This window comes from Streptomyces sp. NPDC046915, from assembly GCF_040644935.1.
GTDB lineage: Bacteria > Actinomycetota > Actinomycetes > Streptomycetales > Streptomycetaceae > Streptomyces.
Genome location: NZ_JBEYXB010000020.1, coordinates 57246 through 142788 on the forward strand (window position 1 = coordinate 57246; position 85543 = coordinate 142788).

Here is an 85543-nt window from a genome sequence, read left to right on the forward strand (position 1 = left end):
CTCAGGTCAGCTCAGAAAGCTAACACCGCTCTATATGACAAAGGAGGTTCGATCCGCTCTTTTACGGACGTGACAATCAGCACGCCGTCCCAAGGGAACCGACGGTTTGCGAGGGTGGAGGGTTGCTCCAGCGGGGTAAAGTGATATCACTTAGATAGAACTAAGCTAGGCGCCGAAGGCCGGCACCTACTGGAACGGGGGCCCACCCATGTCCACGCACGACGCGTCCGTCACGGCCGACGTACCCGAGATGCCCGCCCCGCGCGTACGGGAGTTCCCGGCGCACAGCATCGGCGGCGGCCTGGCCCTGCTGCTCGGCCTGCTCGGACTGCTGCTCGGCGCCGGGATGATCGCCACCGCCACGGCCGTCACGGCGAGCGGCGGCAAGGCCGCGCTGATCGTCGGCGGCATCCTGGTCGGCATCGCCGCGTTCCTCGCGATGTGCGGGCTGAACACGGTGGCGCCGGGCGAGGCGCGGGTGGTCCAGCTCTTCGGGCGGTACCGGGGGACGATCCGCGAGGACGGGCTGCGCTGGGTGAACCCGTTCACCTCGCGCACGAAGATATCGACGCGGGTCCGCAACCACGAGACCGCCGTACTGAAGGTCAACGACGCCTACGGCAACCCGATCGAGCTGGCCGCGGTCGTGGTCTGGAAGGTCCAGGACACCGCCCAGGCGACCTTCGAGGTGGACGACTACACGGAGTTCGTCGCCACGCAGACCGAGACGGCCGTACGGCACATCGCCATCGAGTACCCCTACGACGCCCACGAGGAGGACGGCCTCTCGCTGCGCGGCAACGCCGAGGAGATCACCGAGAAGCTCGCGGTGGAGCTGCACGCGCGCGTGGAGGCGGCCGGAGTACGGATCATCGAGTCGCGGTTCACGCATCTCGCGTACGCTCCCGAGATCGCCTCGGCGATGCTCCAGCGGCAGCAGGCCGGCGCGGTGGTCGCCGCGCGGCGGCAGATCGTGGACGGGGCGGTCGGCATGGTCGAGGCGGCGCTCGCCCGGATCGCGGACCGGGACATCGTGGAGCTGGACGAGGAGCGCAAGGCGGCGATGGTCTCCAACCTCATGGTCGTACTGTGCGGTGACCGCGCGCCGCAGCCCGTACTGAACACAGGGACCCTTTACCAGTGACAGATCCCTCCGGGGGTTCGGCCCCCCAGCGTCGGCCGCAGCAGCGCAAGCAGGTGCTGCTGCGGCTGGACCCGTCGGTGTACGACGCGCTGGCCCGCTGGGCCGGGGACGAACTGCGATCGGCCAACGCCCAGATCGAATTCCTCCTCCGCAAGGCCCTGGCCGAGGCAGGCCGCCTACCGAAGGAAACCGGCCCCCTCCCCCGCCGGGGACGACCACCGGGCGGCCCTGCCGCATAGCCCTGCGGCCGGCCCCGCCGGTGCGGCGCCTGCCCGGCGGACCGAGTCGAGCTGCGACCGGCGAGCGGCGAGCGGCGGCTGCCCGGCGGTCGGGCGTGCAGGAGAGCTGTCCTCCGGGGACCCGTCGGCGCACGAGGCGCGGCCCGGTGGCCGGGGTCGGCGGGCGGGGTCGAACGGGCGTGTAGCAGAACCGTGACAATCGGGTCCCACCTGCATGGGCGTACCCGGTGCCACGGGCTACACACTCCGCGTATACATACGGCGTATACACCATGTGTAGTGTGCTGGACATGTCCATCGGTCATACCCTTCTGGGGCTCCTGGAGTCCGGCCCGCGACACGGCTACGACCTGAAGCGGGCCTTCGACGAGAAGTTCGGTCACGACCGGCCGCTGCACTACGGCCAGGTCTACTCGACGATGTCCCGGCTGCTGAAGAACGGTCTCGTCGAGGTCGACGGGATCGAGGCGGGCGGCGGTCCCGAGCGCAAGCGGTACGCGATCACCGACGCCGGCGTCACCGACGTGGCGCGGTGGCTGGCGACGCCGGAGAAGCCGGAGCCGTACCTCCAGTCGACCCTGTACACCAAGGTCGTCCTCGCGCTGCTGACCCACCGGAACGCGGCCGACATCCTCGACACCCAGCGCGCAGAGCACCTGCGCAGCATGCGGATCCTGACCGACCGCAAGCGCAAGGGCGATCTGGCGGACCAACTGATCTGCGACCACGCCCTGTTCCATCTCGAGGCCGACCTGCGCTGGCTGGAACTGACCGCCGCGCGTCTCGACAAGCTCCGTGAGGCGATTACCCGATGACTCCTCCCCCCGGCTCCCTGCTCGCCGCAGCGGACCTGCGCAAGGCCTACGGCCCCACCCTCGCGCTCGACGGCGCCGAGTTCTCCATCCACCCCGGCGAGGTCGTCGCCATCATGGGCCCCTCCGGGTCCGGCAAGTCCACGCTGCTGCACTGCCTCGCCGGCATCGTGCCGCCCGACTCGGGCTCGATCACCTATGACGGGCGGGAACTCGCCACGATGAGCGACGCCCAGCGCAGTGCGCTCAGGCGCAGCGAGTTCGGGTTCGTGTTCCAGTTCGGCCAGCTGGTGCCCGAGCTGACCTGCGTGGAGAACGTGGCGCTGCCGCTGCGGCTGAACGGCACGCCCCGCAAGCAGGCCGAGCGGACCGCGCTCGGCTGGATGGAACGCCTGGAGGTCGACGACCTCAAGGGCAAGCGGCCCGGCGAGGTCTCCGGCGGCCAGGGGCAGCGCGTCGCCGTGGCGCGGGCGCTCGTCACCAGCCCCCGGGTGCTGTTCGCCGACGAGCCGACCGGCGCGCTCGACTCGCTCAACGGCGAGCGTGTGATGGAGCTGCTGACGGAAGCGGCCCGGTCGACCAACGCGGCCGTCGTGCTCGTCACGCACGAGGCCCGGGTGGCCGCCTACTCCGACCGCGAGATCGTCGTACGGGACGGCAAGTCCCGTGACATGGAGCGGGCCGTATGAGCGTGCGTCAGTGGTCCAGGGATCTGGCCATGGGGGTCCGGTTCGCCGTCGCCGGCGGACGCGAGGGCTGGGTACGGATGCTGCTGACCGGCGTCGGCGTCGGGCTCGGCGTGGCACTGCTGCTGCTGACGACGGCGGTGCCGAACGCGCTGAAGGTGCGGCACGAGCGCGAGGAGGCGCGGCTGGACTACACGTACAGCTCGAAGACGCTCTCCAAGGCGGACGACACCCTCGTCATCGCCGACATCGACTCCACGTTCCGCGGCAGCGAACTCCGCGGGCGCCTGGTGGAGCCCGAGGGACCGCACGCCCCGCTGCCGCCGGGCGTGGAGCGGTACCCGGCGACCGGCGAGATGGTGGTCTCCCCGGCACTGAAGTCGCTGCTCGCCTCCGACAGCGGGAAGCTGCTGCGGCAGCGGCTGCCGTACCGGATCGCCGGGACCATCGGGGAGACCGGGCTGGTCGGCTCGCAGGAACTCACCTACTACGCAGGCGTCAAGGGCCTCGCGGCGGAGATCAATCACTCCCAGGTCGACCGCATCGACCACTACGGCGACCCGAACCCGACGCCGGACGAGACGGACCCGGTGCTGGTCCTGCTCACCCTCGTGGTCTTCATCGTGCTGCTGACGCCGGTCGCCGTGTTCATCGCCGCGGCCGTACGGTTCGGCGGCGAGCGGCGCGACCGCAGGCTGGCGGCGCTGCGGCTGGTCGGCTCCGACAGCCGGATGACCCGCCGGATCGCGGCGGGCGAGGCCCTCGCGGGCTCGCTGCTCGGCCTGGTCCTCGGCACGGTCTTCTTCCTGATCGGCCGTGACGCGGCGGGCTCCGTCGAGCTCATGGACATCAGCGTCTTCCCCAGCTACCTCAACCCCTCCCCCCTGCTCGCCGTGCTGGTCGCGGTCGCGGTACCGGCGGCGGCCGTGGCGGTCACGCTGTTCGCGATGCGCGGGGTGGTCATCGAGCCGCTGGGCGTGATCCGTACCGCGCGGCCCGCGCGCCGGCGCCTGTGGTGGCGGCTGCTGCTGCCGCTGGCCGGGCTCGGGATGCTCTACCCGATGATCGGGAAGGGCCGGACGCACGGGGACTTCAACCAGTACCTGGTCGCCGGCGGTGTCCTCCTGCTGCTGATCGGTGTCACCGCGCTGCTGCCGTGGGTCGTGGAGACGGTCGTCGCCCGGCTCGGCTCCGGTGGTGTCGCCTGGCAACTCGCCGTACGGCGGCTTCAGTTGAGCAGTGGCACGGCCGCGCGCCTGGTCAACGGCATCGCGGTCGCGGTGGCCGGGGCGATCGCCCTCCAGATGCTGTTCTCCGGGGTGGACAACGCCTACACCAAGCAGTCGAAGAACGACGTGTCGCGGGCGCAGATGGAGGTGTCCGTGCCGAGCGGGGTGCGACTGACCGCGGCGGGCGAGAAGTTCGCGGGCACCAAGGGCGTACTCAAGGCCACCGCCCTGGCCTCCGGCGAACTCTCGACCACGCGCAAGGACCCGGAGACCTCCAGCCAGCTCACCGTCGGCGACTGCGCCGCCCTGCGCGAGGTGGCCACGCTGCCCTCCTGCCGGGACGGTGACACCTTCGTCGTCCGGGGAGGCGAGGGCGACAGCGACACGCCGAAGTTCGCGCATCCCGGCCGGACGCTGTACCTCGACCCGACCTACTCCGACGACCGGGGCGCCGAGGCCGCCTGGACCGTGCCCCGAAACATCAAGCAGGCCCAGTCCGTCAAGGACCCGACGAACGTGCGGCGCGGTGGCTTCCTGATGACTACCGGCGCCGTGCCCGCACGGGCGGCGGCCACGCTGTACGCGCGCGTCTACCTGTCGCTGGACGAGTCCGTGCCCGACGTGAAGGAGTACGCGCGCAACACGGCGGCCGAGATCTCGCCGACGGCGGACGCCATGGAGTGGTCGGCCAACGAGCAGACGAAGCAGTTCACCTCCATCCGCACCGGACTGCTCGTCGGCGCCGCCTGCGTGCTGGCGCTGATCGGCGCGAGCCTGCTGGTGTCGCAGCTGGAGCAGTTGCGCGAGCGCAGGAAGCTGCTCTCCGCCCTGGTCGCCTTCGGCACCCGGCGCCGCACCCTGAGCCTGTCCGTGCTCTGGCAGACGGCCGTCCCGATCGCCCTGGGCCTACTCCTCGCCTCCACGGTGGGCCTGACCCTGGGCGCGGTACTGCTCCGTATGACGGCCACACCGGTGCGCGTCGACTGGGCGAGCGTCCTGTCGATGACCGGCGTGGGCGCGGCGGTGGTCCTCACGGTGACCCTGCTCAGCCTGCCGCCCCTGCTGCGGCTGATGCGCCCGGAGGGGCTGCGGACGGAGTGACGTACGCCGTGGGGTGCTGAGGGGGTCGCGGTACTAGCCGTCCCCGCCCAGCACCCGGACGGGCAGCGGCCGCATTGCCTCGCGCAGTGCGGCCGCGAGCTCTTGGTACTCCGCGCCGCGGGCCGCGCCGGCGCGCATGGCGAGGGCGATACGGCGGCTCGGGGCGGGTTCGGCGAAGTAGCCGGTGAGGAGCTGGTTGCTGCGGGTCGTCTCGACCTTGAGGGCGGTGCGCGGAAGCAGGGTGCAGCCGAGTCCGCCGGCGACCAGCTGGACCAGGGTGGACAGGCCCGCCGCCGTGGTGGTGACCGGGGCGTCCTCCCGCCCGGCCTCCCGGCAGATGTCGAGCGCCTGGTCGCGCAGGCAGTGCCCCTCGTCCAGGAGCAGCAGGTTGAGCTCCCTCAGGGACTCGCGCGGGATGCCCTCGCGGCCGCCGAGCCAGTGCTCGAGCGGGGTGACGAGCACGAAGTCCTCGTCGAAGAGGGGGAGTTCCACGACCCCGGGCACGCCGAGGGGGACGGCGAGCAGCAGCAGGTCGAGACGCCCGCTGGTCAGCCCCTCGATGAGGTTGGCGGTCTGTTCCTCGTGCACCTGGAGGTCGAGGTGCGGGTAGCGGTCGTGGACCAGGTCGATGACGGTGGGCAGCAGGTAGGGCGCGACGGTGGGGATGACTCCCAGCCGCAGCACCCCCGTGAACGGCGCCCGGACCGCCTCGGCCTCCTCCAGCAGCGCCCCGACCTCGTCCAGCACCGCCTTCGCCCGTACGGCCAGCCGCTCACCGGCGGGCGAGAGCAGCACCTTGCGGGTCGTACGCTCGAGGAGCGTGACCCCGAGGGTCTCCTCCAGGGAGGACACCGCCCCGGACAGCGCGGGCTGGCTCATGCCGATGGCGGCCGCCGCGTCCCGGAAGTGCAGGTGCTCCGCGACGGCCGCGAACGCACGCAGCTGCGACAGGCTGGGCTGGCGCCGTTTGCCGCTACTCATACTCACTGATAGCCACCTCCGATCAACCAGACCGAGTGTAGCTATTTCCCGGATCAATGCACTCTGTGCCAACATCGAGAGCGTCCAACCCATGGGAAACACCGCAATACGGGTGTTTCTTCGCTGCAAGGAGAGCGTGTGCTCACTGTCGGTGACAAGTTCCCCGAGTTCGAACTGACCGCCTGCGTCTCGCTGGAGAAGGGCGCGGAGTTCGACACGATCAACCACAAGACCTACGAGGGCAAGTGGAAGATCATCTTTGCGTGGCCCAAGGACTTCACCTTCGTGTGCCCGACCGAGATCGCCGCCTTCGGCAAGCTGAACGACGAGTTCGCCGACCGTGACGCCCAGGTCCTCGGCTTCTCCGGCGACTCCGAGTTCGTCCACCACGCCTGGCGCAAGGACCACGACGACCTGCGCGACCTGCCGTTCCCGATGCTGGCCGACTCCAAGCACGAGCTGATGCGGGACCTCGGCATCGAGGGCGAGGACGGCTTCGCCAAGCGCGCCGTCTTCATCGTCGACCAGAACAACGAGATCCAGTTCTCCATGGTCACGGCGGGCTCGGTCGGCCGTAACCCCAAGGAGGTCCTGCGGGTGCTGGACGCGCTCCAGACGGACGAGCTCTGCCCGTGCAACTGGAGCAAGGGCGACGAGACGCTCGACCCGGTCAAGCTGCTGGCCGGGGAGTGACCTGACATGTCGCTCGACTCCCTCAAGTCCCGGATACCGGACTACGCCAAGGACCTGAAGCTCAACCTGGGCTCGGTCATCGGCAACTCCGAGCTGCCGGCGCAGCAGCTGTGGGGCACGGTGCTGGCGACGGCGATCGCCTCCCGCTCCCCGATCGTGCTGCGCGAGCTGGAGCCCGAGGCGAAGGCGAACCTGACGCCGGAGGCGTACACGGCGGCCAAGTCCGCCGCGGCGATCATGGCGATGAACAACGTCTTCTACCGCACGCGTCACCTGCTGTCGGACCACGAGTACGGCACCCTGCGGGCGGGGCTGCGGATGAACGTCATCGGCAACCCCGGTGTCGACAAGGTCGACTTCGAGCTGTGGTCCTTCGCGGTCTCCGCGATCAACGGCTGCGGCATGTGCCTGGACTCGCACGAGCAGGTGCTCCGCAAGGCGGGCATCGACCGTGAGGTCGTCCAGGAGGCCTTCAAGATCGCCTCTGTGGTCCAGGCGGTCGGCGTCACCCTCGACGCGGAGGCGCTGCTCGCCGAGTAAGCCGGCCTCAACCGGGCCCCGCTCACCTTTGGTGGGCGGGGCCCTCGGCGTTTCCCTGACCGCCCTGGGGGCTGCCGCCCCCAGACCCCCGCTTCGGCCTGAACGGCCTCGTCCTCAAACGCCGGACGGGCTGAGTAATGCCGGCCGACGCCCGAAGTCGGGGAACCCCGGCGCTAGGAAGCCGACGGCTCGGAAACCGGCTCCGTCGGCTGGGCTACGGCCTGGGCCGCGGCCAGGCGGCGGGTCTGTTCCTGGGAGTAGGCGCGCAGGTAGCCGACCACCGTGTTGGTGACCGCCACCAGTGGTACGGCGACGACCGCACCGCCGATTCCGGCGATCATGCCTCCGGCGGTGACGGAGAGGACCACCGCCAGCGGATGGACCCGTACCGCACGGCCCAGGATGAACGGCTGGAGGATGTGTCCCTCGATCTGCTGGACCGCCAGCACCACCGCGAGCGTCATCACCGCGGTGAACACGCCGTGGGTGACCAGCGCGACCACGACCGCCAGCGCGCCGGAGGCCACCGCTCCGACCAGCGGGATGAAGGCGAAGAGGAAGATGAAGACGGCGAGCGGCACGGCCATCGGGACGTTGAGGAAGTAGATGCCGAGGCCGATGAAGATCGCGTCGATCAGGGCGACTATCACCGTGCCGCGGACGTACGCGGTGAGCGTGCGCCAGGCACGGGGCCCCGCCCCGGCCACCCCGGGCCGCGCCGCGGCCGGCACCAGCTTCAGGGTCCACTCCCAGATGCGCAGGCCGTCGTAGAGCAGGAAGAGGGTGCAGAAGATGGTCAGCAGGATGCCCGTGAGGGCCTCCACGACCACCGTCACGCCCTCCAGGCCCGCCGACGTTATCTGGTCGGTGTTCGCCCCGATCGCCTCCCGCAGGTTCTTGGCGATCTGGTTGATCTGCTTGTCGGTGACGTGGAAGGGACTGTTCAGCAGCCACTTGCGCAGCTCGTCGATGCCGTCCTGGATCTGGTCGGAGAGGTTGTCGATGTTCTCCATCACCTGCCAGGTGACGAACCATCCGATGAGCCCCATGATGACGAAGCCGAGGATCGCGGTGAGCGCGGTGGCCGGGCCCCGCGGCAGCCCCCAGCGCCGCAGCCGCGCCACGGTGGGCTGGAGCAGCGCGGTGATGAGCAGCGCGGTGGAGAAGGCGAGCACCACCAGCTGTACGGCGCTGATGACCCGCATGAGCACCCAGACCGTGCCCGCGAGGATCAGCAGCCGCCAGCCGGCCTCGGCCGCGACCCGTACGCCCCAGGGCACCGCCTGCGCGGGGTCGGGGCGGACCGGGGCGACGACCGGCGCCCGGTCGTCGACGGGCGGCGGTTCGGCCTCGGGCGCCGGCGCCTCGGAGCCGGTCTGCTCCTTCTCCACCTCGGCCCTGCGCTCGTCCAACCGCTCGCCCATTTCGGTCAGTCCGGTTCCGAGCCGACCGAGCCACCCTGGCACTCGTGACATGATCCGTCCTCTTCCCCCGTGTCCCCGGATGCTCCCCACCACTCCCCCCGGAGTCGTCGCGTCCGACCGTACAGGGCAACAGCCCCTCACCCTAGGACGGGGAGGGGCTGCGCAAGGTTGAGAGCGGTGCCGGGGGCACCGTGTCCGGTGTGGGCCGGATCAGTAGTTGCCGTTGGCCTGCCAGTACGACCAGGCGTCACAGGGACTGCCGTAGCGCTCGTTCATGTACTGAAGGCCCCACTTGATCTGGGTGGCCGGGTTGGTCTGCCAGTCGGCACCGACTGAAGACATCTTCGAGCCGGGCAGGGCCTGAACCAGACCGTAGGCGCCGGAAGAAGGGTTGACCGCCTTGTAGTTCCAGGTGGACTCGTGGTCCACGATGTTGCTGAAGCACTGGAACTGCCCGGCTCCCACGATCTGACGCGCCATCGCCTGGACCTGCGCGACGGTGTAGGAGCTCTGCACGGGGAAGCTGCTGCTGCTGGAGGAGGAGGACTCGGTGCGGACGGCGTCGCGGCTGGCCGCTTCCTTCGCCTTGGCACGGTCCTTGGCGTCCTGGACGGCCTTCTCCGCGGCTGCCTTCTTCTGGATCGCCGTGTGGGCGGCGGCCTTGCGGGCCGCTTCCTCGGCGTCCTTCTTGGCGCTTGTGTCCGCGGCGATGGCCTGTGTGTCGGCCTGCTGCGTCAGGGACGCGGTCTGCACCTGTGCCTGCTGACCCGCGGGTATGTCCGCGAGGAGCGTGGTGTCGGCAGCCGTCGGCTCGGCGTCGTTGTTCTGCGCGACGCTGCCCGAGGCAACTCCGACGACGCTTCCGACGGCGGTGACCGCGGTGGCCGAGGCCACTGCGAATCCCCGGACCGAAATCCGGCTCACACGGTTTCCTTCCAGCATCGCCCGCTTCGGTGACCCTGGCGGACGCAATCGTGCCCCTGAACGCTGGCCTCCCTACTGCGGGGTCACGGGAGGCACGGGCCCGGTGGGCGACTCCCGGAGGAGAGCCGTGTGGTGCTCGGGCGGCATACGACCTTCGGTATGGAGTTGAAGGTGGTGCTCAAGTGGTGCCGTACCGCTGGGGGTACAGATGCGTCGTATGCGGGGCCTGACAGGAGTGAGACTCTGCCGTAACCGGACGGTGGGTGGCAATTCTGAGTTGCGTGTGAAAGCTCACATCCGGTTTGGCCCTGGGGATTTCAAGAAACGCCCACACACGAAGGCGCCGCCCGGCTAGGCTCTGGACCTTTGCCGGGCGGCGCCAACTGGCTGCCGAATCGACCCGATTGGGCATTCGGGTCAGATGTGGCCGTCCTCCAGCATTTCGGTCACAAGTGCGGCGATCTGGGACCTCTCGGACCGCGTCAGCGTGACATGCGCGAAGAGCGGATGCCCCTTCAGTTTCTCCACCACGGCGACCACGCCGTCGTAGCGACCGACTCGCAAGTTGTCCCTTTGCGCCACGTCATGGGTCAGAACGACCCGCGAATTGGCGCCGATCCGGGACAGAACGGTCAGCAGAACATTCCGTTCGAGCGACTGCGCCTCGTCGACGATCACGAACGCGTCGTGGAGTGAACGGCCACGGATGTGGGTGAGCGGCAGGACCTCCAGCATCCCGCGCGCGGTGACCTCCTCTATGACCTCGCGACTGGTGACCGCGGAGAGCGTGTCGAAGACCGCCTGGGCCCAGGGGCTCATCTTCTCCGCCTCGGAACCCGGCAGATAGCCGAGCTCCTGCCCGCCGACCGCGTACAGCGGGCGGAAGACCATCACCTTCTGGTGCTGGCGGCGCTCCAGGACCGCCTCCAGGCCCGCGCACAGCGCCAGCGCCGACTTGCCCGTGCCGGCCCGGCCGCCCATCGAGACGATCCCGACGTCCGGGTCGAGGAGCAGGTCGAGCGCGATCCGCTGCTCGGCGCTGCGGCCCTTGATGCCGAACGCCTCCCGGTCGCCGCGCACCACCTGGACGTTGCCCTCGGCGGTGACCCGGCCGAGCGCCTTGCCGCGCTCCGACTGGATCGTCAGGCCGGTGTGCACCGGGAGCTCGGAGGCCTCCGGCACATACACATGGCCTTCCTCGAAGAGGATGTCCACCTGCTCGGCGGACAGCGTCAGTTCGGACATCCCGGTCCAGCCGGAGGAGTCCGTGATGGCGAGTTCGGCGCGGTACTCCTCCGCCAGGAGTCCCACGGACGACGCCTTGATCCTCAGGGGCAGGTCCTTCGACACGACGGTGACGTCGTACCCCTCGGCCTGAAGGTTGCGGGCGACCGCGAGGATGCGGGAGTCGTTGTCCCCCATGCGGTAGCCGGTGGGCAACACGCTGGGGTCCGAGTGGTTGAGCTCGACACGGACCGTTCCGCCGAGTTCCCCGATCGGGATGGGGGCATCGAGGCGACCATGCTTCACCCGGTAGTCGTCGAGCAGGCGCAGGGCCTGCCGGGCGAAGTAGCCGAGTTCGGGATGGTGCCGCTTGGCCTCCAGCTCCGTCACCACGACGATGGGAAGCACTACCTCGTGCTCCTCGAAGCGGGTCAGGGCGTTCGGGTCGGCCAGCAGGACGCTGGTGTCGAGAACATAGGTGCGCCGGTCTGGCTTGTGGCGCTTTGTGCTGGTCACCACGGAAGGACGTACCCCCTCGGATGAGGTCGGGGAGCGACGAGAAGGAGACTGGGCCGGGTGGGCGGGAACCAGTCGGGCCGGTGGTCGGCCCCGCGCACGGCGGGCCGAGAACCGGCCCTCCGCGGCTGCTTCCGTGCAGAGAACGCACGGTCGGGCTGGTGCAAAGGGCCTCCCGGGCGGACGGCCCCGTGCCGTCCGCTGAGATGCGACGCCCGTGGTTCGGGTGTCGACCTGCTTGGCTTATGCCCTCGAACAAGCGGCGCCATGCAAATGCATGAGACGGCGCGCCGATGAACTCCTTGTTACACCCGCCTGAAATGGGGTATACGCGGCCCTTTCCCCCAGGGGTACGTCCTGGGAGCGGGTACCCGCTGCTCAGCCGCCGTAACGCCGGTGACGTGCGGCGTAGTCGCGCAGGGCGCGCAGGAAGTCGACCTTGCGGAAGGCCGGCCAGAAGACCTCACAGAAGTAGTACTCCGAGTGAGCCGTCTGCCACAGCATGAATCCGGACAGCCGCTGCTCGCCGCTGGTGCGGATCACCAGGTCGGGGTCGGGCTGGTCGCGGGTGTAGAGGTGACGGCCGATCATGTCGACGTCGACGGACTCGGTGAGGTCCTCCAGGGAGACCCCCTTGTCCTGGGCCTCGTGGAGCATCGAGCGGACCGCGTCGGCGATCTCCTGGCGGCCGCCGTAGCCGATGGCGACGTTGACGAGTATCCCGTCGACGTGCGCGGTCGCCTCCTCGGCCTCCTTCAGCGCCGTCTGCATCTGGGAGGGCAGGATGTCGGGCGTGCCGACGTGGTGCACCCGCCAGCGGCCGTCGGCGGCCAGCGTGCGCACGACGTCCTCGATGATGCCGAGGAGCGGGACGAGCTCCTCCTTGGGCCGGTCCAGGTTGTCCGTGGACAGCAGCCACAACGTGACGCCCTCGACGTCCGTCTCGGTGCACCAGCCGAGGAACTCCTCGATCTTCTCGGCACCGGCCCGGTGTCCGTGGACGGTGCTGGAGCCGGCGGCCTTCGCCCACCGACGGTTGCCGTCCATGATGACGCCGATGTGCTTGGGCACCTGAGCGTGGTCCAGGTGGCCTTCCACCCGGCGTGCGTACAGCCTGACCAGCAGGCCGCGCAGCCTGTCGCGCAGGTTCACGTGATTGTCAGCCCCTCCGGTATGGCGGTCCCCGCGGGCGAAGCCTACCCCTGCGGGGCTTTGGCGGGGGAATTCCGGGGCCTGAGGCGGTCGGTTGGGCGCGGCCCCGACGGGCTCGCGACCCCAGAAAAAAACGGGCCGGTCCGTGGGGGGGAGACGGACCGGCCCGAGGGGGGGTTTCCACCATAACCCTTCGTAAGGGCGAATGCGTGCATCAACGCCGGACAACTACTCTCCGGAGTCGTCCGGCGACGCGGTGGTGAGCCCGGAATGCTTCATTCAAGGGGTTCGCATGGCCGAAACACAGCGGATTCCCAGGCAAACAGGCCGTATCTGGAGAGATCAAGAGGATCTGCGCCCCCTCGGGCGCCACCCGGCCGGCCGAGTCCCGCGTCCCTCCGACGGGCGACCCGGTCGCGAACGGCCGCTTGACGCGCACCCCGACCGGCACCGACCGGATTCCGGCACCGCGCAGCCCCCTCCACTGCGCGGCACCACCCACGCAGCTTTGCTTGCGCGAATTACCTTGGTCTGAACTTACGTGAGCCGCGACGCGCAGACGAGTCGTCAGGGACAACGATGCGGAAACTCCGGGGATATGAACGACGAACACCACAGCGATCCACCCCCTTACGCACGAATAGCCTGATTTGCTACTCCGTCGGCTTCCGGGCGTCGAAGAGATGCCGGGTGCTGTGCGCGACGAACGGGCCCTCGGCCTCGATCCGCTCGTGCAGGGCGCGCAGCCGGGGCTCGTAGGCCGTCACGGTGAAACCGGGCACCATCCAGATCACCTTGCGCAGGAAGTGGACGACGGCGGCGATGTCGTGGAACTCCATCCGCAGCCGCTCGGCCCGCAGCTCGACGACCTCCAGCCCCGCCGCCTCGGCCTCGGCCCGCTCCCGTTCGGGATGCCGGTCGCTGCGCGACTCGTCCGGCTGGGGCCCGAGGAAGTGCTCCACGAGTTCGAAGACACTGTTCGGCCCGACGTGCTGGGCGAAGTAGGCCCCGCCCGGCCGCAGCACGCGGGCGATCTCCCGCCACTGCGGGCGCACCGGGTGCCGGCTGAGGACCAGATCGAAGGCCTCGTCGGCGAAGGGCAGCGGCGCGTCCTCCGGCGCGGCGACCACCACGACGCCCCGCGGCCGCAGCAGGGCGGTCGCCTTGGCGGCGTTCGGCGGCCAGCCCTCGGTGGCGGCGAGCAGCACCGGCCGGGCGGGAGCCGCCGTACCGAGGGCGAAGCCGAACACTTCCCCGCCCCCGGTCTGGACGTCGAGCGCGGCCGTGGCCCCGGCCAGCCGGTGGCCCGCCGAGCGGGCGTACCCCCACGAGGGCCGCGCCTCGGTGGCCCGCCCCTCGAACCAGGAGAAGTCCCACCCCTCGGTGGGCACGGCGGCACCCTCGGCGACCAGGTCCTCGAACGTACGGTTCTCTGCCATGCGGTGATCGTCGCAGCCGGGTGTCAGGGGACGCCGCCGATTTCCCGGGCGTCAGGGCCCGGCCGCCGATGCCTCAGCCTCAGCCTCTGCCTCCGCCTCAATACGGCTGCCTACGGCACGAGGGGCCGTACCTCCTCGGCCACGAAGCGCACGAACCCCTCCGGGTCGGGCTCGTCGCCCGTCGGCTGGAGGACCACCGTGTCGGCTCCGGCGTCGACGATCCTCCGCACGGCCTCGGCGACGACCCGCGCGTCCCCGGCGACACCGAGGTCCGGGACGTCGGCGACCCCCTCGGCGGCCAGCTCGGCGCCCAGTCGCGCGGCGGCATCGGCTCCCGTGGCGGCGAGCAGGTAGACGACGACCTTGTGGGGCTCGTCCCGCCCGGCCGCCTTCCGCCCCTCGTCGATGAGTTGCCGCGCCGCGCGCACACCGTCCGGTGCCGTGCTCGCGGTGAGCAACGTCCCGTCCGCCGCCTCGCCGGCCAGCCGCAGCGTACGCGGCCCGGTGGCACCGGCGAGCACCTCGACCGGCCCCTCGGGCGGCCAGTCGAGAGCGACGTCGTCCAGTTTCACGTACCGCCCTTCGGTGGTGAGCCGCTCCCCGCGCAACAGGGCCCGCAGCGCCAGCAGATGCTCCCGCAGCAGCGTCACCGGCGACTCGGCCCGCGCCCCCACCTGCCCCATCCACTCCTGCACCCCGTGCCCGACGACGACCGTCGCGCGTCCCGGGAACATCCGGTGCAGCCCGGCCGTCTCCATCGCCGTGACGGCGACGTTCCGCAGCGGCACGGGCAGCAGTCCCACCCCGATCCGCACCCGCTCGGTCCAGGCGAGCGCGGCGGCGGCCGTGGAGATCCCGCCCTCCCGGAAGCAGTCCTCCCACAACCAGAGTTCCTCGAGTCCTGTGCTGTCCGCGAGCCGGGCCACGGCCCGCAGGCGTTCCGGGGGCAGTTGGGGACGGAATACGACACCGAGTGCAGTCATGCCACCTTCGTATCCCCCGAGGACGTGGCTCACAACTGGTTTCCGGGTACGGTCGCTTCCATGGGGCGGTGGCGGGACGGACGGGGCAGGCTCACGGTCCTGGGTGACGACGGATCGGACGTGGCCGACGTCGGCATCCCCCTGGAGATCGCGGCCTCCTACCGCGCCCGTACGAAGGGCCTGCTGGGGCGGGACTCCCTGGACGGGGCCATGCTGTTGTCGCCCGCCAGCGGTGTGCACACCTTCCGCATGCGGATGCCCATCGACGTCGCCTACCTCGACCGCCGACTCCACGTCATCGCCGTACGCACCATGCGCCCCGGCCGCCTGGGCCTGCCCCGGCTCCGCGCCCGGCACGTGCTGGAGGCGGAGGCGGGGGCGATGGAGGGGTGGGGGGTCCGGGCGGGGGTGCGTGTCGTGGTCGAACCCGTCGGCTCTACGAGCGCGGGAAGGTGACCTCGACCCGGCGGTTCTTCCTGCGGCCCTCCTCCGTCGAGTTGTCCGCGATCGGGTACTGCTCGCCGTAGCCCCGTACCTCGAAGGTGATGTTCGAGTCGTTCAGGTCCTGGTCCAGGACCGCCTGTACGGCGTTGGCCCGCTGCCGGGACAGGACGTCGCCGTGGGCCGACGAGCCCAGGTTGTCCGTGAAGCCGAAGACCCTGACCTGCGTCGCGTTCTGTTTCTTGATCTCGTCCGCGATCGCGTCGATACGGGCCTTCGACTCGCCGCTCAGCTTGGCGCTGTCCTTGCTGAACAGCACCTCTGCCTGTAGGGCGAACTTCACGTCCGCGTTGGTGTCCTCGCGGCGTTCGTCCCCGCTCTGGTCCTCGACGACCGACTTGATGTCCAGCACCTTGGGATCGGCGAGGGTGGCCCCCTCGGGGAGCTTGAGATCCGGGTCGGTGGGGTCGATCTTCACGGGGGCGGAGGCGGAGGGCTCGGTGCCCGGGGGGACGCTGGGGGTGTCGTCGGCGTGGGCCGTTGTGGGGGCGAGCAGGAGGAAGGCGGCCGTGGTTACGGCGAGGGGGAGGTGGCGGGTTCGGGTCACGGGGGCCTCACCCGGAGATCTGGATGGTGGCGGTGGGGAAGCCCGGCAGTTGGAAGCCGACCGCCGTGATACTCGCCGGCGGGGACGGGAACTGCATGAACACCGGGAGCGACGCACCCGCCTTCAGGTTAGGCATTCCCGTGGTGGTGAGCGGTCGACCGTCCGTGTCACGCAGGACGTAATAGCGCTTCTTGCCCTTGGAGTCCACCAACGTCGCGCCGCCGAGAGAGCTGCCGTTTTTGATGATCTCGGTCTCATTGCCACTGAGGTTGGAGGGGATCACGGCTGTGCTGCCGCTGTCGTTCTTCATGGTGCCGTTGACCGTGACGAACCCGCCGGAGTCCCGGGTGGCGGACGTGATTTGAAGAAGCAGACCGCTCGGCCCTTTCAACTCGGCCAATGGCTCGTCCGACTGTCCCTCCTGTGGACTCGGCCCGGACCCCCCGCTCTTGGAGGCAGATGCCGATGTCTCCGGCTTCTTGTCGTCGCCCCCACCGCCGCCGCATCCGGCCGCCGCGAGGGTGAGACCAATCGTCATCGTCAGCGCGACCAACCCCCTGCGGGCCTTCGGAGTGAACCGAATGATCATCGCTCTGCTTCCTTCTTCACTCGTCGTTCGCTTGTGAGTCGGCCAGGTGGACGTCGAAGAGGTCCTGAGGCTTCGGGAGGCCGGTGGGGTCGTCGGGGTCCACGTCCCAGGCCTTGTTGTCCTTGCATTTGAGCTGGGGCGGCGTGTCGTCCCCGGTCTCCCCACCGGTCGGCGGCCAGCACAGCGGCTCGATCACCGCCGTGGCGGTCGCGGTCGAGTGCATGTTCTCGGTGCCGGGGACGACGGAGTTCCCGACGGGTTTGGAGGTCTTGAGGCTCACCGTGAAGCTCAGCAGCCCATCAAGCTCGCAGTCGTTCACAGTAGCGTCGTTGTGATCAGCGAGTTGGTAGGCCCGCCAGCACGAGTCGTCGACATCCACATTGCCGTCGAAGATCTCCTGCCACTTGGTCGGGTCGCGCACCACCAGCTTCCACTTGTCCGCAAGCTGGTCGCGCCGGTTCTGTGCAGCCGCGAGAGCAGCCGCGTCCGCGGCCGTCTCGGCGCCGTTCCGATTCGCCGCGGCCTGGCCGACCGCGAGGTAGGCGAACGCAAGAAAGAGCAGACCCGCCACCACCGTGATGTAGATGGGGAAGGCCTGCCCTGCGTCGTCGAATGTGCGGGTAGGCGTCAGCCGGTGACTTCGGCGATCTTCGCCTTGATGGCGTCGAGAATCGTCTGGCCGATGTCCGTGCCCGTGATCGCCAGCACGATCGCCACCACAACCGCGATGATCCCCAGATACTCGACCGCCGTCTGCCCCCTGTCGCCCGCCCTGCGCCGCATCGCCACGGCCGCCTTCAGCATCAGGTCGCTCATGGTGTTCCCCTCCGGGTTCGCTACCGACCCGGGCACCGTACGGCCGAACATCCCTCTCGCCACAGGGCCCCAGGGCCCAATCCCGGGGCATCTCAGGCCACCCCCAGCCATTTGGCGGCCGCCTGGGAGCGGCTGGTGCTGTGGAGTTTGGCGAAGATGCGGTTGATGTGGTTCTTGACCGTCTTCTCGCTGATGAAGCAGGTGGCGGCGATCTGCTGGTTGTTCATGCCGGTTGCGATGAGGTCCATGATCTCCGCCTCCCTCGTACTCAGCCGGAACCGCGACCTAGTTGACTGTCCCACATATGATTGCACTTGCGAAAGGTATTGTGGGCCAATTTGGCTTGGGATAGCGGGGAGTTTCACGGCAGCGTGTGCAGTTGCGTGGGTTCGCGGCAATCGCGTCGCGGTCAGCGCCCCCGTCGCCGTCGGCGTGAAGTGCTCCCCGCCCGTCCTGATGTCCCGTACCGCCGTGACCAGTTGCTCCACGGTGAACTCACCGTGGACCAGATAGCCGCTCGCCCCGAGTCGTACCGCTTCCCGGATCGTCTCCGACTCCTGGCTGTACGTGAGCATGATGACCGGGGCCAGCGGCACCAGGTGGGGAAGGGCCGCCAGGCCGTCCAGCTCGGGCATGCGGACGTCGAGGAGGACGACGTCGGGGCGGTGCCGGCGGGCCGCGTCGCAGGCCTCGCGACCGTTGGCGGCTTCGGCGACCACCGTGGTGTCCTCGCGGCCGGAGAGGAGGGCGGTCAGGCCCGCCCGGACCACCGGATTGTCGTCGGCCACCACGATGCGGAGCGGTGGGGTCGGGCTCGGGCTCGGGTTCGGGTTCGGAATCGGCGGCATCGGTGCCTCCTCTCATACAGGTGGTACGGGGGTCAGGGCCGCCAGCGGGAGTTCCACGCGGACCTCCGTGCCCTGGGAGTGGTCGCCCCGGCCGATGTGGAAGCCGGCGCCCACCGACTCGGCCCGTTCGGCCATGCCGATCACGCCGAAGTGGCCCGTGCGGCGGAGGTGGTCGAGGGTGGTGCCGGGTGGCAGGCCGCGGCCGTCGTCGTAGACGGTCAGGCGGAGGAGGTCACCGTCGACCGCCATGGTGACCTCCACATGGGTGGGAGAGCCGTGGCGGTGGGCGTTCTCCATCGCCTCCGAGGCGATCGTGAGAAGCTGGCGGGCCACCGCCGGGGGGATCGGCGGGAGTTCGTGGCCGGTGGGGGTGCGGTAGGTCGTCGGGATGTCCGTGCGGGATGCGAAGTCACGGGTCCGGGCCGCGAGTTCCGTCAGTACGTCCATGCCGTGGGCGGGGTCGCCCTCGCGGCGGAGGTCGGTGAGGAGTTCCCTGGCCTCGGACGCCGCCCTGCGGGCCGAGCGGGCCACCAGTTCCGCCTGTTCGCGGAGGACGGCGGGGTCGGCGGGGTCCCTGCGGTCCGCGGACGCCGAGGCCGCCAGGCCGTCCGCCGCCAGGGCCACGCCGTAGAGGGTCTTGGTCACCGAGTCGTGCATCTCGCGGGCCAGGCGCGCGCGTTCGGCGTTCACCGCCTCCGTCACCGCCAGGCGGGCCTGGATCGTCGTCAGGGCCTGGGTGGCCGTGCCGAAGCGGAGCATCAGGTTGCGCAGGGTCGAGCCCACGGCGCCCGTGATGACGCAGAGGCCGGGAAGGAGCAACGACTCGGCCAGGGCCGCATGGTGGCCGGCCTTCAGGGTGGCGTGGACCAGGAGCAGGATCAGGGACTGGAGAGAGGCGAAGCAGGCCGCTCCCCGCCAGCTGTAGACCAGGCCGGCGAGAAGGGGGGTGCAGACGCTGACGTACGCGAGTGTGGTGTCCGGGCCGGCCGAGATCAGGAGGAGGGAGCCGAGGAGGGTGTCCGCCGCGAGGAGGCTGGGGTGGCGCAGGAGGAGGGGGCCGAAGCGTTCCCAGTCCCTGAACAGGACGTACGACGCCATGAAGGTGACGACCACCGCCGCCCCCACCAGGCGGACGCCGATGCCGGGGGCGGCGTTGATCAGGGCCGCGGGGGCGGCCAGGGCGATCATGGCCAGGCGGAAGCCGAACACCTGGCGGCACATGGCTTGCAAGGCACGCAGCTGGAGCTTTTCAGGGGCGGGTGGCTCCGGTGGGTGTTCGTCGCCGTCGGCGACTCGCCACCGTCGGACCGGTCCCACTCGCCACCTCGTCGTCGCCATCGCCATCACCCCACCCCCCTCTACTTCCCGGTGATCGAGCCGAAGTCCACGCCGGAGCCGAGGATCAGGCCGGAGGCGAGGAGGAGCATGGTGGCCGGGACCATGAAGGTGGTGATCATCAGGGTGGCCCGGGGTACCGCGCGGGCGGCCTTGCGGCGGGCGTTCTGGGCGTCCGTGCGGCGCATGTCCTTGGCGAGGGAGACCAGGGTGTCGACGATGGGCGCGCCCAGTTCCTCGCCCTGCTGAAGTGCCGTCACGAACATGGCGACCTGCTCGGAGTCGTTGCGGCGGCGGAGTTCCGCGAAGGCCTCACGGCGGCTCATGCCGAGGTCCATCTGGCGCAGGGTGATGCGCAGTTCGTCCGCCCAGGGGCCCTCGTACCGGGAGGCCACGCGGTCCAGTGCCTGGCGGAAGCCGAGGCCCGCGCTGACGACGACCGCGAGCACGTCCAGGAAGTCGGGCAGGGTCCGCTCGATGACGTCCTTGCGGATGCGGATCGCCGACCAGATGCCGACCTCCGTCCAGAACGCGCCGAAGGCCAGCAGGAGCAGGGCGACGAACCACTGACCGCGGAGGAGGAAGACCAGGAAGCCCACGCCGCCGAGTGCGCCGTACACCGCGCGCCGGGCCGCGTAGCGGTCGATGGTGAGGCCGCCGGGGTTGCCCGCGAGGTCGATCTTGCGGCGGTATCTGGCGACCTGCTTGGGGCCCATGAGGCGCAGTACCGCGGGCGCGTAGCGCATGCCCATGCGGTCGATGAGGGAGTTGGCGGCGCCGGTGCGGGTCGCGCCCACCTCCAGGGCCAGCGCCAGGTCGCCGGGCAGTTTGGCGTCCGCGCGGTACATGCGGATGCCGATGAAGGCGCCCAGGACGGCGAGGCCCATGACGAGTGCGAGGAGGAGGCCCATGTCGACGGTCACCTCCTCAGACGTCGATTCGGCTCATGCGGCGGATCAGCACGAAGCCGATCGCGTAGAGCCCGAAGGCGATGAGCACGCAGGCCTGGCCGACCGGTGAGCCGGTCATGCGGTCCAGGGCGCCGTCCTTGACGCCGTTCATCAGGAACAGGGCGCCGATGCCGAGGACGGGGACGGCGTACGAGGTCATGGTCACCTGGGAGAGCTGGGTCCGGATCTCGCGGCGGGTCTCCTTGCGTTCCTCGAGGGTCTCGGTGAGGTTGCGCAGGGCGCTGACCACCTGTCCGCCCGCCCTGTTGGACAGGACCAGGGTGGTGACCAGGACGACCAGTTCGCGGGAGGGGAGGCGGTCGGCGAGTTCGCCGAGGGCGTCGTCCATGGAGTGGCCGATCGCCAGCTGGTCGGCGACCTTGGCGAGTTCCTCGCCCGCCGGGGCCTCCAGTTCCTCCGCGGCCATGCCTATGGCGGTGCGCAGGGCGAGGCCGGCCTGGGTGGCGTTGGCCAGGATGCGGGCGAGTTCGGGGAGTTGGTTGATGAAGCGCTCGATGCGTTTCTGGCGCTGCCAGTTGAGGAACTGCCACGCCGCCCAGACGCCCAGCAGTCCGGCGAGCGGGCCGAAGAAGGGGGCCAGGGTCGCCTGGCCGATCAGCCAGAGCGCGGCCACCGTGGCGAGCATGTAGGCGAAGAACTCGCCCGGGGTGACGTCCAGGCCGGTCGCCGCCAGGCGCAGTTCCAGTTTCCGGCCCGGCGCGGTGCCGCGCAGCCGCCGGTCCAGGTTGCGGAAGCGGCGCCGGCGGCCGGTGACCGAGACCTGGCCGGTGTACGTCAGCCGGTCCACCAGCTCCGCCCGCTGGGCCCGGCCGGCCGCGTAGGCGTGCAGGCCCAGCACGGCCAGGACGCAGGTCAGCAGAGTGACGCCGGTGGTGAGGCTGACGAGGGTGTGCAGATCCATGGGGTGGCCTACCTGGCTTCTCGGGTGGTGAGCTGGTCCAGCGTGTGGGCGACGCCGAAGGCCTGGGGTATCGGCTGGCTCGCCATGTAGAGGCGGTCGGCGGTGCGGCGCGGCAGCGGGAAGTACTGGAATTCGCCGTACACCCGGCCGTCGTGGGTCATGGGCCGGGCGTCGAAGCGGGCGACGGTGGCCAGCCGGTAGGGCTCGCCGCCGTGGCTGTCCAGCAGGGCGATCTCGGTGATGCGGCGGGCCCCGTCGGCGAAGCGGGTGAGCTGGACGATGACGTCGACGGCGCTGTTGATCTGGTCGTGCAGCGCCACGAAGGGGACCTCGACGTCGGACATGGAGGCGAGGGTCTGGAGGCGGGTGAGGGCGTCCTCGGCGCTGTTGGCGTGCACGGTGGCGAGGGAGCCGTCGTGGCCGGTCGACATGGCCTGGAGCATGTCGAGGGACTCGCCGCCGCGGACCTCACCGACCACGATCCGGTCGGGGCGCATGCGCAGCGAGTTGCGGACCAGGTCGCGGATGGTGACCTGGCCCTTGCCCTCGACGTTCGGCGGACGGGACTCCAGGCGGACCACGTGCGACTGCTGGAGCTGGAGTTCGGCCGAGTCCTCGATGGTGATGATGCGTTCGTGCGCCGGGATGAGGCCGGAGAGCGCGTTGAGCAGGGTGGTCTTCCCCGTGCCGGTGGCGCCGGAGACGATGATGTTGAACTTCGACTGCACCAGGCCCGCCAGCAGGAACACCATGTGCTCGTCCAGCGAGCCCAGGCCGATCAGCTCCTGGAGGGTGAAGGAGCGCGGGAAGCGCCGGATGGTGAGGGTGGGGCCGGTCAGCGAGAGCGGCGGGATGATGACGTTCACGCGCTCGCCGGAGGGGAGGCGGGCGTCGACCATCGGGTTCGACTCGTCGACCCTTCGGTTGACCGTGGAGACGATCCGCTCGATGGTCTGCATCAGCTGGTCCTGGGAGACGAAGCGGATCGGCAGCTGCTCGACCCGGCCGCCGCGTTCCACGAAGATCGCGTCCGGGCCGTTCACCATGATCTCGGTGATCGACGCGTCCTCCAGCAGCGGCTCCAGGATGCCGAGGCCGAGCGCCTCGTCGACCACCCGGCGGATCAGCTGGGAGCGCTCCACCGTCGACAGGACCGGGCCCTCGCGGCTGATGATGTGCCCGAGCACCCGCTCCAGCCGCGCCCGGCGTTCGGCGGCGGCCAGCGAGCTCATCTCCGCGAGGTCGATCTCCTCCAGGAGCTTGGCCCGGTAGGAGGCGACCAGATGGCCGTCCTCACCCCGGCTGCCCTGCTCCTCGGGGGTGTTGATGCGTGCGCGGAGACTCATGGGTGGGGGGGCTCCTCGGTCAGTGGTCGAGCGGCATGGTGGCGGTCTTGTGGGCGTCGTCGAAGTCCCAGCCGGGGACGATGGAGGGGATGTGGACGGTGGCGGTCACGGTGACCTCCTTGTCGCCGTACGACGGCGAGCAGGAGGTGCCGCCCGCGAGCCAGCTGCTGACGGCCTGCGCGCAGGCCTCCGGCGCGCTCTCCCGCAGCGATGCCGCCCGCGCTCCCGCCCTGGCCGCCGTGCCCGCCTGCTGGGCGGTGTAGGCGATCACCCCGATCTGGATGCCGGCCATGGCGACGAGGATGAGGATCGGGATGAACCCGAGGTATTCGATGGCGACCTGGCCCCGGTCGCGGCGCCGTCGTTCGCGGTCGTACGGCATCTCAGTGCTTCGCCTCCTCCACCGCGCCCGCGTGCCCGTGCACCGTCAGGGGGAAGTCGACGGAGCCCGGGAAGAGGACGGGCACCTTGAGGGAGACGTCGGCCTGGACATAGCCGCCGCCGGTCGTGCAACTCACCTCGGCACCCCCCTTCCACGCCGCCGACAGGTCCTCCAGACCCGCCTGCTGGCACGCGCCCTGCCGCTCCCCCGGCGTCGCCGCCGTCCCCGCCCGCACTCCTTCGTCCGCAGCATTCCCAGCGAGCGTGTACGCGTACCCCGTGAGCACGCACTGCCACATCAGCACCAGCGTCAGCACGATCAACGGGGTCATGCCGAGGAACTCGATGCTGACCTGGCCCCGGTCGCCCGCCCCGCGTCTCACCCGCCCGCCTCCTTCCGGCGCCGGAAGCCCCCGGACCCCCTCTCGCCCCGTGCCCGGCCGCGTCGGCCTCCTTCGGCCGCCTTGACCAGGCCGAGCTCCCCCGCGAGGGCCCACAGGGCCTGCTTCACGGTGCTCCGGCTGTCGAGTTCGTGGATCCGCCCGGCGTCCACGGCGGCCTGGAGTTCCTTGAAGTTGGCGGGTACGGCCGTGCGGGCCAGCGCGGTGCCGGTGATGCGCTGGATGAGGGGCGGCTGGATCTCCGTACCGCGGGTGTGGCGGTTGACGACGACCGTGGTCTCCTCGGCCTTGCGGATCTGGAGCCGGTCCCACATCCGCACCGTGCGCTTGGCGGCGCGGACGGCGACCACGTCCGGGGTGGTGACCAGCAGGGCCGTGTCGGCCATCTCCACGGCGGCCGCGCCGGCGCCGCCGAGCTGGGCGCCGCAGTCGACGACGACGACCTCGTAGCGGGAGCGCAGGGCGCTGACGATCTGGCGGGCGGCGCGGTCGGTGACCTCCTCGCCGCGTTCGCCCTCGCCGGGGGCGAGCAGCAGGGCGAGGCCGGTGTCGTGGCGGAAGACGGCGTCGGCGAGGACGCGTGGGGAGATGTCGGCGATGGTCGCCAGGTCGACGACCGAGCGGCGGAACTGGATGTCCAGGTAGGAGGCGATGTCGCCGGTCTGGAGGTCCATGTCGACGAGTGCCGTGCTCCTGCCCGACGCCTGGGCGGCGAGGGCGATCTGGATGGCCGTCAGGGTGGCCCCCGTGCCCCCCTTGGCGCCGCTGACGGTGACGACGGTGCCGCCGACTCCGCTGAACACGTCGGAGCCGTGGCCGAGGTGGCGTCGTACGCCGACGGACCACTGGGCGACGGCCTGGACCCGCATCGCCAGTTCCTCGTAGCCGAGGGGGAGGGTGACCAGGCCGCGGGCGCCGGAGTCCATGGCGGCGGCGAACAGGGCGGGGCCGGCGTCGGAGGTGACGAGGATGACGCCGACGGCGGGGAAGCGCAGGGCGACTTCGCGGATCAGCTCCAGGGCCGGGACCGGGCCGATGCGTTCGTGGACGACGACGACCTCGGGCAGCTCGTCCACGGACTCGGCGGCGAGCCGGGCCAGGGTGTCGACGAGCTGGGTGGAGTCGACCACCGGCGGCACCGGTTCGGCGTCCGGGAGCTGGCTGAGCAGGGTGGTGAGGGACCGGACCGCGTCCGCGTCACCGACCGCGGGGAGAATCCTGGTGGGCATGCGGGGCGCCTCTCACTTGTCCGTCGCGAGTTCGTAGGTGCGGTCCTTGTCGGGGACGGTGGTCTCGCTGCCGGGGGCCACCAGGGCGAGCCGGACCCGCTGGGCGAACGACTCGGCGTAGGTGATGCGCTGGGCGTCGATGGTGGACAGCGCGAAGGTGATCGGGACGGCGTCGGTGGGCTGCTGGTTCTTGTTGTCGGGCTCCAGGGAGGTGAGCTTGCCGACGTCGAGGACCCGGGCGTTGGTCACGATGATCTTCGACTGGTCGGGGTCGCCCTGTTTCTTGCCCTCGAAGGTGGCGTAGACGTTGACCCGGGAGCCGGGGGTGATCTTGCCGGCGACTCCGGTGGCCGCGTCGATCATGATGGCGACCTCCTGCTGGCCCGCCTGGAGCGCGGGCTGGTCGACGATCATGTCGGTCTGGAGCAGGGAGCCCTCGCGCAGGGTGGTGACGGCGATCTTGCCCTGGATGTCGCGGAGGCTGGTGACCGCGTTGGAGGACAGCCACCGCTCGGGCATCTTGATCTTCTCGAACTGCCCGGCGTTCAAGGCCGTGTAGGGGGCCACCTCGGACCGTATCCGGTACGCGGTGACCTCGGGGCCGACCTTGGACTTCACGTCGTCGATGACGGAGAGCACGCCGGCGAAGGCGCCGAGAGCGCACAGGACCGACAGGATCAGGAGTATCACGCCGCGGCGCTGACGGGAGTTCATGAACCGTGCAACCTCATTGGGGGAATCGGTCGAGCGGGGGCGGGACGAGCGGAGAGCGGTGTGCCGTGGTGCGCCGTCAGGCGGGCGTTCGCTGTTCCAGTGCGCGTGGGGCGGGTGGCTCGTAGACGGGCGGGGTGGCGGAGCAGAAGACGCAGCGGTCGCCGATGACGTCGATGCCGCACCAGTGGCAGGTGCCGCGCCGGACCGAGGTGACCAGCTGGTAGAGCACCGACAGGTCGGCGAGATGGCTGCAGAACTCGACCACCTTCCCGGTTCCCCACCAGGCCGGGGACTCGGCGGGCAGCGCGGTCTCGCGCAGGCCGTGCACATCCCAGGACTTGGCCAGGGTTCCCCCGACCCACTCGGACTGCAACTGCCCCTTGGCGACCAGCATCCAGGTGCTGAACTCCGGGCCGGTCAGGGTCGCGTCGGGCCCGACCCGCACCAGCTGCGGCTCGGGGTGGGCGACCACGGCGAACTGGCTGCCGGGCACCCAGGACTTCGCGTGTGCCTTCAGGCCGACCGGTACGCGGTCCAGCTTGGTGACCGAGCCGAGGACCGCGCCGGTGTGGATGTAGTGGATGAGCAGCCGGCCGGCGGAGGCGAGCACGCCCGGACTGAGGTCGCAGGAGGCGAGCTGCCGCAACTGGCGTGCGAGGACGGCGACCCCGAGGGGCGGCAGCTCGGGGCGGAAGAGGGCGATGCGGTCGCTCTCCATGAGGGAGCGGAGGGTGTGCAGTCGCCGGGTCACCCCTTCGGGGACGGCCTGCGAGGACACGACGATGACGTGCCCGTGCTGGTCGACGAGCGCCTGGAGTTCGGCCAGGGCGTCCTCGAGCGGGCGTTGGTCGAGGTCCCGCAGCACGACCGCGGGCACGGTCCGCTCGTCCTGCGGCGGCAGCGCCATGTCGGCGCTGGTCACGGCAATGGCAGTTGGCACGCGCAGCTCCCCGCTCTTCACCGCTCTTCACACCCGTCGGCCCGGTCGGCTGTTACTCCCCTACGCCGGGACGACTTCATTGCGTGACTACGTGAGCACTGTAACCACGGCTCTGTGACCGGAGAACAGCGTTTGGGCAGCTGAACCGGAACTGCCTTCGCGCAACTGTGGTCATAACGGGGCAGGTTGAACATCCGGCCGGCACTTGCCCGGCACTCGAAATTGGTCTGTACCTATTGACAGCCGTATTGGTCTGGACCAACTTGGAACGCATGCCTCCCCACACAGGACACAGCAGACGGGTGCGCTGGGCCGCCTCCGGCGCCCTCGCCCTCGCCCTCCCCCTGGCGGGCCTCACCGCCACCCCCGCGTCCGCGGCGGACGTGAACAACGTCAAGAACGCCGGTTTCGAGTCCGGCCTGACCAACTGGACCTGTTCCGCGAGCAGCGGTACGACGGTCGGCTCCCCGGTGCACGGCGGCTCGGCCGCGCTCAAGGCGACGCCGGCCGGGCAGGACAACGCCCAGTGCACCCAGACGGTGGCGGTGAAGCCGAACTCCACGTACACCCTGAGCGGGTGGGTGCAGGGCGGCTACGCCTACCTGGGCGTGACGGGCACGGGCACCACGGACGTCTCCGACTGGACCCCTGACTCCACGTCCTGGAAGCAGCTGTCGACGACGTTCACGACGGGCGCGTCGACGACCTCGGTCACGGTGTACACGCACGGCTGGTACGGCCAGGCCCCGTACTACGCCGACGACATCTCGGTGTACGGCCCGGACGGCGGCGGGGGCGGCGACCCGGCGCCGACGGTCCCGGCCGCGCCCGGCGGTCTGAGCGTGTCGGGTACGACGTCCTCGTCGGTGTCCCTGTCGTGGTCGGCGGTGTCGAACGCCACCGGCTACAACGTCTACCGCAACGGTACGAAGGTGGCGTCGGCCTCGGGCGCCTCGGCGACGGTAACCGGCCTGGCGGCCTCCACCTCGTACTCCTTCCAGGTCACGGCGACCAACTCGGCGGGCGAGTCGGCGAAGTCGGCGGCGGTGACGGCCACGACGGCGGCCACCGGCGGCGGGGGCGGCGGGGGTTCGCTGCCGAAGCACGCCGTGACGGGCTACTGGCAGAACTTCAACAACGGGGCCACGGTGCAGAAGCTCGCCGACGTCCCGTCCGCGTACGACATCATCGCGGTGGCCTTCGCCGACGCCACGTCGACCCCGGGCGCCGTGACCTTCAACCTCGACTCCTCCGGACTGGGCGGCTACACCGTCGACCAGTTCAAGGCCGACATCAAGGCCAAGCAGGCGGCCGGGAAGAAGGTCATCGTCTCCGTCGGCGGCCAGAACGGCACGGTGTCCGTGAGCGACTCGGCATCGGCGGCGAACTTCGCCAACTCGGTGTACTCGCTGATGCAGACGTACGGCTTCGACGGCGTCGACATCGACCTGGAGAACGGCGTCAACGCCACGTACATGAGCCAGGCGCTGCGTGCCCTGTCGGGGAAGGCGGGCTCGTCCCTCGTCATCACGATGGCACCGCAGACGATCGACATGCAGTCGACCTCGAACGCCTACTTCCAGACGGCCCTGAACGTGAAGGACATCCTCACGGTCGTCAACATGCAGTACTACAACAGCGGTTCCATGCTGGGCTGCGACGGCAAGGTGTACTCCCAGGGCTCGGTGGACTTCCTGACGGCCCTGGCCTGCATCCAGCTGGAGGGCGGGCTGTCGCCCTCCCAGGTCGGGCTCGGCCTGCCGGCCTCGACCCGCGCGGCCGGCAGCGGGTACGTCTCGCCCACGGTGGTGGACAACGCCCTCGACTGCCTGGCCAAGGGCACCGGCTGCGGCTCCTTCAAGCCCTCCAGGACCTACCCCGGCTTGCGGGGCGCGATGACCTGGTCCACCAACTGGGACGCGACGTCGGGGAACGCGTGGTCGAGTGTGGTGGGGGCGCATGTGCACGGGCTGCCGTAGCGGGCGGTGAGCCGACCACACCGTGAGGTGGGGGCGGGGCCGGTGTGCCCCCGCCCCCTTTTGCGCACTCTTGACCCTACTATTGACCCGATCATGTCAAAGCGACACCATGAGCGCCGACCTCCGCTCCACCCCACATCCGGCGACCCCGGAACCCTGGAGACCAAGGAGAGCTCATGCGACTTCGCACACGCGGTTCGAGCCTGCGGACCGGCAGACGTACCGCAGCGCTCGGCGCCCTGCTCGCCCTCGCCCTCGCGGCGCCCGTGACGGCGACGGCCACACATGCCACGGCGAGCAGCGCACGCAAGCCGGTGCCGTCGGCGGACGACATCCGGCAGTACGAGATCCACCAGAGCACCACGCCCGTGACCCGTACCGCGATCCAGCGGAGCGGCGTGACCGTGGACGAGGCCGACGAGGAGACGGTGGTCGTCTCCGGACGGGCCGACCAGATCAAGCGGTTACGGCAACTGGGCTATGACGTCAGCCCGTTGGGCGCCGCCCCGGACCGCTCGGACGGCGGCAGTGGACTGCGGCTCTACGACTTCCCCTCGGCCGACTCGAAGTACCACAACTACGCCGAGATGAACACGGAGATCGACCAGCGGCTGGCCGCCTACCCGAGCATCATGAGCAAGCGGGTGATCGGCAAGTCGTACCAGGGCCGGGACATCGTCGCCATCAAGGTGAGCGACAACGTGGGCACGGACGAGGACGAACCCGAGGTGCTCCTGACCTTCCACCAGCACGCCCGCGAGCACCTCACGGTGGAGATGGCGCTGTATCTGCTGCGTGAGCTGGGCGCCGGGTACGGAAGCGACTCCCGCACCACCAACCTCGTCAACAGCCGGGAGATCTGGATCGTGCCGGATCTCAACCCGGACGGCGGCGAGTACGACATCGCCACCGGGTCGTACCGGTCCTGGCGGAAGAACCGGCAGCCCAACTCCGGGTCCTCGTACGTCGGGACCGACCTCAACCGGAACTGGAACTACAAGTGGGGCTGCTGCGGCGGCTCCTCGGGGTCGACCTCGTCCGAGACCTACCGGGGCGCCGCCGCCGAGTCGGCGCCCGAGGTGAAGGTGGTCGCCGACTTCGTGCGCAGCCGGGTCGTCGGCGGGAAGCAGCAGATCAAGGCCGGCATCGACTTCCACACGTACAGCGAGCTGGTGCTGTGGCCGTTCGGGTACACGTACTCCGACACGGCGACCGGGATGACGGCGGACGACGCCGCCGCCTTCAAGGCCGTCGGCCAGAAGATGGCCGCGAGCAACGGCTACACGCCGGAGCAGTCCAGCGACCTCTACATCACGGACGGGTCGATCGACGACTACCTCTGGGGCACCCAGAAGATCTTCGACTACACCTTCGAGATGTATCCGACGTCCAGTTCCGGTGGAGGGTTCTACCCGCCCGACGAGGTGATCGAGCGGGAGACCTCACGCAACAAGGACGCGGTGTTCCAGCTGTTGGAGAACGCGGACTGCATGTACCGGTCCATCGGGAAGGAAGCCCAGTACTGCGGCTAGGGCCTGCCTTCCCGGCGGCTACTCCTCGAAGTAGGCGTCCAGCACGGCGTCCATCTGCTCGTCCCACTCCTTGAAGCGGCTCCTGGCCGGCGCCTCGATCTCGATCGGGTACCAGCGGCGGTCAGGAGTGTGCACCGTGACGGTGTACCGCTTGCCGAAGCGGGGGGACTCCGTCTCGACCGCGCCGATCTCGTCCCAGCGGAACTCGCAGGACTCCTCGTCGAGGCTGAGGCGGACGCCCTTCTGGTCGGCCACGACCTTGGCGCGGCGGTCGGAGGCCTCGAAGACGGGGCCGTCGGAGGCCTCTTCGGCTTCCTCTTCCGCTTCCGCTCTCTCTGCCTCCTCCCCGTCCTCGGCCTGCGCGGGAGGGGACGTCTCGTCGACCGAGGTCTCCGTGACCGCCTCCCCCTCCTCGGACTTGGCGTCCTCGGGCCTGGCGTCCTCGGGCTCCTCCGCCGCGGGCGAGGTGAGCCCGGGGATGAAGGCCGGGTCGAATCCGGCGCCCTCCAGGGGCTGGCTGCTCGAACCTATGCGCTGCTCCACGGCGGCAGTATGGACGACATACCTGTGCCGGAACCAGCCAGCCCGTCAATTGCCCACGCCCCGGCTACACGAACACGCTCAACACCCCCGCCACCACGAACCCCGCCACCGACAGCACGGACTCCAGCACCGTCCACGTCTTCAGCGTGTCCCGCTCGCTGATGCCGAAGTACTTGGCGACCATCCAGAAGCCGCCGTCGTTGACGTGGGAGGCGAAGATGGAGCCGGCCGAGATGGCCATGATGACGAGGGCCACGAAGGCCTGGGAGTGGTCGCCTTCGGCGAGCAGGGGCGCCACGATGCCCGCTGTCGTCACGATCGCGACCGTCGCCGAGCCCTGGGCGACCCGCAGGACGAGGGAGATCAGGTAGGCGAGGACGAGCACGGGCAGGCCGACGTCGTGGAAGGTGTCCGACAGGGCCTGGGCGACGCCGCTGGCCTTGAGGACCGCGCCGAAGACACCGCCCGCGCCGACCACCAGCAGGATGTTGCCGACCGGCTTCAGCGAGGCGGTCGACACCGTCTCCAGGGACTTGCGGGACCAGCCGCGCCGGATGCCGAGCAGGTAGTAGGCGAGCAGCAGGGCGATGGTGAGGGCGACGAAGGGGTGGCCGAAGAACTCGATGACCGAGCGGCCGGTGGAGGGGTCGAGGGCGACGGAGGAGAAGGTGGCGGCGAGGATCAGGATCAGCGGGGTGCCGATGATGCCGAGGACGGTGGCCAGGGGTACGGGCTGCTCCCGCGGTTCGACGCCGTCGCGCTGCTGCTCCTGGGCCACCGCGCGCTTGGCCTCGTCGGCGGCCTCGACCATGTCCTGCGGTACGGCGACGAAGATGCGCCTGCCGATCCACGCGGAGAACGCCCAGGCGGCGAGCACGGCGGGAATGCCGCAGACGACGCCCATGAGGATGATCCAGCCGAGCTGGACGTGCAGCAGACCGGCGGCGGCGACCGGGCCGGGGTGCGGCGGCAGGAAGGCGTGGGTCATCGACAGGCCGGCGAGCAGGGGAAGGCAGTACAGCAGGATGGACTTGCCGGAGCGCTTGGCGGCGGCGTAGACGATCGGCGCGAGGACGAAGATGCCGACGTCGAAGAAGACCGGGATGCCGAAGATCAGGCCCGTGAGGCCCATCGCGAGGGGGGCTCGTCGCTCGCCGAACAGGTTCAGCAGCCGCGACGCCAGCACCTCCGCACCGCCGCTGACTTCGAGGATCGCGCCGAGCATCGTGCCGAGGCCGATGATGATCGCGACATGGCCGAGGATGCCGCCCATGCCGGACTCGATGGTGGAGACGGCGTCCGAGCGCTGCACGGTGCCGAAGAGTTCGGTGACGGACAGGCCGGCCAGCAGGCCGACGGCTATGGAGACGGCGAGCAGGGCGACGAACGGCTGGAGTCTCGCCTTGATGATCAGGAAGAGCAGCAGGGCTATGCCGAGGGCGGCGACGAGCAGCAATCCCGTGGTGCCGTCGATGAGGAGGAGCAGGCCTCCGGTGTGGGGTGGGGCGGCGGGGGCGGGGGCGGTCGCGGCGAGCGGTAGGGACATGGGGGTCCTTTGTTTAAGTTCATGGAGCTTTCGGGCAGGGGGGATCGCGGCACGGCACCCCGGGGGTGTGGGGCGCCGTGCCGTGACGGCTTACGAGGTGGGGGGTGAGGGCGCGTCAGCCGAGTACGGCGAGCGCGTCGATCTCGATGAGGAGCCCGGCGGGGAGTCCGACGTACACCGTGGTGCGCGCGGCGGGCGGCTGGGTGAGGCCCTGCTCCTCGAAGTAGGTGTTGTAGATCGCGTTCATCTCGGCGAAGTGGGCGGTGTCCGTCAGATAGACGCGGATCATCATCGCGTCGTCCCAGCCGGCGCCGCCCTCCTCCAGGATGGCCTTGACGTTGGCGAGGGTCTGGAGGGTCTGCTCGCGCAGGGTGGGGCCGGCGGGCGTCGGCGGCTTGCCCTCCTCGGCCGGGAGGAAGCCGACCTGGCCGGCGACCTGGAGGATGTTGCCCTTCCTGACGCCGTGGGAGAACTTCGCGGGCGGGGTGGTGTGGGTCCTGGGGGTGAGCGCGGTCTTCTCGGTCATGTGGCTTCCTTGATCGGGGTCCTGCCGGAGTACTCGCCGCTGATGGCGTCCGCCGTACGGCGCACCAGCGGAAGCAGCGTGAGGAGTTCGTCGGCGGTGACGACGACGTTGGGCGCGGAGACCGACATGGCGGCGACCACCCGGCCGTCGGCGCCCCGGATCGGTGCGGCGACGCAGTTGATGGACTCCTCGTGGCCGCCGAGGTCGGTGGCCCAGCCCTGTTCGCGGACCTTCTCCAACTCCCGTAGGAAAGCGGGGGCGTTGGGGGTGGAACGGGCCGTGTAGAGGGGGTAGTCGAGCTTGTCGGCGAGGGCGCGGCGCTCGGGTCCGGGGAGGTCGGCGAGGAGCAGTTTGGCGACGGCCGCGACGGTGATGGCCACGGGCTTGCCGATCCGCGAGTACATGCGCACGGGGTAGCGGCTCTCCACCTTGTCGATGTAGAGGACCTCGCCCTCCTCGTACACGGCGAGGTGGACGGTGTGCCCGCAGCTCTCGTTCAGCCGGACCAGGTGGGGGTGGGCGATCTCGCGGATGTCGAGGTTCTCCATCGCCTCCTGGGCGAGGGCGAAGAGGCGGGCGCCGAGGCGGTAGCGCTGGTCGGACTGGCGGTAGACGAGGCCGTGCTCGTGGAGGGTGCGCAGGAGGCGCAGGGCCGTGGATTTGTGCACGCCCAGGCGGTCGGCCACCTGGCCGAGGTCAGCGGGGCCCTCGGCGAGCAGCGGCAGGATGCTCAGCGCTCGGTCGACGGTCTGGCTCATGGTGTGCGTACCTCCTCGTCGGCCCAGTGGGCGGCGTGTGTCCAGCCGGGGCCGAGTCGAAGTGTCCCCCACGCCTGTTCGTCGAGGGCGGCCAGCCGGTCGGCGTGGTCGCGGGAGGGAGGGGTGGCGAGGTCGCCGGGGACGGTGAGGGCGGCGGCGGCCATGAGGTGGCCGTGCCGGAGCCGGTCGCGGACGGGGAGTCCGCGCAGGGTGGCGGAGAGGAAGCCGGCGGCGAAGGCGTCCCCGGCGCCGGTGGTCGCCACCACGTCGACGGTGAGGGCCGGGACGAAGGCGGCACCGTCCGCGTGCAGGGCCGTCGCCCCGTGCGCGCCCTGCTTCACCACCAGGACCGCCGGTTCCGGGAGCGCGGCCCGGATGGCGGCCGGGCCGCCCTCGATGCCCCACGCCTCCTCCGCCTCGTCCTGCCCGACGAAGACGAGGTCCGCGGCCCGGGCCAGTTCCAGCAGCACCCGGGGTCCGTCCGCGCCGCCCCACAGTCCGGGCCGGTGGTTGACGTCGAAGGAGATCAGCGGGCGGCCGGGGCGGGGGGCGGTCAGCTCGCGCGTCAGCGCCAGGCAGTCCGGGGAGAGCGCCGCGGTGATTCCGGAGAGGTGCAGTACGCGCCCGGCGCGCACCTCCGTCAGGTCCACCGTGTCGGCCGACATCGCGGAGGCCGCCGACCCCGACCGGTAGTACGCCACCTCGTGGGCGTCGGTGCCCCGGTCCCCGGCGGTGCGGAAGTAGACGCCGGTCGGCCTGGCGGGGTCGCGGCGGACGGCGGTGACGTCGACGCCGTGTCCCCCGATCGTCTCGAGGAGGTGGTCGCCGAATCCGTCGGCGCCGACCCGGCTGACCCACCGCACGGAGTGGCCGGCGGAGGCCAGCACGCAGGCCACGTTGGACTCGGCGCCGCCGATCGCGCGGTCGAAGGACGGTACGTCCGCGAGGCGTCCGGGCCGGGTGGGCAGGAAGGTGACCATGGACTCGCCGAGCGCGACGACGTCCACGACGCCGGGGGCCTTGCGGGGTCCGGTGATGGTCACGATCGTCGTAGCTCCTCGGTCCGGGCGGGGTCGGCGGACGCCGTTGACCCCGGGTGGCCGAGATGTTAGACAGCGGTAAGCGACATACGCAACGAGCGTTGCAGATATTGCAACGCCCGACTTCAGGAGGCCTTATGAGCACCGAAGCGCTCGCCCGACTGGCCGGGGAACGCGTCGACCACCGCTTCAAGGGCCTTCCCCCGGACGCCGACGGCCTCACCGTCGGCGAACTCGCCGCCCAGCGCCGCAACCTCTTCACCGACGGTTTCGCGACCCCGGTCCTCGCCCTGTCCGCGGAGCGCCTGGAGCACAATCTGAAGCTCATGGAGACGTACGTGGCCCGCCACGGCCTCGCGTTCGCACCGCACGGCAAGACGTCCATGGCACCCCAGCTGTTCCAGCGGCAGATCGAGCACGGGGCATGGGGCATCACGCTCGCGATGCCCCACCAGGTGCGGGTGGCACGGGCGTTCGGGGTCCAGAGGGTGTTCCTCGCCAACGAGCTGGTCGACCCGGCGGCCCTGCGCTGGGTCTTGGCCGAGCTGGTCGCCGACCCCTCCTTCCGGTTCGTCTGCTACGTCGACTCGGTCCGCGGGGTGGAGCTGATGGACGCGGCGCTGAAGGGGGCCGCCCGCCCGGTGGACGTGGTGGTCGAGCTGGCCGCCGGGGAGGGCGCCCGGACCGGGGTGCGTACGGAGGCGGAGTGCGCGGCGGTCGCGGACGCGGTGGCGTCCGTGCCGACCCTGCGGCTGGTCGGGGTGGCCGGTTACGAGGGCGAGGTGCCTCAGGCCGATCCGAAGCGGGTGGACGCCTGGCTGCGGCGGCTGGTCGCGCTGGCCGTCGACTTCGACAAGGCGGGGCGGTTCGCGGCGGCCGGCCTCGACGAGATCGTGGTGAGCGCGGGCGGCAGCGCCTGGTTCGACGCGGTGGCCGACGTCTTCGCCGGCATCCCGGAACTCTCCCTGCCCGTCCTGAAGCTGCTGCGCTCCGGCGCGTACGTCTCGCACGACGACGGCCACTACCGGAAGCTCACGCCCTTCAACCGGGTGCCGGAGGAGGGCGCCCTGGAGCCGGCGTTCCGGTTGTGGGCGCAGGTGGTGTCCCGCCCCTCCGCCGAGCAGGCCTTCGTGAACGCGGGCAAGCGGGACGCGGCCCACGACCTCGACCTGCCCTTCGCCCAGGTGGTCCGCCGGGACGGTGTCGAACGGCCCGCCACGGGCATCTCCGTCACCGCCCTGTCCGACCAGCACGCCTGGCTCGGCACCACCGCCGAGGCGGACCTGGAGGTCGGCGACTGGCTGGGCATGGGGCTGTCCCACCCGTGCACGTCCTTCGACAAGTGGCCGCTGATCCCTCTGGCCCAGGCGGACGGCACGGTCGTCGACTACATCCGCACGTTCTTCTAGAGCTTTCAAGGGAGGCCGGACGTGGAAGACCTCGTCATCCGGGACGCCGACGTCGTGGACGGCAGCGGTGAGCCGTCGTACCGCGCGGACGTGGTGATCGACGACGGCAGGATCACCGCCATCGTCAAGGAGGCCGCGGCGGCGGGCTGCCAGCGCCCGCGCGCGATGCGGGAGCTGGACGCGGAGGGCCTGGTCCTCTCCCCCGGCTTCATCGACATGCACGCGCACAGCGACCTGGCCCTGCTGCGCGACCCCGACCACAGCGCGAAGGCCGCGCAGGGCGTGACGCTGGAGGTGATCGGCCAGGACGGGCTGTCGTACGCGCCGGTCGACGACCGTACGCTCGACGGGGTGCGCCGGGCGATCACCGGCTGGAACGGGTCCGGCGACGACATCGACTTCGACTGGCGGTCCGTGGGCGAGTACCTGGACCGGCTGGACCGGGGCATCGCCGTGAACGCGGCCTACCTGATCCCGCAGGGCACGGTCCGCGCGCTCGTCGTCGGCTGGGAGGACCGCCCGGCGACACCTCGAGAGCTGGTCCGGATGCGGGAGTTGGTCGCGGAGGGGATGGAGCAGGGCGCGGTCGGCATGTCGTCCGGGCTCACCTACACGCCCGGCATGTACGCCGACGACGCCGAACTCACCGAGCTGTGCCGGGTGGTGGGGTCGTACGGCGGCTACTACTGCCCGCACCACCGCTCGTACGGGGCGGGTGCGCTGGAGGCGTACGCGGAGATGGTGGAGCTGAGCCGGAAGGCGGGCTGCCCGCTCCATCTGGCCCACGCCACCATGAACTTCGGCGTGAACAAGGGCCGCGCGGCCGACCTGCTTACCCTCCTGGACGACGCGCTGGCCGCCGGGGCCGACATCAGCCTCGACACCTACCCCTACACGCCCGGCTGCACGACCCTCGCCGCGCTGCTGCCGAGCTGGGCGAGCGCGGGCGGCCCTCAGAGCGTCCTCGCGCGGCTCGCGGACGAGACGACGGCCGAGCGGATCCGGCACGACCTGGAGGTCACCGGCTCGGACGGCTGCCACGGCGTGCCCGTCGAGTGGGACACGATCGAGATCTCCGGCGTGGCGGACCCCGCCCTCGCCGGCCACGTGGGCCGTACGGTCCTGGAGTCGGCCCGGCAGCGCGGCGAGGCCCCCTGGACCACCGCCCGGCGGCTGCTGGTCGAGGACCGGCTGGGCTCGACGATCCTCCAGCACGTCGGCCACGAGGAGAACGTGCGGGCGATCATGCGGCACCGCACGCACACCGGCGGCTCGGACGGCATCCTCCAGGGCGCCAAGCCGCATCCGCGGGCGTACGGCACCTTCCCGCACTACCTCGGCCGCTATGTGCGGGAGTTGGGCGTGCTGTCGCTGGAGGAGTGCGTCCGGCACCTCACCGCGCGGCCCGCGGCCCGGCTGCGCCTGCCGGACCGGGGGCTCGTCCGTGAGGGGCACCGCGCCGACCTGGTCCTGTTCGACCCGGTGACGGTCGCGGCGGGGTCCACCTTCGAGCAGCCGCGCGCGCTGCCCGTCGGCATCCCGTACGTCCTGGTCGACGGCCGGTTCGTGATCGAGGACGGCCGCCGGACGGAGGTGCTGGCGGGACGGGCGGTCCGCCGGACTCCCCGGTGACCGCCCGCCCGTCATGCCCCGGTCACGGCTTGGGCAGGGTGCAGCCGCTGAGGGTGAGGTCGAGCTTGTTGCCGGTGGTGAAGCAGGCCGGGATGTTGTAGGTCTCCTCGGCGTAGTTGATGCCCTCGCGGACGGTCACGTTGCCGTTCGCGTCCACCTCGCACGGGTTGTTCTCGGTGCAGCGCTCGCCGTCCTCGTTGCCGGTGTTGTTGACGGCGACGACCTTGCCGGTGGAGTTGTCGATGACCGGCGAGCCCGAGGTGCCGCCGATGGTCTGGCAGGCGGAGGTGTAGCGGAGCGAGTCCTTCCAGGTCCAGTCGCCCTCCTTGAGGCGGTAGACGAACCCGTCGATGTTGCAGGCGTAGGTCCGCTTCCAGTAGCCGGAGACGACCGTGATGGCGCTGCCGGCGACCGGGTGGGTGTCCTGGAGGGTCAGCGCGCTGATCCCGTACGAGCTCTTGATCTGCGCGTATGTGGTGGTCAGCTGGTAGAGCGTGACGTCGGTGTCGGTCATCGTCGAGTACACGACCTTGCTCGCGCGCAGCGTGCCGACCCGGGTGGCCGAGGAGTTGAGCAGGCCGAAGGTGCGGCTGGAGGACTGGCCGACGATGACCTGGCCGGGCTCCGGGAAGCCGGTCTCCAGGCAGTGGCCGTTGGTCATGACCAGCGCCGGGTCGCTGTCCGCGGAGTTGGGGAGGCGGATGACCGAGCCGGAGCAGTTGCTGAGCGACACGGTGCCGGCGAAGTTGACGGCCTTGACCGAGGGCGCCGCGGCCTTGGTCACGGGGGCGGCGGCCTTCGCGGCGGCGCTCTCGGTGGTGGCCGTGGCGGCGGCCGCCGGTGCCATGCCCGCCCCGGTGATCACCAGGGTAGCGAGCGCGGCAAGGAGAGGCTTGTTCATGTGGGGGTCCCCTCTTCAGACGTGAGCGACCGGAGATCTTCCGGCCGCCGCCCGTCTTGTCATGTGCATTCTGATGTGAAGAGGGGGTGACGGCAATAAGCCGCATGCAATGCGCCGCTCGTCGCGCGAGGATCAACTCGCCACGAAACAGCCCTACTTGGGACCCTTGGTGTTCCCCCGGCCATGCCCCCTGGAGTTGCCCGGGCCGGACGTGACCGTCGTCGCGGAGGCGGTCGGTGCCGCGGGGGCCGAGGCGGTCGGCGTGCCCCGGGAAGGGGCGGTGGAGGTGGCGGGGCTCGCGGACCGTGCCGCGTCGTCCGGGCCGCCGCCGGCGGACGCCGTGCCTCCCGCTCCGACGGCGGCCGAGGCGCCGGTCCCCGGCGTGCCCGCCGTCGCGGCACCGGAGGAGTCCGACGGGGACGCCGACCGCGCGGGTGCCGTGTCGCCCTTCCCCGCCGTCGACGCCGTACGCCCCTGTGGCGCGTCCGACGACCCCGAGAGCGAGACCCCCACGATCACGGCCGCGAGCGACGCGACGCCCACCGCTCCGGCGGCGACGGCCGCACGGCGCCCGTTCCGGCCACCCGCCCGCCTCCGGGAGCTCCGCCCGGCGGCGTGGCGGTGTACGGCCCTGCCGCCGTCGGCCGGCCCCTCACCGGCGACCACCGGGAGCTCGCGCGTCTCGTCGTAGGCGCTGTTCTCCCAGCCGTGGGCGGCGGCCGGGTCGGTGTACTCGTCGTAGGCCGGAGCCGCCGGGGCCGACGGGTGGTACACGTTCGGCGGCGGCGCGGGCTCTCTGTCCGGTTGCGGCTGGGCGGGACTCGACATGGCCCGCGATTCTAGGTACGGGTGGGGCTCCTGGGACAGCTACCGGCGATAACAGACCAAACCGACCCGTCTCACGTGTCGGAAAACACGGCCCATGGTGCGTTACCGGGCCGTAAGCTCCCTCACATGCAGGTGATCCAGTCGACGAAGCTCGCCAACGTCTGTTACGAGATCCGGGGCCCGGTGCTCGAGGAGGCGATGCGGCTGGAGGCCGCGGGGCACCGCATCCTGAAGCTGAACACCGGCAACCCCGCCGCGTTCGGCTTCGAGTGCCCGCCCGAGATCCTCGAGGACGTCCTCCGCAACGTCTCCACGGCCCACGGCTACGGCGACGCCAAGGGCCTGCTGGCCGCCCGCCGCGCCGTCGTCATGCACAACCAGACCATCGGCATCGAGACGGACGTCGAGCACGTCTTCATCGGCAACGGCGTCTCCGAGCTGATCGTGATGGCGATGCAGGGCCTGCTGGACGACGGCGACGAGGTCCTCGTACCGGCGCCGGACTACCCCCTGTGGACCGCGGCGGTCTCCCTCTCCGGCGGCACGGCGGTCCACTACCGCTGCGACGAGCAGTCCGACTGGATGCCCGACCTCGCCGACGTGGAACGCAAGGTCACCGACCGCACCAAGGCGATCGTCATCATCAACCCGAACAACCCGACGGGCGCGGTGTACGACGAGACGGTGCTGCGCGGGCTGACCGACATCGCCCGCCGCCACAATCTGCTGGTCTGCTCGGACGAGATCTACGACAAGATCCTCTACGAGGGCGCGACGCACACGCCGACCGCGGCCGTCGCCCCGGACCTGATGACCCTCACCTTCAACGGCATGTCGAAGGCCTACCGGGTGGCCGGTTACCGGGTGGGCTGGATGTCGATCTCCGGCCCGCGCGCGCACGCCGACTCCTACATCGAGGGCCTGACCATCCTGGCCAACATGCGCCTGTGCGCGAACATGCCGGGCCAGCACGGGGTGGTGGCCGCGCTCAGCGGGCGGCAGTCGATCAAGGACCTGGTGCTGCCGGGCGGGCGGCTGAAGGAGCAGGTGGACGTCGCCTACGACCTGCTCACCCAGATCCCGGGCGTGACGTGCGTACGGCCGAAGGGGGCGCTGTATCTGTTCCCGCGCCTGGATCCGCAGGTCTTCAAGATCAAGGACGACCGGCGGATGGTCCTGGACCTGCTCCGCCAGGAGAAGATCATGGTGGTCCAGGGCACCGGCTTCAACTGGCCCGAACCGGACCATTTCCGGGTGGTGACCCTGCCGTCGGTGGGCGATCTGCGGGACGCGGTGACCCGGATCGGCACCTTCCTCGACGGCTACAGCCAACTTTAGACGAAATCTAAGCTAGGATGGCTTCCTGTCAGAGCACAGGAGGCCATCTCCCATGTACGAGCCGATCCGCACCGGACCCTCCCGCAGGTCCGCCCACCCCACGATGGCCGGCACCACCTCGAACTTCCCCCACCGGTCGCGCGAGGAGGAGCTGGACATCCAGCTCGCCGGCCACCTCGCGGCGCTCCTCGCCGTCACGGACGAGCTGCGCGCACTGGCTCCCTCGGCCGACCTGGACACGGCGGCCGAACGGCTCGCCGCGCAGGTCTCGCGCCTGCGGGGCGGCCGCGCTCCGCTCCGCGCGTCCACGACCGCGGCCACCGACCCGTCGACGCTCCACCAGCGGGCCCATGCCCTCGCGGGCCGCGCCCTGGTCGTCGCGGCCTCCCGCGCCGACACGGCGGCGGCGATCCTCGCGGCCGAGCGGATGGACGCCCACGCGGCGGCCCAGGAACCGATCAGCGCCGCCCACTGACCCCCCGGGGTCCCCTCGACGGCCCCGGTCCGCGTGCACCCGCAGCGACGCGCGGACCGGGCGCCACAGCACCGCGTTGGCCTTGGCCGGGTCTCTGGTCGGGCGGCGTGTCCATGCGCAAGTGGATTTGCCGTCCGGCGATCTCACACCGAAGGGCCGGACCCGCGACGGCCCTGTCGCGAATCCGGCCCCCAGTGTCACGTCAGCCCAGGCGGGACACCAGGGCGTGGTACTGGTCCCACAGTTCCTTCGGGGTGTGGTCGCCGAAGGTGTTGAGGTGCTCGGGGACCAGGCCCGCCTCCTCGCGCCAGACCTCCTTGTCGACCGTGAGCAGGAAGTCGAGGTCGGAGTCGGCGAGGTCGAGGCCGGCCGTGTCGAGGGCCTCGCGGGTCGGCAGCACGCCGATCGGGGTCTCGACGCCCTCCGCCTTGCCGTCCAGGCGCTCCACGATCCACTTCAGGACGCGGCTGTTCTCACCGAAGCCGGGCCAGACGAACTTGCCCTCGTCGTTCTTGCGGAACCAGTTGACGTAGTAGATCTTCGGCAGCTTGGACTGGTCCTTGTCCTTGGCCACGTCGACCCAGTGGGCCATGTAGTCGCCCATGTTGTAGCCGCAGAAGGGCAGCATCGCGAACGGGTCGCGGCGCAGTTCGCCCACCTTGCCCTCGGCCGCGGCGGTCTTCTCGGAGGCCACGTTGGCGCCGAGGAAGACGCCGTGGTTCCAGTCGAAGGACTCCGTCACCAGCGGCACCGCCGACGCCCGGCGGCCGCCGAACAGGATCGCCGAGATCGGCACGCCCTTGGGGTTCTCCCACTCCGGCGCGATGATCGGGCACTGCGAGGCCGGGACGGTGAAGCGGGCGTTGGGGTGGGCGGCCGGGGTCTCGGACGCCGGGGTCCAGTCGTTGCCCTTCCAGTCCGTCAGGTGGGCGGGCCGCTCCTCGGTCATGCCCTCCCACCAGATGTCGTCGTCGTCGGTGAGGGCGACGTTGGTGAAGACCGCGTTGCCCCACAGGGTCTTCATCGCGTTGGCGTTGGTGTGCTCACCGGTGCCGGGCGCGACGCCGAAGAAACCGGCCTCGGGGTTGATCGCGTAGAGCCGGCCGTCCTCGCCGAACCGCATCCAGGCGATGTCGTCGCCGATCGTCTCCACCGTCCAGCCGGAGATCGTCGGCTCCAGCATGGCGAGGTTGGTCTTGCCGCAGGCGGAGGGGAAGGCCGCGGCGACGTACTTCGACTCGCCCTGCGGCGGGGTGAGCTTCAGGATCAGCATGTGCTCGGCCAGCCAGCCCTCGTCGCGCGCCATGACGGAGGCGATGCGCAGGGCGTAGCACTTCTTGCCGAGCAGGGCGTTGCCGCCGTAGCCGGAGCCGTAGGACCAGATCTCGCGGCTCTCGGGGAAGTGCGAGATGTACTTGGTCGAGTTGCAGGGCCAGGGCACGTCCTCCTGGCCGGGCTCCAGCGGGGCACCGAGGGTGTGCACGGCCTTGACGAAGAAGCCGTCGTCGCCGAGCTCGTCCAGGACCTGCTGTCCCATGCGCGTCATCGTGCGCATCGACACGGCGACGTACGCCGAGTCCGTGATCTCCACGCCGAGCGCGGACAGCGGCGAGCCGAGCGGGCCCATGCAGAACGGCACGACGTACATCGTGCGGCCCCGCATCGAGCCGCGGAACAGCCCCTTCTCGCCCTGGAAGATGTCCCGCATCTCCGCGGGCGCCTTCCAGTGGTTGGTCGGACCCGCGTCCTCCTCCTTCTCGGAGCAGATGAAGGTCCGGTCCTCGACCCGGGCGACATCGGTCGGGTCCGAGGCGGCGTAGTAGGAGTGGGGGCGCTTGACCGGGTCGAGTTTCTTGAAGGTCCCCTTGGTGACGAGCTCCCCGCACAGTCGCTCGTACTCGGCCTCGGATCCGTCACACCAGACCACGTTGTCCGGCTGCGTCAGTTCGGCGATCTCGTTCACCCACGAGATCAGTTCCTGGTGGTTGGTGGGGATGACGGGGGGAGCCGCGATGTCGCGCGCCACGATTGCTCCTAAATGAGGGATTTTTTTTCTTTCTGGCCCCGTGGGGGCTGCGGCCCGGACGCTTCGTAGCCGCTCATCCGGTGCCGACCGCACTCATTTGATCATCCGATGCTACTGCGCATCTGTCCAGAGCGCCTCACAAGTGAGCGACGTGAGGAACGCCACGGTTAACCGCACCCTCCCGGGATAACTCCGGGCTTCTTTGCGTGCACGTTGGGTTCGCCTGAGAGACTTTTTGCGCCGCGGTTCCAGGCCGTCCGTGAGAGGATGGACACTCTCCGGCGGTCATCGACCGGGATTCGTCCGTAACTTACGGTTCCGTAGGTACGATGCGGGTCATGACTGCGTCCGTCCCCGACGCGCCCTCGGACACGCCGCCTGACGGCCGCGGTCCCGTCGCGCTCTCTCTGCCGCACCCGGTCAAGCCCAAGCTTCGTGGCTGGCTGCATCTGGGCATGTTTCCGGCCGTGCTCATCGCGGGCCTGGTGCTCACCGCCCTCGCCGACTCCACCCGCGGCCGGATCGCCTGCGGGATCTACGTTCTGACCGCCTGCCTGCTGTTCGGCGTCAGCGCGCTGTACCACCGGGGCAACTGGAGCCCGCGCATGGACGGCATTCTGCGCAGACTCGACCACGCCAACATCTTCCTGATCATCGCGGGCACCTACACCCCGCTGACCATGCTGCTCCTGCCGGGCGGCAAGGGGCAGTGGCTGCTCTGGAGCGTCTGGGCGGCCGCCGCCGCGGGCATCGTCTTCCGCGTCTTCTGGGTCGGCGCCCCGCGCTGGCTCTACACCCCCTGCTACATCGCGATGGGCTGGGCGGCCGTCTTCTTCCTGCCCGACTTCCTGCGCACCGGGGGCATCGCCGTCCTGGTCCTGGTGATCGTCGGCGGCCTGCTCTACAGCGCGGGCGGCGTGATCTACGGGATCAAGCGGCCCAACCCGTCACCGCGCTGGTTCGGCTTCCACGAGGTGTTCCACTCCCTCACCCTCGCCGCCTTCGTCGTCCACTACGTGGGCATCTCCTTGGTGGCGTACAAGCACCGCTGAAGCCCCCTTCCGCACAGTGGCCACGGCTCACGAGAGCCGTGGCCATTTTTCATGCCCTGACACTCACTAGATATTGACGGCTACCATGATTTGAGAGCTACTCTCATTTCATGGCTACTGTCACGAACTCCGAAGAGACGCGGCGCGACCCCCGCCGCTGGTGGGCCCTCGGGGCCCTGGTCGCGAGCATGCTGGTGCTCGGCTTCGACATGACGATCCTCAACGTGGCGCTGCCGAGCATGGCGGCGCAGCTCGGTGCCGGCACCGGCGAACAGCAGTGGATGGCGGACGCGTACGTCATCGTCTTCGCGGCGCTGATGCTCCCCGCCGGACTGCTCGGCGACCGCTTCGGACGCCGCCGGATGCTGATCGCCGGCCTCGGCGTCTTCCTGGCGGGCTCGCTGGTCGGCTCGCTGGCCGGGGACGTGAACTGGGTGATCGCCGCCCGCGCGTTCATGGGCGTCGGCGGCGCCCTGATCACCCCGCTCGCGCTGTCCATCCTGCCCTCGCTGTTCGGGTCGGACGAGCGCACCAAGGCCGTCGGCATCATCTCCGCCGCCTCCGCGCTCGGCATGCCGCTCGGCCCGATCATCGGCGGCTGGCTGCTGAACCACTTCTGGTGGGGCTCGGTGTTCCTGATCAACGTGCCCATGGTCGGCATCGGCGTCGCGGCCTGCGTCTTCCTGCTCCCCGAGACCCGCGACCCGGCCTCCCCCGAGGTCGACGTGCTCTCCACCGCGCTCACCGTGGCGGGCCTCGGCGCCCTCATCTACGCGATCATCGAGGCGCCCGACCGCGGTTGGGGCGACCCGCTGGTGGCCGGGATGTTCGCCGCCGCCGCCGTGCTCCTCACCGCACTGGTGCTGCGCGAGCGCCGGATGACCCGGCCCATGCTCGACATGACGCTGCTCGGCCAGCGCGGCTTCCTGCTCAACACCCTCGCCGCGACCCTGGTGATGTTCGTCCTGTCCGGCCTGATGTTCGTCCTGCCGCCGTACCTCCAGGCCGTCCTCGGGCACGACGCCTTCGGCACCGGCCTGAGGCTGCTGCCGATGATGGGCGGGCTGATGGTCGCCGCGAAGGGCGCGCAGCCGGTCGTCGCCCGGTTCGGGGCGCGGGCCGTGGTCAGCGCGGGCCTGGTGGTGCTCGCCTTCGCCGCACTGCTCGGCAGCCGTACGAGTGTGGACTCCGGCTACGGGTTCACCGCGCTGTGGCTGTCGATCGCCGGGCTGGGCTTCGGTTTCTCGGTGGTGCCCGCGATGGACGGGGCGCTGGCGGCCCTGCCCGCCGACCGGGCCGGCAGCGGCTCGGGGCTGCTGATGACGCTGCGCCAGGTGGGCGGCGCGATCGGGATCGCCCTGCTGGGCAGCCTGCTGGCGAGCGCCTTCCGCGACCGGCTGGACGTCACCGGGCTGCCCGGCGAGGCCGCGCACACCGCCGGGGAGTCGGTGGTCGCCGCGCACATCGTCGCCGAGAAGGCGGGTTCGGCCCACCTGGCCGCCTCCGCGAACGGCGCCTACGTACACGGCATGGGCCTGGTCCTGCTGGTCTGCGGCATCGCCGCCCTGCTCACCGCACTGCTCGCCGCGGCGTTCCTGCCCACCGCCCCGGCCACGGACGCCAAGCGCCCCGCCCCGGCCACGGACGGCCAGGTTCCCGCCCAGGCCCCGGGCGTGGTCGCCTCCGAGCTGGATGCCTGACAATGACCACCATGACGGCACGCACCTCCTCCCCGGCCGACCGCCCGCAGCTGAGCCTGCGGGAGCGGAAGAAGATCAAGACCCGTGAGGCGATCCGCACGGCGACGTACGCCCTGGTCGAGGAGCAGGGCTACGACGCCACCACGATCGAGCAGATCGCCGACCGGGCCGAGGTCTCGCCGTCGACCGTCTTCCGGTACTTCCCGACCAAGGAGGACATCGTCCTCACGGACGAGTACGACCCGGTCCTCCTCCAGGAACTGCGCGCCCGGCCCGCGGACGAACCGTGGGCCGAATCCCTGCGGCACGTGATGCGCAAGGCCGTCGCCGCCGGGATGCAGGACGACCCCGAGGTGGCCCGGCTGCGGGCCCGCCTCGGGGCCGAGGTGCCGGCGGTCCGCTCCCGGATGCTGGAGAGCATGTCGGCCACCGGCCGGCTGCTCCGTGAGGCGATAGCGGACCGCACCGGCCTGGCACCCGACTCCCTGGAGGTCCGGGTCCAGGCGATGTCCCTCGTCGGAGGGCTGATGGAGGTCTCGATGTACTGGGCGGAGAACGGCTACCAGGGAGACCTCAGCGAGCTCATGGACCGCGCCCTGGACGTCATGGAACACGGCCTGCCCACCGAAAACCGCTGAGGCCCGGCCCCCTCCCCGTGCGATCCTGACCAGGTGAACGGTCCCGAGATCCACGTCGAAGTCGCCCCCGAGCTGCGGCTGTTCGTGCCGCACGCCCGGCGCCTGGGCGCCACCTTGCTCCCCACCGACGGCGTCTCGACCCTCGGCCACGTCGTCGAGTCCCTCGGCGTCCCGCTGACCGAGGTCGGCGCACTGGTCGTGGACGGCCGCGAGGTGCCCACCTCGCACGTCCCGGCGGCCGGCGAGCGGGTGGACGTACGCGCGGTCGAGCGCCCCCAGCAGGTGCCCGGCGCTCCCCTGCGTTTCCTCCTCGACGTCCATCTCGGCACCCTGGCCCGCCGGCTGCGCCTGCTCGGCGTGGACACGGCGTACGAGTCGACGGACATCGGCGACCCGGCACTGGCCGCCCGCTCGGCGGCCGAGCGACGCGTCATGCTCAGCCGCGACCGGGGCCTGCTGCGCCGCCGCGAACTGTGGGCGGGCGCCTACGTCTACAGCACCCGCCCCGACGACCAGCTCCGCGACGTCCTCGACCGCTTCCACCCCGACCTGCGCCCCTGGACCCGCTGCACCGCGTGCAACGGCGTGCTGCGGGACGCCACGAAGGAGCAGGTCGCCGACCAGCTCAAGCACGGCACCCAGCGCTCGTACGACGTCTTCGCCCAGTGCGCGCAATGCGGTCGCGCCTACTGGAAGGGCGCGCACCACGACCAGCTGGAGGCCATCGTGGAGCGCGCCCTCGCCGAGTTCACGGACCGGGGCTAGCCGGCGTCAACGCCTCTTCAGGTCCCCCTTTCCGCAGGCCAGTCCGTCCCGGTCCGGGTCGAGGCCCAGGGGGTCGTCCGCGCCGTTGGTCCTCAGGCGGCCGTAGTGGTTCCGCGCGAGCCAGGCGCAGCGGGCCGCCGTCGTCTTCTTCACCCCGGGCGGGAAGACGGTCGGCACGCACACGTTGACCGAGCCGTAGTGCCGGTCGCAGCCGGAGAGGGTGGGGCTGACCTGCTGCGCGGCGCGCTTCCTGCCGGGCCCGGAGACCTTGCCCCGGGGGGAGTCGGCGAAGGCGTGGACGTGCGGGGAGGCGTCGGAGGCGCTGAGCGCGGCCGGACCCTGGAGGTGCACCCACTTCGCCACCGAGGGCACGCCGTTCGCGTCGACCGCGAAGAGCATGTACCAGCCGGGCGGGGCCAGGTTCGGGTTGCTCGTCACGTTCAGGTCGACGTTGTCGCCGTCCACGGACAGGGGCAGGTCGACGAAGCGCTGGTTGGGGTCGGAGGAGTGGGTGACCGCGGCGGGGCGGATCAGTTCCGCCTTGGCGATCGGGCGGTCGACGGTGATCCGCTGGGTGTCGCCGTACTTCCACTCGGTGTTGATCAGCGAGGTGATCGTCGGGCGGGTCCCCTTGTAGAGGTAGGGCGGGGTGTAGATCGACACGTTGTGGTTCCAGGTGCCGTTGCCCGGGTTGTCGCCCGTCGACATCACCCGGCCGTCGGGCAGCAGGAACGAGGACGAGTGGTAGCCGCGGGCCTGCGGATCGGCGGCCACCGGGTCGAAGGCGGAGGTCGCCGGGTCGTAGATCGACGACTCGTACACCGGGTTGGCCCGGTTGTGCAGCGCGCCGCCCGTCTCCAGCACCTTGCCGTCGGGCAGCAGCACGGCGGAGACGTACATCTTGCCCTGGTTCCCGGTCTCCGGCTGTGGTCCGTTGCCGAGGTCGACCGTGCCCTGCGGCAGCGGCGGCCCGGCGGCGTACGACGGGTCGGCCTGCTTGAGGTCGATGATGTCGGTCAGGCGGTTGGCGTCCGGGTTGGAGTCGATGTTGCCGCCGCCGATGGTGAGGACCTTCTGGTCCTGCGCCGGGGGCAGCAGCACGCTCGCCGACTGGTCGCGCTCGTCCTTGTTCCGCAGGCCCGGGATCTGCGTGATCGTGTTGGCGCCGTAGTCGTAGATCGCCGAGCCGGTGCCCGGGATGTTGTTGCCGAAGACGTGGCTGCCCGAGTAGAAGAGGCGGCCGTCCTGCATCAGGATCATCGAGGGGTACAGACCCCAGTACGACCAGGTCTGGTTGACCTGCCAGAGCGCCAGCCACTTCTGCTGGGCGTCCGACCAGTACTCGGCGGTCACCGAGCCGGTCGAGTCCTCGCGCAGCCCGCCGAAGGAGATCACGTCTCCGTTGCCGAGCTCGGTCGCCGACGGGTACCAGTGGCCGTCGTTGAGGTCGTTGGTCCTGCTGTAGGTCTCGGTCCTCGGGTCGAAGATGTACGAGTCCTTGAAGCCCTCGTAGCCGTGCCCGCCCGCGACCGGGTACGCCTTGTTGCCGCTCATGACGAGCACGCGCCCGTCCTGGAGCTGGACGTGTCCGGCGCAGAACATGTCCTTCGGCGTCGGGACCACCTTGTAGGTGCCGTTCGCCGGGTCGTACACGGCGCTGGTGAACGTGCCCGCGTCGAACTGCTCCTCGCTGTTGCCGGAGCCCGCGATGAGCAGCACCTTGCCGTTGTCGAGGACGACGGAGTGCATGGAGCGGACCGGGTTCTGCGTGGGCAGCACCGACCAACTGCCGTTCGCGCACTGGTCGGTGGTGCCGGTGCACCGGGCGGGCGGGACGGTGTCCGGGACCTGCTCCATCGAGTAGTCGTCGGTGGTCGCCGACCCGGTGCCGTACACCGAGACGCCCCAGGTGATCCGGTCGGTGCCGGCCGGGACCTCGGGAGTGCGGACCGTGGCCTCGGTCCAGGCGGAGGCCATGTCCAGGGTCTTGAGGTCGGTCCAGTACTGCCAGCCGGCGGTCGCGTCGTGCCGGAACAGCGTGACGGAGGTGTCCGGGGTCGTCGACCTGTACCAGAGCGACAGGTCGTACTGCCTGCCCGCGCTCACCACCGGCGCGCACTCCGTCGACTCGGTGATCAGGGCCTTGCGGTCGCCGTCGACGCGGCGGGTGAGCGTGACCTTCATGGCCTTGCCGCCCAAGTGGGCGTCGGTCGTGGTGTCGAAGGTGAAGTCGTTGTCGCCCCAGCCCGACTTCTCCCAGCAGTACGGCATGCCGTCCGTGCCGGCGGTCTCGAAGCCGGGGTTCTTGATGAGGTTGGCGGCCTCGGCGGACTGGGGTGAGGTGAGGAGGAGACCGGCGGTCAGGGCGCCCACCCCGACCAGTGCGGTCCTTCTTCGGCGCATGTTCACACGGCTCCCTTAGGCGGCGGTACGGCTTTCACGGCGGCGGCGCGGGAGATAGACCAGCGCCTCCGTCCCCACGAAGCGCAGGACGAACGTCGTCACCAGCGCGAGTGCGGTGGCGGGCAGCGCGCCCATCCCGAACCGGTCGACGAACAGCGCGATCAGCGGGATGCGCAGCACCAGGTCGGCGTTGGCGAGCAGCGCGAACCGGCCGGCGCGGTCCCACCAGCGCCGGTGCCCGCGCCGGTCGCGGAACAGCAGCTGCTCGATGAGCAGGAAGTTCCAGGCGACGCCGAGCTGGTTGGCGAGGATCTCGGCGGGGACGTAGTGCGTTCCGAGCACGGTCAGCGCCCACAGCCCGACGAGGTTGGGGACGAAGCCGGTGGCGCCGATCAGGCCGAAGCCGACCATGCGGGCGACCGGCGAGGCGGTGCGCAGGCCGGCCAGGTGGCGCAGGAAGCGCATGCCTTCCCGCGCGGACGACTTGGACTCGCCGGCGAACCGGTCCTGGAAGACGAACGGCACCTCGGTGACCCGGCGCGGGCGGCTGCGCACGGCCAGCTCGAGCAGGATCTTGTAGCCGAGCGGTCTGAGCACGTCGGCGGTGACCGTGCCGCGCCGGATGGCGAAGAAGCCGCTCATCGGGTCGCTGATGCCGTGCAGCCTGCGGGGGAAGAGGGATTTCGTCAGCCAGGTCGCTCCGCGGGAGACGGCCACCCGGTAGCCGCCCGCGAGTCCGGCGCGGCTGCCGCCCTTGATGTACCGGGAGGCGACGACGAGCCCGGCGTTCGCCCGTTCGCCGGTGGCGACCAGTTCGGGGACGAGGGAGGGCGGGTGCTGGCAGTCGCCGTCCATGACGACGATCCACTCGGAGGAGGCCGCCCTGAGCCCCTCGACGACCGCCCCGCCGAGCCCGCCCACCGGTTCCTCGCGGTGCAGCACGGTCACCGGGAACGGGCAGTCCTGCGCGGCCTGCCGGATGACGTCCGGGGTGTCGTCGGTGGAGTCGTCCACGAAGACCACCTCGCAGGGCAGCCGGGACGGCACCGACTCGGTGATCTGCTGGAGGAGCCGGCGGATGTTGGCCGACTCGTTGAAGGTCGGTACGACGATGGTGACGGCCCCCGGCTCGGCCACTTCCGCCGCCCGTACCGCCGGGTCGCCCAGCTCGCCGGGGACGGTGTACTCGTGGCCGCTCATCGGGCGCCTCCCGTGTGGGCGGTCTGGATCCGCCGGATCTCGATGCGGTCCGGGCCGGTGCCGAAGGTGGCGACCGGGGTGGAGTGCTGGATGGCCGCCCGTACGTCGGGCAGGTCGCGGGCGTCGCGCCGGACCGTGGGCGAGGCGACCACGTAGTCGAGGTCCCGCCAGCCGTGCGGCATGGTCCTGGTGACGGCCGGGTCGAGGTCGGCCTTGTAGAACCAGATCGCCCCGAGCCCGGGCCGGTACCCGGCGTGCACCAGGTCCAGCCAGAGCGCGTCGTCGACCAGGACCCGGGTGTCCTCCGGGTCCCCGACCTTGCTGCCGAGCCACTTCGAGGCCTGCCGGTAGGGGGCGTTGGCGTCGGCGGTGACGGCGGTGCGGTCGCCGTCGTACCAGTGCGGTACGACGTAGGCGCTGGCGGCGAGGGCGAGGACCGCGGCGAGCGCGTACCGGCCCCCGGTGACGTACGGCTTCTCGCTCTCCGCCCGCCACCTGCGCAGCACGGCGTGGGCGACGGACGCGGCGCCCCCGGCGAGCACGAGGGCGAGGAAGGGCAGGGCGCCGATGACGTACATGGCGGGCAGGTAGCCGTTCGGCCGCATGGCCACGGCGGCCAGGATCGCCACGGTCAGGGCCGGTCCGGCCAGGGCGCGGGCGGTGACCGACCAGCGCCAGGTGGCCAGCAGGAGCAGGGCGCCGGCGAGACCGCCGAGGGGCAGGACGCGGTCGTAGTACAGCCAGGAGTGCAGCACCCCGAACGAGCCGGAGGACCGGTCCAGGATGAAGCCCGAACCCGGCCTGGACATCTGGTACTTGACCCCGTCCCAGAGCGACACGTGCCCGCTCCCCGGGAACAACTCGCCCTTGAGCAGGGCGAAGAGGGGGTAGGAGAAGCCGATCAGGGCGCAGGCGGTGACGGCGCCGGTGAGGGCGAACTTGCGGGTGTCGCGGTGGCTGTGCCGCCACATCGTGACGAACAGGGCGGGCAGGACGACGAGCATCGTCTCCTTGGTGAGCACGCCCGCCGCCGCCGCGAGTCCCGCGCCGAAGTGGTGCCAGAGGTGGCGGCTGGGCGAGGCGGCGAGGCAGAACGCCAGCAGCAGCCACATCACCGCGATGTTGTCGAGGAAGATCTCACGCTGGAGGACGACCGACAGCGGGGACAGCCCGAAGAGCGCCATGCCGAGTCCGGCGGCCCAGCGGGGCAGCGACAGCCGCCGCCCGAGGACGTAGACCAGGACCGCGCTCACCGCGCTGATCAGCAGCATCGCGACGCGCATGGTGCCGACGGTCATCGAGCCGGGGCTGAGCGCGGACGGGATCCAGGTGAGCAGGGCTATCTGGATCCAGCCCAGCGGCGGGTGGTCGTACCAGTAGGTGTAGTGGGCCAGGCCCCTGCCCTGCTGGACGGCCCAGGCCTGGGCGAGGTAGGTGCCCTCGTCGTCGCTGAGGGTCGGGTAGTCGGCGATGTTCCAGCCCTGGACGACGAGGATCGCGGTGAGCAGGGCACCGCACAGGAGCAGGTCGGGGCGGGAGGAGCGGAGTCGGAGCGGCGGGCGCGTTCGACCGGTCGAACGTGCTTCAGGCGCAGGTCGGCGTTGCGCGGGGACCTGAGGAACGGTCACCGCGGGAAGGGTCGAGGTCACGCAGGAACGTCCTCTCGGATCGTCTCGGCCGCGGTGAGGTGCGCGCCGACATGAGTGGTCAGCTCCCAGTCGTTGCGGCCGCGTTGCTCGCGCCAGACGGCGCGGATCGCGGCCCCGGCGAGGAGGACCTGGTAGAAGGGGCCGCCCACGATGAGCTTCACGTAGTGGACGAAGCGGACGCGCAGGCCGTACTGGATGCCGAAGTCGTGCAGCCCGACCACCTCGAAGACGAAGGTGACGGCGGCGGTGACCAGCGGCAGGAAGGTGAGGAAGGCGATCCCGACGGGCACGTCGAGGAGAAGCGCGACGGCGGCGTTGAGCGGGATGACCACGCCGGAGAAGGCTTGCAGGAACGGTGTCATCAGCGTGTACCGGGCGAGCAACCGCTGGCCGAGGCCCGGCAGTTGCTTCCAGTCCCGCTTCCGGTACACCTGGAGGAAGCCCTGGTTCCAACGGGTGCGCTGCTTCAGCAGCGACATCAGGCTGCCGGGCGTCTCCTCACGGGTGACCATGTCGGAGTCGTAGGCGACGACGACCTTCTTGCCGACGCTGGACAGACGCACGCCCAGGTCGCAGTCCTCGGCGAGGCAGTTGGGGTCCCAGCCGTCCGCTTCCCTGAGGACGCCGGTCCGCACGAAGACGGTGTTGCCGCCGAGCGGGATGAACCCCTTCTGCGCGTGCAGGTGCAGCCGGGAGCGGAACCAGAAGAAGTACTCCAGGCAGTTGCGCAGGCTGTACCAGCTGGAGTGGAAGTTGATGAGCTGGACGCCGCCCTGGACGACGTCGGCACCCGTGGTGCGGAACGCGTGGTCGACGTGGGCGAGCAGCTCGGGATGTACCTGGTCCTCGGCGTCGAAGACCCCGACGACCTCGCCGCGGCAGTGAGGCAGCGCCGTGTTCATGGCCTTCGGCTTGTTCTTCTTCTCGTGGGTGTCGACGACGACCCGGACGCGCGGGTCCCGCTCGGCGGCCTTGTGGGCCACCTCCGTGGTCTCCGGGTCGTCGTGGCCGACGATCACGATGATCTCGAAGTCGGTGTGCGTGGACTCCAGCAGCCGCTGGATGGTGTGGTCCAGCACGGCCTGTTCGTGCCGGGCCGGCAACAGCAGTGAGAACGACACGTGTTCGTCGCCGTCCGGTCTGCTGAAACGGGTGGAGGCGAGCACTTCGGGCGTGCGCCACGCGTGCATCTGCCACCACAAGGTGAAGGCCGCCATCCAGAACAGGGCCAGTGAGACGGCGGCGATGAAGACAGACGTCAGCAAAAAAGATCCCCCCAGATCCCCAAGTCCCCCGTTGCGACGGTCAGTTACAGCCGCCGCGTCGCTGTGGAGAGCCTAGGGGGGAAATGTGAAGTGAGGACACTGTTCCGATAAATAGCATGTTTCGGAACGGTGGTACGGGAAGCGGTATCTATCCGAACACCTGCCCAATTCCGACAAGATGTACGACTTTTTAACCGCGCGTTTCAGCCGTTCAGGGCGGCGCGCAGTCGCTCCGGGTCGGTCGTCGGTGCGTCACATGTGAAGTTACGGCAGACGTACCCCGCCGGTTCGCCGTCCACGAGGGGGCGGTCGGCGAGGAGCGGGAACTCGTCCCCCTCCGGAGTGCCGACGGCGACGACCACCCCCGGGGCGGTGCCCAGAAGCGCCGTACGGTGCAAGGTCCTCGTGGCCGGGTCGTCGAGGGAGGGCCCGACGACGGCGACCTCGCGAGGCCCGTCGAGCAGGGCCTCCGCGGCGGCCAGACCCCACCCGATGAACCGCGGGACACGCGGGCCGAGCGCCTTCACGACACCCAACGCCTTCTCGGCGGCGGCCCGATGGGCTTCGGAACCCGTGTGGGCGGCATAGCCCAGCAGGGCGCCCGCGGCGGCCGTCCAGCCGGAGGGGGCGGCGTTGTCGGTGGGGTCCTGCGGCCGGCGGATCAGCCGCTCGGCGTCGGCCGCCGTGTCGTAGAGCGCACCGCTCTCCGGGTCGGTGAAGCGGGTGAGCACATGGCCGAGGAGCAGTCCGGCGAATTCCAGCCACACCCCCTCGCCGGTCACGGACGCCAGCGCCAGGAACCCTTCGGCGACGTCGGCGTAGTCCTCCAGCACACCGGCGTTGGCGCCGGCCCGGCCGTCACGGCTGGTGCGGGTCAGGCGGCCGTGCTCGTCCAGGTGCAGCCGTACGAGGAGATCGGCGGCGCCGACCGCGGCCTCGACCAGGTCGGGGCGGTCGAAGTAGGCGCCGGTCTCGGCGAGGGCGGCGACGGCGAGGCCGTTCCAGGCGGCGACCACCTTGTCGTCGCGGCCGGGGGCTGGGCGCTCACCGCGCACCCGCAGCAGGCGCTCGCGGACGGCCGCGATCCTGTCGGCGTCGAACACGCCGTCCTGTTGCGGGAGTTGCAGGACCGACTGCCCGTGCTCGAAGGTGCCCTCCTCGGTCACGCCGAAGTACCGGGCGGCGAGTTCGGCGTCTTCCGGGCCGAGCGCGTCCGCCAGCTGCCGCGGCGTCCACACGTAGTACGCGCCCTCGACGTGCCGGCCCGTCCCGTCGTCGCTGTCGGCATCCAGCGCGGAGGCGAACCCGCCCTCGGCCGTGCGCAGTTCTCCGACCATGAAGTCGGCGGTCTCCAGGGCGACCCGGCGGGCGATTTCCGAGCCGGTGGCCCGCCACAGGTGGGCGTACACCCGGCAGAGCAGGGCGTTGTCGTACAGCATCTTCTCGAAGTGCGGCACGATCCAGTCACGGTCGACGGAGTAGCGCGCGAAGCCGCCGCCGAGCTGGTCGTAGATCCCGCCGCGCGCCATGCGCTCGCAGGTGTCCCGCGCCATCTGGAGCGCGCCCTCGGCGCCGGTGCGGGCGTGGTGGCGCAGCAGGAACTCCAGGACCATCGACGGCGGGAACTTGGGCGCACCGCCGAAGCCGCCGCGCTGCGGGTCGTACTCGCGGGTGAGACCGAGAAGGCCCTGAGCGAGCTCCTCCTCACCGGGGACCTGCGCGGTCCGGTAGCCGATCTCCCGCTGCGAGAGGTCCCGCACGATCTTCCCGGCGACCTCGGTCACCTCGTCGTTGCGCTCGCTCCAGGCGTGCCGGACACCTTCCAGCACCTGCCGGAAGGAGGGCATGCCGTGCCGGGGGTCGGGCGGGAAGTAGGTGCCGAAGTAGAAGGGCTCGGCGTCCGGGGTGAGAAAGACCGTCATGGGCCAGCCGCCCTGCCCGGTGGCCGCCTGGACGGCCTCCATGTAGACGGCGTCGACGTCGGGCCGCTCCTCGCGGTCGACCTTGATGGTGACGAAGTGCTCGTTGAGGTAGTCGGCGGTGGCCTGGTCCTCGAAGCTTTCCGTTGCCATGACATGGCACCAGTGGCAGCTGCTGTACCCGACGCTGAGCAGCACGGGTCTGTTGGTCTCGCGGGCCGCTTCGAAGGCCTCGGCCGACCAGGGCCACCAGTCGACGGGGTTGTCGGCGTGCTGGAGCAGGTACGGGGACGTCTCATGGGCCAGTCGGTTCACCGTTCCACTCTCCCACGGCGTCCGGGGCGGCGTAGAAGCGCAGGTTCACCCGGCGCGCCCCCTCCGGGGCGTCCTGGTCGGAGTGGCCGTAGCGGTCGAGGAGTTCCTGGTAGTCGCGGACGAAGGCGAGCAGGTCCTCCTTGGTCATCCAGGTGCCGGTGCGCTGCACCTGGGCCCAGCCCTGCGGCCCCCGGTACTCCTCGTGGGCGCGGCGGAAGAGACGGGTGTCGATCTCGATCTTGAGCAGAGCGAGGTGTTCGGCGGCCGCGTACTCCTCCGGGGACATCGTGGCCGGGTCGGGCGTGGTGTGGCTGAAGGGCAGGGCCCGCCACCAGCGTTCGCGGCCGCCGGACTTCTCCGGGATCTCCTCGATGAGCCGCTGCTCGGCGAGTTTGCGCAGGTGGTAGCTGGTGGTGCCGGAGCTCTCGCCGAGTTCGCGGGCGAGCACGGTGGAGTTCGCCTCGCCGTGCCGGCCGAGGTAGTCGAGGATCCGGCGGCGCAGGGGGTTGCCGAGGGACTTGTACAGAGCGGTGCGCTCGAGGCTGGTCATCTCGGTCATGCCGTCACGGTATCCCCATCCCTGAGACACCCCTGATTTCCGCAGAACTTTCTTTGCAGAATTTTCTCTGCGATCTAGTGTGGGGGCATGCGAACGAAACGGATCCTGATCCTGCTCGGCGCGGTCGCGGCCCTGCTGGTGCCGTGGATGGTGGTGCTCGGCCTGACCCTCCCGGCGAGCACGGAGGTCCGGCACTGGTCCCTCGCCTGGATCGGCCTCGACGTCTTCATGGCCACCGGATGCGCCGCCACGGCCTTCCTCGGCCTGCGCGGCGACCACCGCGCCCGCCTCACCGCCTCCGCGACGGCCGCCGTCGCGGTCCTCGACGCCTGGTTCGACATAACCACGGCGCCCTCGGGCGCCGCCCTGTTCCAGGCCGCCGCCTGCGCGGTGGCGGAGGCCGCGCTCGCCATCGCCTGCGTGCTTCTGGCACTCCGTGATCGTCGGCCCTCTCGCGCTCCGGCCTCCCCCGAAGGACACTCATAGGCAAAGGAGTTGCCGCCGGAGGGGGACGGGACATGCGGGACGGCCATCGGGCGGAGGCCGAGCGGCTGGTGGTGCGGGCCGTGGAGGAGGAGGTGCGGCGCTCGGGCGGACGGGTCGACGGGCAGGTGCTGCTGTCGCGGGCGCGCGGCGCACTGGACTCGATCTCCGGCACGGCCGCCGAGGAGTACGAGGCGTACACGCGCGCCCTCGACGAGGGGGAGGCGGGACGGCTCACCTTCGCCCAGCGGTACGCGCGCGAGGGCGCCGGTACTCCCCTGCTGGTGGCGGGAGTCGCGGCGGTCGCGGCCACCGTGGCCGACCTGTCGCTCGGCACCGGCGCGGGAACCGCGTTCGGCGCGGGTGTCGCCGTCGGGGTCGTGGGCGCGGCGGCCACCGTCGTGAAGGTCGCCGGCTCCCATCTGCCCGCGGCCCACCACCGGGCCGGCGAGGCAGGCCAGCCGGGCGGCCCGGAACAGCTTCGTCTGCAATGGCTGACCGCGCTGGAGGTTCGGGGCATCCGTCCGTTCCTCGACCAGCAGCGGGTGCTCAGCGCCTCCACGGGCCCGAAGAAGAACGGGCCCCAGCTGCGCGGCTCGGACAAGAGCGCGGCGGCCCGCAGGCGCACGGTGCTCGAGCAGTCCTTCGCGCAACTACCGGACCCCGAGGGCCCGTTCGCGGGGCGACGGAAGGAGATGGCGCGGATCAGGCAGTGGGTGCAGTCGGCGCGGGCGACGACCGAGACCCGGCCGACGGTGGTCGTCCTGTACGGGGCGCCCGGCTCGGGCCGGACGACCCTCGCGGTCCGTGCCACGCACGACCTGAAGGACCACTTCCGCGGCGCGGTCGTCGTCGATCTGCGCGGCGACAGCCAGGAGCCGCCGCTGTCCACCCGGGACGCGCTGCTGCACCTGCTCAACCGGCTCGGCGCGCCCCGCGAACAGCTGCTGTTCCGCGAGCGGTCCTCCCCCGACCAGCAGGTCAAGCGGCTGAGCGAGCTCTACCACCAGCATCTGACGGGCCTGCCGGTGACGATCGTGCTGGACGACGCCTCGAACGCCGAGCAGGTCCGCGCCCTCGTTCCCGACCGCTCCGACAGCCTGGTGGTGGTCACCGCGCGCAAGCCTCTCGACCTGCCGCCGGACCTGCTGGCCTGGGTGCACCAGCTCCCGGTCGAACCCCTGGAGGCGGCGGGCGCGGAGGAGCTGCTGGAGGCGGCCGCGCAGGACGCCGCGGGGCCCTACGACGCCCAGTCCAGCGACCGGATCCTGGAGCTGTGCGGCGGTCTGCCGCTGGCGCTGCGCGTCGCGGGTTCCTGTCTGGGCCCGCGGTCGGCCCCCGCTCTGGCCACGGACCTGGCGGCATACGGCCCGGTCGAGCCGGTGGAGCGCGTGCTGTGGCTGCGCTACACCGACCAGCCGGAGCCGGCCCGGCGGCTGCTGAGACGGCTGGCGCTGGCCGGCCGCGCCTCCCTGGGCGCCGCCGCGGCGGCCGCACTGCTCGCCACCGACGAGGCCGAGGCCACCCGTCACCTCGTCGCCCTCGCCCGAGCGGGTCTGATCGACCACGTCCGCGGCAACCGCTACCGGCTGCACGACCTGGTGCGCGCCTTCGCCCACGCCCGGCTGCTGGACGAGGAGGAACCGGCCGAGCGGACGGCCGCGCAGGAACGCCTGATCGTGAACTACGCGGAACTCGCCGACTCCGTGCTCCGACTGGTCGACGGCAACATGTCGACCCGCTCGGACCGCTTCGGCCCGCACGGCTTCACCTCCCTCGACGAGGCGCTGCGCTGGCTGGACGACGAGTCGAGCTTCATCACCGCGGCGCTGCGCCATGCGGAGGGCGTGAACCAGTCGGCGGTGCTGAACCTGCTCGGCGCCCTGTGCGACTACTGCCTGCTGCGCGGCGACCTCTACCGCCTCGGCGAGATCAGCGAGCTCGCGCAGGCCGTGGACCAGGGTCTGCTGGTCCGCTCCGTGCAGTGGCGCACCGGTATCGCGGCACGTCAGCTCGGCGAGCTGGACAAGGCGCGCACCACCCTGACGTCCGTGGTCGACCTCTATCTGGAGGCCCATCACGACGCGGGCGCCGCCCGTGCCCTGTGCTCGCTCGGCATCACCCTGCACCATCAGGGCAACCTCACGGAGGCCGCGGCCAAGCTTCAGGAGGCCCTGGACCTCCAGGCGGCGCCCGAGCTGGCCACGGACCGGGCCTGGACGATGCACGCGCTGGCCGCCGTGCAGCGCGACCGCGCCCGCCTGCCGGAAGCCCTGGACCTGCTGACGCGTTCCCTGGTCCTGCACCGCGAGGGCGGTTCGGTGCACGGCGAGGCCTGGGCCCACTTCCAGCTGGGCCAGCTGGCCCTGCGCATGGGCGACGTGCCACGGGCGGAGACGGAGCTGGGGTCCGCCCTCGACCGCTACGGCCGCACCCGCGACGCGCGCGGCGAGGCCTGGGCCCTCACCCAGCTGGCCCGGGCCCGACTGGTCGACGGCGACGCGTCCCCGGCGGTGGAGGGCCTGCGTCAGGCCGCCGCCCGGCACCGGGAGAACGAGGACGTGCGCGGCGAGGCCTGGACGGGTTTCTACCTGGGCCTGGCGCTGGAGGAGACCGGCGATCTGGACCAGGCGGTCCGTGAGCTGGAGCGGTCCCGCACGATGTTCTCGCGGATGCGGGACGTCTACGGCCTGGCCTGCGCCCGTCACCACTCGGCCCGCGTCACCCGCGACCAGCGGGCCGCCCAGACCGGCTCGCTGCGCAACTCCGGCTTCGCCCGTCAGCTCCTGGTCGACGCCCGCGCCGACTTCCAGCGCATCGGCGTCGGCCACGGCGAGGCCTGGACCTGCCTGGAACTGGCGGTCGTCGACGCGGGCAACGCCCGCACCCAGCAGGCCCTCAGCCTGTGCGACGAGGCTCTCGCCCTGTTCACCGGGTACGGCGACCGCAGGGGCGAGGACTGGGCCCGCTTCCTGCGCTGCACCCTGCTGCCGTACGCGGCCCCCGGTGGGGTGGAGGTCGGCACGGCGGTGGCCCAGGAGGAACTGACCCAGCTCGCCCGGACCGGCCATCCGGTCCGGGACGAGAAGCTGGCCGAATACGTCGGTGCGTACCAGCTGCTCCTGGAACGGGGCGTCAGCCTGGAAGCGGGCTGGCAGGCATGGCGGCTGGGGATGGTGCCGGACCGGCATGCCCGGGAGGTGATGGGCGTCCCGGTGCCGGCCGGGCAGTGATCCCGCTCAGCCCCGCTGGGACTCGGCGTCGGCGGGGGCGGCTCCGGACTCCCCCTTCTTGTCCGGGGCCTCCTTGAAGTCGACCTTCTGCATGTGCTTGTTCATGGACTTCATCAGGGCCCAGACGGCCACGGCCATCACCGCGAAAACGATGAAGCCGAGGACGCCGGGGGTGACCTTGTTCTCGTCGACCTCCTTGGCGAGGGGGACGAGGTGCGTCAGTGCCAGGCTCGCGCTCATGTCAGGCATTGTCGCGGATGCCCGCAAAGAGGTCGTCCTCGGGGAGGGAGGAATCGACGAGGGACTTCGCGAGCTCGTACTCCTCCGTCGGCCAGACCTCCTTCTGGACGTCCATCGGGACGCGGAACCAGCCGCCGTCCGGGTCGATCTGGGTGGCGTGCGCGATCAGCGCCTTGTCACGGATCTCGAAGAACTCCGCGCAGGGGATGTGCGTGGTGAGCACGCGCTCCTTGCGCTCGATCTCGCTCCAGCGCTTGAGCCACTCGCCGTAGGGGGACTCCAGGCCCCGGTCGAGCATCGCCTTGTGCAGGGCCTCGGTGCGCGGGCGGTTGAACCCCTGGTTGTAGTACAGCTTCAGCGGCTGGTACGCCGGGCCGAACTCGCTCTCTGGGTACTTCTCGGTGTCCGACGCGCCCTCGAACGCCACCATCGAGATCTTGTGGGTCATGATGTGGTCGGGGTGCGGGTAGCCGCCGTTCTCGTCGTAGGTGGTGACCACCTGGGGACGGAACGAGCGGATCTGCTTCACCAGCTCACCGGCCGCCTTGTCGACGTCCTCGAGGGCGAAGCAGCCGTCGGGCAGCGGGGGCAGCGGGTCGCCCTCGGGCAGGCCGGAGTCGACGAAGCCGAGCCACTCCTGCTTGACCCCGAGGATCTCGCGGGCCTCGTCCATCTCCTTCTTGCGGACCTCGTGGATGTGCTCCTCGATGTACTTGTCGCCCTGGAGCTTCGGATTGAGGATGGAGCCTCGCTCCCCGCCGGTGCAGGTCACCACCAGCACGTCCACCCCCTCCGACACGTACTTCGCCATGGTGGCCGCGCCCTTGCTCGACTCGTCGTCGGGGTGCGCGTGGACGGCCATCAGTCGCAGTTGGTCAGTCAAGACTCAATCCTCATATGTCGGCGCCCCCTGTCTCCGGGTGCGATCGGCAGCTTCTATAGTGACCGAAACGGCGGGCGAATAATTCCGCGGAGAGGACGATCATGAGCACGGCGAGCACGCGGCTCCCCGAGGGTCGCTACGGCCGCTCCTCGGACGAGCGCGCCGACCGCAAGCTCAAGATCGCCGCGGTGGCCTTCGGTGCGGTCCTCCTGGCACTGGTCGGCTACTTCGCCTACCACTACGTCGCCCAGAACGAGATCAGCGCGCAGGTGATCACCTTCGAGGCCTCGGACAACGCGGTCAAGGTGCATCTCGAGGTCCACAAGGACGCCGGTGCCTCCGGCTACTGCACCCTGCGCTCCCAGGCCGCCGACGGTGCCGTGGTGGGCCGGGCGGACTTCCACTTCTCCGGATCCCCCACCCGGATCGACCGGGTGGTCACGCTCCGTACGATGTCCAAGGGCACCACAGCCGAGCTGCTCGGGTGCCACGCCGACTGACGTCATGCGGAATACGTAGGCTCTGACCTGCGTTGACATGAATCTGGAGGCTTATGTCCTCCCCCTTCGGCGCTTGAATTGTTAGGCTCGTGGTTTCGCCCATCCATGGAGGAACATTCTTCTGGGTAGGGCGATGCTTTGTATTCCCAGTACCGACGAGGAGCACCCTGTGACCCAGACCAGCGAGAACGTCACCTGGCTGACCCAGGAGGCGTACAACAAGCTCAAGGATGAGCTTGAGTACCTTACTGGTCCTGCGCGCACGGAGATCGCCGCCAAGATCGCGGCCGCGCGCGAGGAGGGGGACCTGCGTGAGAACGGCGGGTACCACGCGGCCAAGGAGGAGCAGGGCAAGCAGGAGCTCCGCGTGCGCCAGCTGACCCAGCTCCTGGAGAACGCCCAGGTCGGCGAGGCCCCGGCCTCGACCGACGGTGCGGTCGCACCCGGCATGGTCGTGACGATCGCCTTCGACGGCGACGAGGACGACACCACGACGTTCCTGCTCGCCTCGCGCGAGTACGCGAGCGCCGACATCGAGACGTACTCGCCGCAGTCCCCGCTGGGCGCCGGCGTGATCGGCCACAAGGTCGGCGAGGACGCGGAGTACGAGCTGCCCAACGGCAAGAAGGCCTCGGTGCGGATCCTGAAGGCCGAACCGTACTCGGGCTGAGAGGCTCCGGCTCGGCCGACAGTTTCCTGACCTGCCCCCGGCGTCCGCATGACGTGACGCCGGGGGCTTTGTCATGCCGTCGCCGAGCGGTACTTGCGCACCGCGAGGGTCCGGAATATGACGACGATCAGAACCGAGTAGATCAGCGAGGCCCACACCGGGTGCTGCATGGGCCAGGCGTCCGACGCCGACTTGGGTGCGTTGGCGAACAGGACGCGGGCCGCCTGGACGGTGGCGCTGAACGGGTTCCAGTCCGCGACATGACGCAGCCACGGGGTCATGTTGCTGGTGTCGACGAACGCGTTGGAGATGAAGGTCACCGGGAAGAGCCAGATCAGCCCACCGGAGGTGGCCGCCTCGGGCGTGCGCACCGACAGGCCGATCAGGGCGCCGATCCAGGTGAACGCGTACCCGAGCAGAAGCAGCAGGCCGAAGGCCGCCAGGACCTTGCCGGCGTTGGTGTCCCCCACCGTCCCCGTGCGCCAGCCGACCAGCAGCGCGACCACGGCGAGGACGAGCAGGGTCAGTGCCGTCTGGACCAGGTCGGCGAGCGTGCGCCCGGTGAGCACCGCGCCGCGCGCCATGGGCAGTGAACGGAAGCGGTCGATGAGGCCCTTGTGCATGTCGTCGGCGATGCCGGCGCCGGAGCTGGCGGTGGCGAAGGTGACGGTCTGCGCGAAGATGCCGGCCATGAGGAAGTTCTTGTAGGCGGCCGCGCTCGTGCTGCCGCCGATCTGCATGGAACCGCCGAAGACATAGGTGAACAGCACCACGAACATGATCGGCTGGATGAGCCCGAAAATTACCATTTCGGGAATCCTGGACATGCGGATCAGATTCCGCTGGGCGACGATCAGCGAGTCCCGGACGGACTGGCCGACGGGGTTGCGGGGTGCCGCGACCGGCACGGTGTCGGTGACGGCGCTCATTTCACGCTCTCCTTGTTCTTCGCGGCGGCCTTCGCGGCGCCGCTCTCCTCGTCCTTCACCTCGGCCACGTGCCCCGTCAGGGACAGGAAGACGTCGTCGAGGGTGGGGCGGCGCAGTCCGATGTCGTCGATCTCGATGCCGCGGGTGTCCAGCTCGCGGATGACCTCGGCGAGCAGCTTGGCGCCACCGGTGACGGGCACCGTGAGCTTGCGGGTGTGCTCCTCGACCGTGGTGTCGCCCTTGCCGAAGCCGCGCAGCACCTCCTCGGCGGTCACTATGTGCTCGCGCTCGTGCACCACGACCTCCACGCGCTCGCCGCCCGTGCGGGCCTTGAGCTGGTCGGAGGTGCCCTTGGCGATGACCTGGCCGTGGTCGACGACCGCGATGTCGTGGGCGAGGTGGTCGGCCTCCTCCAGGTACTGGGTGGTGAGCAGCAGGGTCGTCCCTCCGGAGACCAGCTGCTTGATGACCTCCCAGAGCTGCTGCCGGTTGCGCGGGTCGAGACCGGTCGTCGGCTCGTCCATGAACATCACGGGCGGGGAGACCACGAGGGCCGCCGCGAGGTCGAGCCGGCGGCGCATGCCCCCGGAGTAGGTCTTGGTGGGCCGGTCGGCGGCGTCCGTGAGGTGGAACTGCTCCAGCAGCTCCTCCGCGCGGGTCTTCGCCGCCTTGGCCTTCATCTGGTACAGCCGGCCCACCATCTGGAGGTTCTCCCGGCCGGTCAGGTATTCGTCGACGGCCGCGAACTGGCCGGAGAGGCCGATGGAGCGGCGTACGGCGTCGGGGTGTTTGAGCACGTCGATGCCCGCGACGACCGCCTGGCCGCGGTCGGGGCGCAGCAGGGTCGTCAGACAGCGGACGGTCGTCGTCTTGCCCGCGCCGTTCGGCCCGAGCAGGCCGAGGACCGTGCCCTCGGGAACGTCGAGGTCGACGCCGTCCAATGCCTTTACGTCGCCGAAGGTCTTCACCAGGCCTTCGGCATAGATGGCGCCTGGCATATGAGTCTCCACGTCTTCGGGGATGCTTCGGAGGATCCGCGCCACAGACTAACGCGATGTATCGCGTTCCTCAATGGAAATACTCGAACGAGTGAACCCCCGAGGTCGTTGCCTCAGGCGATGACCGTGTAGCCCGCCTCGCGCAACGCCCGGCCGACCTCGACGCAGTGCGCCGGTCCCTTCGTCTCGAGGTGCAGCTCCACCTCCGCCTCCGCGAGCCCGAGCCGGGGATCGGTCCGTACATGGCTCACGTCGAGGACGTTAGCGTCCACCACTGACAACACCCCGAGAAGCGTGGCGAGGGCGCCGGGACGGTCGGTCAGCCGGAGCCGAACGGCCAGGTAGCGGCCCTGCGCGGCCATGCCGTGCCGCAGGACGCGCTGGAGCAGCACCGGATCGACGTTGCCGCCGGAGAGCACCGCGACGACCGGCCCGGGGAAGGCACCGGGTTCGCTCAACAGCGCGGCGACCGGGCTGGCGCCGGCCGGTTCGACGACCAGCTTGGCCCGCTCCAGGCACAGCAGCAGCGCCGCGGACAGCTCGTCCTCACTCACCGTGCGGACCTCGTCGACGAGGTCGCCGATGATGCCGAACGGCACGTCGCCGGGCCGCCCGACCTTGATGCCGTCGGCCATCGTCGCCGGGTTCTCGATCGCCACGGGACGCCCGGCCGCGAGCGAGGGCGGATAGGCCGCCGAGCCCTCCGCCTGCACACCGACGATCCGCACCTCCGGCCGGAGCGCCTTGACCGCCACCGCGATGCCGGCCGCGAGCCCGCCGCCGCCGATGCCGACGACGATCGTGCGCACCTCCGGGCACTGCTCCAGGATCTCCAGGCCGACCGTGCCCTGCCCCGCGATGATGTCCGGGTGGTCGAAGGGGTGGATGAACACCGCGCCGGTCTTGGCCGCGTACTCCTGGGCGGCGGCCAGGGTCTCGTCGACCACCTGGCCGTGCAGGCGCACCTCGGCGCCGTAGTCACGGGTGGCGCTGATCTTGGGCAGCGGCGCGCCCTGCGGCATGAACACGGTGGCGTGCACCCCGAGCAGCGCGGAGGCCAGCGCCACGCCCTGCGCGTGGTTGCCCGCGCTCGCGGCGACCACTCCGGCGGCCCGTTCCTCGGGCAGCAGCCCGGCGATCCGCACATACGCGCCGCGCAGCTTGAACGAACCCGTCCGCTGGAGGTTCTCGCACTTCAGGTGCACCGGCGCGGAGACGAGCTGGGACAGGTGCCGGCTGCCCTCCATCGCGGTCACCCGCGCCACCCCGGACAGCATCTTCTGTGCGCCGCGCACGTCGTCGAGGGTCACGGGCAGGAAAGAGTCAGCCGTGCTGTAGCTCATGACTCCAGTCTCGCAGTTCACAGTCGTGAGCGACTGGTGTGACCAAGCTCCGAGACCGGTTTGCGCAGCGCCAGTACGGCCCACCCCCCAGCCGCGTACTCTGTCCCCCAACCCAGCACCCCCTTCATGAAGTGAGCCCCCGGCCATGCCCACAACACCTGAAATGTCGATGGACATGACGACCGTCGGTGACACCGGTCTCCTCGACACGTTGCAGCACGAGGTCGCGGTGTTCGCCCGCCGTGCCGAACAGACCCGGCTCGGTGGTGTCGGGCAGGTGCGCAACTCCATGGACCGCGCCGCGTACCTGCTGCTCAACCGCCTCGACAAGGAGGGCCCGATGGGTGTCAAGGCGCTCGCCGCGAGCATGGGGATCGACTCCTCGACGGTCACCCGGCAGGTTGCTCCACTCGTGGACACCGGGCTCGTCAAGCGCACCTCGCACCCCGAGGACGGACGGGCGGTGGTGCTCCAGCTGTCGCCGCGCGGGCTGTCCCGGCTGGAGGAAGTGCGCTCGTCCAGGCGTCAGTTGATGGCCGAGCTGACACACGACTGGGCACCGGAGGAGCGCGAGGCGTTCTGCACGCTCCTGACACGCTTCAACACCGCGCTCTCCGCGCGCATGACCGTCCAGGGCGTGCCGGGGCCGGAGACGCCGTCGGGCTCCTGAGCTCTCCCGCGCCGCTCCCGGCGGCGGGTCCGCACACGCGCGTGCCGCACGGCTCTTGACCACGGGCCGCCATTGGCCTGATATGAGACCAGGCGGCCCCGGGGGGAGGCGCGGTGCGAGAACGGCAGGCGTCCGGACACGCCCGCCGTGCCCGGGAGTTCGAGGCGTTCGTCGCGGGTGCGGGCGGGCGGCTGCTGCATGCCGCCACACTGCTCACCGGGGAGGCGCCGGACGACAACCCCCGCGCGCGGCGCCTGCTCACACTGACGCTGGCGCACACGTACGCGTGCTGGGACCGGCTGCGCGGGGAGGACCCGTACGTCTGCGCCCGGCAGTATCTGGCCATGCGGTTCGCCCGCGGCGCCTGGCACGAGTACGGCGGCTTCGCCCGGCCCCGCCCGCACCCCCGCAGCGCCCTGGCCGTCCTCACGCCCCGGGAACGCCTGGTCGTCGTCCTGCGGCTGTACGAAGGGGTGGCCGAGGAACAGGTGGCGGCGCTGCTCGGGCTGTCCCTGGAGCGGGTCTGCGTCATCTGCGACCGCGCGACGGCCACCGTGCTGGACCCGCCCCGAAGGCAGCGGTCGGCGGTGGCGGGGGCGAAGGTGGCCCCGTCATGAACCGGTCCGTACGTGAGGCCACCGTGCGGCGCATGATGGAGCGGACGTCGCCGCGGGTGCCGCCGGAGCTGTACGCGGACGCCGTGCGGCGCGGCGGCCGTCTCCTGCGCCGCAGGGCCGCGGCCCGCCGCCTGATGTGGCTGCTGCTGTGCGCCGCGTGCGTCGCCTTCACCGTCTGGGCGCTGACCGCACACCCCTGGGTGGAGCCGCCGTCCCAGACGACTCCACCACTGACCGACTGGTGACCCCGGGAGCCGGGACTAGCCGAGGGCCTGCTGGAGGTCCTCCAGGAGGTCCTCGACGTTCTCGATGCCCACGGAGAGGCGGACCAGGTCGGCGGGTACCTCGAGGGCCGAGCCGGCCGCGGAGGCGTGGGTCATGCGCCCCGGGTGCTCGATCAGCGACTCGACACCGCCCAGGGACTCGCCGAGCGTGAAGACCTTCGCCCGGTTGCACACCTCGACGGCCGCCTCCTCGCCGCCCGCAACCCGGAAGGAGATCATGCCGCCGTACGCCCTCATCTGCTTGGCGGCGACCTCGTGACCGGGGTGCTCGGGCAGCCCCGGGTACAGGACGCTCGTCACGCGCGCGTGCCGGGTGAGCATGTCGGCGATCTTCGTGGCGTTCTCGCTGTGCCGGTCCATGCGCACCGACAGCGTCTTGGTGCCGCGCAGCACCAGCCAGGAGTCGAAGGGCCCGGCGACCGCGCCCATCGCGTTCTGGTGGTACGCCAGCTCCTCGCCCAGCCCCTCGTCCGCCGTGATCAGCGCGCCGCCGACGACGTCCGAGTGGCCGCCCATGTACTTGGTCAGGGAGTGCACGACGACGTCCGCGCCGAGCGAGAGCGGCTGCTGGAGGTACGGCGTGGCGAAGGTGTTGTCCACGACGAGCTTCGCGCCGGCGTCGTGGGCGACCTGGGCGACGGCGGCGATGTCCGTGATGCCGAGCAGCGGGTTGGAGGGGGTCTCCACCCAGACCGCCTTGGTCTTCGGGGTGATGGCGGCCCGTACGGCAGCCGGATCGCTGGTGTCGGCGACGGACCACTCGACCCCCCACCGGGTGACCACCTTCGCGAACAGGCGGAACGTACCGCCGTACGCGTCGTTGGGAATCACGACGTGGTCGCCGGGGCTGAGCAGCGTACGCAACAGGGTGTCCTCGGCCGCCAGCCCGGACGCGAACGCCAGGCCCCGGCGACCGCCCTCCAGGGCGGCGAGGTTCTCCTCCAGGGCGGTCCTGGTCGGGTTGGCGCTGCGGCTGTACTCGTAGCCGCCGCGCAGGCCGCCGACGCCGTCCTGCTTGTAGGTCGAGACCTGGTAGATCGGCGGGACGACCGCGCCGGTCAGGGGATCGGCGGTGTTGCCCGCGTGGATCGCGAGAGTCTCGAAATGCTGACTGATGTGCCTGTCGCTCATGGGGACCGAGCGTAATGCGCTCGCGGGGCCGATGGCGGATGCCGGGGCCCGGACAGCGGGAGGGGAAGGGTTTTCCACAGGTGCCGCGAACCGGTTGGCCAATTGTCGGCGGTGTCTGGTTCGCTTGACGCATGGCGATTCTCTGGGTCCTGATTGCGCTGCTCATGCTGAGCTTCGTGCTGCTCCCGACGCTGCGGCGCAGGCGCGGGATGATCGAGCAGGTGTCTCCGGACCATCCGGACGCCGCGGACCCGGCGGACTACGGCTTCGTGCGCCAGGAAGAGCTGGACATCCGGATGCCCGGCCCCGACCAGGACCTGCTGGACGTCCTGGACCTGGTGCAGCGCACACAGGACTACCGCGCGGCGGCGCAGCTGCTGGCCGGCACCGAGACCGAGGGCGAGCCGCGCTGGCAGCGCGTACAGGCCTTCGCGGGCGCGGCGGCGCTCGAGTTGCAGCAGCGGCCCGGCGGGGTCCACGAGACGCCCGGCGGGCAGTGGCTGCGGGTGTGGCGGGCCGAGCAGCCCAAGGACGCGGGCGGCGCCGCCGTGCACGCGGAGTTCCTGGTGCAGCAGGCGTGGCGCACGTCGACGCCGGGCTCGGACGAGTTCCGGATCATCATGGAGGAGGCGCGGGAGGCCTGCGCCCAGGCGGCCCTGCTGGCCCCCGGCGACCCGGTCCCGCACATCGTCGAGCTGTCGGTGGCGCGCGGACTGGCCTACACCCAGCCGGAGTTCGAGAAGCTCTGGCTGAGGATCCTGGATCGCGCCCCCGCCCACATGGGCGCCCATCTCGCGGCCCTGCACTACTGGTGCGAGAAGTGGCACGGCTCCCGGGAGCTGGCGTACTCCTTCGCGGAGGCCGCCGCGGCCCGTGCCCCGCAGGGCTCCCTGCTGGCCGCGATGCCGCTGTTCGCGGTGTTCGAGCACCTCCCCGAGGTGAATCTGGTCAGCAGCTTCTACCAGAGCGAGGTCGTCACCAAGGCGATCCACGGCGCGCTCCACGCGGTGCACGCGGCGCGCCCCGACGACCCGATGCAGGCGCACGTCCGCCACCTGCTGGTCTTCTTCCTGGTACGCGCCGAGCGCTGGGCCGAGGCCATGAGCCAGCTGATACACGTCGACGGTCACGTCGGCGCCCTCCCCTGGATCCTGTCCGCCGACCCGGCCGCCGAGTTCGCCCTGCACCGCGCCCTGGCGGTGGCGGGCTACGAGGCGAACGGCGGCAGCCCGGCGACCCTGCTGAGCTGACCGGAACCGGAGGCCACGCGCTCGACGGCACCATCGGCCGTCATGCCTTGGCGGCGAGCGGCCGCCACGCGTTCCAGGTGTCGAGTCGCTGCTGGTACGCGGCTTCGACGACGGGATAGGGGTACGTACCGAGGAAGAGCCGCAGGGGTGGTTCGTCGGTGTCGACCAGTTCGAGGATGACGTCGGCGGTGGCCCGCGGGTCCTGTGGCGCGCGGGCGGTCGCGCCGGCCCGGCGTGCCTCGCGGACCGGCTCGTACGCGGCGATGGGTTCGGCGTGCACCGCGGAGGAGCCGGACCAGTCGGTGCCGAAGGGACCGGGTTCGACGATCGTGACGTGGATGCCGAGCGGGCCGACCTCCTGGGCGAGCGCCTCGCTCATCCCCTCGAGCGCCCACTTGGAGGCGTTGTACAGCCCGAGGGTGGGGAAGGCCGCGAGCCCGCCGATGCTGGACACCTGCACGATGTGCCCCCTCCCCCGCGCGCGCAGGAACGGCAGGGCCGCCTGCGTCACCCACAGCGGGCCGAACAGGTTGGTGTCGAGCTGGGCGCGGGCCTGCTCCTCGGTGGTCTCCTCGACCATGCCGAAGAGGCCGTAGCCCGCGTTGTTGACGACCACATCGAGGTGGCCGAAGGCTTCGGCGGCCCGCTGTACGGCGTCGGTGACGGCGGCCCGGCCGGTGACGTCGAGACGGAGCGGGAGGACGCGGTCCCCGTGGACGTCGACGAGGGGTTTCAGGGACTCGGGACGGCGTGCCGTGACGGCGACGCGGTCGCCGCGGGCAAGGGCGGCTTCGGCCCAGATCCGGCCGAAGCCGCGGGACGCGCCGGTGATGAACCATGTCTTCTCCATGCCTCGACCCTGCGCCTTCCGCCGGACCGCAGCCAGCACCCCCCGAGGGTTACCCTTCGGCCATGGCGGCCGACAATGCGCTGGGAGAGTTCCTCAAGGCCAGGCGGGGACGGGTTCCGCCCTCGCACGCGGGCCTGCCCGCGCACGCCAGGCGCCGGGTAGCGGGGCTGCGCCGGGACGAGCTGGCGGGGCTGGCCGGTATCAGCGAGCCGTACCTGACCCGGCTGGAGCAGGGCGTCGACCGGCATCCGTCACCGCAGGTGCTGCGGGCGCTCGCGCGGGCGCTGGAACTGGACGCCGACGCCTCGGCGCACCTGTTCGCGCTGGCCGGCCCGGATCCCGTACGGCCTCCGGAGACCGAAGTCACCCCGGACGTGCACCAGTTGCTCGACACATGGGCGGGCACTCCGGCGTTCGTACGCAACCGGCGGTTCGACGTGCTGGCCGCGAACAAGTGGGCCCGCGCGCTCGCCCCGATGTACGAGCCCGGACACAACCTGGCCCGGGACATGTTCCTCGACCCCGGGGCCCGTCGGCTCTTCCCGGACTGGCCCGAGATCGCCGCCCAGACCGCCGCGGCCCTGCGCGCCGAAGCCGATCCCCGCGACCCGCGGACCGCGCGGCTCGTCGCCGAACTGAAAGCGGACGACGACTTCCGCGGCCTGTGGGCGCGGCACGACGCACGCCCCTCCCGCGACGAACTCAAACGGTTCGTGCATCCGGTCGTCGGGGAGCTCGCCCTGCGGCGGCAGGCCCTCACCGTCGGGGGCGCCGAGCAGCAAGTGATCATCGTCTACCAGGCGGTGCCCGCAAGCCCCTCCGCGGCCGCCCTCGCCAGGCTTCTCTGACGCCCGGCGGGGTACTGCGGGCCGGGCGGGACGGGGGCCGACTCCCTGGCGAAGCCGAACAGCCGTCGTCAATCGTCGTTAATCAGTGGCCGCCCGGACCCCGCCGCCCCCACGCTGTACGCCATGGAAGAACCGCCCCGCCGGATCCGTGCGGCTCACACGGAATCCACGATCACCGTCTACCAGGCGTACACCCCGGAAATCGGCCTGCCCGCCGCCCGCGAGGGCCGCTTTCCCGCCGCGTGGAAGCGGGAGCGCATGACGTGGATCAAGCAGTGCTCATAGCCTCTTTCCATGGCTGAAGACGACAACGACCAGCAGACGGAAGCCCGGTTACGGCGAGCCCTCCGGGCCAGGCAGGCGGCCGGCGCGCAGAGGGCGAAGAATCATCGGGCCGACTGGGCCGGGGAGTCGGCGGCAATCTACTGCCGTATCTCCCACGCGAACGACGACGACCAGACGGGCGTGGAACGCCAGGCGAGCATCTGCCGCGAGGTGGCCGACCGTCTCGGACTCATAGTCGACGAAGACCAAGTCTTCGTGGACAACAACCGGTCGGCATGGCAGCGCAAACGCAAGCGGCCGGGTTGGGATGCGCTACTCGCCGAGGCTGGCAAGGGCCGTGTGCGCCACGTCCTCACCTACCACCCGGACCGGCTCATGCGACAGCCGCGCGATCTCGAAGAGTTGTTGCAGATCGCCGACGATCACGACATCACGCTGCACGGCCAGGCGAACCGGCGCGATCTCGCGGACCCCGACGACCGCTTCTTCCTGCGCATCGAGGTCGCGCACGCGTGCCGGTCGAGTGACGACACGTCGCGCCGACTGATCGACTCCATGATCGACCGTGTGCAGGACGGAAGGCCTCACACCGGTCGGCGACGTTATGGCTACGACAAGACCGGCATGGTGATCGTCCCTGAAGAGGCCGAGATCGTGCGAGAGATCTTCTCTCGCTATCTGGACGGAGTGAGTCCGGTCCAACTGGCCAAGGAGTTGTACGAGCGGGGTGTGAAGACCGCCGAGGGACGCAACTGGAGTGCCCCGCGTGTGCGAGACGTTCTCGACAGTCGCCACGTCGCCGGGATCCGTGTCTTCCGGGGTGAGGAGGTCGGCGACGGCGAATGGCCCGCGATCATCGACCGGGGGATGTGGCTCGAAGTCCGAGAACGTCGCGCCTATCGCGCTGCGAAACTGGCGAACGGCAAGCGGCCGAGCCGGTTCTATCTGCTACGCGGAATGGTCACCTGCACAGTGTGCGGCGGGACCATGAGCGGATCAGGAGGAAGCGGCGCTAAGTACGTCTGCGCTCGCCGCACCCACCGGCTTGATGTTCCGCGCTGCAACAGGGTCATCTCTGCTCCGATCCTGGAGGAGTTCGTCAGCGAGGCCGCCATCAACCTCCTTGAACGACTTGACCTGTCGGAGGCGCCGACGCCCTCTGAGCTGTCGGAAGAGGATCGGGCAGCCGTGGAGGCCGACCGTCGCGAACTCGACGAGCTCAAGGACATGTGGCAGAAGCAGGAGTTGAAGACACGGGAGTATCGCGAGATGCGCAAGACCGTGGAGGCGCGCATCGCGCAGATGGAGCGCAAGATGATCGTCCGTCCGACCACCGAGGTTCTGGATGGTCTTGTGGGCCCACATGCGCGGGCGAGCTGGGAAACCTTGAAGGAGGCGGAGGACTACCAGCGGATGAACGCTGTGATGCGCTTCCTGTTCGCGGCGGTCAAGATCAAGGAAGCGACGAAGAAGGGCCGGTACTTCGACTACGGCAGGATCGACATCGAGCAGAACCCCATCTGGACCTAACCGCCAGGTGGGAGAAGGGGGCCTCACACGAGGCCCCCTTCTTTGCTCTCTCATTCGATCTTGCCTCTGGGCCGGCGCTCCAGGAGTCGCGCGAGACGCCTTGCCGATTCCGGGCCGATCCTGGTGGAGAAGCTCCGGCAGACCCGATCCAGGTGACGTGCTCTTTCCGCATCACGGTGCTGTTGCGTCAATGGCCCACCGCCGTCCAGCGGATCTCTTCGCGAGCGATCTCCCGGTTGCGTGACAGGTCGCTGGCGATCCCTGCTGCGATGAGGGCGGCGCCGGGAGTGTAGCCGGAGCCCGCGTAACGCCACTGCCGCTCGGTGACCACGTCGGAGATGTTGTCGTGGCCCATGTGGTGCGCACGCTCGGCGCGAAGTGCCACGTAGGTGGTGGAGTAGGCGCGGGATTTGGTGAGGATGTGGCCCCGGTAGCCGAGTGTGTGAGTCCAGGCCCGGAGGCGGAGAGGTTCGTACTCGGGTAGGCCGCCGAGGCGCCAGCAGGTGCGCATGAGGGTGCGCACGTGGCCGCTCACCGGTGCCGTGTCGATGTCGTCCCAGGTGGTGAGTGGGTGGTCGGTGCCGGCGCCGGTCTCGCTCGCTCCCTTGGTGACGTACTTGGCCACGTACGCCGCCACGGCGTCATCGTCCGGTCCGTCGCCGTCGGCGCGCAGCGGCCGGGCGTCGATCTGGGCGCCCCAGCGCAAGGCCAACTCGCCCACAGCCGAGCTGTACGGCGTGCGGACCAGGGCCCGCCGGGCGGAGGCGCCCACGGCATCGGCCAGAAGCGCGGTTGTCCCCCAGGCCGGGGGTTCGTCGTCCGGCCCGGTCGGTCCGTCGAGCCGTACGACGGCATGAATGTGCACGGCCGCCCGCTTCTGGTACTCGGCGACACGGGCGAACGAAAGCCGGGCGTAGTCGGCGAAGCGGGACTGTGCCAGGCCGGCCGCCGACGCGAGCTGTCGCCGAACGCCGCGGGCGAAACGGTCCCACAGCGTGCCCGCCTGTGCGTGCCACAGCACGTGTGCTGCGTAGCCGTAGCAGTCGGGGCAGAGCGGTTGCCCCACAGCGGAGTCACCAGCGCCGTGATTGGCGCGACAGCCGACGGGCCGACCGTGCTCGCAAGTACCACCGCCACGGCGAGGCCGACACGCCTCCCCGACCCGGTGGACCGGACCGAACGACGGGGCGGTCAAGGTGACGAAGAGCCGGGGGCGGTTGCGAACGGTGGCGGGGACGTTCTTGCCGCCGAGGAGCCCCGCGCGCACGAGGTGGTAGGTGTCACCGGCGTGGAGGCGAGAACAAGCGGGACAGACGGTTGCGCGTCGGTTGCGGCAGCGGATCAGCAGGCGTTCGCCGGGTTCGGTGCGGGTGTCGTAGTGGTGGAGGATCTCGCCGGTCGTACCGTCCAGGGTGGTGGTGGAGCCGGAGAGGTGGACGGGGTGGGCGCAGCCGCCGGTTGCGGTGACCTGCTCCAGCCAGCGAGGGAAGTTCGGATCTTGCGCGATGCGAATTGCGTCGCGGTCTGCTTCGGGGAGCTGACGCAGGCGCGCCGCGCGGTCGAGAACGGCGCGCCTGTCAGCCGGGGTGAACTCCGGGGTGATGGTGGTGACCTTCCAGGGTGGGCCGCCGAAGCGGCACGGTGAGTGGGTGGTGGTGCGCCGATGTGCATGGGGTTGTCCCTTCCGTGGTCCGATGGGTGGGGTTGCTGGTCAGCGGATGGTTCCGGTGCCGCGGCAGACGCGGCAGCGCCGAAGGCGTCCGGTCCAGGTCCTGCGGGCTCCGTCGCCCTTGCATTGCGGGCACCTCACGCGAGGCATAGGCATGGCCGTGCGTCCTTCCTGATCAGAAGTGGGTGAAGCCGCTGAGGACCCAGGTCACGAAGCCGTTGATCGTGAGGCTGACGGGCGTCTGGCCGAGGTACATGCCGAACAGGACGATGCAGACCGCCTCCCACACCCGCACGTCGCGGGAGCGGACGAGGAGGAAGGTGATGACCCCGAAGACCACCACGAGAGACACGGCCGTACCGGTGCTGATCACTTGTCGTCTCCTTCCAGGGCCGCGAGGGCCGCGCCGAGGGTGGGCAGGTCGGGGGCCATTCCGGCGTGCTTCCGTGTGATCGCTACGGCCTCATCCGTGGATGTCAGGTGGGAACGGGCGCGGCTCCATCCGCCGTCCGGCCCGGTACACACGGCCACGCCCCGCTCTTGAGCGGTGATCGACTGGGCGACGGCCACGGCGTCCTTGTTCAGGTCTCCCAGCGCCATTTCCGCCGTGCCGGGATCGTTGACGCGGTGACAGATCCGCCCGCCGAGCTGCGCGCGCAACGCTGTGACGCCAGGGCCGAGGTCGGAGCCGACCCGCTGTCCGGCCACGACCAGGTGAATGCCGAGCGCGGCGCCAAGCTGCGCCAGGCGGAGGAGGAGCGTGGAGCACTGCTCCGCCTCTGCCTTGCCCTCGCGGGTGCCGTCGGACAGGTACAGTTCCGCGATCTCGTCGACGATCACGACGACCGGCGCCGGCCGGAGTTTCTCCGGGAGCTCCCAGATGGAGCGGACCCCGGCCGACCGGCACGCGCCCATCCGGTCCTGCATGTCGACCACCAGGGCCGAGAGAACGGCGACCGCCTCACGACGGCAGGTGGCCAGCGCGCTCAACCGCCCGGCGAACAGGCCCAGTTCCATGCCGCCCTTGCAGTCGATGCCGACCAGGGCAACCCGTTGAGTCGCCAGCTGGGTGATCAGCCGGGCCAGCAGCGTGGACTTGCCGGACCGGGTAGCCCCAGCGATCAACCAGTGAGGCACCAGCCGGAGGTTCATCACCCAGGCGCCGCCGCTCTCCAGGACGCCGATGAGCGCGGAGAGCAGTTCGGCCGGAGCCTGGGCTAAGCCGGGCCGCTCAAGCGGATCCGTGGCCGTGGCGGTCAGCAGGACGAGGCCACGTTCCGGCGAGGTGACCCGGACCGCGTGCACCTTCCACGCGTGGACCAGCGCGTCAGCCGCCTTCATGAAGGCTGCCGGGGTCTGCCCCGCGTGCAGACGCACGGTCACGGTCAGCCCCAAGCGGGTGGCACGAGGGAAGGAGCCCCGGGGAGCCACCGGCCGCAGCGGATCACCCTTGACCACCAGGTCCCCGAGCAGCCCGCGCGGCGGACGGTGCGAGACGGCGAGGTCGTTGAGCATGGCGACCTTGCGCCAGGTGAACACCACCCGGCAGGCAGTGGCCGGGTATCCGACGAGGTACCAGTGCCAGGCCGGACGGTGCCGGCGCACCAGGTCACCGACGACGACCAGCCACGCCAGGACGGCGAGCACCAAGGCGAGCAGAATCGGCCCCATCACGCCTCACCGCCCTTCGCGTGCCCCACCGGACCGCCGTGCACGGCCGTGATCGCGTCGGCGCGGAAGCTGACGCCGTGCCGGTCGCCCATCGACCACATGAACGCGGTCAGACCGGTGACCTTGACGATCTGTCCTTCCTCGATGCCCTTGGGCTGACCGCTCACGGCGATCTCGATGACAGAGATCCGTCGCCCGTCCTGCCGCACGGTCACGGCCACGGTCCAGACCGGGTTGCCGTCCCGATCCCTCTTCACCTCCTGTGTCTCGGAGTTGGTGATCTTTGCTTCGGGCGCGATGGCGCACCGCAGTACGCCCAGCCGTGCCGTGTCCACGGGAATGGACTGCATGATTTTTGGCCTCCCTGGCCAATCGAGACGCCAGACTCGATCTGACGTCACTTGTCCTGACGAGTTACGACTATGAAGTCCTGTACGGCGAGAGCGCAACTACTTATGCTGACGAGTGATGTCGCGCGTGCGACGTGCCTACGACCTCAACCCGGAGATGCCGAGATGTCAGAGATCCAGCGCCCCGGAGCCCTCTACCAGCAGGTGGCCGCCGCGATCCGAGAGGCGATTCTGTCCGGCGAGTTCGCCCCCGACTCCCTGCTGCCATCCGAAACCCAGCTCATGGCCCGCTACGGCGTCTCCCGCCCCACAGTCCGCAACGCCATTGCGGCACTTCGGGCAGAAGGACTGATCGACGTACGCCACGGCAAGGGCAGCTTCGTACGCTCCGACGGACAGCCCGCCCTCACCATCGAGCGCCGCATCAGCCTCACCACCGACGGCCGCTTCGTCATGCCCAACGGCGACATCTGGCAGGAGGCCGAGGAGCCGAGCACCTACCGCACCCGCACTACCAAGGCCACCGGCCGACTCCTCCAACTCGGCGAAGAAGAAGCACTGTTCGGGTGCGACCGACTGCTGATCGACCCGAGCACGGGGACACGGGCGATGCACCGCACTCTGATCCCCTTCGAGGTCGCCGAAGCGGTGCCGCTGCTCGCGGAGGAGCCGTGCAAGCGCCCGGCCGCGATCTACCGGTTGCTCACCCAGGACGGACAGAAGCTGTCCTGGACCGAGACCGTGCGCGCCCACATGCCGCTGCCCGACGAGCGGACCACGCTCCAACTCCCGGACGCGACGCCGGTCCTGCACGTGGCCCGAGTCGCGCACGGCACCGACGACCGCCCCCTGCTCCTCGAAGAACTCCGCTTCGGCGCCGACCGTGCCGAACTCGCCTACCGGATCACCGCCGACAAAGAGCCAGCCCGACGCCCCCGCGCCTGAGCGCCAACGGCCACGTGTCGAATACGTCTTCACTTCCTCAAGGGCGCGCCTGCGGCGCGCCGGGTCGCCCGGCCGCCCCGGCCGGGCGTGCGGCGTGGACGCCGGTCCCGTCCGGACGGCCGACGCCCCCGCCCGCAGCACACCCGAGAAGTCGAGGCGACGCCAAGCCGGCGCAGGCCGGGGCCCACGGGGCTGGGGGTCGACGGCCTCCGAGACTTTACGCAGCCACCATGGGGCGAGCCTCGAAGAACAGGGGGCCCATCGGGCACAAACTCGGGCAGGACCAGTACCTGCCCGATTCGCCGGGCCAGCGTAAGGCCCCCTGTTCACTCGCCCCATGGCAGCTCCAGCCCAAAGTCTCTCCGGCCGGCGACGTGCCCAGGCGCACCGCTCACCAGCGAAAAGACCCCTCACGCCGCACCGCCATTGCCGTCCGCGCGCCCGTCAAGGAGCTGGGCAAGCCGGTCCACGGCGTCCGGCCAGCCCACCACTCGCACCACCGCGCGCCCGTCCTCGTTCGTCGAGGCGACGGCCCGCACAGCAGACAGCTCCAGACCCACGCACAGGAGCGCCCGGTTCAAACGATCGGCCGACTCGCGCGCCGTACGCCAGCCCTCGATGTAGTCGACGCCGGACACCCACAGCCCGGAGTCCACACCCGTGACCTCAAGACCGTCACCCGGCCAGTCCTCACCGAAGCCAGTCACCTTGTCCACCTCTGCCCTGATCTAGGTAACGGATCGTCAACTTCCTTGGGCCAGCGCCAAAACGCAGCACGACGGCCCCGGTACCATCAGGTACCGGGAACCGCCGTGTTCCCAGCCGGGCCACCCATCGCTTACCAGGGCAGGGGTGGCCCGGTGTCATTTGTGGTTATGAGGCGCGGCCCCTCGGCCGGGAGGGGAGCCCCCGGAGACAGGAGAGACCGCGCCAGCGGTCGGAGTGGGTCAGACTCCGGCCGGTGTCCGAGCCGTTGCCAACTCCCGATCGCGAGGGAGTGAGGCATCAGGTGACGGCCCGGAGTTCATCAGACGGGCGTGAGCCCGGCTCCGCTGTCCAGGTCGAAACGGCACCAGACCGTCTTGCCACCCTGCTCACCCGGCGTCCACCAGACCGCCGTCGCCACCCGCTGAGCGATCATGAGCCCACGCCCGCTGTCGGGCAGGACCGCCTCTGACAGTTCCCCCACCAACTCCGGCGCGAGCCAGTCACCCATCGGGAGCAGTGGAGCCGTCGAGTCCTCATCCGTGACGCCGATGAAGAACCATTTCGGATACAGCTTGAAGGTCACGTCGATGCGCCGACAGCCACCGGGACGAGTCTGGTGGCGATCCGGCACAGCGTGATTCACCACGTTGCCGACCAGCTCCGATACGACCAACCGGGCGTCGTGCATCACTTCGTCTGGGACCGCGCCCCGCAGGAACACGGAAGTCGTGTCGCGCGCGATGCGAGCAGTGCCGGCGCACTCGGCGAAGAGCGTCAGCGCCAGGAACCGCCCGCCCGAGCGCGGATCCGGCGTCACGAACCAGTGGGCGTAAGCATCCAATTCGCTCGCCACGCTCTGGGCTTTCCCCGCATCCATCACGTTCCCTTCCGAGCCTCGACGGCCCTCACGTCACCGCCTGCTGCACACAAGCCAGTACACGGCGGAAGGCATGTGACCGGGAGCGTTCACCAGGGGGTTCACATGAACACGGGCAAAGACAAGGGGGGTTCACTAATGAACCCCCCAAGGCGAGACTGCTGTGACACGATGGACACTCGCCGTAATTCTCGGGCTGGCAGGGGAGCATGAGCCGAGAGCCGAACGCGAAGCTGATCGCAGTCATGGACGAGGCGCAGGTCTCGAACAAGGGCCTGGCGAAGCGCATGCAGGAGACCGCCGATCACCGCGGCCTTGATCTCAGGACAACGCATATCTCCGTGCAGCGATGGCGGAACGGATCAGGAATCCGGCCCGAAGCGGCCTCAGTCATGGCCGACGTCCTGAGCACCAAGCTTGGTCGCCGCCTCACGCCCGCCGATCTCGGCTTTTTCGATCTCTCGCAGGCGGCCGCACCTCAGTCGATCGAGTACCCGGGCACCGTTCCCGACGTGCTTTCCATGCTCGACGGGCTCACCCACGAACATGCTGACGCTCACACCCCGGACCAACTGATCATCGCGGAACCCGACCTCAGCTCCGCCGTCTTGTCATGGATGATCGCGCGCCCCGACGGCATCCAGGCCGACAGACCCGCTCACAGACGAGTCGGCATGCGTGACGTTCGCGCGATCAGAGAAGCCGCCGGCTTGTTCATGCAACTCGACTTCAAGTACGGCGGAGGCCATGGCCACAAGGCACTTCGCCACTACTTCCGCGAGGATGTGTTGCCCCTGCTCGGCACGAGCTACAGCGAGAAGGTAGGCACCGCGTTATTCGGCGCCGCCGCCGAGATATCGCAGTTACTCGCGTGGACCGCGTACGACGTCGGTAACCACCGGCTTGCTCACCGCTACCTGACTTCCACGCTGCGCCTGTCCCAGGCCATCGACGACCGCATGTTTGGCGCCCGCCTCCTCGGCAACCTCAGCCACCAGGCCAACTACCTGGGCAACCACGCCCAGGCGATCCAGCTAGCCCGCGCCGCCGTCGAGGGCGCCAAGGGCCGGGCGACCCCGCGTGTCATGGCGTTGAGTGCGGCGATGGAGGCCCGCGCCCTGTCTAACGCAGGCGACACCATCGCAGCGGGACGCGCCATGAACGAGGCCGAACGCTACTTCGAGTGCGCCGACACCGCCGAAGATCCAGCGTGGATCGGCTACTTCAACTCCGCCGAGCTCATGGGCGAGCTCTGCCACTGCTTCCGCGACCTCAAGATGCGCCGGGAAGCCGTCGACCAGGCCCAGCGAGCCGTCGACAGCACCGACCCGAAATACGCCCGCACCCTAGGGTTCTGCCGCATGGTGCTCGCCCAGAGCCAGCTACTCAACGGCGAGTTGGAAGCCGCCGTCACCACCGCAAGCCTCGCAGTCGACGGCGGCGACTCCCTCCAGTCCACCCGCTTCAAGCGCTACGTGACCGACTTCCAGAAGGAGGTCAGTGTGCACGCGGCGAACCCGGCCGTAGCCGCCTTCAACGAGAAGGTGCACGACGCGCTCACCCGCTTGGACGAGGACGACGAGTAGCAGCTACCAAGGCCGCCAGTCACGCGGCGCATCGTCGTTCCGCAGGCCAGCGATACGCCGGCGGTACTCGGCAGCGGTGTCCTCATCTTCCTGCACGTTCTGCATGAGCCACGTCGTCATCCCGAACTCTTGGATAGCCCGCAGCGTCTCGTATCCCGGCCAGTCGTACAGGTCGCGCCCGTACGCCGTCACGAAGTCGGCATACTGCTCGTCGGTCTGCCACCCAAGGCTGTGGTGTTCGACGGCCGTAACCATGAGATCCCACTCGGGATGGTCGTAGCAGAACATCTCGAAGTCGATCAGGATCACGCGGCCCTGGCCGTCCACCATGAGGTTCTGCACGTGGGCATCCCCGTGCACCGGCCCCTTCGGCGTATCGAACCGCAACTCGGCGAACTTGCCCTGTACTTCCCGCCAGCGCTTCCGCAAGAAGACCCTGTCATCATCCGGGATCACCGCCCGGTCGAGCCGCAGCGCTTGCTTGTCGAAGGGATCGTACGAGGGCAGTACGAGCCCCTCCGGCACGGTCAGCGAGTGCAAGTCTCGCAGGACGCCACCCAGCTCCCCGTACGTCGCCTTACGGTCTCCCTCAACGACCAGATGCCAGAACGTCACCGGGTGACCATCGATCAAGATCGGCTGCTCCAGGTCCTCAACGATCCGAGCCGCCGGCAGCCCTTCCCTCGCTAGCCACTGTGACACAGCCACTTCGGTCTGGGCTTTGGGCAGCCACTCCTTCCCCCGCGCCACACGTACGATCACCGGCGCCGAAGCGAGCCGGAACAGCGCGTTCTCCCCGAGCCGGATCAACTCCGCGCCTCTGTCATCGAGCCCCGCAGCCCGGCATGCGGCAAGCATCACCCGCGAAGCCGTCGCCGACGTGAACCCCTCTTCCGATCGAGCAGCGTCAACCGCCATGCCCGTACCAGCTCCCCTAGTCGCGCGCGATCAACCAGTGCGGGCCTCGGGTGACCAACCCAACGCGCACCGGACACACGAGCACGACGGTACCCAGAAGCAGGCGGTCTCAGCGAGAGCAGGAGATCTCAGCTTGGGAAGCTAAGGTGATCTAGAGCTCACTGCGGGGCTGACCTGCTACGAAAGGGCATCGGTGCCTGTATGTGGGCCCGTTGATTCCCCGATGTTCCCGGTAGTTCCCCATCTGGCACGGGTCTGGCACGACCTTCTTTGTCGGAACCATCGGCCGGATGGCCATTGCGGTCCAGGACCCTAAAATGCATCAGTTGGGACAGGCGTATCCGCCCGTGTGGTCCTGTGTGTTGGGCATGATGGAGCGGGATGACCGTTTCGGGGGAAGGATGCGAGGCGCATGGTGATTGAGGCCGGGGTGGTGGCCGGGTATGTGATCGCGTGGACGGTACGCAAGGCCCGCCGAGCGGCTGGCCGTTTGGATGCCGAGGTCGATACGGTCATCGATGCAGGGCTGGACAAGCTGCACACCGCGGTGGCCGCTAGGCTCGGCGCGCACCCTGTCCTGGATGATCTGGCCGAGGAGGCCGCCACCGGGGAGGGGCTGGTCAGCGAGCTGACCCGTCAGCAGGTGGAGCTGGCGGTCACCGCCGCGGCGCGCAAGGACGACGTCTTCGGCCGGGAGGTCACCGAGCTGGTGGCCCAGCTGCAGGTTGCGGAGAAGACCAGCGGCATCTCGGTGGTGACCGGCGCCGGGTCGGCGGTGTTCATCGGGGACGCCCATACCGAGGCCTGCGGGGACGGGGTCGCTTTCGGGCAGATCGCCGGGGACGTGCACGTGGACCGCGGTGTTACGGGCGGGCAGCACCCGGGCCCTTCCGAGCCGGGCCGGTCACGCCCCTGACCGTACCCGGCACAACCGGTGGCATAGCTGCGGCCGCGACGGTGCAGTCGCCAGCCGCTCCAGCCAACCAGCCCCCTGGGCACGTATACACGGAGCATGGCGGCACCAGTTTCGGTCATGTTGCCGGAAACGTGGCGGTTTATAAACAGGGAGGGCCTGCCGTGCCGCGGCCGGTGCGCTCGGCGTACCTGCGGCAGGTGGAGCGGATCGCCCCACCGCAGTTACTGGGCCGGGAGGCTGAGCTGGCCGAGCTGGCAAGTTTCTGCTTGGACGAGTGTCGCGGTCCTTATGTGTGGTGGCAGGCGAGGCCGTGGGCGGGCAAATCTGCGCTGTTGTCCACTTTCGTGCTCAACACGCCTACCCCGCCCGCCGCCAGCGGAGTGTGGCTGGTGTCGTTCTTCATCACCGCCCGGCTAGCCGCGCAGGACACACGTGAGGCGTTCACCACCGCACTGACGGAGCAGCTGTGTGCACTGCTCCGTCAGGACCTACCGGCCAGCGGAGATGAGGCAGCCCGGGAAGCAGCGCTGCTGGATCTGCTCACCCAGGCCGCAGCCGTGAGTCAGCAGGCAGGTTGCCGACTGGTGCTGGTCGTTGACGGGCTGGACGAAGACCGCGGCGTGACAACCGGCCGGGGGGCACACAGCATCGCCGGACTGCTGCCCAGCCGCCCGTCGGCCGGGATGCGGATCATCGTTGCTGGACGGCCCAATCCCCCGATCCCCGACGATGTGCCCGACTGGCACCCACTACGTGACCGGGGCATCATCCGCCTGCTCAGTGACTCCCCGCATGCCAGGAATCTGCAGCGACTCGGCCAGTCCGAACTCAAACGTCTGCTCGCCGGCAGCCCCATCGAGCAGGATCTGCTGGGCCTGCTCACCGCCGCCCGGGGCGGCCTCTCCGGTCCCGACCTGCGAGAACTGACAGGCGCGGACCTCGTGACCATCGAGGAGATATTGCACACCGTGGCCGGGCGCACCTTCACCCGCCGTCTCGCCGCCTGGACGCCGGACGAAGGACGACAGGTGTACCTGCTCGGCCACGAGGAACTACACAACGCCGCCTGTCACTACCTCGGACATGACCGCCTGGCCCACTACCGGGACCGGTTGCACACCTGGGCCGAGGACTACCGCACACCCACCGACCAGCCGCCGTGGCCGCCGCACACCCCCGAATACCTGCTGACCGGCTACCCCCGCATGCTGACCACCGCCGGCAACACCGACCACTTGATCACCCTGGCCATCGACCCGGCACGCCACGACAGGATGCTTGACCTGTCCGGCGGCGACGACACCGCCCTCACCGAGATCAAAACCTGTCAAGACCTACTCCTGCACTGCCCGGAACCGGACCTGTACGCCCTGGCCAGGCTGTCCCACCACCGCGGACAAATCGAATCCCGCAACGCCCACATCCCCACCGAACTCCCCGCCCTGTGGGCCACGATTGGCCAACCCAACCGGGCCGAGCAGCTCGCCCGAGCCCTTACCGACCCGTGGGAGCGGGCGCGGACACTGGCCGGGGTGGCTGGGGCGGTGGCCGCCGCCGGTGACCACGACCGAGCCGAACAGATCGCCCGCACCATCACCGACCCCTCGGAGCGGGCGCGGGCGCTGGCCGCGGTGGCTGGGGCGGTGGCCGCCGCCGGTGACCACGACCGAGCCGAACAGATCGCCCTCGCCACCACCGACCCCTCGGAGCGGGCGCAGGCGCTGGCCGCGGTGGCTGGGGCGGTGGCCGCCGCCGGTGACCACGACCGAGCCGAACAGATCGCCCGCACCATCACCGACCCGTGGGAGCGGGCACACGCGCTGGCCGCGGTGGCTGGGGCAGTCGTCGCCACCGGTGACCACAAGCGGGCCGAGCAGATCGCCCGCACCCTCACCGACCCGTGGGAGCAGGCGCGGACACTGGCCGCGGTGGCTGGGGCGGTCGTCGCCACCGGTGACCACAAGCGGGCCGAGCAGATCGCCCGCACCATCACCGACCCGTGGGAGCAGGCGCAGGCGCTGGCCGCGGTGGCTGGGGCAGTGGCCGCCACCGGTGACCACAAGTGGGCCGAGCAGATCGCCCGCACCATCACCGACCCGTGGGAGCAGGCACGCGCGCTGGCCGCGGTGGCGAAGGCAGTGGCCGCCGGTGACCACGACCGGGCCGAACCCGTCGCCCGCACCATCACCGACCCGCGGGAGCAGGCGCGTGCACTGGCCGCGATGGCTGGGGCGGTGGCCGCCGCCGGTGACCACAAGCGGGCCGAGCAGATCGCCCGTGCCATCACCAACCCGTGGGAGCGGGCGCGGGCGCTGGCCGGGGTGGCTGGGGCGGTGGCTGCCGCCGGCGACCACGACCGGGCTGCCGGACTGGCTGCAGACGCCGAACAAGTCGCCCGCACCATCATGGACCCGCGGGAGCGGGCGCGGGCGCTGGCCGGGATGGCTGGGGCGGTGGCCGCCGCCGGCGACCACGACCGGGCTGCCGGACTGGCTGCAGACGCCGAACAAGTCGCCCGCACCATCATGGACCCGCGGGAGCGGGCGCGGGCGCTG

The 85543-nt window shown here is 70.4% G+C and carries 80 protein-coding genes and 2 pseudogenes; 33 read left to right on the top strand and 49 right to left on the bottom strand.

Annotated elements, in window-relative coordinates:
• The first annotated feature begins 208 nt into the window (after positions 1-208).
• The 5 genes from ABZ915_RS37800 to ABZ915_RS37820 all read left to right on the top strand — a co-directional run bounded on the left by ABZ915_RS37800 (position 209) and on the right by ABZ915_RS37820 (position 5211).
• Positions 209-1144, top strand: a complete 936-nt coding sequence (locus ABZ915_RS37800) for an SPFH domain-containing protein (RefSeq protein ID WP_361812890.1) — start codon at positions 209-211, stop codon at positions 1142-1144.
• Complete coding sequence (locus ABZ915_RS37805; RefSeq protein WP_361812892.1) at positions 1141-1383, top strand: hypothetical protein; 243 nt, start codon at positions 1141-1143, stop codon at positions 1381-1383. Before ABZ915_RS37800 ends, ABZ915_RS37805 begins: the two co-directional genes overlap by 4 nt.
• Before the next feature lie 290 nt (positions 1384-1673).
• Complete coding sequence (locus ABZ915_RS37810; RefSeq protein WP_361812894.1) at positions 1674-2198, top strand: PadR family transcriptional regulator; 525 nt, start codon at positions 1674-1676, stop codon at positions 2196-2198.
• A complete protein-coding gene (locus tag ABZ915_RS37815) occupies positions 2195-2884 on the top strand; it encodes an ABC transporter ATP-binding protein (protein ID WP_361812896.1) in 690 nt (229 codons plus the stop codon). Before ABZ915_RS37810 ends, ABZ915_RS37815 begins: the two co-directional genes overlap by 4 nt.
• Positions 2881-5211, top strand: coding sequence for an FtsX-like permease family protein (locus ABZ915_RS37820; RefSeq protein ID WP_361812898.1), 2331 nt, complete (start codon positions 2881-2883; stop codon positions 5209-5211). The genes ABZ915_RS37815 and ABZ915_RS37820 overlap by 4 nt, the downstream gene beginning before the upstream one ends.
• Before the next feature lie 33 nt (positions 5212-5244).
• On the opposite strand, the gene ABZ915_RS37825 is transcribed toward ABZ915_RS37820, so the two are convergent.
• On the bottom strand, positions 5245-6192 hold the full coding sequence (locus ABZ915_RS37825; RefSeq protein ID WP_361813074.1) for a LysR substrate-binding domain-containing protein: 948 nt from the start codon (positions 6190-6192) through the stop codon (positions 5245-5247).
• Between the two features lie 138 nt (positions 6193-6330).
• On the opposite strand from ABZ915_RS37825, the gene ABZ915_RS37830 reads away from it, so the two are divergent.
• Positions 6331-6885, top strand: a complete 555-nt coding sequence (locus ABZ915_RS37830; RefSeq protein WP_361812900.1) for a peroxiredoxin — start codon at positions 6331-6333, stop codon at positions 6883-6885.
• A gap of 6 nt (positions 6886-6891) precedes the next feature.
• Positions 6892-7425: an alkyl hydroperoxide reductase gene (locus ABZ915_RS37835; RefSeq protein WP_361812902.1), complete on the top strand. Its 534-nt coding sequence runs from the start codon at positions 6892-6894 to the stop codon at positions 7423-7425.
• Between the two features lie 173 nt (positions 7426-7598).
• Here the strand turns inward: ABZ915_RS37835 and ABZ915_RS37840 are convergent, their stop codons facing one another.
• From ABZ915_RS37840 to ABZ915_RS37865, 6 genes are all read right to left on the bottom strand, one after another.
• Positions 7599-8900 (bottom strand): AI-2E family transporter, encoded by a 1302-nt coding sequence (locus tag ABZ915_RS37840; protein WP_361812904.1) that lies wholly within the window; start codon positions 8898-8900, stop codon positions 7599-7601.
• 159 nt (positions 8901-9059) lie between these two features.
• Positions 9060-9791, bottom strand: coding sequence for a transglycosylase SLT domain-containing protein (locus ABZ915_RS37845; protein ID WP_361812906.1), 732 nt, complete (start codon positions 9789-9791; stop codon positions 9060-9062).
• A gap of 399 nt (positions 9792-10190) precedes the next feature.
• Positions 10191-11516 carry a PhoH family protein gene (locus tag ABZ915_RS37850; RefSeq protein WP_361812908.1) on the bottom strand — a complete coding sequence of 442 codons (1326 nt, stop codon included), beginning with the start codon at positions 11514-11516 and terminating at the stop codon, positions 10191-10193.
• A 375-nt stretch (positions 11517-11891) separates the two neighbouring features.
• The gene (locus tag ABZ915_RS37855; protein ID WP_361812910.1) at positions 11892-12665 is read right to left on the bottom strand and encodes an isoprenyl transferase; all 774 of its coding nucleotides are present in this window, start codon (positions 12663-12665) and stop codon (positions 11892-11894) included.
• A 653-nt stretch (positions 12666-13318) separates the two neighbouring features.
• A complete protein-coding gene (locus ABZ915_RS37860; protein ID WP_361812912.1) occupies positions 13319-14104 on the bottom strand; it encodes a methyltransferase domain-containing protein in 786 nt (261 codons plus the stop codon).
• Between the two features lie 110 nt (positions 14105-14214).
• Positions 14215-15087, bottom strand: coding sequence for an LLM class flavin-dependent oxidoreductase (locus tag ABZ915_RS37865; protein WP_361812914.1), 873 nt, complete (start codon positions 15085-15087; stop codon positions 14215-14217).
• A 60-nt stretch (positions 15088-15147) separates the two neighbouring features.
• Here ABZ915_RS37865 and ABZ915_RS37870 point away from each other — a divergent pair, with 60 nt between their 5' ends.
• Entirely contained in the window at positions 15148-15543 is a 396-nt protein-coding gene (locus tag ABZ915_RS37870) for a DUF192 domain-containing protein (RefSeq protein ID WP_361812916.1), read from the top strand.
• Here the strand turns inward: ABZ915_RS37870 and ABZ915_RS37875 are convergent.
• The 14 genes from ABZ915_RS37875 to ABZ915_RS37940 form a co-directional block, all read right to left on the bottom strand.
• Positions 15524-16135, bottom strand: a complete 612-nt coding sequence (locus ABZ915_RS37875; protein ID WP_361812918.1) for an OmpA family protein — start codon at positions 16133-16135, stop codon at positions 15524-15526. The genes ABZ915_RS37870 and ABZ915_RS37875 overlap by 20 nt on opposite strands.
• A gap of 7 nt (positions 16136-16142) precedes the next feature.
• Complete coding sequence (locus tag ABZ915_RS37880) at positions 16143-16724, bottom strand: hypothetical protein (RefSeq protein ID WP_361812919.1); 582 nt, start codon at positions 16722-16724, stop codon at positions 16143-16145.
• A gap of 16 nt (positions 16725-16740) precedes the next feature.
• On the bottom strand, positions 16741-17355 hold the full coding sequence (locus ABZ915_RS37885) for a pilus assembly protein TadG-related protein (protein WP_361813076.1): 615 nt from the start codon (positions 17353-17355) through the stop codon (positions 16741-16743).
• Positions 17352-17540, bottom strand: a complete 189-nt coding sequence (locus ABZ915_RS37890) for a hypothetical protein (RefSeq protein WP_361813078.1) — start codon at positions 17538-17540, stop codon at positions 17352-17354. The genes ABZ915_RS37885 and ABZ915_RS37890 overlap by 4 nt, the downstream gene beginning before the upstream one ends.
• A gap of 92 nt (positions 17541-17632) precedes the next feature.
• The gene (locus ABZ915_RS37895) at positions 17633-18388 is read right to left on the bottom strand and encodes a response regulator transcription factor (RefSeq protein ID WP_361812921.1); all 756 of its coding nucleotides are present in this window, start codon (positions 18386-18388) and stop codon (positions 17633-17635) included.
• 12 nt (positions 18389-18400) lie between these two features.
• The gene (locus ABZ915_RS37900) at positions 18401-19726 is read right to left on the bottom strand and encodes a histidine kinase (RefSeq protein ID WP_361812923.1); all 1326 of its coding nucleotides are present in this window, start codon (positions 19724-19726) and stop codon (positions 18401-18403) included.
• A gap of 20 nt (positions 19727-19746) precedes the next feature.
• Positions 19747-20634: a DUF5936 domain-containing protein gene (locus ABZ915_RS37905; protein WP_361813080.1), complete on the bottom strand. Its 888-nt coding sequence runs from the start codon at positions 20632-20634 to the stop codon at positions 19747-19749.
• Between the two features lie 16 nt (positions 20635-20650).
• A complete protein-coding gene (locus tag ABZ915_RS37910; protein ID WP_361812925.1) occupies positions 20651-21595 on the bottom strand; it encodes a type II secretion system F family protein in 945 nt (314 codons plus the stop codon).
• 8 nt (positions 21596-21603) lie between these two features.
• Positions 21604-22941 carry a CpaF family protein gene (locus ABZ915_RS37915; RefSeq protein ID WP_361812927.1) on the bottom strand — a complete coding sequence of 446 codons (1338 nt, stop codon included), beginning with the start codon at positions 22939-22941 and terminating at the stop codon, positions 21604-21606.
• 19 nt (positions 22942-22960) lie between these two features.
• Positions 22961-23323, bottom strand: a complete 363-nt coding sequence (locus ABZ915_RS37920; protein ID WP_361812928.1) for a TadE/TadG family type IV pilus assembly protein — start codon at positions 23321-23323, stop codon at positions 22961-22963.
• A gap of 1 nt (position 23324) precedes the next feature.
• Entirely contained in the window at positions 23325-23654 is a 330-nt protein-coding gene (locus tag ABZ915_RS37925) for a pilus assembly protein (protein ID WP_361813082.1), read from the bottom strand.
• A 47-nt stretch (positions 23655-23701) separates the two neighbouring features.
• Positions 23702-24952, bottom strand: a complete 1251-nt coding sequence (locus tag ABZ915_RS37930) for an AAA family ATPase (protein ID WP_361812930.1) — start codon at positions 24950-24952, stop codon at positions 23702-23704.
• Positions 24953-24964: 12 nt separating this feature from the next.
• A complete protein-coding gene (cpaB, locus tag ABZ915_RS37935) occupies positions 24965-25666 on the bottom strand; it encodes a Flp pilus assembly protein CpaB (RefSeq protein ID WP_361812932.1) in 702 nt (233 codons plus the stop codon).
• Between the two features lie 76 nt (positions 25667-25742).
• A complete protein-coding gene (locus ABZ915_RS37940) occupies positions 25743-26573 on the bottom strand; it encodes a hypothetical protein (protein ID WP_361813084.1) in 831 nt (276 codons plus the stop codon).
• A 305-nt stretch (positions 26574-26878) separates the two neighbouring features.
• On the opposite strand from ABZ915_RS37940, the gene ABZ915_RS37945 reads away from it, so the two are divergent.
• Both ABZ915_RS37945 and ABZ915_RS37950 read left to right on the top strand, forming a co-directional pair.
• Positions 26879-28585 carry a glycoside hydrolase family 18 protein gene (locus tag ABZ915_RS37945; RefSeq protein ID WP_361812934.1) on the top strand — a complete coding sequence of 569 codons (1707 nt, stop codon included), beginning with the start codon at positions 26879-26881 and terminating at the stop codon, positions 28583-28585.
• 176 nt (positions 28586-28761) lie between these two features.
• Complete coding sequence (locus ABZ915_RS37950; RefSeq protein ID WP_361812935.1) at positions 28762-30117, top strand: M14 family metallopeptidase; 1356 nt, start codon at positions 28762-28764, stop codon at positions 30115-30117.
• Between the two features lie 18 nt (positions 30118-30135).
• Here the strand turns inward: ABZ915_RS37950 and ABZ915_RS37955 are convergent, their stop codons facing one another.
• The 5 genes from ABZ915_RS37955 to ABZ915_RS37975 form a co-directional block, all read right to left on the bottom strand.
• On the bottom strand, positions 30136-30660 hold the full coding sequence (locus tag ABZ915_RS37955; RefSeq protein WP_361812937.1) for a hypothetical protein: 525 nt from the start codon (positions 30658-30660) through the stop codon (positions 30136-30138).
• A 64-nt stretch (positions 30661-30724) separates the two neighbouring features.
• Positions 30725-32206: a gluconate:H+ symporter gene (locus tag ABZ915_RS37960; protein ID WP_361812939.1), complete on the bottom strand. Its 1482-nt coding sequence runs from the start codon at positions 32204-32206 to the stop codon at positions 30725-30727.
• A gap of 115 nt (positions 32207-32321) precedes the next feature.
• Positions 32322-32732: a RidA family protein gene (locus ABZ915_RS37965; protein ID WP_361812941.1), complete on the bottom strand. Its 411-nt coding sequence runs from the start codon at positions 32730-32732 to the stop codon at positions 32322-32324.
• Positions 32729-33490: an IclR family transcriptional regulator gene (locus tag ABZ915_RS37970; RefSeq protein ID WP_361812942.1), complete on the bottom strand. Its 762-nt coding sequence runs from the start codon at positions 33488-33490 to the stop codon at positions 32729-32731. Before ABZ915_RS37970 ends, ABZ915_RS37965 begins: the two co-directional genes overlap by 4 nt.
• Complete coding sequence (locus ABZ915_RS37975; protein ID WP_361812944.1) at positions 33487-34533, bottom strand: sugar kinase; 1047 nt, start codon at positions 34531-34533, stop codon at positions 33487-33489. Before ABZ915_RS37975 ends, ABZ915_RS37970 begins: the two co-directional genes overlap by 4 nt.
• A gap of 134 nt (positions 34534-34667) precedes the next feature.
• On the opposite strand from ABZ915_RS37975, the gene ABZ915_RS37980 reads away from it, so the two are divergent.
• Complete coding sequence (locus tag ABZ915_RS37980) at positions 34668-35939, top strand: amino acid deaminase (RefSeq protein WP_361812946.1); 1272 nt, start codon at positions 34668-34670, stop codon at positions 35937-35939.
• Positions 35940-35960: 21 nt separating this feature from the next.
• Positions 35961-37571 carry a D-aminoacylase gene (locus ABZ915_RS37985; protein WP_361812948.1) on the top strand — a complete coding sequence of 537 codons (1611 nt, stop codon included), beginning with the start codon at positions 35961-35963 and terminating at the stop codon, positions 37569-37571.
• A gap of 22 nt (positions 37572-37593) precedes the next feature.
• On the opposite strand, the gene ABZ915_RS37990 is transcribed toward ABZ915_RS37985, so the two are convergent.
• Positions 37594-38472 (bottom strand): serine protease, encoded by an 879-nt coding sequence (locus ABZ915_RS37990; protein WP_361812950.1) that lies wholly within the window; start codon positions 38470-38472, stop codon positions 37594-37596.
• Positions 38473-38625: 153 nt separating this feature from the next.
• Positions 38626-39300, bottom strand: a complete 675-nt coding sequence (locus tag ABZ915_RS37995) for a hypothetical protein (protein WP_361812952.1) — start codon at positions 39298-39300, stop codon at positions 38626-38628.
• A 126-nt stretch (positions 39301-39426) separates the two neighbouring features.
• Here ABZ915_RS37995 and ABZ915_RS38000 point away from each other — a divergent pair, with 126 nt between their 5' ends.
• Entirely contained in the window at positions 39427-40638 is a 1212-nt protein-coding gene (locus ABZ915_RS38000) for a pyridoxal phosphate-dependent aminotransferase (RefSeq protein WP_361812954.1), read from the top strand.
• 52 nt (positions 40639-40690) lie between these two features.
• Positions 40691-41113 (top strand): hypothetical protein, encoded by a 423-nt coding sequence (locus ABZ915_RS38005; protein ID WP_361812956.1) that lies wholly within the window; start codon positions 40691-40693, stop codon positions 41111-41113.
• A 202-nt stretch (positions 41114-41315) separates the two neighbouring features.
• On the opposite strand, the gene ABZ915_RS38010 is transcribed toward ABZ915_RS38005, so the two are convergent.
• The gene (locus ABZ915_RS38010) at positions 41316-43139 is read right to left on the bottom strand and encodes a phosphoenolpyruvate carboxykinase (GTP) (protein WP_361812958.1); all 1824 of its coding nucleotides are present in this window, start codon (positions 43137-43139) and stop codon (positions 41316-41318) included.
• Positions 43140-43477: 338 nt separating this feature from the next.
• Between ABZ915_RS38010 and ABZ915_RS38015 the strand changes: the two genes are divergently transcribed.
• The 4 genes from ABZ915_RS38015 to ABZ915_RS38030 all read left to right on the top strand — a co-directional run bounded on the left by ABZ915_RS38015 (position 43478) and on the right by ABZ915_RS38030 (position 47294).
• A complete protein-coding gene (locus ABZ915_RS38015; RefSeq protein ID WP_361812960.1) occupies positions 43478-44191 on the top strand; it encodes a hemolysin III family protein in 714 nt (237 codons plus the stop codon).
• 110 nt (positions 44192-44301) lie between these two features.
• Positions 44302-45891 carry an MFS transporter gene (locus tag ABZ915_RS38020; protein WP_361812962.1) on the top strand — a complete coding sequence of 530 codons (1590 nt, stop codon included), beginning with the start codon at positions 44302-44304 and terminating at the stop codon, positions 45889-45891.
• 2 nt (positions 45892-45893) lie between these two features.
• Positions 45894-46529 carry a TetR family transcriptional regulator gene (locus ABZ915_RS38025; protein ID WP_361812964.1) on the top strand — a complete coding sequence of 212 codons (636 nt, stop codon included), beginning with the start codon at positions 45894-45896 and terminating at the stop codon, positions 46527-46529.
• A 33-nt stretch (positions 46530-46562) separates the two neighbouring features.
• Positions 46563-47294: a Mut7-C RNAse domain-containing protein gene (locus ABZ915_RS38030; RefSeq protein ID WP_361812966.1), complete on the top strand. Its 732-nt coding sequence runs from the start codon at positions 46563-46565 to the stop codon at positions 47292-47294.
• 6 nt (positions 47295-47300) lie between these two features.
• Here the strand turns inward: ABZ915_RS38030 and ABZ915_RS38035 are convergent, their stop codons facing one another.
• From ABZ915_RS38035 to ABZ915_RS38060, 6 genes are all read right to left on the bottom strand, one after another.
• Positions 47301-49697, bottom strand: a complete 2397-nt coding sequence (locus ABZ915_RS38035) for a galactose oxidase-like domain-containing protein (RefSeq protein WP_361812968.1) — start codon at positions 49695-49697, stop codon at positions 47301-47303.
• A 15-nt stretch (positions 49698-49712) separates the two neighbouring features.
• The gene (locus ABZ915_RS38040) at positions 49713-50897 is read right to left on the bottom strand and encodes a glycosyltransferase family 2 protein (RefSeq protein WP_361812969.1); all 1185 of its coding nucleotides are present in this window, start codon (positions 50895-50897) and stop codon (positions 49713-49715) included.
• The gene (locus ABZ915_RS38045) at positions 50894-52546 is read right to left on the bottom strand and encodes a phospholipid carrier-dependent glycosyltransferase (protein ID WP_361812971.1); all 1653 of its coding nucleotides are present in this window, start codon (positions 52544-52546) and stop codon (positions 50894-50896) included. Before ABZ915_RS38045 ends, ABZ915_RS38040 begins: the two co-directional genes overlap by 4 nt.
• Positions 52543-53811: a glycosyltransferase gene (locus ABZ915_RS38050; protein WP_361812973.1), complete on the bottom strand. Its 1269-nt coding sequence runs from the start codon at positions 53809-53811 to the stop codon at positions 52543-52545. Before ABZ915_RS38050 ends, ABZ915_RS38045 begins: the two co-directional genes overlap by 4 nt.
• Positions 53812-54014: 203 nt before the next feature.
• Positions 54015-56045 carry a thioredoxin domain-containing protein gene (locus ABZ915_RS38055; protein WP_361812975.1) on the bottom strand — a complete coding sequence of 677 codons (2031 nt, stop codon included), beginning with the start codon at positions 56043-56045 and terminating at the stop codon, positions 54015-54017.
• The gene (locus ABZ915_RS38060; RefSeq protein WP_361812977.1) at positions 56026-56604 is read right to left on the bottom strand and encodes a helix-turn-helix domain-containing protein; all 579 of its coding nucleotides are present in this window, start codon (positions 56602-56604) and stop codon (positions 56026-56028) included. Before ABZ915_RS38060 ends, ABZ915_RS38055 begins: the two co-directional genes overlap by 20 nt.
• 87 nt (positions 56605-56691) lie before the next feature.
• Between ABZ915_RS38060 and ABZ915_RS38065 the strand changes: the two genes are divergently transcribed.
• Both ABZ915_RS38065 and ABZ915_RS38070 read left to right on the top strand, forming a co-directional pair.
• Positions 56692-57090, top strand: coding sequence for a hypothetical protein (locus ABZ915_RS38065; protein ID WP_361812979.1), 399 nt, complete (start codon positions 56692-56694; stop codon positions 57088-57090).
• Between the two features lie 32 nt (positions 57091-57122).
• Positions 57123-60320 (top strand): tetratricopeptide repeat protein, encoded by a 3198-nt coding sequence (locus tag ABZ915_RS38070; protein ID WP_361812980.1) that lies wholly within the window; start codon positions 57123-57125, stop codon positions 60318-60320.
• 6 nt (positions 60321-60326) lie between these two features.
• Here ABZ915_RS38070 and ABZ915_RS38075 read toward each other — a convergent pair whose 3' ends face one another.
• Both ABZ915_RS38075 and mca read right to left on the bottom strand, forming a co-directional pair.
• Positions 60327-60560 carry a hypothetical protein gene (locus tag ABZ915_RS38075; protein ID WP_361812982.1) on the bottom strand — a complete coding sequence of 78 codons (234 nt, stop codon included), beginning with the start codon at positions 60558-60560 and terminating at the stop codon, positions 60327-60329.
• A 1-nt stretch (position 60561) separates the two neighbouring features.
• Positions 60562-61422, bottom strand: a complete 861-nt coding sequence (mca, locus tag ABZ915_RS38080; RefSeq protein WP_361813085.1) for a mycothiol conjugate amidase Mca — start codon at positions 61420-61422, stop codon at positions 60562-60564.
• A gap of 122 nt (positions 61423-61544) precedes the next feature.
• On the opposite strand from mca, the gene ABZ915_RS38085 reads away from it, so the two are divergent.
• Positions 61545-61943 carry a DUF4307 domain-containing protein gene (locus tag ABZ915_RS38085; RefSeq protein WP_361812984.1) on the top strand — a complete coding sequence of 133 codons (399 nt, stop codon included), beginning with the start codon at positions 61545-61547 and terminating at the stop codon, positions 61941-61943.
• 169 nt (positions 61944-62112) lie between these two features.
• Positions 62113-62613, top strand: a complete 501-nt coding sequence (gene greA, locus ABZ915_RS38090) for a transcription elongation factor GreA (protein WP_361812986.1) — start codon at positions 62113-62115, stop codon at positions 62611-62613.
• 71 nt (positions 62614-62684) lie between these two features.
• On the opposite strand, the gene ABZ915_RS38095 is transcribed toward greA, so the two are convergent.
• The 3 genes from ABZ915_RS38095 to ilvA all read right to left on the bottom strand — a co-directional run bounded on the left by ABZ915_RS38095 (position 62685) and on the right by ilvA (position 65883).
• Positions 62685-63542: an ABC transporter permease gene (locus tag ABZ915_RS38095; RefSeq protein ID WP_361812988.1), complete on the bottom strand. Its 858-nt coding sequence runs from the start codon at positions 63540-63542 to the stop codon at positions 62685-62687.
• Complete coding sequence (locus ABZ915_RS38100) at positions 63539-64540, bottom strand: ATP-binding cassette domain-containing protein (RefSeq protein WP_361812990.1); 1002 nt, start codon at positions 64538-64540, stop codon at positions 63539-63541. Before ABZ915_RS38100 ends, ABZ915_RS38095 begins: the two co-directional genes overlap by 4 nt.
• 113 nt (positions 64541-64653) lie before the next feature.
• On the bottom strand, positions 64654-65883 hold the full coding sequence (gene ilvA, locus ABZ915_RS38105; RefSeq protein WP_361812992.1) for a threonine ammonia-lyase: 1230 nt from the start codon (positions 65881-65883) through the stop codon (positions 64654-64656).
• Between the two features lie 163 nt (positions 65884-66046).
• Between ilvA and ABZ915_RS38110 the strand changes: the two genes are divergently transcribed.
• The 3 genes from ABZ915_RS38110 to ABZ915_RS38120 all read left to right on the top strand — a co-directional run bounded on the left by ABZ915_RS38110 (position 66047) and on the right by ABZ915_RS38120 (position 67415).
• On the top strand, positions 66047-66553 hold the full coding sequence (locus ABZ915_RS38110; protein WP_361812994.1) for a MarR family transcriptional regulator: 507 nt from the start codon (positions 66047-66049) through the stop codon (positions 66551-66553).
• A gap of 113 nt (positions 66554-66666) precedes the next feature.
• Positions 66667-67170, top strand: a complete 504-nt coding sequence (locus ABZ915_RS38115) for a sigma factor-like helix-turn-helix DNA-binding protein (protein ID WP_361812996.1) — start codon at positions 66667-66669, stop codon at positions 67168-67170.
• On the top strand, positions 67167-67415 hold the full coding sequence (locus ABZ915_RS38120) for a hypothetical protein (RefSeq protein ID WP_361812998.1): 249 nt from the start codon (positions 67167-67169) through the stop codon (positions 67413-67415). The genes ABZ915_RS38115 and ABZ915_RS38120 overlap by 4 nt, the downstream gene beginning before the upstream one ends.
• A 15-nt stretch (positions 67416-67430) precedes the next feature.
• Here the strand turns inward: ABZ915_RS38120 and ABZ915_RS38125 are convergent, their stop codons facing one another.
• Positions 67431-68585, bottom strand: a complete 1155-nt coding sequence (locus tag ABZ915_RS38125) for a cystathionine gamma-synthase (protein WP_361813000.1) — start codon at positions 68583-68585, stop codon at positions 67431-67433.
• 131 nt (positions 68586-68716) lie between these two features.
• On the opposite strand from ABZ915_RS38125, the gene ABZ915_RS38130 reads away from it, so the two are divergent.
• Positions 68717-69835: a hypothetical protein gene (locus ABZ915_RS38130; protein ID WP_361813002.1), complete on the top strand. Its 1119-nt coding sequence runs from the start codon at positions 68717-68719 to the stop codon at positions 69833-69835.
• A gap of 40 nt (positions 69836-69875) precedes the next feature.
• Here the strand turns inward: ABZ915_RS38130 and ABZ915_RS38135 are convergent, their stop codons facing one another.
• Positions 69876-70685, bottom strand: a complete 810-nt coding sequence (locus ABZ915_RS38135; RefSeq protein ID WP_361813004.1) for an oxidoreductase — start codon at positions 70683-70685, stop codon at positions 69876-69878.
• A 62-nt stretch (positions 70686-70747) separates the two neighbouring features.
• On the opposite strand from ABZ915_RS38135, the gene ABZ915_RS38140 reads away from it, so the two are divergent.
• The 3 genes and pseudogenes from ABZ915_RS38140 (at position 70748) to ABZ915_RS38150 (ending at position 73348) form a co-directional block, all read left to right on the top strand.
• The gene (locus tag ABZ915_RS38140) at positions 70748-71533 is read left to right on the top strand and encodes a helix-turn-helix transcriptional regulator (RefSeq protein WP_361813005.1); all 786 of its coding nucleotides are present in this window, start codon (positions 70748-70750) and stop codon (positions 71531-71533) included.
• Between the two features lie 123 nt (positions 71534-71656).
• Positions 71657-71806, top strand: a pseudogene (locus ABZ915_RS38145) (DUF4291 family protein); the annotation flags it as partial.
• A gap of 21 nt (positions 71807-71827) precedes the next feature.
• Entirely contained in the window at positions 71828-73348 is a 1521-nt protein-coding gene (locus tag ABZ915_RS38150) for a recombinase family protein (protein ID WP_361813007.1), read from the top strand.
• A gap of 187 nt (positions 73349-73535) precedes the next feature.
• Here ABZ915_RS38150 and ABZ915_RS38155 read toward each other — a convergent pair whose 3' ends face one another.
• From ABZ915_RS38155 to ABZ915_RS38170, 4 genes are all read right to left on the bottom strand, one after another.
• Positions 73536-75044, bottom strand: a complete 1509-nt coding sequence (locus ABZ915_RS38155; protein ID WP_361813087.1) for a replication initiator — start codon at positions 75042-75044, stop codon at positions 73536-73538.
• A gap of 148 nt (positions 75045-75192) precedes the next feature.
• A complete protein-coding gene (locus ABZ915_RS38160) occupies positions 75193-75390 on the bottom strand; it encodes a hypothetical protein (protein ID WP_361813009.1) in 198 nt (65 codons plus the stop codon).
• Positions 75387-76688: an FtsK/SpoIIIE domain-containing protein gene (locus ABZ915_RS38165; protein ID WP_361813011.1), complete on the bottom strand. Its 1302-nt coding sequence runs from the start codon at positions 76686-76688 to the stop codon at positions 75387-75389. Before ABZ915_RS38165 ends, ABZ915_RS38160 begins: the two co-directional genes overlap by 4 nt.
• Positions 76688-77038: a hypothetical protein gene (locus tag ABZ915_RS38170; protein ID WP_361813013.1), complete on the bottom strand. Its 351-nt coding sequence runs from the start codon at positions 77036-77038 to the stop codon at positions 76688-76690. Before ABZ915_RS38170 ends, ABZ915_RS38165 begins: the two co-directional genes overlap by 1 nt.
• 165 nt (positions 77039-77203) lie before the next feature.
• Here ABZ915_RS38170 and ABZ915_RS38175 point away from each other — a divergent pair, with 165 nt between their 5' ends.
• Positions 77204-77983, top strand: a complete 780-nt coding sequence (locus ABZ915_RS38175; RefSeq protein WP_361813015.1) for a GntR family transcriptional regulator — start codon at positions 77204-77206, stop codon at positions 77981-77983.
• A 410-nt stretch (positions 77984-78393) separates the two neighbouring features.
• On the opposite strand, the gene ABZ915_RS38180 is transcribed toward ABZ915_RS38175, so the two are convergent.
• Both ABZ915_RS38180 and ABZ915_RS38185 read right to left on the bottom strand, forming a co-directional pair.
• Positions 78394-78690: a hypothetical protein gene (locus ABZ915_RS38180; protein WP_361813017.1), complete on the bottom strand. Its 297-nt coding sequence runs from the start codon at positions 78688-78690 to the stop codon at positions 78394-78396.
• A 320-nt stretch (positions 78691-79010) separates the two neighbouring features.
• The gene (locus tag ABZ915_RS38185; RefSeq protein WP_361813019.1) at positions 79011-79568 is read right to left on the bottom strand and encodes an ATP-binding protein; all 558 of its coding nucleotides are present in this window, start codon (positions 79566-79568) and stop codon (positions 79011-79013) included.
• A gap of 209 nt (positions 79569-79777) precedes the next feature.
• Between ABZ915_RS38185 and ABZ915_RS38190 the strand changes: the two genes are divergently transcribed.
• A complete protein-coding gene (locus ABZ915_RS38190) occupies positions 79778-81154 on the top strand; it encodes a sporulation protein (protein ID WP_361813021.1) in 1377 nt (458 codons plus the stop codon).
• 3 nt (positions 81155-81157) lie between these two features.
• Here the strand turns inward: ABZ915_RS38190 and ABZ915_RS38195 are convergent, their stop codons facing one another.
• The gene (locus tag ABZ915_RS38195; protein ID WP_361813023.1) at positions 81158-82072 is read right to left on the bottom strand and encodes an aminoglycoside phosphotransferase family protein; all 915 of its coding nucleotides are present in this window, start codon (positions 82070-82072) and stop codon (positions 81158-81160) included.
• Between the two features lie 412 nt (positions 82073-82484).
• Here ABZ915_RS38195 and ABZ915_RS38200 point away from each other — a divergent pair, with 412 nt between their 5' ends.
• Both ABZ915_RS38200 and ABZ915_RS38205 read left to right on the top strand, forming a co-directional pair.
• Positions 82485-82988, top strand: coding sequence for a hypothetical protein (locus tag ABZ915_RS38200; RefSeq protein WP_361813025.1), 504 nt, complete (start codon positions 82485-82487; stop codon positions 82986-82988).
• A 332-nt stretch (positions 82989-83320) separates the two neighbouring features.
• Positions 83321-85543 (top strand): annotated as a pseudogene (locus tag ABZ915_RS38205) (hypothetical protein); the annotation flags it as partial.

Excerpts from the sequence above, each read along its gene's own strand:
- ABZ915_RS37800 (WP_361812890.1), top strand. The coding sequence starts at position 209 with ATGTCCACGCACGACGCGTCCGTCACGGCCGACGTACCCGAGATGCCC.
- ABZ915_RS37810 (WP_361812894.1), top strand. The coding sequence starts at position 1,674 with ATGTCCATCGGTCATACCCTTCTGGGGCTCCTGGAGTCCGGCCCGCGA.
- ABZ915_RS37815 (WP_361812896.1), top strand. The coding sequence starts at position 2,195 with ATGACTCCTCCCCCCGGCTCCCTGCTCGCCGCAGCGGACCTGCGCAAG.
- ABZ915_RS37820 (WP_361812898.1), top strand. The coding sequence starts at position 2,881 with ATGAGCGTGCGTCAGTGGTCCAGGGATCTGGCCATGGGGGTCCGGTTC.
- ABZ915_RS37825 (WP_361813074.1), bottom strand. The coding sequence starts at position 6,192 with ATGAGTAGCGGCAAACGGCGCCAGCCCAGCCTGTCGCAGCTGCGTGCG.
- ABZ915_RS37835 (WP_361812902.1), top strand. The coding sequence starts at position 6,892 with ATGTCGCTCGACTCCCTCAAGTCCCGGATACCGGACTACGCCAAGGAC.
- ABZ915_RS37840 (WP_361812904.1), bottom strand. The coding sequence starts at position 8,900 with ATGTCACGAGTGCCAGGGTGGCTCGGTCGGCTCGGAACCGGACTGACC.
- ABZ915_RS37845 (WP_361812906.1), bottom strand. The coding sequence starts at position 9,791 with ATGCTGGAAGGAAACCGTGTGAGCCGGATTTCGGTCCGGGGATTCGCA.
- ABZ915_RS37860 (WP_361812912.1), bottom strand. The coding sequence starts at position 14,104 with ATGGCAGAGAACCGTACGTTCGAGGACCTGGTCGCCGAGGGTGCCGCC.
- ABZ915_RS37865 (WP_361812914.1), bottom strand. The coding sequence starts at position 15,087 with ATGACTGCACTCGGTGTCGTATTCCGTCCCCAACTGCCCCCGGAACGC.
- ABZ915_RS37870 (WP_361812916.1), top strand. The coding sequence starts at position 15,148 with ATGGGGCGGTGGCGGGACGGACGGGGCAGGCTCACGGTCCTGGGTGAC.
- ABZ915_RS37880 (WP_361812919.1), bottom strand. The coding sequence starts at position 16,724 with ATGATCATTCGGTTCACTCCGAAGGCCCGCAGGGGGTTGGTCGCGCTG.
- ABZ915_RS37890 (WP_361813078.1), bottom strand. The coding sequence starts at position 17,540 with ATGAGCGACCTGATGCTGAAGGCGGCCGTGGCGATGCGGCGCAGGGCG.
- ABZ915_RS37895 (WP_361812921.1), bottom strand. The coding sequence starts at position 18,388 with ATGCCGCCGATTCCGAACCCGAACCCGAGCCCGAGCCCGACCCCACCG.
- ABZ915_RS37900 (WP_361812923.1), bottom strand. The coding sequence starts at position 19,726 with ATGGCGACGACGAGGTGGCGAGTGGGACCGGTCCGACGGTGGCGAGTC.
- ABZ915_RS37905 (WP_361813080.1), bottom strand. The coding sequence starts at position 20,634 with ATGGGCCTCCTCCTCGCACTCGTCATGGGCCTCGCCGTCCTGGGCGCC.
- ABZ915_RS37910 (WP_361812925.1), bottom strand. The coding sequence starts at position 21,595 with ATGGATCTGCACACCCTCGTCAGCCTCACCACCGGCGTCACTCTGCTG.
- ABZ915_RS37915 (WP_361812927.1), bottom strand. The coding sequence starts at position 22,941 with ATGAGTCTCCGCGCACGCATCAACACCCCCGAGGAGCAGGGCAGCCGG.
- ABZ915_RS37920 (WP_361812928.1), bottom strand. The coding sequence starts at position 23,323 with ATGCCGTACGACCGCGAACGACGGCGCCGCGACCGGGGCCAGGTCGCC.
- ABZ915_RS37925 (WP_361813082.1), bottom strand. The coding sequence starts at position 23,654 with ATGACCCCGTTGATCGTGCTGACGCTGGTGCTGATGTGGCAGTGCGTG.
- ABZ915_RS37930 (WP_361812930.1), bottom strand. The coding sequence starts at position 24,952 with ATGCCCACCAGGATTCTCCCCGCGGTCGGTGACGCGGACGCGGTCCGG.
- cpaB (WP_361812932.1), bottom strand. The coding sequence starts at position 25,666 with ATGAACTCCCGTCAGCGCCGCGGCGTGATACTCCTGATCCTGTCGGTC.
- ABZ915_RS37940 (WP_361813084.1), bottom strand. The coding sequence starts at position 26,573 with ATGGCGCTGCCGCCGCAGGACGAGCGGACCGTGCCCGCGGTCGTGCTG.
- ABZ915_RS37945 (WP_361812934.1), top strand. The coding sequence starts at position 26,879 with ATGCCTCCCCACACAGGACACAGCAGACGGGTGCGCTGGGCCGCCTCC.
- ABZ915_RS37950 (WP_361812935.1), top strand. The coding sequence starts at position 28,762 with ATGCGACTTCGCACACGCGGTTCGAGCCTGCGGACCGGCAGACGTACC.
- ABZ915_RS37960 (WP_361812939.1), bottom strand. The coding sequence starts at position 32,206 with ATGTCCCTACCGCTCGCCGCGACCGCCCCCGCCCCCGCCGCCCCACCC.
- ABZ915_RS37965 (WP_361812941.1), bottom strand. The coding sequence starts at position 32,732 with ATGACCGAGAAGACCGCGCTCACCCCCAGGACCCACACCACCCCGCCC.
- ABZ915_RS37970 (WP_361812942.1), bottom strand. The coding sequence starts at position 33,490 with ATGAGCCAGACCGTCGACCGAGCGCTGAGCATCCTGCCGCTGCTCGCC.
- ABZ915_RS37980 (WP_361812946.1), top strand. The coding sequence starts at position 34,668 with ATGAGCACCGAAGCGCTCGCCCGACTGGCCGGGGAACGCGTCGACCAC.
- ABZ915_RS37990 (WP_361812950.1), bottom strand. The coding sequence starts at position 38,472 with ATGAACAAGCCTCTCCTTGCCGCGCTCGCTACCCTGGTGATCACCGGG.
- ABZ915_RS37995 (WP_361812952.1), bottom strand. The coding sequence starts at position 39,300 with ATGTCGAGTCCCGCCCAGCCGCAACCGGACAGAGAGCCCGCGCCGCCG.
- ABZ915_RS38000 (WP_361812954.1), top strand. The coding sequence starts at position 39,427 with ATGCAGGTGATCCAGTCGACGAAGCTCGCCAACGTCTGTTACGAGATC.
- ABZ915_RS38005 (WP_361812956.1), top strand. The coding sequence starts at position 40,691 with ATGTACGAGCCGATCCGCACCGGACCCTCCCGCAGGTCCGCCCACCCC.
- ABZ915_RS38015 (WP_361812960.1), top strand. The coding sequence starts at position 43,478 with ATGACTGCGTCCGTCCCCGACGCGCCCTCGGACACGCCGCCTGACGGC.
- ABZ915_RS38020 (WP_361812962.1), top strand. The coding sequence starts at position 44,302 with ATGGCTACTGTCACGAACTCCGAAGAGACGCGGCGCGACCCCCGCCGC.
- ABZ915_RS38025 (WP_361812964.1), top strand. The coding sequence starts at position 45,894 with ATGACCACCATGACGGCACGCACCTCCTCCCCGGCCGACCGCCCGCAG.
- ABZ915_RS38035 (WP_361812968.1), bottom strand. The coding sequence starts at position 49,697 with ATGCGCCGAAGAAGGACCGCACTGGTCGGGGTGGGCGCCCTGACCGCC.
- ABZ915_RS38040 (WP_361812969.1), bottom strand. The coding sequence starts at position 50,897 with ATGAGCGGCCACGAGTACACCGTCCCCGGCGAGCTGGGCGACCCGGCG.
- ABZ915_RS38060 (WP_361812977.1), bottom strand. The coding sequence starts at position 56,604 with ATGACCGAGATGACCAGCCTCGAGCGCACCGCTCTGTACAAGTCCCTC.
- ABZ915_RS38065 (WP_361812979.1), top strand. The coding sequence starts at position 56,692 with ATGCGAACGAAACGGATCCTGATCCTGCTCGGCGCGGTCGCGGCCCTG.
- ABZ915_RS38070 (WP_361812980.1), top strand. The coding sequence starts at position 57,123 with ATGCGGGACGGCCATCGGGCGGAGGCCGAGCGGCTGGTGGTGCGGGCC.
- ABZ915_RS38075 (WP_361812982.1), bottom strand. The coding sequence starts at position 60,560 with ATGAGCGCGAGCCTGGCACTGACGCACCTCGTCCCCCTCGCCAAGGAG.
- mca (WP_361813085.1), bottom strand. The coding sequence starts at position 61,422 with ATGGCCGTCCACGCGCACCCCGACGACGAGTCGAGCAAGGGCGCGGCC.
- ABZ915_RS38085 (WP_361812984.1), top strand. The coding sequence starts at position 61,545 with ATGAGCACGGCGAGCACGCGGCTCCCCGAGGGTCGCTACGGCCGCTCC.
- ABZ915_RS38095 (WP_361812988.1), bottom strand. The coding sequence starts at position 63,542 with ATGAGCGCCGTCACCGACACCGTGCCGGTCGCGGCACCCCGCAACCCC.
- ABZ915_RS38100 (WP_361812990.1), bottom strand. The coding sequence starts at position 64,540 with ATGCCAGGCGCCATCTATGCCGAAGGCCTGGTGAAGACCTTCGGCGAC.
- ilvA (WP_361812992.1), bottom strand. The coding sequence starts at position 65,883 with ATGAGCTACAGCACGGCTGACTCTTTCCTGCCCGTGACCCTCGACGAC.
- ABZ915_RS38110 (WP_361812994.1), top strand. The coding sequence starts at position 66,047 with ATGTCGATGGACATGACGACCGTCGGTGACACCGGTCTCCTCGACACG.
- ABZ915_RS38120 (WP_361812998.1), top strand. The coding sequence starts at position 67,167 with ATGAACCGGTCCGTACGTGAGGCCACCGTGCGGCGCATGATGGAGCGG.
- ABZ915_RS38125 (WP_361813000.1), bottom strand. The coding sequence starts at position 68,585 with ATGAGCGACAGGCACATCAGTCAGCATTTCGAGACTCTCGCGATCCAC.
- ABZ915_RS38130 (WP_361813002.1), top strand. The coding sequence starts at position 68,717 with ATGGCGATTCTCTGGGTCCTGATTGCGCTGCTCATGCTGAGCTTCGTG.
- ABZ915_RS38135 (WP_361813004.1), bottom strand. The coding sequence starts at position 70,685 with ATGGAGAAGACATGGTTCATCACCGGCGCGTCCCGCGGCTTCGGCCGG.
- ABZ915_RS38140 (WP_361813005.1), top strand. The coding sequence starts at position 70,748 with ATGGCGGCCGACAATGCGCTGGGAGAGTTCCTCAAGGCCAGGCGGGGA.
- ABZ915_RS38150 (WP_361813007.1), top strand. The coding sequence starts at position 71,828 with ATGGCTGAAGACGACAACGACCAGCAGACGGAAGCCCGGTTACGGCGA.
- ABZ915_RS38165 (WP_361813011.1), bottom strand. The coding sequence starts at position 76,688 with ATGGGGCCGATTCTGCTCGCCTTGGTGCTCGCCGTCCTGGCGTGGCTG.
- ABZ915_RS38170 (WP_361813013.1), bottom strand. The coding sequence starts at position 77,038 with ATGCAGTCCATTCCCGTGGACACGGCACGGCTGGGCGTACTGCGGTGC.
- ABZ915_RS38175 (WP_361813015.1), top strand. The coding sequence starts at position 77,204 with ATGTCAGAGATCCAGCGCCCCGGAGCCCTCTACCAGCAGGTGGCCGCC.
- ABZ915_RS38185 (WP_361813019.1), bottom strand. The coding sequence starts at position 79,568 with ATGGATGCGGGGAAAGCCCAGAGCGTGGCGAGCGAATTGGATGCTTAC.
- ABZ915_RS38190 (WP_361813021.1), top strand. The coding sequence starts at position 79,778 with ATGAGCCGAGAGCCGAACGCGAAGCTGATCGCAGTCATGGACGAGGCG.
- ABZ915_RS38195 (WP_361813023.1), bottom strand. The coding sequence starts at position 82,072 with ATGGCGGTTGACGCTGCTCGATCGGAAGAGGGGTTCACGTCGGCGACG.
- ABZ915_RS38200 (WP_361813025.1), top strand. The coding sequence starts at position 82,485 with ATGGTGATTGAGGCCGGGGTGGTGGCCGGGTATGTGATCGCGTGGACG.